The 112,801-nt window shown below is 72.2% G+C and carries 100 protein-coding genes, 1 tRNA gene and 1 pseudogene (1 of these 102 running past the window's edge); 49 read left to right on the forward strand and 53 right to left on the reverse strand.

All coding sequences use genetic code 11. The features are described from left to right. Positions 1-140 precede the first annotated feature (140 nt). Positions 141-1,436 (reverse strand): MFS transporter, encoded by a 1,296-nt coding sequence (locus ACIRPK_RS04740; RefSeq protein WP_403033015.1) that lies wholly within the window; start codon positions 1,434-1,436, stop codon positions 141-143. 122 nt (positions 1,437-1,558) lie between these two features. Between ACIRPK_RS04740 and ACIRPK_RS04745 the strand changes: the two genes are divergently transcribed. Next, positions 1,559-2,119 (forward strand): MarR family winged helix-turn-helix transcriptional regulator, encoded by a 561-nt coding sequence (locus ACIRPK_RS04745; RefSeq protein WP_403033018.1) that lies wholly within the window; start codon positions 1,559-1,561, stop codon positions 2,117-2,119. A 124-nt stretch (positions 2,120-2,243) separates the two neighbouring features. Here ACIRPK_RS04745 and ACIRPK_RS04750 read toward each other — a convergent pair whose 3' ends face one another. Beyond that, on the reverse strand, positions 2,244-4,043 hold the full coding sequence (locus ACIRPK_RS04750) for a glycosyl hydrolase family 18 protein (RefSeq protein WP_403033021.1): 1,800 nt from the start codon (positions 4,041-4,043) through the stop codon (positions 2,244-2,246). Between the two features lie 324 nt (positions 4,044-4,367). Then, on the reverse strand, positions 4,368-4,859 hold the full coding sequence (locus ACIRPK_RS04755; protein WP_403033023.1) for a hypothetical protein: 492 nt from the start codon (positions 4,857-4,859) through the stop codon (positions 4,368-4,370). Positions 4,860-4,954: 95 nt separating this feature from the next. Between ACIRPK_RS04755 and ACIRPK_RS04760 the strand changes: the two genes are divergently transcribed. The 4 genes from ACIRPK_RS04760 (at position 4,955) to ACIRPK_RS04775 (ending at position 7,889) form a co-directional block, all read left to right on the forward strand. Next, positions 4,955-5,347 carry a BlaI/MecI/CopY family transcriptional regulator gene (locus ACIRPK_RS04760; RefSeq protein WP_403033026.1) on the forward strand — a complete coding sequence of 131 codons (393 nt, stop codon included), beginning with the start codon at positions 4,955-4,957 and terminating at the stop codon, positions 5,345-5,347. Further along, positions 5,344-6,219 carry a M56 family metallopeptidase gene (locus tag ACIRPK_RS04765; RefSeq protein ID WP_403033028.1) on the forward strand — a complete coding sequence of 292 codons (876 nt, stop codon included), beginning with the start codon at positions 5,344-5,346 and terminating at the stop codon, positions 6,217-6,219. The genes ACIRPK_RS04760 and ACIRPK_RS04765 overlap by 4 nt, the downstream gene beginning before the upstream one ends. 89 nt (positions 6,220-6,308) lie before the next feature. Next, on the forward strand, positions 6,309-6,800 hold the full coding sequence (locus tag ACIRPK_RS04770) for a hypothetical protein (protein ID WP_403033031.1): 492 nt from the start codon (positions 6,309-6,311) through the stop codon (positions 6,798-6,800). An 87-nt stretch (positions 6,801-6,887) separates the two neighbouring features. Continuing rightward, positions 6,888-7,889 (forward strand): NlpC/P60 family protein, encoded by a 1,002-nt coding sequence (locus tag ACIRPK_RS04775; RefSeq protein ID WP_403033034.1) that lies wholly within the window; start codon positions 6,888-6,890, stop codon positions 7,887-7,889. 8 nt (positions 7,890-7,897) lie between these two features. Here the strand turns inward: ACIRPK_RS04775 and ACIRPK_RS04780 are convergent, their stop codons facing one another. After that, entirely contained in the window at positions 7,898-8,455 is a 558-nt protein-coding gene (locus ACIRPK_RS04780) for a DoxX family protein (RefSeq protein WP_403033037.1), read from the reverse strand. Positions 8,456-8,553: 98 nt separating this feature from the next. On the opposite strand from ACIRPK_RS04780, the gene ACIRPK_RS04785 reads away from it, so the two are divergent. Next, positions 8,554-8,847 (forward strand): barstar family protein, encoded by a 294-nt coding sequence (locus ACIRPK_RS04785; RefSeq protein WP_403033040.1) that lies wholly within the window; start codon positions 8,554-8,556, stop codon positions 8,845-8,847. Here ACIRPK_RS04785 and ACIRPK_RS04790 read toward each other — a convergent pair. From ACIRPK_RS04790 to ACIRPK_RS04800, 3 genes are read right to left on the reverse strand one after another with little or no spacing between them, the layout of a single operon-like run. Beyond that, complete coding sequence (locus ACIRPK_RS04790) at positions 8,834-9,478, reverse strand: bifunctional 4-hydroxy-2-oxoglutarate aldolase/2-dehydro-3-deoxy-phosphogluconate aldolase (RefSeq protein ID WP_403033043.1); 645 nt, start codon at positions 9,476-9,478, stop codon at positions 8,834-8,836. The two genes, ACIRPK_RS04785 and ACIRPK_RS04790, sit on opposite strands and share 14 nt — an antisense overlap. Continuing rightward, entirely contained in the window at positions 9,475-11,073 is a 1,599-nt protein-coding gene (locus ACIRPK_RS04795; RefSeq protein ID WP_403033046.1) for an amidohydrolase family protein, read from the reverse strand. Before ACIRPK_RS04795 ends, ACIRPK_RS04790 begins: the two co-directional genes overlap by 4 nt. Next, positions 11,073-12,332, reverse strand: a complete 1,260-nt coding sequence (locus ACIRPK_RS04800) for an alanine racemase (RefSeq protein ID WP_403033049.1) — start codon at positions 12,330-12,332, stop codon at positions 11,073-11,075. Before ACIRPK_RS04800 ends, ACIRPK_RS04795 begins: the two co-directional genes overlap by 1 nt. 115 nt (positions 12,333-12,447) lie before the next feature. Here ACIRPK_RS04800 and ACIRPK_RS04805 point away from each other — a divergent pair, with 115 nt between their 5' ends. From ACIRPK_RS04805 to ACIRPK_RS04820, 4 genes are all read left to right on the forward strand, one after another. Continuing rightward, positions 12,448-13,467, forward strand: coding sequence for a sugar kinase (locus tag ACIRPK_RS04805; RefSeq protein WP_403033052.1), 1,020 nt, complete (start codon positions 12,448-12,450; stop codon positions 13,465-13,467). After that, positions 13,464-14,234, forward strand: a complete 771-nt coding sequence (locus tag ACIRPK_RS04810; protein WP_403033055.1) for an IclR family transcriptional regulator — start codon at positions 13,464-13,466, stop codon at positions 14,232-14,234. Before ACIRPK_RS04805 ends, ACIRPK_RS04810 begins: the two co-directional genes overlap by 4 nt. Next, positions 14,231-14,629: a RidA family protein gene (locus tag ACIRPK_RS04815; RefSeq protein WP_403033057.1), complete on the forward strand. Its 399-nt coding sequence runs from the start codon at positions 14,231-14,233 to the stop codon at positions 14,627-14,629. The genes ACIRPK_RS04810 and ACIRPK_RS04815 overlap by 4 nt, the downstream gene beginning before the upstream one ends. Before the next feature lie 62 nt (positions 14,630-14,691). After that, on the forward strand, positions 14,692-15,327 hold the full coding sequence (locus ACIRPK_RS04820) for a MarC family protein (protein ID WP_403033060.1): 636 nt from the start codon (positions 14,692-14,694) through the stop codon (positions 15,325-15,327). A gap of 7 nt (positions 15,328-15,334) precedes the next feature. On the opposite strand, the gene ACIRPK_RS04825 is transcribed toward ACIRPK_RS04820, so the two are convergent. Beyond that, positions 15,335-15,769 carry an Lrp/AsnC family transcriptional regulator gene (locus ACIRPK_RS04825; RefSeq protein ID WP_403033063.1) on the reverse strand — a complete coding sequence of 145 codons (435 nt, stop codon included), beginning with the start codon at positions 15,767-15,769 and terminating at the stop codon, positions 15,335-15,337. A 157-nt stretch (positions 15,770-15,926) separates the two neighbouring features. On the opposite strand from ACIRPK_RS04825, the gene ACIRPK_RS04830 reads away from it, so the two are divergent. Both ACIRPK_RS04830 and kynU read left to right on the forward strand, forming a co-directional pair. Then, a complete protein-coding gene (locus tag ACIRPK_RS04830) occupies positions 15,927-16,760 on the forward strand; it encodes a tryptophan 2,3-dioxygenase (protein WP_403033066.1) in 834 nt (277 codons plus the stop codon). A gap of 41 nt (positions 16,761-16,801) precedes the next feature. Further along, on the forward strand, positions 16,802-18,040 hold the full coding sequence (gene kynU / locus ACIRPK_RS04835; protein ID WP_403033731.1) for a kynureninase: 1,239 nt from the start codon (positions 16,802-16,804) through the stop codon (positions 18,038-18,040). On the opposite strand, the gene ACIRPK_RS04840 is transcribed toward kynU, so the two are convergent. From ACIRPK_RS04840 to ACIRPK_RS04855, 4 genes are read right to left on the reverse strand one after another with little or no spacing between them, the layout of a single operon-like run. Then, on the reverse strand, positions 18,033-20,582 hold the full coding sequence (locus ACIRPK_RS04840) for an SAV_2336 N-terminal domain-related protein (protein ID WP_403033068.1): 2,550 nt from the start codon (positions 20,580-20,582) through the stop codon (positions 18,033-18,035). The two genes, kynU and ACIRPK_RS04840, sit on opposite strands and share 8 nt — an antisense overlap. Continuing rightward, positions 20,572-21,576, reverse strand: coding sequence for an AAA family ATPase (locus ACIRPK_RS04845; protein ID WP_403033071.1), 1,005 nt, complete (start codon positions 21,574-21,576; stop codon positions 20,572-20,574). Before ACIRPK_RS04845 ends, ACIRPK_RS04840 begins: the two co-directional genes overlap by 11 nt. A gap of 16 nt (positions 21,577-21,592) precedes the next feature. Continuing rightward, positions 21,593-23,407, reverse strand: a complete 1,815-nt coding sequence (locus ACIRPK_RS04850) for a trypsin-like peptidase domain-containing protein (RefSeq protein ID WP_403033073.1) — start codon at positions 23,405-23,407, stop codon at positions 21,593-21,595. Positions 23,408-23,416: 9 nt separating this feature from the next. Then, positions 23,417-23,764, reverse strand: a complete 348-nt coding sequence (locus ACIRPK_RS04855) for a CU044_2847 family protein (RefSeq protein ID WP_403033076.1) — start codon at positions 23,762-23,764, stop codon at positions 23,417-23,419. A gap of 154 nt (positions 23,765-23,918) precedes the next feature. On the opposite strand from ACIRPK_RS04855, the gene ACIRPK_RS04860 reads away from it, so the two are divergent. Further along, a complete protein-coding gene (locus ACIRPK_RS04860) occupies positions 23,919-24,416 on the forward strand; it encodes a hypothetical protein (protein WP_403033079.1) in 498 nt (165 codons plus the stop codon). Positions 24,417-24,466: 50 nt separating this feature from the next. Here ACIRPK_RS04860 and ACIRPK_RS04865 read toward each other — a convergent pair whose 3' ends face one another. Next, entirely contained in the window at positions 24,467-25,948 is a 1,482-nt protein-coding gene (locus ACIRPK_RS04865; protein WP_403033082.1) for a choice-of-anchor A family protein, read from the reverse strand. 251 nt (positions 25,949-26,199) lie between these two features. On the opposite strand from ACIRPK_RS04865, the gene ACIRPK_RS04870 reads away from it, so the two are divergent. Further along, the gene (locus ACIRPK_RS04870) at positions 26,200-26,682 is read left to right on the forward strand and encodes a DUF2269 family protein (protein WP_403033084.1); all 483 of its coding nucleotides are present in this window, start codon (positions 26,200-26,202) and stop codon (positions 26,680-26,682) included. A 15-nt stretch (positions 26,683-26,697) separates the two neighbouring features. On the opposite strand, the pseudogene ACIRPK_RS04875 reads toward ACIRPK_RS04870, so the two are convergent. Further along, positions 26,698-26,823, reverse strand: a pseudogene (locus ACIRPK_RS04875) (amidohydrolase); the annotation flags it as partial. Between the two features lie 140 nt (positions 26,824-26,963). On the opposite strand from ACIRPK_RS04875, the gene ACIRPK_RS04880 reads away from it, so the two are divergent. After that, positions 26,964-28,094, forward strand: a complete 1,131-nt coding sequence (locus ACIRPK_RS04880; RefSeq protein ID WP_403033087.1) for a transposase — start codon at positions 26,964-26,966, stop codon at positions 28,092-28,094. A 333-nt stretch (positions 28,095-28,427) separates the two neighbouring features. On the opposite strand, the gene ACIRPK_RS04885 is transcribed toward ACIRPK_RS04880, so the two are convergent. The 10 genes from ACIRPK_RS04885 to ACIRPK_RS04930 all read right to left on the reverse strand — a co-directional run bounded on the left by ACIRPK_RS04885 (position 28,428) and on the right by ACIRPK_RS04930 (position 38,549). Then, positions 28,428-29,210, reverse strand: a complete 783-nt coding sequence (locus ACIRPK_RS04885) for an amidohydrolase family protein (RefSeq protein WP_403033089.1) — start codon at positions 29,208-29,210, stop codon at positions 28,428-28,430. Further along, entirely contained in the window at positions 29,203-30,840 is a 1,638-nt protein-coding gene (locus ACIRPK_RS04890; protein ID WP_403033092.1) for an acyl-CoA dehydrogenase family protein, read from the reverse strand. Before ACIRPK_RS04890 ends, ACIRPK_RS04885 begins: the two co-directional genes overlap by 8 nt. After that, a complete protein-coding gene (locus ACIRPK_RS04895) occupies positions 30,824-31,471 on the reverse strand; it encodes a TetR/AcrR family transcriptional regulator (protein ID WP_403033095.1) in 648 nt (215 codons plus the stop codon). Before ACIRPK_RS04895 ends, ACIRPK_RS04890 begins: the two co-directional genes overlap by 17 nt. A gap of 52 nt (positions 31,472-31,523) precedes the next feature. Beyond that, positions 31,524-32,744, reverse strand: a complete 1,221-nt coding sequence (locus ACIRPK_RS04900) for a sensor histidine kinase (protein WP_403033098.1) — start codon at positions 32,742-32,744, stop codon at positions 31,524-31,526. After that, a complete protein-coding gene (gene cseB, locus ACIRPK_RS04905; RefSeq protein ID WP_403033101.1) occupies positions 32,741-33,487 on the reverse strand; it encodes a two-component system response regulator CseB in 747 nt (248 codons plus the stop codon). Before cseB ends, ACIRPK_RS04900 begins: the two co-directional genes overlap by 4 nt. Continuing rightward, positions 33,484-34,266 (reverse strand): hypothetical protein, encoded by a 783-nt coding sequence (locus ACIRPK_RS04910; RefSeq protein ID WP_403033102.1) that lies wholly within the window; start codon positions 34,264-34,266, stop codon positions 33,484-33,486. Before ACIRPK_RS04910 ends, cseB begins: the two co-directional genes overlap by 4 nt. An 80-nt stretch (positions 34,267-34,346) precedes the next feature. After that, the gene (locus ACIRPK_RS04915) at positions 34,347-34,934 is read right to left on the reverse strand and encodes a class F sortase (protein ID WP_403033105.1); all 588 of its coding nucleotides are present in this window, start codon (positions 34,932-34,934) and stop codon (positions 34,347-34,349) included. Between the two features lie 238 nt (positions 34,935-35,172). Continuing rightward, positions 35,173-35,547: a sortase-dependent protein gene (locus ACIRPK_RS04920; RefSeq protein ID WP_403033107.1), complete on the reverse strand. Its 375-nt coding sequence runs from the start codon at positions 35,545-35,547 to the stop codon at positions 35,173-35,175. 195 nt (positions 35,548-35,742) lie between these two features. Then, positions 35,743-36,585, reverse strand: a complete 843-nt coding sequence (locus ACIRPK_RS04925; RefSeq protein ID WP_403033109.1) for a trypsin-like serine peptidase — start codon at positions 36,583-36,585, stop codon at positions 35,743-35,745. A 110-nt stretch (positions 36,586-36,695) separates the two neighbouring features. Beyond that, positions 36,696-38,549 carry a ricin-type beta-trefoil lectin domain protein gene (locus ACIRPK_RS04930; RefSeq protein WP_403033111.1) on the reverse strand — a complete coding sequence of 618 codons (1,854 nt, stop codon included), beginning with the start codon at positions 38,547-38,549 and terminating at the stop codon, positions 36,696-36,698. A gap of 263 nt (positions 38,550-38,812) precedes the next feature. Between ACIRPK_RS04930 and ACIRPK_RS04935 the strand changes: the two genes are divergently transcribed. Then, complete coding sequence (locus tag ACIRPK_RS04935; RefSeq protein ID WP_403033114.1) at positions 38,813-40,219, forward strand: RICIN domain-containing protein; 1,407 nt, start codon at positions 38,813-38,815, stop codon at positions 40,217-40,219. A 20-nt stretch (positions 40,220-40,239) separates the two neighbouring features. Beyond that, a complete protein-coding gene (locus tag ACIRPK_RS04940; RefSeq protein ID WP_403033117.1) occupies positions 40,240-41,418 on the forward strand; it encodes an alginate lyase family protein in 1,179 nt (392 codons plus the stop codon). Positions 41,419-41,478: 60 nt separating this feature from the next. Here ACIRPK_RS04940 and gcl read toward each other — a convergent pair whose 3' ends face one another. Then, the gene (gene gcl / locus ACIRPK_RS04945) at positions 41,479-43,260 is read right to left on the reverse strand and encodes a glyoxylate carboligase (protein ID WP_403033120.1); all 1,782 of its coding nucleotides are present in this window, start codon (positions 43,258-43,260) and stop codon (positions 41,479-41,481) included. A gap of 197 nt (positions 43,261-43,457) precedes the next feature. After that, positions 43,458-45,458 (reverse strand): FAD-dependent oxidoreductase, encoded by a 2,001-nt coding sequence (locus tag ACIRPK_RS04950; protein ID WP_403033123.1) that lies wholly within the window; start codon positions 45,456-45,458, stop codon positions 43,458-43,460. A 618-nt stretch (positions 45,459-46,076) separates the two neighbouring features. On the opposite strand from ACIRPK_RS04950, the gene ACIRPK_RS04955 reads away from it, so the two are divergent. The 3 genes from ACIRPK_RS04955 to ACIRPK_RS04965 all read left to right on the forward strand — a co-directional run bounded on the left by ACIRPK_RS04955 (position 46,077) and on the right by ACIRPK_RS04965 (position 49,239). Beyond that, complete coding sequence (locus tag ACIRPK_RS04955) at positions 46,077-47,273, forward strand: hypothetical protein (protein WP_403033126.1); 1,197 nt, start codon at positions 46,077-46,079, stop codon at positions 47,271-47,273. Positions 47,274-47,336: 63 nt separating this feature from the next. After that, positions 47,337-48,155: an alcohol dehydrogenase gene (locus ACIRPK_RS04960; RefSeq protein ID WP_403033127.1), complete on the forward strand. Its 819-nt coding sequence runs from the start codon at positions 47,337-47,339 to the stop codon at positions 48,153-48,155. 52 nt (positions 48,156-48,207) lie between these two features. Next, positions 48,208-49,239 carry an aldo/keto reductase gene (locus ACIRPK_RS04965; protein WP_403033129.1) on the forward strand — a complete coding sequence of 344 codons (1,032 nt, stop codon included), beginning with the start codon at positions 48,208-48,210 and terminating at the stop codon, positions 49,237-49,239. Between the two features lie 87 nt (positions 49,240-49,326). Here ACIRPK_RS04965 and ACIRPK_RS04970 read toward each other — a convergent pair whose 3' ends face one another. Then, positions 49,327-49,761 (reverse strand): MarR family winged helix-turn-helix transcriptional regulator, encoded by a 435-nt coding sequence (locus tag ACIRPK_RS04970; protein WP_403033131.1) that lies wholly within the window; start codon positions 49,759-49,761, stop codon positions 49,327-49,329. Positions 49,762-49,990: 229 nt separating this feature from the next. On the opposite strand from ACIRPK_RS04970, the gene ACIRPK_RS04975 reads away from it, so the two are divergent. The 4 genes from ACIRPK_RS04975 to ACIRPK_RS04990 all read left to right on the forward strand — a co-directional run bounded on the left by ACIRPK_RS04975 (position 49,991) and on the right by ACIRPK_RS04990 (position 54,485). Continuing rightward, a complete protein-coding gene (locus ACIRPK_RS04975) occupies positions 49,991-51,172 on the forward strand; it encodes an NADP-dependent malic enzyme (protein ID WP_403033133.1) in 1,182 nt (393 codons plus the stop codon). Positions 51,173-51,235: 63 nt separating this feature from the next. Then, positions 51,236-52,279 (forward strand): aldo/keto reductase, encoded by a 1,044-nt coding sequence (locus tag ACIRPK_RS04980; protein ID WP_403033135.1) that lies wholly within the window; start codon positions 51,236-51,238, stop codon positions 52,277-52,279. A gap of 147 nt (positions 52,280-52,426) precedes the next feature. Further along, on the forward strand, positions 52,427-53,431 hold the full coding sequence (locus ACIRPK_RS04985) for a cyclase family protein (protein WP_403033137.1): 1,005 nt from the start codon (positions 52,427-52,429) through the stop codon (positions 53,429-53,431). A 175-nt stretch (positions 53,432-53,606) separates the two neighbouring features. After that, the gene (locus tag ACIRPK_RS04990; RefSeq protein WP_403033139.1) at positions 53,607-54,485 is read left to right on the forward strand and encodes a ScbA/BarX family gamma-butyrolactone biosynthesis protein; all 879 of its coding nucleotides are present in this window, start codon (positions 53,607-53,609) and stop codon (positions 54,483-54,485) included. A gap of 101 nt (positions 54,486-54,586) precedes the next feature. Here ACIRPK_RS04990 and ACIRPK_RS04995 read toward each other — a convergent pair whose 3' ends face one another. Beyond that, positions 54,587-54,901, reverse strand: a complete 315-nt coding sequence (locus ACIRPK_RS04995) for a putative quinol monooxygenase (protein WP_403033141.1) — start codon at positions 54,899-54,901, stop codon at positions 54,587-54,589. A gap of 179 nt (positions 54,902-55,080) precedes the next feature. Here ACIRPK_RS04995 and ACIRPK_RS05000 point away from each other — a divergent pair, with 179 nt between their 5' ends. Further along, on the forward strand, positions 55,081-56,343 hold the full coding sequence (locus tag ACIRPK_RS05000; RefSeq protein WP_403033145.1) for an MFS transporter: 1,263 nt from the start codon (positions 55,081-55,083) through the stop codon (positions 56,341-56,343). A gap of 386 nt (positions 56,344-56,729) precedes the next feature. Here ACIRPK_RS05000 and ACIRPK_RS05005 read toward each other — a convergent pair whose 3' ends face one another. From ACIRPK_RS05005 to ACIRPK_RS05035, 7 genes are all read right to left on the reverse strand, one after another. Further along, positions 56,730-57,140 (reverse strand): Atu4866 domain-containing protein, encoded by a 411-nt coding sequence (locus tag ACIRPK_RS05005; protein ID WP_403033147.1) that lies wholly within the window; start codon positions 57,138-57,140, stop codon positions 56,730-56,732. Between the two features lie 72 nt (positions 57,141-57,212). After that, positions 57,213-57,428 (reverse strand): hypothetical protein, encoded by a 216-nt coding sequence (locus ACIRPK_RS05010; RefSeq protein ID WP_403033150.1) that lies wholly within the window; start codon positions 57,426-57,428, stop codon positions 57,213-57,215. 110 nt (positions 57,429-57,538) lie between these two features. Continuing rightward, positions 57,539-58,582 carry a 3-oxoacyl-ACP synthase III family protein gene (locus tag ACIRPK_RS05015; protein ID WP_403033153.1) on the reverse strand — a complete coding sequence of 348 codons (1,044 nt, stop codon included), beginning with the start codon at positions 58,580-58,582 and terminating at the stop codon, positions 57,539-57,541. 60 nt (positions 58,583-58,642) lie between these two features. Next, a complete protein-coding gene (locus tag ACIRPK_RS05020) occupies positions 58,643-59,338 on the reverse strand; it encodes an HAD family hydrolase (RefSeq protein WP_403033156.1) in 696 nt (231 codons plus the stop codon). Continuing rightward, positions 59,335-60,453 carry a ScbA/BarX family gamma-butyrolactone biosynthesis protein gene (locus ACIRPK_RS05025; RefSeq protein ID WP_403033159.1) on the reverse strand — a complete coding sequence of 373 codons (1,119 nt, stop codon included), beginning with the start codon at positions 60,451-60,453 and terminating at the stop codon, positions 59,335-59,337. Before ACIRPK_RS05025 ends, ACIRPK_RS05020 begins: the two co-directional genes overlap by 4 nt. A gap of 211 nt (positions 60,454-60,664) precedes the next feature. Next, complete coding sequence (locus ACIRPK_RS05030) at positions 60,665-61,732, reverse strand: aldo/keto reductase (RefSeq protein WP_403033162.1); 1,068 nt, start codon at positions 61,730-61,732, stop codon at positions 60,665-60,667. A 117-nt stretch (positions 61,733-61,849) separates the two neighbouring features. Next, positions 61,850-63,421 (reverse strand): MFS transporter, encoded by a 1,572-nt coding sequence (locus ACIRPK_RS05035; RefSeq protein ID WP_403033165.1) that lies wholly within the window; start codon positions 63,419-63,421, stop codon positions 61,850-61,852. Positions 63,422-63,601: 180 nt separating this feature from the next. Between ACIRPK_RS05035 and ACIRPK_RS05040 the strand changes: the two genes are divergently transcribed. Further along, a complete protein-coding gene (locus ACIRPK_RS05040) occupies positions 63,602-65,200 on the forward strand; it encodes an FAD-dependent monooxygenase (protein ID WP_403033168.1) in 1,599 nt (532 codons plus the stop codon). A 139-nt stretch (positions 65,201-65,339) separates the two neighbouring features. Here ACIRPK_RS05040 and ACIRPK_RS05045 read toward each other — a convergent pair whose 3' ends face one another. Beyond that, on the reverse strand, positions 65,340-65,996 hold the full coding sequence (locus ACIRPK_RS05045; RefSeq protein ID WP_403033171.1) for a TetR family transcriptional regulator: 657 nt from the start codon (positions 65,994-65,996) through the stop codon (positions 65,340-65,342). Positions 65,997-66,531: 535 nt separating this feature from the next. Beyond that, positions 66,532-67,473 (reverse strand): ScbA/BarX family gamma-butyrolactone biosynthesis protein, encoded by a 942-nt coding sequence (locus tag ACIRPK_RS05050; RefSeq protein ID WP_403033173.1) that lies wholly within the window; start codon positions 67,471-67,473, stop codon positions 66,532-66,534. 289 nt (positions 67,474-67,762) lie between these two features. Here ACIRPK_RS05050 and ACIRPK_RS05055 point away from each other — a divergent pair, with 289 nt between their 5' ends. Next, on the forward strand, positions 67,763-68,413 hold the full coding sequence (locus tag ACIRPK_RS05055) for a ScbR family autoregulator-binding transcription factor (RefSeq protein WP_403033176.1): 651 nt from the start codon (positions 67,763-67,765) through the stop codon (positions 68,411-68,413). Positions 68,414-68,727: 314 nt separating this feature from the next. On the opposite strand, the gene ACIRPK_RS05060 is transcribed toward ACIRPK_RS05055, so the two are convergent. Further along, entirely contained in the window at positions 68,728-69,228 is a 501-nt protein-coding gene (locus tag ACIRPK_RS05060; protein WP_403033179.1) for a hypothetical protein, read from the reverse strand. A gap of 463 nt (positions 69,229-69,691) precedes the next feature. Here ACIRPK_RS05060 and ACIRPK_RS05065 point away from each other — a divergent pair, with 463 nt between their 5' ends. The 4 genes from ACIRPK_RS05065 to ACIRPK_RS05080 all read left to right on the forward strand — a co-directional run bounded on the left by ACIRPK_RS05065 (position 69,692) and on the right by ACIRPK_RS05080 (position 75,012). Continuing rightward, positions 69,692-71,011 carry a helix-turn-helix domain-containing protein gene (locus tag ACIRPK_RS05065; protein ID WP_403033181.1) on the forward strand — a complete coding sequence of 440 codons (1,320 nt, stop codon included), beginning with the start codon at positions 69,692-69,694 and terminating at the stop codon, positions 71,009-71,011. A gap of 67 nt (positions 71,012-71,078) precedes the next feature. After that, positions 71,079-71,864 (forward strand): toll/interleukin-1 receptor domain-containing protein, encoded by a 786-nt coding sequence (locus tag ACIRPK_RS05070; protein ID WP_403033183.1) that lies wholly within the window; start codon positions 71,079-71,081, stop codon positions 71,862-71,864. Continuing rightward, positions 71,861-73,813, forward strand: coding sequence for a hypothetical protein (locus ACIRPK_RS05075; RefSeq protein ID WP_403033185.1), 1,953 nt, complete (start codon positions 71,861-71,863; stop codon positions 73,811-73,813). The genes ACIRPK_RS05070 and ACIRPK_RS05075 overlap by 4 nt, the downstream gene beginning before the upstream one ends. Beyond that, complete coding sequence (locus ACIRPK_RS05080) at positions 73,810-75,012, forward strand: hypothetical protein (protein WP_403033186.1); 1,203 nt, start codon at positions 73,810-73,812, stop codon at positions 75,010-75,012. The genes ACIRPK_RS05075 and ACIRPK_RS05080 overlap by 4 nt, the downstream gene beginning before the upstream one ends. 365 nt (positions 75,013-75,377) lie before the next feature. On the opposite strand, the gene ACIRPK_RS05085 is transcribed toward ACIRPK_RS05080, so the two are convergent. Next, positions 75,378-75,449 (reverse strand) — tRNA-Val (locus ACIRPK_RS05085). Positions 75,450-75,620: 171 nt separating this feature from the next. Here ACIRPK_RS05085 and ACIRPK_RS05090 point away from each other — a divergent pair. The 3 genes from ACIRPK_RS05090 (at position 75,621) to ACIRPK_RS05100 (ending at position 77,712) form a co-directional block, all read left to right on the forward strand. Then, positions 75,621-76,877 (forward strand): hypothetical protein, encoded by a 1,257-nt coding sequence (locus tag ACIRPK_RS05090; protein WP_403033188.1) that lies wholly within the window; start codon positions 75,621-75,623, stop codon positions 76,875-76,877. 62 nt (positions 76,878-76,939) lie between these two features. Then, entirely contained in the window at positions 76,940-77,428 is a 489-nt protein-coding gene (locus ACIRPK_RS05095; protein WP_403033189.1) for a DUF4442 domain-containing protein, read from the forward strand. A 68-nt stretch (positions 77,429-77,496) separates the two neighbouring features. After that, on the forward strand, positions 77,497-77,712 hold the full coding sequence (locus ACIRPK_RS05100; protein ID WP_403033191.1) for a zinc ribbon domain-containing protein: 216 nt from the start codon (positions 77,497-77,499) through the stop codon (positions 77,710-77,712). Positions 77,713-77,782: 70 nt separating this feature from the next. On the opposite strand, the gene ACIRPK_RS05105 is transcribed toward ACIRPK_RS05100, so the two are convergent. The 3 genes from ACIRPK_RS05105 to ACIRPK_RS05115 all read right to left on the reverse strand — a co-directional run bounded on the left by ACIRPK_RS05105 (position 77,783) and on the right by ACIRPK_RS05115 (position 82,416). Further along, on the reverse strand, positions 77,783-78,640 hold the full coding sequence (locus tag ACIRPK_RS05105; protein WP_403033192.1) for an HAD family hydrolase: 858 nt from the start codon (positions 78,638-78,640) through the stop codon (positions 77,783-77,785). Beyond that, the gene (locus ACIRPK_RS05110; RefSeq protein ID WP_403033194.1) at positions 78,640-81,114 is read right to left on the reverse strand and encodes a phosphoribosyltransferase; all 2,475 of its coding nucleotides are present in this window, start codon (positions 81,112-81,114) and stop codon (positions 78,640-78,642) included. Before ACIRPK_RS05110 ends, ACIRPK_RS05105 begins: the two co-directional genes overlap by 1 nt. Positions 81,115-81,240: 126 nt before the next feature. After that, entirely contained in the window at positions 81,241-82,416 is a 1,176-nt protein-coding gene (locus tag ACIRPK_RS05115; protein ID WP_403033196.1) for an HpcH/HpaI aldolase/citrate lyase family protein, read from the reverse strand. A gap of 348 nt (positions 82,417-82,764) precedes the next feature. Here ACIRPK_RS05115 and ACIRPK_RS05120 point away from each other — a divergent pair, with 348 nt between their 5' ends. Next, on the forward strand, positions 82,765-83,574 hold the full coding sequence (locus tag ACIRPK_RS05120) for a TerD family protein (protein WP_403033199.1): 810 nt from the start codon (positions 82,765-82,767) through the stop codon (positions 83,572-83,574). 9 nt (positions 83,575-83,583) lie between these two features. Here ACIRPK_RS05120 and ACIRPK_RS05125 read toward each other — a convergent pair whose 3' ends face one another. Further along, entirely contained in the window at positions 83,584-84,321 is a 738-nt protein-coding gene (locus ACIRPK_RS05125; RefSeq protein ID WP_403033202.1) for a Tellurium resistance, read from the reverse strand. A 278-nt stretch (positions 84,322-84,599) separates the two neighbouring features. Here ACIRPK_RS05125 and ACIRPK_RS05130 point away from each other — a divergent pair, with 278 nt between their 5' ends. Then, positions 84,600-85,670 carry a DUF2637 domain-containing protein gene (locus tag ACIRPK_RS05130; protein WP_403033205.1) on the forward strand — a complete coding sequence of 357 codons (1,071 nt, stop codon included), beginning with the start codon at positions 84,600-84,602 and terminating at the stop codon, positions 85,668-85,670. Positions 85,671-85,735: 65 nt separating this feature from the next. Here ACIRPK_RS05130 and ACIRPK_RS05135 read toward each other — a convergent pair whose 3' ends face one another. The 5 genes from ACIRPK_RS05135 to ACIRPK_RS05155 all read right to left on the reverse strand — a co-directional run bounded on the left by ACIRPK_RS05135 (position 85,736) and on the right by ACIRPK_RS05155 (position 89,577). Then, positions 85,736-86,815 carry a DUF475 domain-containing protein gene (locus ACIRPK_RS05135; RefSeq protein ID WP_403033208.1) on the reverse strand — a complete coding sequence of 360 codons (1,080 nt, stop codon included), beginning with the start codon at positions 86,813-86,815 and terminating at the stop codon, positions 85,736-85,738. Between the two features lie 38 nt (positions 86,816-86,853). After that, positions 86,854-87,429: a TerD family protein gene (locus ACIRPK_RS05140; protein ID WP_184920069.1), complete on the reverse strand. Its 576-nt coding sequence runs from the start codon at positions 87,427-87,429 to the stop codon at positions 86,854-86,856. Positions 87,430-87,708: 279 nt separating this feature from the next. Then, positions 87,709-88,284: a TerD family protein gene (locus ACIRPK_RS05145; RefSeq protein WP_403033211.1), complete on the reverse strand. Its 576-nt coding sequence runs from the start codon at positions 88,282-88,284 to the stop codon at positions 87,709-87,711. A gap of 177 nt (positions 88,285-88,461) precedes the next feature. Next, positions 88,462-88,920 carry a peroxiredoxin gene (locus tag ACIRPK_RS05150; RefSeq protein ID WP_403033213.1) on the reverse strand — a complete coding sequence of 153 codons (459 nt, stop codon included), beginning with the start codon at positions 88,918-88,920 and terminating at the stop codon, positions 88,462-88,464. A gap of 219 nt (positions 88,921-89,139) precedes the next feature. Beyond that, positions 89,140-89,577 carry a DUF3052 domain-containing protein gene (locus ACIRPK_RS05155; protein ID WP_403033215.1) on the reverse strand — a complete coding sequence of 146 codons (438 nt, stop codon included), beginning with the start codon at positions 89,575-89,577 and terminating at the stop codon, positions 89,140-89,142. A gap of 528 nt (positions 89,578-90,105) precedes the next feature. Here ACIRPK_RS05155 and aceE point away from each other — a divergent pair. Together aceE and ACIRPK_RS05165 are read left to right on the forward strand one after the other, a co-directional pair. Further along, on the forward strand, positions 90,106-92,856 hold the full coding sequence (gene aceE / locus ACIRPK_RS05160) for a pyruvate dehydrogenase (acetyl-transferring), homodimeric type (protein WP_403033218.1): 2,751 nt from the start codon (positions 90,106-90,108) through the stop codon (positions 92,854-92,856). A gap of 104 nt (positions 92,857-92,960) precedes the next feature. Beyond that, positions 92,961-94,247: a cryptochrome/photolyase family protein gene (locus ACIRPK_RS05165; protein WP_403033222.1), complete on the forward strand. Its 1,287-nt coding sequence runs from the start codon at positions 92,961-92,963 to the stop codon at positions 94,245-94,247. 67 nt (positions 94,248-94,314) lie between these two features. On the opposite strand, the gene ACIRPK_RS05170 is transcribed toward ACIRPK_RS05165, so the two are convergent. Further along, positions 94,315-95,889 carry an MFS transporter gene (locus ACIRPK_RS05170; protein WP_403033733.1) on the reverse strand — a complete coding sequence of 525 codons (1,575 nt, stop codon included), beginning with the start codon at positions 95,887-95,889 and terminating at the stop codon, positions 94,315-94,317. Positions 95,890-96,215: 326 nt separating this feature from the next. Between ACIRPK_RS05170 and ACIRPK_RS05175 the strand changes: the two genes are divergently transcribed. From ACIRPK_RS05175 to ACIRPK_RS05205, 7 genes are all read left to right on the forward strand, one after another. Continuing rightward, positions 96,216-96,884, forward strand: a complete 669-nt coding sequence (locus ACIRPK_RS05175; protein WP_403033225.1) for a TetR/AcrR family transcriptional regulator — start codon at positions 96,216-96,218, stop codon at positions 96,882-96,884. Between the two features lie 265 nt (positions 96,885-97,149). Next, entirely contained in the window at positions 97,150-98,457 is a 1,308-nt protein-coding gene (locus ACIRPK_RS05180) for a sensor histidine kinase (protein ID WP_403033228.1), read from the forward strand. Beyond that, entirely contained in the window at positions 98,454-99,128 is a 675-nt protein-coding gene (locus tag ACIRPK_RS05185; RefSeq protein WP_403033231.1) for a response regulator, read from the forward strand. The genes ACIRPK_RS05180 and ACIRPK_RS05185 overlap by 4 nt, the downstream gene beginning before the upstream one ends. Before the next feature lie 107 nt (positions 99,129-99,235). After that, positions 99,236-100,381: an alpha/beta hydrolase gene (locus ACIRPK_RS05190; protein ID WP_403033234.1), complete on the forward strand. Its 1,146-nt coding sequence runs from the start codon at positions 99,236-99,238 to the stop codon at positions 100,379-100,381. Positions 100,382-100,403: 22 nt separating this feature from the next. Next, positions 100,404-101,621 (forward strand): acyltransferase, encoded by a 1,218-nt coding sequence (locus ACIRPK_RS05195; protein ID WP_403033237.1) that lies wholly within the window; start codon positions 100,404-100,406, stop codon positions 101,619-101,621. A gap of 35 nt (positions 101,622-101,656) precedes the next feature. Continuing rightward, the gene (locus ACIRPK_RS05200) at positions 101,657-102,019 is read left to right on the forward strand and encodes an MmcQ/YjbR family DNA-binding protein (protein WP_403033241.1); all 363 of its coding nucleotides are present in this window, start codon (positions 101,657-101,659) and stop codon (positions 102,017-102,019) included. Between the two features lie 106 nt (positions 102,020-102,125). Then, positions 102,126-103,337 (forward strand): alpha/beta hydrolase, encoded by a 1,212-nt coding sequence (locus ACIRPK_RS05205; protein WP_403033244.1) that lies wholly within the window; start codon positions 102,126-102,128, stop codon positions 103,335-103,337. A gap of 40 nt (positions 103,338-103,377) precedes the next feature. Here the strand turns inward: ACIRPK_RS05205 and ACIRPK_RS05210 are convergent, their stop codons facing one another. From ACIRPK_RS05210 to ACIRPK_RS05220, 3 genes are all read right to left on the reverse strand, one after another. Beyond that, the gene (locus ACIRPK_RS05210) at positions 103,378-106,101 is read right to left on the reverse strand and encodes a beta-L-arabinofuranosidase domain-containing protein (RefSeq protein WP_403033246.1); all 2,724 of its coding nucleotides are present in this window, start codon (positions 106,099-106,101) and stop codon (positions 103,378-103,380) included. 286 nt (positions 106,102-106,387) lie between these two features. After that, on the reverse strand, positions 106,388-107,392 hold the full coding sequence (locus ACIRPK_RS05215) for an aldo/keto reductase (protein ID WP_403033248.1): 1,005 nt from the start codon (positions 107,390-107,392) through the stop codon (positions 106,388-106,390). Next, complete coding sequence (locus ACIRPK_RS05220; protein WP_403033251.1) at positions 107,350-107,883, reverse strand: MerR family transcriptional regulator; 534 nt, start codon at positions 107,881-107,883, stop codon at positions 107,350-107,352. Before ACIRPK_RS05220 ends, ACIRPK_RS05215 begins: the two co-directional genes overlap by 43 nt. A gap of 107 nt (positions 107,884-107,990) precedes the next feature. On the opposite strand from ACIRPK_RS05220, the gene ACIRPK_RS05225 reads away from it, so the two are divergent. Beyond that, positions 107,991-108,821, forward strand: a complete 831-nt coding sequence (locus tag ACIRPK_RS05225; protein WP_403033254.1) for a serine hydrolase domain-containing protein — start codon at positions 107,991-107,993, stop codon at positions 108,819-108,821. Positions 108,822-109,277: 456 nt separating this feature from the next. Here the strand turns inward: ACIRPK_RS05225 and ACIRPK_RS05230 are convergent, their stop codons facing one another. Continuing rightward, a complete protein-coding gene (locus ACIRPK_RS05230; RefSeq protein ID WP_403033257.1) occupies positions 109,278-110,054 on the reverse strand; it encodes a pirin family protein in 777 nt (258 codons plus the stop codon). A gap of 230 nt (positions 110,055-110,284) precedes the next feature. Between ACIRPK_RS05230 and ACIRPK_RS05235 the strand changes: the two genes are divergently transcribed. The 3 genes from ACIRPK_RS05235 to ACIRPK_RS05245 form a co-directional block, all read left to right on the forward strand. Next, positions 110,285-111,481, forward strand: a complete 1,197-nt coding sequence (locus tag ACIRPK_RS05235; protein ID WP_403033736.1) for a PucR family transcriptional regulator — start codon at positions 110,285-110,287, stop codon at positions 111,479-111,481. 89 nt (positions 111,482-111,570) lie between these two features. After that, positions 111,571-112,509, forward strand: a complete 939-nt coding sequence (locus tag ACIRPK_RS05240) for an ACP S-malonyltransferase (protein ID WP_403033260.1) — start codon at positions 111,571-111,573, stop codon at positions 112,507-112,509. Further along, a protein-coding gene (locus tag ACIRPK_RS05245) for a beta-ketoacyl-ACP synthase III (protein ID WP_403033263.1) crosses the window boundary here: on the forward strand, positions 112,506-112,801 show its 5' portion. The gene runs 736 nt beyond the window's last position; only the first 296 of its 1,032 coding nucleotides appear in the window; its start codon is at positions 112,506-112,508; its stop codon lies beyond the right edge, outside the window. Before ACIRPK_RS05240 ends, ACIRPK_RS05245 begins: the two co-directional genes overlap by 4 nt.

A 112,801-nucleotide genomic window follows, 5' to 3' on the forward strand; every position in this document is an offset into this window, starting at 1 on the left:
GTCGGTGGGTCTGCTGGTGGGGTGGCTGGGGGGCAGCCGTGGTGCCCGCCGTTCCCCGGGCCGGGGGGGGGGGGGGGGGTTTTTGGGGGGCGCCCCCCCCCCCCCCCCCCGCGGGGGGGGGGGCGGCGGCCGGGGACGGGTCAGGCCGCGGTCTCCAGCGCCCGGACCGGCACGGCCACCGGGACGGCCGGGCCCGCGTTGTCCTGAGCCGGCGTCAGGTGGCGGCGCAGGCGCACCGCCAGGACCACGATCAGCAGCGTGCAGGCCGCCATCGCGGCCAGGTAGACCGGCCAGGTGCCGGAGCCGACCAGCAGCACGCCGACGGCCGGGCCGACCGCGATCGCGATCTGCTTCACCAGCGCGTAGCCGGAGTTGTACGTCCCGAGCAGCCGGGCCGGGGCCAGGTCGGCGACGATCGGGCCCAGGGTCGGCGCGAGCAGCGACTCGCCGACGCCGAACAGGGCGTAGACGGCCACGATCGCGACGGTGGCGACCAGCGCCTCGGACCGGACCAGACCAGCCACCAGGGCCATCGTCCAGGCGCCCAGCCAGACCAGGCCGGCGGCGGCCATCGCGGTGGTGCGGCGACGGCGCTCGGTGAGCTTCACCATGAACATCTGCAGCACCACGATGGTCAGCGCGTTGGCGCCGATGGCCAGGCCCAGGGTGGACGGCGCGGTACCGACCGTGTCGGTGGCGAAGGCCGCGACACCCGACTCGAACTGGCCGTAGCAGGTGAAGAAGATCAGCCCGGCGAGCAGGCAGAGCCGCAGCATCGCCTTGTCGGCCACCAGCGCGCGCAGCCCGGTCGGGCCGGTCGCGGCCACCAGCACGGGGGCGGCGGCCGGGATCCGGGCGGTGCCGGTGACCAGGGCCAGGCCGAGGAAGGTGAGCGCCTCGATGGTGAACAGCCGGGTCAGGCTGGCCGGGTCCGCGACGTCCACGATCTGGCCGCCGACCAGCGCGCCGATGCCCATCCCCAGGTTGACCAGGGTGAACTGGAGCGCGAACGCCCGCGAGCGGGTGGCCTTGGTCGAGCAGCGCACGATCATCGTGGCCAGGGCCGGCTGACAGGTGGTCACCCCGGCGCCGAACAGGAAGGAGGAGACCAGCAGGGCCGGCGTGCCGGTGGCGTGCCCGAACGCGAAGGCGCCGGTGGCGGCCAGTGCGGCGCCGATCAGCAGCACCGGGCGCGGCCCGTACCGGTCGATGCCCCGACCGGTGAACGGCAGCACGGCGAGCGCGGCCAGCGCGAAGACGGTGAAGACCATCCCGGCGGCCAGCGAGCCCAGGCCGCGCACCTGGTCCACGTAGACGAACATGTACGGCATCGTGAAGCCGCTGCCGAACGCGCTGAGCGCGTTCCCGATCTGGACCCGGCGCAGCGGGCCTCCCGCCCCGAGACGCCTGCCCTGCTGCTTCACCGTGCCGGCCACCGTGCACACCCTTTCACTGGATACTTTTAAGCTCAGAAGATTTCAGAGCTAAACTCTAAGGATCGGAAGCCTTCGCTGTCAAAGCCTTAACTCCTGCATCGGCCCGTGGGAGAATGGGGAGCATGAGCACTCCCAGACCCGCGTCACCGAACCCGGGCGAACTGGCCATCGCCGAGCAGGTGGCCGTCTACCAGCGGGAATTCCCCCTGGTCGACCCCCAGGTGGAGACCATCGTGTCGACCCTCGGCCGGGTCGCCCGGCGGATGAACGTCGCCTATGGGCGTCAGCTCACCGTGCTGGGAATCACATCCGCCGAGTGGGAGGTGCTCAAGGCCCTGGTGGTCGCGGGCAGCCCCTACCAGCTGGGCCCGGGCGAGCTGGCCAAGCGGCTCGGCCTGACGCCGGCCGCGATGACCCACCGGATCGACCGGATGGTGGCGGAGGACCTGGTCACCCGGGAGCGGGACGAGGCCAACCGGGTCCGGGTGATCATCGAGCTGACCGCGAACGGCCGGTCCAAGTGGCTGGAGTCAATGCGGATGGCCGCGGTCTTCGAGGAGGAGTTGCTCCAGGACATCACCACCGCCGAGCGCCCGGCCCTCTCCGAGATGCTCGGCCGGATGCTCCGCCGGATCGAGGAGACCCAGCCGGACGCCCTCGGCCGCACCGACGACCTGGCCTGACGGCCCGGCAGCCACCGGGGCTTCGGGTTCCGGACGTGACTCCGCCCCGCCGGTCACAGCCCGGCGGGGCGGAGTGGATCAGGGCCCAGCGGCCCTGGTCAGGGGTGGTGCGGTGGAGCAGGTGTCAGCAGGCACCCGCGTCGGCCCAGACGCCCCACTGACCGGTGGTCGAGGGGTCCTCGTTGGTGGTCCACCACTTGTTGGTGTAGACCCGGCCCTTCCAGGAGACCTTGGTGCCGGTGGCCGCGTAGACGGTGGCGGCGTTCCAGCTCGGCACGGCACAGCCGGTGGCCGTGGCGGACGGGCTGACCGAGACGCTCGGGCTGGCCGAGGCCGACGGAGAGGCCGAGGCGGACGGCGAGGCCGAGGCGGACGGGCTGGCCGACTGGCTCGGCGACGGGGAGTTGGTCGGCGCGGCCGGGCAGTTGGCGGCGGAGCCGTTGGTGGCCGTGACCATCTTGTCGAACAGCGTGGTCTTGGTGCCCAGGTCGTAGAGCGAGAAGGCGAACGAGCCGCCCAGACCGTTGCAGTGCGCGTAGTCGACCTTGGCCTGGATCGAGCGGGCGTCCTCGCCGGTCCAGAAGGTGGAGCCGTCGTAGAAGTACGTGGTCTTCGCGGTGTCGTCCCAGAAGGTCTTGGCCGGGTTGTCGACGAAGCCCGCGAGCTCCTTGTACATCTGGATGCCGGGCACGTTGCCGGACATCGCGGCACCGGCGGCGGGGCCGGTCGCGCTCTGGAACAGGCCGTTCACACCGTTGTTGGGAACACCGGTCCACCCGCGGTAGTAGAACGGGATGCCCATGTTGATCTTCTTGGCCGGGAACCCGCCCGGGATGCCGTACTCGGCGTCACCCACGGTCCAGGCCTTGACGGCGGCGTCGATCGAGTACTTGCCGGTGCCCGGCTTGACCGGGGTCATCGGGTCGTTCGGGCCGGAGTACAGCGGAGCCTGGTGGTTGGTCGGGCCCTTGGCGTCCCAGGCGCCGTGCATGTCGTAGGTCATCACGTCGAGGAAGGTCAGGTACTGGCCGACCTTGTCGGTCTCGATGTTCTTGATCTTGTCCTGGCCGGCACCGACCGCGGCCGCGAGGCCGTAGGTCTTGTTGTCGGTGACACCCTGGGCGTCCAGCTGGGTGCGGAACTCCTTGAGCAGCAGCGTGAAGTTCTGCTTGTCGTTCACGCTCTCGTGGTTGCCCGCGTGGCCGCCGCCGCCCGGGTACTCCCAGTCGATGTCGATGCCGTCGAAGATGCCCGCGGCCGAACCGGTGCCACCGTAACCGGCGTCCACCGGCAGGTTGCCCTTGATGAACATGTCGATGCAGGAGGAGACCAGCTTCTTCCGCGAGGCGTCCGTGGCGGCCGCGTCGGAGAAGTACTTGGAGTAGGTCCAGCCACCGATCGACAGCAGCACCTTGAGGTTGGGGTTCTTCGCCTTCAGCTTCTTCAGCTGGTTGAAGTTGCCCGCGATCGGCTGGCCCCAGACGTCCGCGACACCGTCGACCGAGGTGTTCGCGTCGAAGGTCTTCTGGTAGTCGGCGAACGCGTCGCCCGCACCGTCACCCGCACTGGTGTTGCTCTCGTCCTGGGACGCGGCCTTGGTGGCCTCGAAACAGGAGAGGTTGGTCGGGTGGATGTTGGCGAACGAGTAGATCATGTAGTCCAGGTTCTTGGCGACGCCGGTGTCCTGGATGGTCTTCGGGTAGTACGCGTTGCCGTAGATCGACCACTGGTCGAAGTAGGCGACCTTGATGCCACCGCTGGTCGCCGGGGCGCCCGTGGTGTTGCCGGCGGCGGCCGACGCCGTGGTGCCGGCGCTCAGCGCGAGGGCGGAGCCCAGCAGCAGCGAGGCCGCCGTGCCCGCCGCGAGCGCGGCCAGGCCCTTCGGACGCCGACGGTGCGTCGGCTCCAGGGAAACTCGAGTCATGTCGTGACCCTCCAGGTCGTGGGGGAACTGCCGGGCCACTTGGACGGACGCACGGGGTGGGGCCGCACAACCGGAGGGCACGCCAGTGGAGGTCGAGCAGCGGGGAGGCCGGACCGGCACCGGAGGTCTGGACCACCGATGCCGGCCGGGGGCTCCCTGCACCTGGCCATAAAAATGGACTAGACCAACTCCCCCGTCAAGACCCGGTATTGGACCTTGAGCTCCCGTTAAGGTTCGGCTCACCCCTGACCAGCAGAAAGCCGGTCCCGCACGCAGCGGGACCGGCCGAAACCTCTGATCACATCTCGTCAACTTCAGGTCAGGTCAGTACCGCAGCGCGCTGCCCACCTTGGCCGTGACCGTGCCGTCCAGCTTGCGGTTGCTCTTCGCGGTCGCCTGGGCCGTCCCGCCCGCCGCCACCTCGGGGACGGTGACCACGGCCGCGTCCAGGAGATTGCCCGAGCCGTCCTCGAAGCTGACCTGGATCGTGTACCGGTACGGCTGCGAGGTCCTGTTGGTGACCGTGAGCGGGACGTCGGACTTGCCGTCCGCGTCGGTCACCAGGGTGCCGAGGGCGACGTCGCCGTTGGCGTCAAGACCGCCCTTCACGCTCGCCAGCGCGGACGAGGCCGCCGCCCCCGCCGAAGCGGCGGCCGAGGAGGCCGAGGAGGCGAAGCCGTTCGCCGCACTGCTCGCCGCCGAGGCCAGCGCGGAGGCCCCCGACTGGACCGCCGAGGAGGCCGAGCCACCGTCCGAGGAGCATCCGGTCAGCACCAGTCCACCCGCCACCACCGCACCCACGACCAACCGACGCATCAGCGACCTCCACTCGTCCGGACCTGTCCCCACCCTTCGGGGGCGGTATCCCCGGGGCCACCAGAACGCGGCATCCGGGTGACTACGATGGCCGCATGGTGGTACGCAGCCTCGGCGAACTCGAAGCCGAAATCATGGACCGGCTCTGGAGCTGGGGCCGCCCGGCCACCGTCCGGGAGGTGGTCGACGACCTCAACGCCAAGCGGCCGGTCGCCTACACCACCGTGATGACGGTGGCCGGAATCCTGCACACCAAGGGCCTGCTGAACCGTCACAAGGCGGGCCGCGCCTGGGTCTACGAACCGGCCCGCAGCCGCGACTCCTACACCGCCACCCTGATGCAGGAGGCGCTCGGCTCGACCTCCGACACCCCGGCCGCGCTGGCCCACTTCGTCGAGCAGATCAGCACCGACGAGGTCGCCGCGCTGCGCCGGGCGCTGGCCGCCCTGGACGCGGCGGAGCACGACGACCGGACCGGCGAGCGGTGAGCGCCGCCGTCCTGCTCGGGCTCTGGGCGGTGCTGACCGCCGTCGCGCTGCCGCCGCTGCTGGCCGGCGCGCGCTGGACCAGGCGGGCGCCGGTGCTCGGCGTGGTCACCTGGCTCGCGCTCGGGCTGTCCGCCGTCAGCTCGGTCGCGCTCACCGTCCGTCAGATGATCGACCCGGCCCCGCACCACCACGCGGGCCTGCTGCACCTGTGCGGGCTCTCCCCCGAGGCGGTCTCCGGCACCGCCCCGGCGGCGGCCGCCCTGGTGCTGCTCTACCCGGCCGCCCGGCTGCTGCACAGCCTGGGCACCGCCCACCGGGGGCGCCGCCGGCACCGCGCCCTGCTCGACCTGGCCGCACACCGCGGCCGGGTGCCCGGCGCCCTGCTGCTGGACCACCCGACGCCCACCATCTACTGTCTGCCGGGTCGGCACGCCCGGATCGTGGTCAGCCGGGGCGCGCTGGCCGCGCTCACCCCGCCCCAGCTGGCCGCCGCCCTGGCGCACGAGCGGGCCCACCTGACCGGCCGTCACCACCTGGCCGCCTGCGTCGCCGAGGCGGTGGCAGGCACCTTCGGCCGGCTGCCGCTCGGGCGGCTGGTCTCCGCCGAGGTCCGCACCCTGCTGGAGATGGCCGCCGACGACCGGGCACTGCGCAGCCACACCCCCCGGGCGCTGGCCACCGCGATGGGCGTGGTGGCCGCCGGCCTGGCGCCCGCCACCGCCCTCACCGCCGGCCACCAGGCGCTGGCCAGGATCGAGCGGCTGGCGCAGCACCGCCCGGCCCCCCGCCCGCTGCTGGCGCTCACCGCCGCCGCCCCGGCCGGGCTGGCCGGGCTGCCGCTGCTGCTGGTCTGCCTGCCGCACCTGACCTGACGTGACCTGAGCAGGTGTCACCGGCCCCGTGCCCGGGCAGGTCTCCCTCCGTGGGCCGGCTTCGGCCCGGGCTTCGGGGGGAGTGGGGCATGGCGTTCGTCATGTCGGCGCTGTTGGTCCTGGCGGCGGTCGCCGTCTGGGTCGGCAACCGGCTGCACAGCTACCCGGGCGGCTGGGCCTGCGCCTTCGGCCGGGCGTACGCCGCCGAGCGGGCCGGGCTGGCGGCCGGCCGCCGCCGGGTCCGCGAGGTGGAGCACGACCGGGCCCGGGAGCGGTCCGCCGCCGAGCGGGAGATCCGCGCCACCGAGGCCGAGTACCGCCGCCGGATCACCGAGTTGCAGGACCGGGTGGCCGAGCTCGCCGAGGACGACTGCCTGCTGCACCGGGACGACCGGGCCGACCGGGCCCGCCGCGCGCTGGCACTGGCCCGGTCCGACACCATCCCGCAGCAGACCGCCCGGGCCGACCGGGATCTGCTGCTGGCGCAGCAGCGCGAGGACCGGACCCTGCGCGAGGCCCGCGCCGAGCTGACCGCCGCCCACCTCCGCTGGCAGCGCAGCACCGGGCACCGCCCCGGCTGACGGTCCCGCAGGGCTCGGCACTTGCCCTGACGCCGATCCTCGTACTAATTTCCTTAGGAGATTAGTCGTCCAGCTCGGGAGCACGCCTTGGCCGCCCGCCGTCTGACCGCCCTGACCCTCACCGCCGGGGCCGCACTGCTGCTCGCCTCGACCCCCGCGGTGGCGGAGCCGAAGCCCTCGCTGGAGCAGGTCCAGCGCCAGGTGGACGACCTGTACGAGGAGGCCGAGGCCGACACCGAGCTGTACAACGGGCTGACCGAGAAGCAGGAGCAGCTCCAGGCCACGGCCGGCACCCTGCAGCAGCAGGTGGCCACCCGGCAGGACCAGCTCAACCGGCTGCGCGAGACGCTCGGCGCGGTGGCCGCGGAGCAGTACCGCTCCGCCGGGGTCGACCCCACCCTGCGGCTGATGCTGACCGCCGACGCCACCGAGTACCTGGACGGCGCCGGTCTGCAGGACGCGGCCGCCGCCACCCAGGCGGACATCCTGCGCCTGCTGACGACCCAGCAGAAACGGTTCGACCAGCTGCGGGACGAGACCGCCGGCCGGCTGGCCGAGCTCGACCAGGCCCGCCGGGCGGCCGCCGCCAAGAAACAGGAGGTGCAAGCCAAGCTGGCCCTGGTGCAGACCGTCCTGAACGGCCTCAAGGCCGAGGACCGCGCCAAGGTGGTCGCCGGGACCGCCGGGGGCGCCGCCGCCTCCCGGAGCGTCACCGCCCGGCTGCCGTACAGCGACCCCGCCACCGGCCGGGTCAAGGACATCCTGACCTTCGCCCACGCCCAGCTCGGCAAGCCGTACGTCTACGGCGCGGCCGGCCCGAACTCCTTCGACTGCTCCGGCCTCACCCTGCGCGCCTTCGCGGCCGGCGGCATCTCGCTGCCGCGGACCTCACAGGCCCAGTACGCGGCGGGCCGGAAGATCGCCCGGGACCAGCTCCAGCCCGGCGACCTGGTGTTCTACTACGACGACCTGCACCACGTCGGGATCTACCTGGGCAACGGCCAACTGCTGCACGCCCCGCGCACCGGCAAGACGGTCGAGATCGTGCCGTACGACGTGATGCCCTTCGCCGGTGCGATGCGCTACTGAGCACCGGGTCAGGACAGGCCGGAGACGCCCGCCTCCTCGTCGGCGGCCCGGGCCTCCCGGCGGCGGACCACGTCCTGACGGCGGGTCACCACGGCCGCCGCGCCGAGCGCGCTCGCGACGAAGGCGAGCAGGCCCAGGCCGGCGCCGTCGAAGCGGTGGCCGACCAGGTGGTCGAGCGAGTAGCGGCCGGCCCCGGCCACGCCGAGGGCCAGGCCGCAGGTGCCGAGCACGGCGGGGTACTCGTAGCCGCCGGCGGTGGCGAAGAAGCCGCCCGGGGCGTGCACCGCGATCGCACCGGCCATGGTGCCCGCCACGATCGCGCCGGCCGCCGGGGTGGCCAGGCCGACCAGCAGCATCGCCCCGCCGCCGGTCTCGCCCAGGCCGGAGGCGATCGCGCTCTGCCGGCCCGGTTCGAAGCCCATGTGCTCCATCGCCTGGGCCGTGCCCTCCAGGCCACCGCCGCCGAACCAGCCGAACAACTTCTGCGAGCCGTGCGCCACCAGGACGCCGCCGACCGCCGCGCGCAGCGCGAGCAGCCCTAGGTCCTTACGGTTCGGACAGGTCATGATGGGCCTCAGCTCTCGGGAGGAAGACCGGCCTCCTCATCCCACCCCAGACCCGGCGGGCCTTCGACCCGGGGCCGCCATCCGAGCGAAGGACCCCGATGCCGACCACCTACCACCTGCGTGGTGCCGCGATCACCGACGAGCCGTCGTTCTACGCCGCGCTGGCCACCGCGCTGGCCGCCCCGGACGGCTACTACGGCCGCAACCTGGACGCGCTGGCCGACTGCCTGCGCGGCGGCTACGGCCCCGAGGCGCCGTTCGGCCTGGTCTGGCACGACGCCGCGCGGGCCCGGGCGGCGCTCACCCGGCGCCTGCCCGGGAGCGAGCAGCGGTACTTCGACGCGATCCTGGACGTGCTCCGGGCCGGCGGCGTGACGGTCACCCTGCGATAGCGGCCACGAACTCCCTGGCCCGCAGCTCGACCCCGCTCCAGCCGCCGGCCGCGACCACCGCCGGGGCCACCACCTCGCTGCCCGCGCAGACCGCCAGCGCGCCCGCCGCCAAGAAGTCGGCGGCGTTGCCCGCGTTGACGCCACCGGAGGCGACCAGCGAGACGTCGGGGTAGGGGCCGCGCAGGTCGCGGAAGTAGCCGGCGCCGAAGGCCCGGGCCGGGAAGATCTTCACGGCCGCCGCCCCGAGGTCCACGGCGGTGGCCACCTCACTGGGCGTCAGGGCACCCATCACCACCGGCACCCCGCCCGCCGCATCAGCCAGGCCAGCCCGGACGCCGGGGGTGACCAGGTACTGCGCGCCCGCCGCGACGCCGCGTCTGGCCTGCTCGGCGGTCAGCACGGTGCCGACACCGACCCGGCAGCCGAGCCCGTCCGCCACCTCGGCGGCCCTCCGCAGGTGCAGCTCCACGCCCGGGGTGGTGTAGGTGAACTCGATCCACCGGATGCCGCCCGCCACCAACGCCGCGCACAGCTCCGCCGCATCGGGGATGAACGGGGTGCGGACCACCGCGATCACCCGGTCCCGTGCCAGCCCGTCCAGCCCGTCCGAACCGTTCGGCCCGCTGCTCATCTGACTCCTCCGTCTGCCTGCCGCCGCAGTGCCCGTCCCGGGCGTGCGCCGGTCGCCTTGCCGTCCTCGATCACGCCGACCCCGCCGACCCAGACCCAGGGAATGCCCTCGGCCTGCTGCCTGGGCCGCTCGAAGGTGGCGGTGTCGCGCACCGTCGCCGGGTCGAACAGCACCAGGTCGGCCACGTAGCCGTCCCGGATCAGTCCGCGCCGGGCCAGGCCGAGCCGCCGGGCCGGGCGGCCGGTCATCCTGGCCACCGCCTGCTCCAGCGTCAGCACCCCCAACTCCCGGGCGTAGTGGCCCAGGTAGCGCGGGAAGGTGCCCCAGGCCCGGGGGTGCGGGCGGGCGCCGACCAGCAGGCCGTCGCTGCCCACGCAGTGCGCGGGGTGCCGCATGATCTCCCGGACGTTCTGCTCGTGGCCGACGTGCTGGAGGATGCCGGTGGCCAGCTCGTCGCGGACCAACAGCTCCAGGAAGGCGGCGGTGCCGGTGCTCCCCCAGCGGTCGGCGACCTGCTGCACCGTCAGACCCACCGTGTCGGCCAGGTCGGGGTTGCGCACCCCGGAGATCTGGACGGTCCGCCAGTCGGTGACCACGCCGTGGCAGCCGTCGCTGCCGGTCTCCTCCACCGCGACCCGGATCGCCTCCCGGGCGGGCGGCTCCAACAGCCGGGTCAGCGTGGCGGCCGGGCCGCCCTCGGTGGCCCAGGACGGCAGCAGGGCGGCCAGCGTGGTGGAGCCCGGCAGGTAGGGGTAGCTGTCCAGGGTGACGTCCACGCCCTGGCCGAGCGCGGCGTCGACCAGCGCCAGGAACTCGCCGGCCCGGCCCTGGTTCACCCCGAAGTTCATGGTGGCGTGGGTGAGATGGAGCGCGCAGCCGGTCCGCCGGGACAGCTCGATCACTTCGGCGTACGCCTCCAGCGCGCCCGCCCCGTACGAGCGGGTGTGCGGGCAGTGGTAGCCGCCCCGGGCCGCCAGCACCTCGCAGAGCGCGGCCAGTTCGGCGGTGTCGGCGTACAGGCCGGGGGTGTAGGTCAGTCCGCTGGACATCCCGACCGCGCCCTCGGCCAGGCCCTGGTCGAGCAACTCCCGCATCCGGTCGAGCTGTTGTGCGGTGGCCGGGCGGTCGTCCCAGCCGACCACCAGGGCCCGCAGGGTGCCGTGCGGGACCAGGTAGCAGGCGTTGGCGGCGAGCTGGGAGCGGTCCAGCCGGTCCAGGTACTCGCCGACGCTGCGCCAGTCCCAGTCGAAACCGGCCGGATCGCCGTTCCAGCCGGCGAGTTGGCGGCGCAATGCGGCCAGCGTCCGGTCGTCCACCGGGGCGTAGGAGAGGCCGTCCTGGCCGAGCACCTCGCAGGTGACGCCCTGACTGGTCTTCGCCAGGTGGTCGGGCTCGGTGAGCACCGCCAGGTCGGAGTGGGCGTGCAGGTCGATGAACCCGGGGGCGAGCACCAGCCCGTCGGCGTCGATCACCCGGTCGGCGGTGGCGGCGTCGGAGACGATCACGCCGTCCTCCACCGCGACGTCGGCCCGGCGGCGGCCCGTCCCGGTGCCGTCGATCACCCAGGCGCCCTTGATCAGCAGATCGGCCGCCATCAGAAGTACGTCCGCACCAGGTCGACCACACGCGGGAGTTCGGCGTCCGCGGAGTCGAGCACCGGCAGCAGGGACCACTTGTCGAAGACCGTGCACGGGTGCGAGAGGCCGACCCGGACCACCTCGCCGACCTGGACCTCGGCGTCCCGGAGGAAGGCGTGCTGGTCGTTCAGCGCGGTGATCCGACCGCCCGACGGGCCGCGCCCGCGGACGAGTTGGGGCTCCGGCAGCCCTTCGTCGAAGGACAGGTCGCGCTTGCCGCCGTCCAGCAGGGCGAGCCCGGGCTCCGGCCGGGAGACCACCCGCAGCCAGCCGTGCAGGGCGGACCTGAAGCCCTTGCCGCCGCCCCGGGCCAGCGGCGAGATGCCCCGGTAGAAGCCGTCGTCGTGCGCCAGGTACGCGCCGGAGCGGAGCACCAGCCGCCCCCGGCCGCCGACCACGGCGCCCAGCTCCTCGACCACCGTGTCGAAGTAGGCGCTGCCGCCGGCGGTCACCCAGATCTGCTCGGCGGTCGGGTCGAACCGGTCGTCCAACCGGCGGTACAGGCTGCCCAGTTCGCGCAGGTACCCGGCCACCGCGCCGAGCGAGCCGACGCTCGCGTCATGGGCCAGCGCGCCTTCGTAGCCGCTCACCCCGACCAGCCGCAGTCCGTCGGCGGCGGCCACCGCGCGGCCCACCTCGACCGCCTCGTCCACCGTGCGGCAGCCCGTCCGGCCGCCGGGGGCGCCGAGTTCGACGCAGACGTCCACCGGCGCGGGGGCGCCGCGCAGGGCCTGCGCCATCAGCTCGACCGAGCGCACCGAGTCCACCCAGCAGGAGAACCGGAACTCCGGGTCGGCGGCCAGTTCGGCGGCCAGCCAGCGCAGACCGGCCGGGTCGAGCAGCGCGTTGGCGAGGTGGATCCGGCGCAGGCCGAAGGCCCGGCCGACCCGGACCTGGGGGAGGTTGGCCAGCGTGACGGCGTCCGCCCCGGCGTCCAGCTGACGCTGCCACAGCACCGGGGCCATGGTGGTCTTGCCGTGCGGGGCGAGGCCGACCCCGGCCTCGGCGCAGTACGCCGCCATGGTGGCCAGGTTGTGGTCGAGCGCTCCCGCGTCCAGGGTGACCAGCGGGGTGCCGAGGTCGTCCAGGGTCGGCGATCCGGCCAGCCACTCGGCGGCCGTCAGGCCCCAGGCGGCGGCCGGGACGGCCTTGAACCGCCAGTCCAGCCGCTCGTCGGCCAGCGCCGCCACCCGTCCACGGTCCATCAGCTCCACCACGGCCCACCGTTCCTTCGTTGCGTCATGTGCAACGGTCGTTGCGATATCTGCCGGGCCTGATCTAACATCAGGTCCAGACCACCGGTCAACGCACCCGCCGATCGAGAGGCCCCGAGTGACTCCCCCGCCCGCCGTCTGCCTCGGCGAGTCGATGGCCGTGCTGATTCCCGAGAGCCCGGGACCACTGGAACACGCCGACGGCTTCCGCCGCAGCTTCGGCGGCGCCGAGTCCAACGTCGCCTGCGGGCTGGCCGCGCTCGGGGTGCCCGCCGCCTGGGTGAGCCGGGTCGGCGCCGACGGCTTCGGGCGGCACCTGGTCGAGCGGATCGCGGCGCACGGGGTGGACACCTCCGCCGTGCTCGCCGACCCCGCCCGGCCGACCGGCCTGTACGTCAAGGAGACCGGGTCGGGCCTGGACCACCCGCACGACCTGGGTGCCGGGCGCAGCCGGATGCACTACTACCGGCGCGGTTCGGCCGCCTCCGCGATGGGGCCCGAGCTGCTCGCCGAGCCGGCCGCCGCACCGCTGCTGGGCGCCGCACCGCTGATCCACCTGACCGGCATCACCCCCGCGCTCTCGGACAGCTGCCACCGCCTGGTGCGCACCCTGCTCGGCACCCCCGGACGCACCGTCAGCTTCGACCTGAACTGGCGCCCCGCACTCTGGGCCGGGCGGGACCGGCAGGCGCTGCGCTTCCTGATGAACGCCGCCACCATCGTGCTGCTCGGCGCCGACGAGGCCCGCGAGGTGCTCGGCACCGACGACCCGGCGGGGCTGCGCAAGCTGCTGCCGCGCCCCGGGGTGATCGTGCTCAAGGACGACGCGCACCGCTCCACCTCGATCGCCCAGGACGGCTCGACCGTGGCCGAGCCCGCCCTGCGGGTCGCGGTGGTGGAGCCGACCGGCGCGGGCGACGCGTTCGCCGCGGGCTATCTCGCGGGCACCCTGCGGGAGCTGCCGGAGCGTCAGCGGCTGCGGCTCGGCCACCTGTCCGCCGCCGCCGCGCTCACCGTCCGGGGCGACCTGGGCGTGCTGCCGCCCGCCGCCGTGGTCGACGCCCTGCTGGCCGCCGACGAGGCGGCCTGGGCCGCCACCGAGGTCGGCCCGGACGGTTTCCGGACGGCCTCGGCATGAGCAGCTCCACCGTCGCCCGGGCGATGCGCCTGCTGGCCGAGCTCGGCGAGGGCGAGCGCAGCCTGGAACAGCTGGCGGCCGTGCTGGACGTGCACAAGAGCACCGCGCTGCGCCTGCTCCGCCCGATGGAGGAGGAGCGGATCGTCCAGCGCGACGCCGCCCACCGCTACCGGCTCGGGCCGCAGCTGTTCGCGCTGGCCGGCCAGGCGCTGGAGCAGCGCGGCATCCGCACCGTCGCCGCCCCGCACCTGCGCGAGCTGAACGCGGCCACCGGCCAGACCGTGCACCTGGCCGCGTACGAGGGCGGCGAGGTGGTCTACATCGACAAGTACGACTCCCGGCACCCCGTCAGGATGTACTCCCGGATCGGCCTGCGGGCCGCCCTGCACTGCGCGGCGGTCTCCAAGGTGCTGCTCGCCGACCTGCCGCGGTCCGAGCGCCGGGCGATCGCCGAGGGCCTGGAGTACACCCCGTACACCGCGCACACCCTGACCACCCCGGCCGCGCTGCTGGCCGAGCTGGAGACGGTGGCGGCGCAGGGGTGGGCGCAGGACCACGCCGAGCACGAGTCGTTCATCAACTGCGTGGCCGCCCCGGTCCGGGACGCCACCGGCCGGGTGGTCGCGGCCGCCTCGGTCTCGGTACCGGACGTGCTGCTGCCGTACGACCAGGTCCTGGCGCTGCTGCCGCAGCTCCGGGCCACCACCACCGCGATCTCAGCCGACTGCGGCTGGACCGACCCCACTGCCCCAGGACGGGACGCATGAAGACCGAAGTCCGTACCACCGACGCCCCCGCACCCGCCTGGGTGTTCTCCCAGGGGGTCCGCAAGGGCCCGATCCTCCAGGTCTCCGGCCAGGGGCCGCAGGACCCGGCCACCTCCGAGTACCTCTACCCGGGTGACGTGAAGGCGCAGACCCTGCGCACCCTGGAGAACGTCCGGGCGGTGCTGGAGGCGGGCGGCGCCACCGTCGAGGACGTGGTGAGCTTCCGGGTCTACCTGACCAAGCGGGCGGACTTCGCCCTGATGAACGAGGTCTACGGCGAGTTCATCGACAAGCACGTGGGCAACGGCGTGAAGCCGTGCCGGACCACGATCTTCGTGGAGCTGCCGCACGAGGCGATGCTGGTGGAGATCGACGCCCAGGCCGTGATCGGCTGAACCATCGTCAGCGGGGGCGCGGCGCCGTGATCGCGCGACCCTGCTGACGCATGCTGAGGGGCATGTCCGAAGCCTTCGACCTGAGCAGTGCCTTCATCACCCTGTTCGCGGTGGTGGGGCCGCCCAAGGTGCTGCTGACCTTCGCTCACCTGGCCCGGGACCGGGGGCACCGGGAGCTGGTCCGGCTGACCCTGGTGGCCACCCTGATGGGTGCGGTGATCGGCGTCGCGATGGCCTACTCGGCGGACTTCCTGACCGACCTGTTCCACATCAGCGACTGGTCGCTGCGGCTGGCCGGCGGGGTGATCTTCTTCATCTACGCGGTCGCCCTGGTGCTCGGCATCCACCTGGGCGGCTCCCCCAAGGAGGACGACCACCTGCCCAACCCGCTGGTGGACGGGCTGCGCGAGCTGCTGCTGCCGTACATCGCCAGCCCGCTGGCGATCACCGCCGTGATGGTCGGCTCGCTGCAGAAGGACACCTGGGGCTGGCACACCACGATGGCGCTGGCCTACCTCGCGGTGGTGGCGCTGAACTGCGTCTGCGTCCTGGTGCTCTCCAAGCCGCTGCGGCGCTCGCACCAGACCTCGCTGGAGGTGCTGTCCCGGCTGCTCGGGCTGCTGCTGGCGGCCGTCGGCGTCGAGATGTTCATGTCCGGGCTGGACGAGCTGGTGTCGCTCGGCCTCGGCAACAGCTGATCGGCCGTCAGGGCACCTGCACCGGGCGCCAGGGAACCGGGCTGGAGAGGATCATCGAGCTGGACGGCTGCCCGTACCCGCCGAGCCGGTCGATCAGCTGCTCGAACTCGGCCATCCCGGCCACCGCCACCAGCAGCGCGCAGCAGGCCCCGCCGGTCACCCGGTGCAGCTGGAGCACCTCGGGCCAGCCGGCCACCTCCGGGTCGCGCAGCACGCAGCGCGGGCCGTAGCACTGGATCTGCACCAGCGCGGTGACCTTCAGCCCGGCCCGGTCCGGGTCGACGTGCGCGTGGTAGCCGCTGATCACCCCGTCCGCCTCCAGCCGCCGGACCCGTTCGGCGACCGCCGGGGAGGAGAGTCTGACCCTGCGGGACAGCTCGTTGTAGGAGAGCCTGGCATCAGCCTGCAGTTCGGCCAGCAGCAGTCGGTCCACGGCGTCCATGGCGGTCCTTTTCCGTTCGGCAGGCCAGGACGGAAAAGACCTTCCGCCTGAAAGGCCGACCGGCCGATCCCGCATCCGTCGCCCATTCAATCCGGCGGTCCGCCCGCCGCACAATGGGGGCCGCCCAAAGGCGGGTGGTGTGAGCACAGGAGGAACCATGCCGGGTCAGTCCGAGGTCAGTACGCCCAAACTCAGCTTCGGCCCGTCCGACGAGCCCGAGGTCGGCACGCCCTACGCCAAGTACGTCCGGCTGGACGTGCTGCACAGCCTGCAGCACCCGCGCAGCAAGGTGGACGCCGAGCTGTCGTTCATCATCAGCACCCAGGTGATGGAGCTGCTGTTCGACCTGCTGCGGCACGACTGGACCACCGCCCAGCACGCCCTGCGCGAGGACGACCTGACCTCGGCGCTGGCCGCCCTGCGGCGCGGGCAGCACACCCAGGACGTGCTGGTGAGTTCCTGGGACCTGCTGGCCACCATGACCCCGCTGGAGTTCAACGCCTTCCGGCCGGTGCTCGGCGAGGCCAGCGGTTTCCAGTCCTCGGCCTTCCTCCGGCTGGAGTTCCTGCTCGGCAACAAGAGCGAACGGCTGCTGGCGATGTACCAGGGCGTGCCCGCCGTGCACGCCGAGCTGACCGCCGCGCTGGAGACCCCGAGCCTGTACGACGAGGTGCTGGCGCTGCTCTCCCGGCGCGGGCTGGCGGTCGACGTGACCGGCGGCCCGGCCCGCTACCGGCCGACCGAGCAGGTCGAGGCGGCCTGGCGGCAGGTCTACACCGACCCGGCGCTGGCCGACCTGGCCCGGCTCGGCGAATCGCTGCTGGACACCGCCGAGCGGGTGACCCGCTGGCGCCAGCGGCACTACTCGGCCGTCAAGCGCTCGATGGGCGCCAAGCCCGGCACCGGTGGGTCGAGCGGCCTGAGCTGGCTCAAGGAGTCGGCCGACCAGGACGTCTTCCCCGAGCTGTGGACCGTGAGGAACGCCCTGTGAACGCCACCCCCGTGAACGCCACCGCCGCGCCTCGCACCGCCGTGCCCCGCACCCGCGAGGAGTGCGCCGCGCTCGACGCCGCCGACCCGCTGGCCCGCTTCCGGGCCGAGTTCGTGCTCCCCGAGGGGGTCGTCTACCTGGACGGCAACTCGCTCGGCGTGCTCCCCGCCCGTACCCCCGAACGGGTGCGGCAGGTGGTCGAGCAGGAGTGGGGGCAGCAGCTGATCCGCAGCTGGAACGAGGCGGGCTGGTTCGCCAAGCCGCACACCCTCGGGGCCGGGCTGGCCCCGCTGCTCGGGGCCGCCGCCGGGCAGGTGGTGGTCTGCGACACCACCTCCGTCAACCTGTTCAAGGTGCTGGCCGCCGCGCTCCGGCTGCGGCCGGGCCGGTCCACCGTGCTGGCCGAGCGGGCCGCCTTCCCGACCGACCTGTACATCGCCGAGGGCGTCGGCTCGCTGACCGACGGCGCCGCCCGCACCGAACTGATCGACTCCGCCGACCGGTTGGCCGACCACCTCGGGCCGGACACCGCCGTGGTGCTGCTCTCGCTGGTCGACTACCGCACGGGCGAGCTGCTCGACCTGCCCGCGATCACCCGCCAGGTCCGGGCGGCCGGCGCGCTGATGGTCTGGGACGTCTGCCACGCGGTCGGCGCGCTGCCGATCGAGCTGGACGCGAACGGCGTCGACTTCGCGGTCGGCTGCACCTACAAGTACCTGAACAGCGGCCCCGGTGCACCGGCCTTCCTGTACGTGGCGGAGCGTCACCTGGCCGAGGCCGCGCAGCCGCTCAGCGGCTGGTTCGGCCACGCCCGGCCGTTCGACTTCGAGCCGGGCTACCAGCCGGTGCCGGGCATCGGCCGGTTCCTCACCAGTTCGCCGTCGCTGCTCGGGCAGGCCGCGCTGGAGTCCAGCCTGGAGATCTGGGCGCAGGTGGACCTGGCCGAGGTGCGGGCGAAGAGCCTGGCGCTGACCGAGCTGTTCATCGAACTGGTCGAGCCGCTGGCCAAGTACGGCGTCGAGGTGGTCACCCCGCGCGAGCCGGCCAGGCGGGGCAGTCAGGTGGCGCTCCGGCACCCGGACGGCTACCCGGTGGTGCAGGCGCTGATCGCGCGCGGGGTGATCGGCGACTTCCGGGCACCGGACCTGATGCGGTTCGGCTTCACCCCGCTCTACCTGTCGTACACCGAAGTCTGGGACGCGACCCGTCAGTTGACCGAGGTTCTGGAGTCCGAGGAGTGGCGCGAGGAGCGGTTCGGGCGGCGCGGCGAGGTCACCTGAACGCGTTCGGGAGGGCGGCCAGCCCGACCGGGTGGCCGGGCGGGATGCGGTGCCGCTCGGCCACCTCGACGATCCGGGCGGCGATCCGGTGCACCGCGAGCTCGTACTGCTGCTGCGGCAGGCCGAACAGGCCGAGCCGGGCGTAGTCGTCCCCGTACTGCTGATCCCGGTAGTTCAGCTGCCGTGCGGTGTACGGCAGTTCGAGGTGGCCGACCGGCCGGCCGAAGACCGGGACGAAGCCCCTGGACAGGTCCGTCCGGCGGGCGAAGGCGGCCCACTCCCGGCCGCACCGGGAGCTGCGGAAGTACTCCCGCTCGTACAGCGGGACGAACACCTCGCAGCGGGCCACCGCGCCCGGCTGTCGGGTCGCCACCGCCAGGTCGGTCAACTGCCAGACCTCCTCGCCGAGGTCGGCCACGAACCGGTCCACGGCGGGGTCGTCGCCGGGCGCCCGGCCCAGGTAGCAGTAGCGCTGCCCGGCCGGGTTGCGGGTGAACAGCATCGGCTCCGGCAGCTCGATCTGCAGCCGCACCCCGGGGTCGGCGCGTTCGGCCAGCTCGGTCGCGAAGTCCCGCAGGTCCAGCTCGGGCGGGCCGCCGAACCGGCCGGTCCTGAGCACCTCGTTGCACACCGAGGCCAGCGAACGGTCGGACGGCCGGCGGAGCATCACCACCCGGGGCTGGGAGAGCTCCGGTGCGGCGCCGCCGACCAGGTCGAGCATCAGCACCAGCCGGGGGTGCCGGCCGAGCAACTCCCCCAACAGCCCCTCCACCCGGGCCGGGGTGCCGGACAGGTAGACCAGCAGGATGCTGTCGGCCTCCTGCTCCGCCCGGCGCAGCGCGCGCCGGAAGTCCGCCACCTCGTCCAGCCCCAGCCAGATGTGGTCGGGACGCATCCCGACCTGCTCCGGATTGCCCAGGGCGGTGACCAGTTCGCGCAGCTCAGCCGCCCCGGCCCGGTCGGGGGCCAGCGCCAGCAGCACGGCCCGGGCGCCGTGCGGGCCGATCCTGGCCGTCCCGGCGGCGGGGGCGGCGGCCGGCTCGCGCAGACCGACGATGCCCAGCGCCGCCGGACTGACCAGGGCGAACGGACGGGTCTCGGCGGTGAGCGGGGCGCCCTCGGTGTCGGTGGCGGCGATCGCGGCCAGCTCGTTCGGCACCAGCCCGGCCCGGGCGGCGATCTGCTCGCCGACCCGGATCAGCAGCCCGACCGCCTGGTGGGTGACCGACCTGGGCAGCGTGTGCACCAGCAGCTCCCGGACGCCCGGCCGGAAGTCGAACCGGTCCTGGTGGCCGGGCCGTTCGGTCAGCAGCCCGCTCACCACCAGCTCGGCCAGCTGCTGCGGCCGGGGCCGGGCGAACGCGGCCCGTTGCAGCAGCCGCAGCACCGGCAGCGCGGGCGTGGTGAGCGCGGCCAGCCCGGCCAGTGTGTACGCCTCCCGGGAGGCGACCGCCCGGAACCGCCGGACCAGCTCCTCGGCGTCCAGGCCGGCCGGGTCGGCGGTCGGGGCACCCTCGGTACCGGTCGGCACCGGACCGATCCGCAATGCCGCGCCGACCACCTCGGCGCCACCCGAACTGCCGACCAGAGTGGCCCAGTTGGCCAGCCACTCCGGGTCGGCCTCCAGTACCGGCAGCACCGGTCCAGGGCCGACCGGGTGCTCCAGCGGCCGGAAGGCGTACCCGGCGTTGGCCACCCCGGCGGCCGAAGCGGCGAGCACCCCGGGCACGGCGGGCAGCGCGGTCAGCGGCCAGAGCCGCTCGGGCAGCGGCTGGACCACCGCCACCGGACCGCGCCGGAGCAGCGCGCCCAGCGTCCGGTACCACCGCTCCCCCGCCGGCCCCGGCCGCCACTGCGGGCCCATGCCGTCGCTGATCAGCAGGGTGACCACCCGTGGGCCCGGCTGCGCCCCGGTCAGCGCGCCGTCGGCGGTCAGCCGGGCCGAGCCGACCTGGCGGAACGCGCCGGTCTGCCGCAGCAGCAGGGCGAACTCGCGGGCCAGCGGCCGCCAGAGCGCCATGGTCGGGCCGCAGTCCAGCACCAGCCGCAGGCTCAGCCAGCGCTCGGTGCTGGGGCGCAGCACCGGCAGCCAGTGCACCGGCGCGGGGCCGCGCAGCGCCTCCGCCAGCCGGTCGGCGGTGGCGTCCTCGTCCAGCAGGGCCCGGTGCGGGTCGGGTACTCGGCGCTTGAGCGGACGCAGCGCCCGCTGCAGGTCGAGCGGGCGGGCCAGCATCGGAGCGCTCGGGGTGGCCACCGTACCGGCGGCGGCCGTGCCGTCGGCCGGGTCGACGACCGGCAGGTGCAGCGGCAGCAGCGGGCCGGCCGGCTCGGGCCGGCGGCCGGGTGACGGTCCGTCCGGTCCGGGACCGCCGGGGGCGTCCCGCCCGTCGGGCCGGTCGGCCGGGCCGCTGTCCGGGGTGCGCTCGCTCCGGACCGCCAGCCAGAGCAGCTCGGCCAGCTCCACCGGGTCGGGATCGGGGCGGCCCAGACCGGTGAGCAGGGTGGCGAGCCGGTCCAGGGCTCCCCGCCGCTCAGAAGTCATCGTCGTCCCGGCCTCTGCTCAGATAGGGCATCACCCGGGCGGCCAGCGCCGCCCGGTCGGCCTGGTCGGCGAGTTCCGGACGGGCGGTCAGGTAGATCGCGTTCAGCAGCTGGTCGGTGGCCAACTCGCCCTCGGCCCGCCGGTCCAGGAAGACCTGGAGGATCTCGGCCACCAGGGCGTGGTCGGCCGCCGGGAGGTGCGAGCGGACGATCTCCTCCAGCTCGCCGCCCTCGGGCCGGCGCAGCTCCAGCACCACGCAGCGGCGCAGGAAGGCGGCCGGGAACTCCCGCTCGGCGTTGCTGGTCAGCACGGTGAACGGGAAGGCCCGGCAGCGCACCCGCCCGCCGCGCACCGGCGCCCGGCTCAGCCCGTCCGCAGTGAGCACTTCGGCCTCGGGCAACTGCGGTGCGGCCCGGACCAGTTCGTCGATCTCGTACTGGCCGTCCTCCAGCACGTGCAGCAGGTCGTTCGGCAGATCCAGGTCGCCCTTGTCGATCTCGTCGATCAGCAGCACCCGGGGCCGCCGGTACGGCAGCAGCGCGGTGCCCAGCGGGCCGAGCCGCAGGTGCTCCTCCAGGCCGCCACCGCCGTCCGGGCCCGCCTGGTTGGCGGCGTACAGCCGGGACAGCGGGTCGTACTGGTAGAGGCCGTCGCGCAGGGCGCTGCGGCTGGTGATGTTCCAGCGGAGCACCGGGCCGAGGCCCAACTCCCGGGCCACCGCGTACGGGAGGCTGGACTTTCCGCTGCCGGGCGGACCGGTGACCAGCAGCGGGCGGCGCAGGTGCAGGGCGGCGTTGACCAGTTCGACGGTCTCCGGGGTGGGGCGGAAGGTGGCGGCCCGGTGTCCGGCCGAGGCGGCGCCCGGATCGGCGGCGGCCGCCGGGGTGTCCAGCGCGGGGCCGCCGTCGAAGGCGCGCCAGGGCGGCGGTCCGGGCAGGTCGGCCAGGCCGTCGTGGGGGTGCTCGGCGCCCCGGTAGATGCGTTGCAGCGGCATCGTGCTGACTCTCCTGCTACTGACCCGCACCGGGGCGGGGCTGACGGTTGGTCGGGGCGACCGGGAACGGTCGGTGCGGGCTGGGCAGCAGCTGCGGATCCTCCCAGAGCAGGACCAGGCCGGCCGCCCAGTGCCCGGCCGGGTCCCCGCTCTCCTCCGCCTGGTGGCGCAATTCCTTGATCCTGGACGGCAGTTCCCCCGGAGGGGTGCCGGCCAGCTCCACCGCCAGTCTGGCAGTGAAGCGGCTGCCCCGGCAGTTCTGCCCGGGGTGGTGCCGTTCACCGCAGGTCCACTCCGGCCAGATCACCGCGTGCGCCCCGGCGCTCAGCGCGGCGTCCAGCAGCGGGCCGTGCGGCCGCCCCTTCGGCAGGCCGGGCAGGGCCGGCAGGTGCGGGCGCTCGACCGGGCCGAGCAGGTGGTAGAGCACCCGGGGATCGCCGGGCTCCGCGCAGTCCACCCGGTGCACCACGGTGCGCCGTTCGGCCTGCCGGAGCGCCCAGTTCATCTCCAGCCTGCGGCGGTCCACCGCACTGTCGCGGCGCTGCCGGTCCACCACCACCACGGCGTGGTCGGCACCGATCGGGCCGAACGACCGCTTCCCGGTCCAGCCGTGCACCGGCACGGTGAGCAGGGTGCGCGGCAGCACGAACACGATCAGCTCGGAGTCGTCCGCGGCCAGCAGGCCGAGCTGCCGGTCGATCTCGGCCAGCACCTCGCCCTGCAGCGCCGACCGGCCGAGGGTCCGCAGCCGGGGCGGCCCGTAGTCGCCGCCGCGCACCGTACGGACCCCGACGGTGAACTTGCCCCGGCCCGCGCCGCTGTGGCCGATCTCGACCAGGATCGGCCGCCACCGTTCCCCGGCCGTCCGGCCGCCGTCCGCGCCGGCTGCCAGCCGCTCCAGCCGCTCGCGCTGCGCCGGGTCGGTGACCGAGGCGGCCAGCAGTCCGGCGAACTCGCGGACCGGGTGGTGGGCGGCACCCGGCGCGTCGGTGACCTCGGAGAGCAGGTACCAGCAGGTCTCCCAGAGGGTGCCGGGCCGGGTCGGCGGGTCCAGCAGGCCCTGCGCGGCGGTGGCCGCCCGGTACAGCTCCAGCGGGTCGGCCGCAGGCCCGGCCGCCGTCACCAGGGTCCGCAACTCCCGCACCTGGTCGGCCGGGAGGGCGGCGCCCGGGATCAGGTCGGCCAACTCGGGGACGTACCGGGCCAGTACGTCGAGCGGCAGCATCTGACCGAGCCGCACGGCGGGGCGGACCCTGCCGTCCCGGCCCGGCGCCGGCGGACGGTCCAGGGTGTCCTGGGCCGCCGTCACGATGCCGACCAGCTCACCGCTGGCCGAGTCCACCACCGGGCCGCCGCTGAAGCCCGGCGACAGCGGCATGCCGTGGGTGTCGTGCTCCAGCTGGACCAGCTCGCCGCCGATCAGCATGCCGCCCCGGGTCGGCCGGATCTCGCTGCTCCGGCCGGCCTCGTGGTCGAGCGGGAAGCCGTGCGCGGTCAGGCCGGGGTAGGGCGGCCGGTCCCAGTGGTGCAGCGGGGCGAACGGCGCGGGGCGGGCGACCCGTTCGGGCACCGGGGCGGCGAGCTCCAGCACGGCCACGTCCCCGGTGCCGTCCCGGCCGTGCCGCCCGCTCGGCCACGGACCACGGCGCAGCACGGTGGCCGACAGCTCGGGATGGTCGGGCCGGTTGACCAGCCGGACCTCGGCGGTGGCCCTGCCGTGCACCACGTGCGCGCAGGTCAGCACCAGCCGGTCGGTGACCAGCACCCCCGCGCCCACGGTCGGCTCTGGCCCGCCGACGCTGATCCGGGCCAGCCAGTACGGGTTCGCCATCGGGCGGGCTCAGACCTGGCGTCCGGGCGCCCAGCTGAGTCTGACGGTGAGATGCGCCTCGGCAGCCGTCCGGGCGATCAACGCCCCGGCCTCGGCGGTGAGTTTGACCCCGAACTCGATCTCCACCTCGTCCGGCTTCAGGCTGCCGTCCCGGAACACCGCGAGCGCCGCACCGGCGGCCGCCCTGACCCCGGCCAGCGCCTGTTCGAAGGTCTCGCCCGCCCGCTCCACCCCGGCGACGGCCGGCCCCCGGCCGACCGGCCGCATCCCGTACTCGTCCGGGCCGGCGCTCGGGTACTGCCGCTCGACCCGGACCACCGCACCCTCGGCGGTCACGAACTCCGTGTACTCCGACAAGACTTCCCCCACCGAGCGTTGGTCGGACCACCGTACGGACGTTCCGAGATCGTCGCACAGCGTGGCTCCGCGCGCACCGGTTCCGACCGAGTCTTTCCGTACCGGAACTTCCACTCATCGGACATGACGGGGCATCAGATCGTAAAGTTCTGGTATGGACATAGACATCGGCCCACTCAACCCGGACAAGGCCACGCTGCTGTTCGGCCTCGCCCTGTTCGCCGTGATCCTGCTGGTGCTCGGAAAGGTGCTGTTCCCGCGCCTGGAGCGGACGTTGGCCGAGCGCCACGAGGCCACCGAGGGCAAACTCGAACGCGCGGAGGACCTCCGGGCCGAGGCCCGGGAGACCTACGCCGAGTACCGCCGGGTGCTCAACGAAGCCCACCACGAAGCCGCCCGGATCCGCCAGGAGGCGGCCGAGGAGGGCGCCGCCCTGGTCGCGGCGGCCCGGGCCGAGGGGCTCGCCGAACGGGAGTCCCTGGTGGCGGCCGGCCGAGCCGCACTGTCGGTCGACCGCGAGCTGGCCGAGCTCGAACTCCGCGCCGACGTCGGCATGCTGGCCGTCGACCTGGCCGGCCGGGTGGTCGGCGAACCCCTCGGTGAGTTCGCCGACCGGCGCGACAGCGTGGAACGGTTCTTCGCGGAGCGCTGAGCCTCGCGCGGGCCGCTCCGATCCGTCCGGACCTCTCCGGCCCGGGCGGGTCAGCTGTGGCGACCCCGACGGCGGGCGACCCAGAAGGCGACCCCGCCGGCCGTGACCAGCCCGCCGGCCGCCAGGCCGAGCGGGGCGGCCGTGCCGGTGCCCGTCACCGGGAGTGCGGCGCCGCTGCTCGCGCTCGCTGATGTGGGAGTGCTCGGCCCGGTACTGGAAGTCTCCGGTGCCGGGCTGGTGCTGCTGGGGGCGGGGGTGCTCCCAGACGGACTGGGCGTGGGTGTCGGCGTCGGAGTGGGGGTAGGCGTCGGGGTCGGCGTAGGCGTCGGGGTCGGCGTCGGGGTCGGCGTAGGCGTGGGTGTCGGCGTCGGCGTCGGCGTCGGCGTCGGCGTCGGCGTAGGCGTCGGCGTCGGCGTCGGCGTCGGCGTCGGCGTCGGCGTCGGCGTAGGCGTAGGCGTAGGCGTCGGCGTCGGCGTGGGTGTCGGCGTCGGCGAGGCGCACTCCGGCAGGTCCCCGTCGAACGGGTAGCTGTGCACCTCGGATCCGGAACTCCCGAGCTGCACCAGGTCGCCCGCCACGTAGACCCGGCCGTTGAAACCCGGGGTGCTGAGGGTGGTGACCCCCGCCGGGTTGGCGGCCATCAGCGAGCCCTGGAACTGGGCGCCGCCCATGATTCTCGCGCTGGTGGCGTTCGGGAAGTTCCACATCAGCCGCGAGCGCAGCTCGGTGAACGGGTCACCGGCCAGCCCGGTACCGGTGTTGGTGTTGATGACCGGGGTGGTGCCGAGCATGTTGATCACCACGGTGGCCCCGGCCGGGATGCCCGTGATGACCAGGTCGGCCGCACTGCCCAACGACCCGATGTTCCCGGGCACGTTGAAGATCTGGCGGGCGCTGGTGCCGTCCCCGGTGAAGGTGACCTGGTTGCCGTCCACCGTCACCACACCGTTGGCGGTCGCGCTGCCCGCACAGGTGGAGAGTTCACCGATCTGGGCGGCGAGCCCGGCGTACTGGTTCTTGGCGTTCGCGTCCTTGATCTCCTGGCCGGTCGGGACCACGTTGACGTTGCCGGTCAGGGTGCCGCCGTAGCGGAGGTTGCCGAAGGCCAGAGCGCCGGCCGTGTTGGCGGCCCCGCCGACCTCGATGGTGTCGGTCGGCCCCACCGTGACGTTGCCGCCGACGGTGACGAAGTCGCTGCCGTCCGGCGGCACCACCCGTGAACCGACCCCGGCCACGCCCATGTTGAACAGGCCGCCACCGTCCTTGTCGACCGTCAGGTCGCCGATCGTGACCACCTTGCCCTCGACCTCGGCAGCCCGGCCCTGGACGGTGTAGTCACCGCCGACGAACACGTTGATGGTGGCGTCCCGGCCGGTCACGTCACCGTTGTTCGGCGGGAGCCAGACGCTCGGGCAGCCCGGTCCGCTGCACGGACCGAGCGGCGGGGCGAGCGGGGCCGCGCTCACCAGCACGCTCAGCGCCGCCACCGGCAGCACGGCAGCCACCGCCACCAGGGCCAACCGCCGCCCCACGGGCGAACGCTGCTGGGCCGGTTGAGCCGGGACGTGGCGCACGTGACTGCTCCGATCGACGGTGCTTCCGCCCGGACGGCGGCTAGACCGACCTATTCAATGCCCCCTTTCATCCCGATTTGATCCGACACGCCGTCAGCCCTCGTCCGGTCCGTCGGACGGCCGAGCCGGGGACCCGACCCCACCCCGCACAGCTACGCCGACCGGGTGTTAGGTTCGGCAGTCGATCGGTCTTCGGAAGGAACTCCCCCATGGCCAAGCTGCTGCTCAGCCTGCACGTGCTGGCCTCGGTGCTGTTCATCGGGCCGGTGGCCGTCGCGGTGAGCATGTTCCCGCGCCGGGCGCAGGCCGCGCTGACCGAGGGCCCCGAGCAGCTCCAGGCCGCCGCCTCGGTCCGGCTGCTGCACCGGATCACCCAGGTCTACGCCCTGCTCGGCCTGGCCGTCCCGCTGCTCGGCATCGGCACCGCCCAGGTGATGGGCGTGATGGGTGACCCCTGGGTGATCGTCTCGACCGTGCTGACCGCCGTCGCGGCCGGCCTGATGCTGCTCTCGGTGGTCCCCGGCCAGCAGGCCACCGTGGACGCGCTGGACGCACCGGAGAACCCGGACGAGCGGAGCCGCGCCACCAAGGGCCTGCGCCTGCTGCCGATGACCGCCGGTGTCTTCAACCTGCTGTGGGCCGTGGTGGTGGTCCTGATGGTGATCCGTCCGGGCTCGACGACCGGCGCCTGACCTCCCGACGGGGGATCAGCCCGGGCCGACCGCCCGGTCCAGCCCGAACAGCCGGGCGGCGTTGTCGTGACACACCGCCCGCAGCCAGTCCTCGCCCAGGCCGAGCCCGGCCAGCACCTGGAGCTGGTGCAGGTAGCGGTAGCTTGGTCTTTAAGCAATCGCCTCGAACGAGCCGTCGAACTTGATCACCCGTATCGGTATCTGCCGTACACGGAAGGGGCCTTCGCCTGATCCTGTGCTCCGACCAAGGAACACACACGATCAGTACGAAGGCCGTGGGGATGAGTCTGCTGCATGACGGCGTCGGACGGGATGCGCTTGCTGAACTGTCACGCTTCCGAGAGGAGTTCTACGCCTGCTTGGCCAGGCGCGGGGATGCTCTGTTCGAACTGGCCGACGCGGTGCTGTGCGCGGACGGTCCGGTCCGATCCCTGGTGGAACTGTCGTTGGTGGGCGAGCACCGCCGCGGCCACGGCGGCCTCTACGACGCCCTGTCCCAGGGCCGCATCGACGCCGACGGGCTGCGGCGGGCGCTGGCGGCCGTGCCACTGCCGCGGGCGGCTGACGGCCGAATCGTGCTGGCCGTCGACATCACCTGCTGGCTGCGGCCGGACGCCCACACCTCGCCCGAGCGGATCCTGTGCCACACCTACGGACGAGGCAAGGACCAGCACATCCCCGTCCCGGGCTGGCCCTACTCGGTCATCACCGCCCTCGAGAGCGGCCGCAGTTCATGGACCGCTCCGCTGGACGCACTGCGTCTGGCGCCAGGCGACGACGCTGCCACCATCACCGCGCGGCAGTTGCGCGACCTGGTCCAACGCCTCATCGAGGCGGGACAGTGGCAGACCGGTGACCCGGACCTGCTCGTCGTCGCGGACGCCGGATACGACGCACCCCGCCTGGCCTTCCTGCTCAAGGACCTGCCCGTCCAGGTCCTGGCCCGCATGCGCTCGGACCGCGTGCTGCGCAGGGCATGCCCGCCCCGGCTCCCCCGGCACGACGGGTCGCCCACCGCGGCACGGCGGCGAGTTCGTCTTCGGCCGGCCCGACACCTGGGGCACCCCAGACACCGAGACCGTCACCGGCACCCGCCTCTACGGCACCGCAACCGCCCGGTCCTGGGACCGGCTTCACCCGCGACTGACCCACCGCTCCTCCTGGGCCTCCCAGGACGGCACCCTGCCGGTCATCGAGGGCACCGTAATCCGACTGGAGGTCGACCGGCTGCCCAGCGGAGCGACCCCGAAGCCGGTCTGGCTGTGGTGGTCCGGCACGGACGCCACCGCCACGGACGCCGACCGGCTCTGGCAGGTGTTCCTGCGCCGCTTCGACATCGAGCACACGTTCCGACTGTTCAAGCAGACCCTCGGCTGGACCTGCCCGAAGATCCGCAGCCCCGAGGCCGCTGACCGCTGGACCTGGCTGGTTCTGGCCGCCTACACCCAGCTCCGCCTGGCCCGACCCCTCGCAGCCGACCTCCGCCGCCCCTGGGAACAGCCCGCACCGCCCGAACGCATGACCCCGGCCCGTGTCCGGCGAGGATTCCGGCACCTGCGCCACAGGACCGCCTGTCCGGCCAGTGCACCGAAATCCAGCCGACCAGGCCCAGGACGGCCACCCGGACGCAAGAACTCCCGACCGACCCCACGCCACGACGTCCACACCGCCCGCAAAAGCATCCCCGCCAAGCCATCATCGAAGAGAACACCACAGGCCAGCAGCCCACGTCCCCGCCGCACAGGTTAAAGATCAAGGTAGGGGATGTTCGGGAAGTCGGTGCCGAGCAGCACCCGGTCCCCCAGCTCGGCCAGCCGGGGCAGCAACTCCCTCGGGAACGGCGAGAGTTCCTCGGTGAAGTCGGTGAACGCCATGGTAGTGTCCAGCCGGACCTCCGGGTACCGCTCGGCCAGGTCGAGGAACTCCCGGTACTCGGGCAGGCCCAGATGGGCGACCACCAGCCGGAGCCGGGGATGCCGGGCCAGCACCTCGCCGATCGGACCGGGACCGGTGTGCTTGCCGGGTACCGGGCCGGAACCGCAGTGCGTGACCACCGGCGTCCCGGCCTCCGCGAGCCGGCCCCAGACCCCGTCCAGCAGCGGATCGGTCGGGTCGTAACCACCCACCTGCAGATGCATCTTGAACACCCGGGCGCCGTCCGCCAGCGCCCGGCCGACGTACTCCTCGGCGGCCGGCTCCGGGAAGCAGGTCGCGGTGTGCAGGCAGTCCGGGGTGCGGGCGGCGAAGTCGGCGGCCCAGCCGTTCAGCCAGGCGGCCATCCCGGGCTTGTGCGGGTAGAGCATCGCGGTGAACGCCCGGACCCCGAACTCCCGCAGCTGGTTCAGCCGTTGCTGCTCCTCGTACCGGTAGGAGATCGGCCAGGGCCGCCCGGTCAGCGGTCCGGCCGCGTCGAAGTAGGCCCAGACCTTGGCGAGCACCCGCTCCGGCATGAAGTGGGTGTGCACGTCCACCAGCCCCGGCAGGCCCAACTCCTGCCAGAACTCCCGGACTTCGTCTGCCTCAGACACTCGGCACGGCCTCCGCCCTGGCCAGCACCCCGGCGGTGTCCACCCCGGTCGGCAGGGTGCCGAAGGCGCCGCCGTGGTCGCCGCCCAGCCGGGAGGCGCAGAACGCGTCGGCCACCGCCGGGTCGCCGTACCGGACCAGCAGCGAGCCCTGGAAGACCAGCGCGATCTGCTCGACCAGCCGCCGGGTGCGGTACTCGATCTCGGCGGTGTCACCGAGCTGCTTGCGCAGCACGGCCACCGCCTCGTCCAGCCGGCGGTCGGCCCCGGCGGCCGCCGCCAGCTCGGTGAACAGCGCCTGCACGGTCTCCGGCCGACGGGCCATCGCCCGCAGCGCGTCCAGCGCCGCGACGTTGCCGGAGCCCTCCCAGATCGAGACCAGGGGGGCCTCCCGGTAGAGCCGGGGCATCCCGGACTCCTCCACGTACCCGTTGCCGCCGAAGCACTCCAGCGCCTCGGCCGCGTGCATCGGACCGCGCTTGCAGACCCAGTACTTGGCCGCCGCCAGCCCGAGCCGCCGGACCAGCACCTCCTGCTCGTCCCCCGCCAGCGCGCGGTCGGTGGCCTCGGCCAGCCGCAGCGCGACGGCGGTGGCCGCCTCGGACTCGACCACCAGGTCGGCCAGCACGTTGCGCATCAGCGGCTGGTTCACCAGCGCGGCACCGAACGCCCGCCGGTGGGTGGTGTGGTGCAGCGCGCGGACCGCGCCGAGCCGCATCCCGGAGGCGGCGCCCAGGGTGCAGTCCAGCCGGGTCATGTTGACCATCTCGATGATGGTCGGCACGCCCCGGCCCTCCTCGCCGACCAGCCAGCCGACCGCTCCGTCGTACTCCAGCTCGGCGGAGGCGTTCGAGCGGTTGCCGAGCTTCTCCTTCAGCCGCTGGATCAGCAGCCGGTTCCGGCTGCCGTCCGGCAGCACCCGGGGCAGCAGGAAGCAGCTCAGCCCGCCCGGCGCCTGGGCCAGCGTCAGGAACAGGTCCGACATCGGCGCCGAGGTGAACCACTTGTGGCCGGTGATCCGGTACGTGCCGTCGGCGTGCGGGGTCGCGGTGGTGGTGTTGGTCCGGACGTCCGAGCCGCCCTGCTTCTCGGTCATCGACATGCCCGCGATCAGCCCGCGCTTGCCGTGCGGCTCGCGCAGACCGAAGTCGTACGCGGTGGCGGTCAGCAACGGCTCGTACTGCGCGGCCAGTTCGGGAGTGGCCCGGAGGGCGGGAACGGAGGCGTAGGTCATCGAGACCGGGCAGCTGTGCCCGGCCTCGACCTGGCCCCAAACGTAGAACCCGGCGGCCCGGGCGGTGTGCGCGCCGGGCCGGTCGTCCACCCAGGGGGCGGCGTGCAGGCCGTGCTCGACCGCGACGGTCATCAGTCGGTGCCAGGCGGGGTGGAACTCCACCTCGTCGATCCGGTGCCCGTACCGGTCGTGGGTGCGCAGCACCGGCGGGTTGTCGTTCGCCAACCGGCCCCAGTCGGCGGCCTGTTCGGTGCCGGCCAGCCGCCCCAGGGTGTGCAGCCCGGGCTCGGCCCAGCCCGCGCCGGCCCGGTGCAGGGCGGCGAGCAGGGTCGGATCGGCGGCCACGTCGTGGCCGTACAGGTCGGGCACCTGGTTGGTGACCTCATGCGTGATCGGCACAGTGCCCTCCCGGGGCATCGGCGTTGACGCCCCCGAGGGCGCGCTGGGTGAAGGTGACCAGAGCGGGGATCAGGTCGTCCTGGACCTGGCCCGCCGCGAGCGGGCCGACCAGCGCCTCGCCGATCGCACCGACCAGGGCGGCGGCGGTCAACCGGACGTCCTGCTCCGGGAGTCGGCCGTCGGCGACGGCCGGGGCGATCTGGGCGGCGATCAGGTCGCGGAACGCCTGCCGGAAGACCAGCCGCTCGGCGTCCACCACCTGGTCGGCCGGTTCGGCCAGCAGGGCGTAGGCCAGCCGGGGCGATCTGAGTGCCCGGGCCGCGAAGGTCCGCACCACGGCGGCGACCCGCCCGTGCGGCCCCGCGCCGTCCGCCGCCGCCTTGGCGACGGCCAGTTCGACGGCGGCCACCTCGCGGAGCACCACGACCCGGAACAGCTCGACCGCGAGCTCGGCCTTGCCCGCGAAGTAGCGGTACATGCTGCCGGTGGCGATCCCGGCCCGGTCCGCCACGGCGGCCATCGAGCAGCCCGCGTAGCCGCGTTCGGCCAGCAGGTCCACGGCGGCGGCCAGCACGACCACGCGCTGGGCGTCCAGCCGGGCCTGTACGGCGGGGGTGCGTCGGTAGGCCACAGCAAGGATTGAAGCACTGATTCACCGCTTCGGCCAGAGCCCCGGCCGGGGATCAGCCCGGCGGCAGCCGCAGCTCGGCGACGGCGCCGCCGGCCGGGTCGTTGCGCAGGTGCAGCGTGATGCCGAGGGCCTCGGCGTGGCCCTGCGCGATGGTGAGGCCCAGGCCGTGGCCGTGGCCCCGCTCCCGGGCGCCGGTACGGAACCGCTGGGGGCCCTCCCGGAGGATCGCCGCCGGGTAGCCGGGCCCGTGGTCACGGACCGTCAGGGTGGCACCGTCCACCCGGACCTGGACGGGGGCGCCGCCGTGCCGGTGGGCGTTGGCGACCAGGTTCGCAACGATCCGGTCGAGCCGGCGGACGTCGGTGCTGACCTGCGCGTCCGAGTCGAGCAGCAGCTCGGTCGGCGATCCGGTGGCCGCCACCATCCGGGCCACCACCGGGCCGAGCGGCACCACCGAGAGCTCCGGGCGGTCCGCCCGGGCGTCCAGCCGGGAGACCTCCAGCAGGTCCTCGGTCAGGCTGCGCAGCACCCGGACCCGGCCCTGCACCAGCTCGGTCGGGCGGCCGGGCGGGAGGAGTTCGGCCGCGGTCAGCAGGCCGGTCAGCGGGGTGCGCAGCTCGTGCGCGACGTCGGCGGTGAAGCGCTGCTCGCTGGCCAGCTTGGTGCTCAGCACCGCCGACATCGAGTCCACCGCCGCCGCGAGTTCGGCCACCTCGTCGCGCGGGCGGCCGAGCGAGCCGATCCGGGCCGTCAGGTCGCCCTGGGCGATGCTGCGGGCGGTGACGGCGGCCGTCCGCAGCCGGCGGCTGATCCGGTCGGCGGCGAACACCCCGGCCAGCACGGTGACCGCGACGGACAGCGTGGCCGAGATCAGGATGGTCCGGTCGAGCTGGGCGACGGCGCGCTCGTCATCGGCGTAGTCCACCCGGACCGAGACCACCTGGACCGGCTGGGCGCCGGTGCCGATCCCGCCGGCGGCCCACATCACGGTGCCGTCGGCGCCGGGGCCGAGCAGCGATCCCCGGTGGCCGCGCTCGGCCAGCCGGCGCAGCTCCGCCGGGAGTCCGGGGTCGTCGACGGCGGCGTTCCAGCCCACCAGGTCACCGTTGCGCGCGTAGCCGGACAGCACCGAGTCGAGGGCGTTCTCGGCCGACTTCCTGGACTGCTCGACGTGCTGGGCGACCGAGGCCCGGTGGACCAGCAGCCCGACGGTGACGGCGACCAGGAAGGAGACCAGGGCGACGGTCGCGGCGATCTGACGGCGCAGGTTCACCCGGACCGCCGCAGTTTGTAGCCGAAGCCCCGGATGGTCTCGATCCTGGCCGCGCCGATCTTGGCGCGCAGGCGCTGCACGTGCACGTCCACCACCCGGCTGTCGGCGCCCCAGGAGTAGTCCCAGACCCGTTCCAGCAGGGTCTGCCGCTCCAGCACGATGCCGGGCGCGGCGGTGAACTCCAGCAGCAGCCGCAGCTCGGTCGGGGTGAGCGGCACCTGACGGCCCGCCACCCGGACCTCCATCGCCTCGGTGTCGACCTCCAGCTCGTCGATCACCCGGAGGGTGCGGGAGGGTTCGGGCACCGGGGCCTCGGCGGCCGGTTCGGCCCCGACGGCCCTGGTGCGGCGCAGCACGGTGCGGATCCGGGCCACCAGGACGGCGGTCTCGAAGGGCTTGGTGATGTAGTCGTCGGCCCCGGCCTCCAGACCGGAGATGACGTCGATCGGCTCGGTGCGGGCCGACATCATCAGGATCGGCAGCTGGCTCTCCTCCCGGATCCGGCGGCACAGCCCGACGCCGTCGAGCAGCGGCAGCATCACGTCGAGCAGCAGGAGGTCCGGCCGCCGCGCGCGGAAGCTCTCCAGGCCCTCCAGCCCGTCGGCGGCGGTGTCGACCGGGAACCCGTAGCGCTCCAGCGCCATCCGGGTCGCCTCGCGGATCACCTCGTCGTCCTCGACCAGCAGGATGCGCGGGGTGGCGGGGCCGGGACTGCTCACGGGGGTGCTCACCTGACTGGTCATGAGGTCGGCTTCACCGGGACGGGACCGGTGCCCTTGACGGAGGTGGGGAACGGGAAGACCGAGACCTTCGGCTCCGGGGTGATCCCCTTCGGACGGCTGGTCGGCGCGGCCGAGGGCAGCACCCCGACCGGCTCGCAGAGGGTGGCGTCGGCCGCCGGGCCGGTGATCCTCCGGTCGACCGGGGCCAGCCGGACGTCCGTCCAGCGGTAGGTGGTGACCGTCCCGTCCTGCGCGCTGTTGGGCTCGTGCACGATCAGGTCCTGCCCCGCCGTCTCGGCCGTGAAGCCGGCCACCACCCGCTGGGCCAGCGCCGCGTACAGCCGCCCGTCCCGCAGGGTGTAGACGTGCAGGTAGCCCGCCTCGGCACCGGTCAGCACAGCGGTGATCAGCTCCGCCCGGCCGTCCCCGTTCAGGTCGCGGTAGTGCGCGGAGCGCACCGTGCACCCCTGACACCCGGTCAGCGCCTTCCGTTCCTCGTCCCGCAGGGCCGGGTCCTGCTCCAGCACCTGCCGGGGGTCGACGGCGCTGATCTCGTCCCCCGGCACGGCGGGCCCCGGCAGGGCCGTCGGCGGCGGCACCGACTCGGACGCCTCGGGCGCCGCGGTCGGGGCCGTCCCGGCGGCGGCCCAGAGCAGTTGGGCGCTCGGCCGGACCGCCACCGGGCGGGCCTGGCCGGCGTCGTGCAACTGCCCGGCGGCGCCGCAGCCGGTGACGGCCACGACCGCCGCCGGCATGACGACGCCCCAGGCCAGGGCGGTGCGGCTGAGCCAGGTCCTCACGTGGGGTGCGCCTTTCGGGGAGCGGCGGGTCGGTGTCCACAGTCTGCCCGACCGGCGGGACGCCCCGGTCCGACGGTCCCTCAGGGGATCAGGTCCGCGAGGACGATGATGTTGTCGGTGTAGTGCCCGTTCCCGGCCAGCGAGCCGCCGCAGGTGATCAGCCGCAGCTGCGGGGTGTCGGTCTCGCCGTAGACCAGCTCGGTGGGGAACTCGCTCTTGGGGAACTGCCGCAGCTCGCGCACCCGGAACGAGACGCCGCTGCCGTCCTGGCGGCGGAGGTCGATCCGGTCCCCCGGCCTCAGCTCGCGGATGCGTCCGAAGACCGCCGGGCCCTTGCGGGTGTCCAGGTGGCCGAGCAGTACCGCCGGTCCGGTCTGGCCCGGGGCGGGGCCGTTGCGGTACCAGCCGACCTGGCCGGGACGGTCCATCGGCGGGACCTCCACGGTGCCGTCCGCGTTCAGGCCGCTCGCCTCGACCGGTGCGTCCACGCCCATCCGGGGGATGGTCAGGTGGACGGGCGGGGAAACCGACCCGGTCGCGGCCCGGCCGGGAGCGGTGCCCGGCGGGACGGTGGCCGGTGGAACGGTGGCCGGCTGCGGGTCGGCCGGGGCCGACAGGGCAGTGCTGATCCGCACCGGCGGCTGGTCGGGGGAACCGCCGAGCAGCACGATCCCGGTGGTCAGGGCGACGGCGCCGGCCGTGGCCGCCGGCGCCCACCGGGGGCGACGACGGCGACGACGGCCACGGTCTGTCCGGTCATTCCCGCCGGGGCCGGGCCGCCCGGCACGCATGCTCGCCGTGCGGCCGAAACACCCGAGTAGCTCCGCTACGAGGGTGCCCCGGCCGCACGCCGATCGCACGCACCGAACGACCCGGCCTGATCCGACGCGAACGATCGGACAGCCCCTAGCCCCGTGCGCCGGCACGGCGACGCACGATGGCGAAGCCGATCCCGGCCGCACCCACGGCGGCCAGGGCCGAGCCGGCCACCAGGGTGCCGGTGGAGGTGCCGCTGTCGGCCTCACCGGTCTGCGCCCCGCCCTTGGGCACCACCTTGACCTGCGCGTCCCCGCCCTTGGCGGGCGTGCTCGGCGCAGCGGTCGGCTTCACACCGGTGGTCGGCGGAGCCGACACCGCAGGGCCCGAGGGCACCGCGGACGGGGTGGCCGACGGCGAACCGTCGGCGAAGGCGGCCGGACCGGAGAGCGCCAGCACGCCGGCGACGCCGGCCGAGACCAGTGCGAGGCGCAGGGTGCGGCGGACGGTCGTGGTACCTGCCATGAGAGTTCCTCCCGAATGCTCACCACTCCCGGCCCGGTGGCCGGTAGTCGGTACGGCAGACGTTAGGAACCCGACCTCACGGTGCCCGGCCGGAGGTGTAACGGTCCCCGGCCGACTCTGTAACAGTCGGCCGGACCGTCCCGGCTCCGGCCGGGCCGGGCCGGGGGTCACGGCTTGGCGATCACCGCTTGGGGGTCACGGCTTGGGGAGCGCGCAGCCCGCCTGGGTGAGCGCCAGCACGTTGCCCGGACCGAAGCAGCCGGGGATGAGGTAGGTCTGCTGGGCGTAGTTGATGCCCTGGCGGACCGTCACCGTGCCGTTCTGGTCCACCTCACAGGGGTTGTTGTCGGTGCAGCGCGCACCGTCCTCGTTGCCGGTGTTGTTCACCGCGACCACCTGCCCGCTGGCGACGTCGACCACCGGGGAGCCGGAGGTGCCGCCGATGGTGTTGCAGCTGGAGGTGTAGCGCATGGAGTCCTTCCAGGTCCACGCGCCCTCCTTCAGCCGGTAGACGAAGGCGTCGGCGTTGCAGGAGTAGATCTTCTTCCAGTAGCCGGAGACCACCTTGATCGCGGTCCCCGCGACCGGGTGGGTGGCGGCCACGGTCAGCGGGTTGATCCCGTAGGAGCTCTTGATCGCCGCGTAGGTGGTGTTCAGCTGGTAGATCGACACGTCGGTGTCGGTCATCGTGCCGTAGACCATCTTGTTGGCGCGCAGCGTGGCGACCTTGCTGCCCGAGGAGTTGAGCAGCGAGAAGGTCCGGCTGGAGCTGCGGTTGGTCAGCACCTGGCCGGCCGCCGGGAAGCCGGTCTCCAGGCAGTGGCCGTTGGAGAGGACCAGCGCCGGATCGGTGGCGACCGAACTCGGCATCCTGATCAGCGATCCGGAGCAGTTGCTGAGCGCCACGGTGCCCGCGAAGTCCACCGCGGCGACGGTGGCGGCGGGGGGCTGGGCGGCGAAGGCGGGGGTGAGGCCGGTGAGCCCGGCGGCTCCGGCGAGCAGGAGCGAACAGGATGCTCCGATGAGCGGCTTCCTCATGAGAACTGCCTCTCGGTGTGGGGGTGGAACCAAGCTGGCGTGCACATGACCTTTTGTCAATGCTTCTTCAGGACAAGCCAGTTGACCGCTCCACCCCTGCACCGGGGCGATCAGGCGGCGGGCCCGGTCCAGCGCTGGTTGGCCCCGCCGAAGCAGGTCCACAGCTGGGTCGGCGTCCCGCTCGCCGAGTTGTTCCCGGTCACGTCCAGGCACTTGCCGAGTGCCCGCAGGGTGCCGTCCGGGTTCGGCGTCCAGCTCTGCGCCGCGCTGCCGTTGCAGTCCCAGAGCTGGACCTTGGCCCCGTCCGCACTGCTCGCGGACGCGACGTCCAGGCACTTGCCGAGCGCGCGCACCGAGCCGTCCGCCCCGGCCGTCCAGGTCTGCGCGGCGGTGCCGTTGCAGTCGTAGAGCTGCACGGCGGTCCCGTTGGCGCTGCTCGCACCCGCCACGTCCAGGCACTTGCCGGCCAACCCGGTGATCCGGCCGCCACCGCCGCCGCTCTGCCCGCCGTTCCAGGTGAAGGTCGCCGAGGTCTTCGCCGGGAGCTGGTAACCGAAGCTCTGGCCGCCCCAGGTGACCCGGATGCTCTGGGAGGAGCCGCTGTCGTTGTACGCGATCAGCGCCTTCGAACCGTCCGGATTGCGCCAAGCCACGTTCGGCACGGCCGAGTTGGCGGTGGAGGCGATCCGGTACGCGCCCGGGCGGACGAACTTGGTCAGGTGGCCCATGGTGTAGTACTCCACCGTGTAGTCCACCTGCCCGGCCCGGGTGCCGCCGTTCTGCACCGTGACCAGCCCGGTGCAGGTGCCGCAACCGCCGTAGTGCGGGCCCATGTTCTGGTCCACCGCGAGGCTCCACTTGGTCACCGACTTCGCCCAGTTGCGGGTGTAGTCGATGATGTTGCGCATGTCCTCGCGCTGCTGGTCGGCGATCCAGGTGCCGCCGGAGTGCTCGGTGCCGAAGGCGTCCACCGCTGGGTACTGGTCGTGCACGGCGGTCTGGGTCGCCACGTCACCGCCGTAGCCGTGCCAGGCGATGCCGCCGAAGTTCGGGTGGCTGCGGATCGCCGGATCGTCCACCACCGGGGCGCCGTAGCCCGCGTACTGGTCCCAGTTCCAGTCCAGCGCGAGCACCTTGCTGGTCAGCCCGGCCGTCTGCAGGGCGGGCAGCAGGTTGTTCTTGGTGAAGTACGCCAGGCCGGAGCCGTTCCAGCTCATCGACGGGTAACCACCGCAGCAGGTCGGCTCGTTCTGCACGGTGAGGTAGTCCACCTGCACACCCTGGGCCTGGTACGCCTGCACGTACTTGGTGAAGTACTGGGCGTAGGCGGCGTAGTACTCGGACTTCAGCCAGCCGCCGTTCAGGGTGCCGCTGTCCTTCATCCAGGCCGGGGCGGTCCAGGGGCTGGCGATCGTGGTGAGGGCCGGGTTGAGCTGCTTGGCCTGTCTGGTCAGCGGCAGCACGTCCGCCAGGTCGTGCGCGACGGAGAAGTCCGCCAGGTTCGGGTCGGTCTGCCCGGCCGGGCGGTCGTCGTAGGTGTACCCGAACCGGGCCAGGTCGGAGGAGCCCATCGGGTTGCGGGTCAGCGACAGGCCGATGCCGTCGGTGGGCGAGAACAGCTTGCGCATGGTGGCGTCCCGGGTGGCCGCCGAGAGCGCGCCGCTGCTGTTCAGCAGCCAGGCGGCGGTGTCGGTGAACGAGGCGCCGCCGCCGGTGAACTGCTGGTAGCGGACGTTCTCGTCCACGGTGATCTGCTGGCCGGCGCCGCTGCCGGCCGCGAAGGCGACCGCGGCCTGGGGCTGGAGCCCGCGGGTGACGTGGCGGCCGCCGGCGTCGTCGGTGGTGGTGAGCCAGACCGAGACGGACTCTCCGGCGGCGGTGGCGGTGGGGGCGGCGGCCAACAGGCCGGTGGCGACCAGGGCCCCGGCGAGCAGGCCGGTGGCGGCACGGGGGATTCGGAGCACGGTGAACTCCTTGTGGGGTGGGGGACGGCCGCCGATTCAACTCCTGGAGGCTGATGCCGTCAAGGTCTGGACCATTCGCTGATCATTCGTCAACTTCCGAACACACACCGCCCTGCACGTCACGACCATGATTCGGGAGTTGACGTCGAGTCGGTAAGGAAACCTTCCAACCGAACTCTTGACGGGCACCGTTCAGCTCTAGTTGACTCCGTGCCACCCTCCCCGGAGAGCGCTCCCCCCACAAGCCCCCCTGGAGAACCCCGATGCCCCGTACCTCCTGGCGCCTGCCCGCCCTGGCCGCGCTGCTCGCCCTGCTCCCCACCGGCCTGGCCACCGGCCAGGCACAGGCCGCCGCCAACCCCGGCCCCGGCTTCCCCGCCCAGTACGCCGCGCCGTACGTGGAGACCTGGAAGTCGCCGTCCGCGATGGCCGACGCCCGGGCCGCCACCGGCCTGAAGTACTTCACCCTGGCGTTCGTGATCAGCGACGGCAGCTGCAACGCCACCTTGAACGGCAACACCCCGATCACCGACGGCGGTTGGCAGTCGGCGATCAACAGCCTGCGGGCGGCCGGCGGTGACGTGATCGCCTCCTTCGGCGGCGCGGCCGGCACCGAGCTCGGCCAGGCCTGTACCTCGGTCAGCAGCCTGAAAGCCCAGTACAAGCGGGTGGTCGACACCCTCAACCTGACCAAGATCGACCTGGACATCGAGGGCGGCTCGCTCAACGACACCGCCGCCAACGACCGCCGCAACCAGGCGCTCGCCCAGCTCCAGCAGGAGTACGCGGCGGCCGGCCGCCGGCTCGCCGTGCACTACACCCTGCCGGTCAACCCGACCGGCCTGGAGGGCAATTCGCTCAGCCTGCTGAACAACGCGAAGAGCCGGGGCCTGGACGTCGGCGTGGTCAACATCATGACCATGGACTACGGCCCCGCGATGGACATGGGCAAGGCCGCCACCGACGCCGCCACCGCCCTGCGCGGCCAGCTCGGGAACATCTGGACCGGCAAGACCGACCAGCAGCTCTGGGCGATGGAGGGCAACACCCCGATGATCGGGGTCAACGACACCCAGGCCGAGGTGTTCAGCACCGGAAACGCCACCACGCTGGCCAACTTCGCCGCCGCCAAGGGCATCCAGCTGCTCGCCTTCTGGGCGCTCGGCCGGGACAAGGCGTGCGCCAGCAACGGCACCCTCTCGGACTCCTGCAGCGGCACCTCGCAGAGCCCGTTCCAGTTCGCCCGCACCTTCAACTCGATCACCGGCGGCGGCGGTTCGCCGCAGCCGAGCGGCCGGATCACCGGCTACGGCGGCAAGTGCGTGGACATCGCGGCGGCGAGCAGCGCCAACGGCACCGCCGTCCAGCTCTACGACTGCAACGGCACCGCCGCACAGAACTGGACGGTGGCGGCGGACGGTTCGCTCCAGGCGCTCGGCAAGTGCCTGGACCTCACCAGCGCCGGCACGGTCAACGGCACCAAGCTCCAGCTCTGGGACTGCAACGGCACCGGAGCCCAGAAGTGGCAGGTCGGCGGCAACAACACCCTGGTGAACCCGGTCTCCGGCCGCTGCCTGGACGCCACCGGACCGAGCTCCGCCAACGGCACCCGGCTGCAGATCTGGGACTGCTTCGGCGCGGCCAACCAGCAGTGGCTGCTGCCCGCCTGACCCCCGAGAGGACCTCGCCCATGCTCCGCAGAGCCCTCGCCGGGGCCGCCGTCCTGGCCACCGCCCTCGGCCTGCTGCCGGCCGTCGCCGGCACCGCACAGGCCGCTCCCGCCACCTTCGCCCACCCCGGAGTCCTGGTCGGCACCGGGCAGTTGGACTTCGTCCGGGCCAAGGTGCAGGCCGGTGCCCAGCCCTGGAAGGCCGCCTACGACCAGCTGCACGCCAGCAGGTACGCCTCGCTGACCAGGACCGCCAAGCCGCGCGCGGTGGTCGAGTGCGGCTCCTACTCCAACCCCAACCACGGCTGCACCGACGAGCGCGAGGACGCCATCGCGGCGTACACCCTGTCGTTGGAGTGGTACCTGACCCGGGACGGCCGGTACGCCGAGAAGGCGATCCAGATCATGGACGCCTGGTCGGGCACCCTTACCGACCACACCAACAGCAACGCCCCGCTGCAGACCGCCTGGGCCGGCTCGGTCTGGCCCCGGGCCGCCGAGATCATCCGGTACGGCTACGGCAACTGGCCGGCCGACCGGGTCACCCGGTTCGGCACCATGCTGCGCACCGTCTACCTCCCCGAGGTGGTCAACGGCTCCCGCTCGAACGGGAACTGGGAGCTCAGCATGGTGGAGGCGACCATCGGCATCGGCGTCTTCCTGAACGACCGCACCGTCTACGACAAGGCGGTGGCCCTGTTCCGGAACCGGGTGCCCGCCTACATCTACCTGGCCTCCGACGGCCCGCTCCCCCGCACCGTCCCCGGCAGCGGCCTGGACACCCGGGACGAGATCGTCGGCTACTGGCAGGGCCAGAGCACCTTCGTCGACGGCCTGACCCAGGAGACCTGCCGCGACCTCACCCACACCGGCTACGGCCTCTCCGCCATCTCGCACGTGGCGGAGACCAGCCGACTCCAGGGCCAGGACCTCTACCCCGAGATCGCCGACCGCCTGCGGCACGCGCTGGGCCTCCAGTCCAAGTACCAGCTCGGCACCGCCGTCCCGTCCTGGCTCTGCGGCGGCACCCTGAACCAGTCCCTCGGCCCGGTCACCGAGGTCGGCTTCAACGCCCTGGCCAACCGCCTCGGCTACGGCATGACCAACACCCGGCTCCTCACCGAGAAGCAGCGCCCGGCCGGCACCGACAACCTCTTCACCGCCTGGGAGACCCTGACCCACGCGAACAACCCGGCCTGAGCGGGCCGATGGGCCCGGCACCGCCGAACGCCGTTGCCGGGCCCATCGGTTGACCCTGGATCAGACCTTGAGGGTCTTGATCGCGGTGGGGGCGTGGCCGGGCTCGGTGGCCAGGTCCTCCCACTCGTTGACCGCGTCGATGCCGGCGCCGCCCATCGAGATGTTGGTGACCCGCTCCAGGATGGCCTCGACCACGACCGGGACGCGGAACTCGGCGGCCAGCTTCTTGGCCTGCTCGAAGGCGGGCAGCAGCTGGTCGGGCTCGGTGACCCGGATGGCCTTGCAGCCCAGGCCCTCGACGACCTTGACGTGGTCGACGCCGTAGACGCCCAGCTCCGGGGAGTTGATGTTCTCGAACTCCAGGTTGACCTGGAAGTTGATGTCCAGGTTGCGCTGGGCCTGGCGGATCAGGCCGAGGTAGGCGTTGTTGACCAGGACGTGGACGTAGGGGATGCGGTGCTGGGCACCGACCGCCAGCTCCTCCAGCATGAACTGGAAGTCGTAGTCGCCGGAGAGGGCGACCACCGGGGTCTCCGGGTCGGCGGTGGCGGCACCGAGCGCGGCCGGGATGGTCCAGCCGAGCGGTCCGGCCTGGCCGCAGTTGATCCAGTGCCGCGGCTTGTAGACGTGCAGCATCTGCGCACCGGCGATCTGGGACAGACCGATGGTGGTGACGTAGCGGGTCTCCGGGCCGAAGGCCTTGTTCATCTCCTCGTAGACGCGCTGCGGCTTGAGCGGCACGTTGTCGAAGTGGGTGCGGCGCAGCAGGGTGGCCTTGCGCTCCTGGGTGGAGGCGGCCCACGCGCTGCGGTCGGGCAGCCGGCCGGCCGCCTTGAGCTCCTTGGCGACCTCGACGAACAGCTCCAGCGCGGCCTTGGCGTCGGAGGCGATCCCGAAGTCCGGCGCGAAGATCCGGCCGAGCTGGGTCGGCTCGATGTCGACGTGGACGAACTTGCGGTCCTTGGTGTAGACGGCCAGGTCACCGGTGTGGCGGTTGGCCCACCGGTTGCCGATGCCGAGGACGAAGTCCGACTCCAGGAAGTTCGCGTTGCCGTAGCGGTGCGAGGTCTGCAGGCCGACCATGCCCGCGTTCAGCTCGTGGTCGTCGGCGATGATGCCCCAGCCCATCAGGGTCGGGATGACCGGCGTGCCGGTCAGCTCGGCGAACTCGACCAGCAGGTCGGTGGCGTCGGCGTTGATGATGCCGCCACCGGCGACGATCAGCGGACGCTCGGACTCCAGCAGGAAACCGATCGCCTTCTCGATCTGGGCCCGGGTCGCGGCCGGCTTGTAGACCGGCAGCGGCGCGTAGGTCTCCGGGTCGAACTCGATCTCGGTCAGCTGGACGTCGATCGGGAGGTCGATCAGGACCGGGCCCGGACGGCCGGAGCGCATCAGGTGGAAGGCCTGCTGGAACACGCCGGGGACCTGGGCGGCCTCCAGGACGGTGGTCGCGGCCTTGGTGACCGGCTTGGCGATCGAGGCGATGTCGACGGCCTGGAAGTCCTCCTTGTGGAGCTTCGCGACCGGGGCCTGGCCGGTGATGCACAGGATCGGGATCGAGTCCGCGATCGCCGAGTACAGGCCGGTGATCATGTCGGTGCCGGCCGGTCCCGAGGTACCGATGCAGACACCGATGTTCCCGGCCTTGGCCCGGGTGTAGCCCTCGGCCATGTGCGAGGCGCCCTCGACGTGGCGGGCCAGGGTGTGGCTGATGCCGCCACCCTCCTTGAGGGCCTTGTAGAAGGGGTTGATCGCGGCGCCCGGCACGCCGAAAGCGACGTCAACGCCCTCGCGCTTGAGGATCTCAACTGCCGCGCGGGCGGCTGTCATTCGAGGCATCGGCTTACTCCTGCGTCCGTCAGACTTCCACGATACGGAAGGATGATTCTGGTATGCGAAAAGAAAAGTAAGCCGCTTTCAACAAATCGTCAAGGCCGGTCCGCAGGGTGACCCTCCGGTCCCGGCGGGCCGACCCTCCCGTGCCCGGACACGACGAAGGCCCCCGGCCGCAGCCGGGGGCCTTCGGGGGGCCTGGGTCAGAGCGCGGCCGCGAGCCGGGTGCCCTGGTCGATGGCGCGCTTGGCGTCCAGCTCGGCGGCCACGTCCGCGCCGCCGATCAGGTGCACCGAGGCGCCACCGGCCAGCAGCTCGGCGTGCAGCTCCCGGCGCGGCTCCTGGCCCGCGCAGAGCACCACCGTGTCCACCGGGACGGTGCGGTCCTCGCCGTCCACGGTCAGGTGCAGCCCCTCGTCGTCGATCCGCCGGTAGCTCGCGCCGGAGACGGTCCGCACGCCCCGGTGGGCCAGCTCGGCCCGGTGGATCCAGCCGGTGGTCCTGCCCAGGCCCGCGCCGACCTTGCCGGGCTTGCGCTGGATCAGGTGCACCGTGCGCGGCGGCTTCGGCCGCTCGGGGGCGCGCAGCCCGCCGGGGCCCCGGTGCTCGGTGTCGATGCCCCAGCTCGCGTAGAAGTCGCCGTCCTGGTCGGTCAGGAACTCGGCCACGTCGAAGCCGATCCCGCCCGCGCCGATGACCGCCACCCGCTCGCCGGCCACCGCGTCGCCGCGCAGCAGGTCGAGGTAGCCGACCACGCTCGGGTGGTCCACCCCGGGGATCTCCGGGACCCGCGGGGTGACACCGGTGGCGAGCACCACCTCGTCGTACCCCTCGGCCAGCAGCGCGGCCGCGGTGACCGCCGTGCCGAGCCGCAACTCGACCTGAAGCTCCGCCAGTTGGTGCCGGAAGTAGCGCAGCGTCTCGTCGAACTCCTGCTTGCCGGGCACCTGCCGGGCCACGTTCAGCTGCCCGCCGATCCGGTCGGCGGCGTCGTACAGGGTGACCGCGTGACCGCGTTCGGCGGCGGCCACCGCGAAGCCGAGGCCGGCCGGGCCCGCGCCGACCACGCCGATCCGCTTGCGGCGCCGGGTCGGGGCGAGCACCAGCTCGGTCTCGTGGCAGGCGCGCGGGTTCACCAGGCAGGAGGTGATCTTCCCGCTGAAGGTGTGGTCCAGGCAGGCCTGGTTGCAGCCGATGCAGGTGTTGATCGCCTCGGGGGTGCCGCGCTCCGCCTTCGCCACGAACTCCGGGTCGGCCAGCAGCGGCCGGGCCAGCGAGACCAGGTCGGCGTGACCGTCCGCGAGCAGCTGCTCGGCCAGCTCGGGGGTGTTGATCCGGTTGCTGGTCACCAGCGGGATGCCCACCTCGCCCATCAGCCGCTTGGTCACCCAGGCGTACGCCGCCCGCGGCACCGAGGTGGCGATGGTCGGGATCCGGGCCTCGTGCCAGCCGATGCCGGTGTTGATGAGGGTGGCCCCGGCCACCTCGACCGCCTTGGCCAGCTGCACCACCTCGGCGAGCGTGGAGCCGCCGGGGATCAGGTCGAGCATGGAGAGCCGGTAGATCAGGATGAACTCGGCCCCGACCCGCTCGCGCACCCGCCGGACGATCTCCACCGGGAAGCGCATCCGGTTCTCGTAGCTGCCGCCCCAGCGGTCCTCGCGCCGGTTGGTCGGCGCGGCGACGAACTCGTTGATCAGATAGCCCTCGGAGCCCATGATCTCGACGCCGTCGTACCCCGCCGCCTTGGCCAGCTCGGCGGCCCGGGCGAAGTCCTCGATCGTCTGCTCGACCTCGTCCTCGGTGAGCGCGCGCGGCGGGAAGGGGCTGATCGGCGCCTGGATCGCGCTCGGCGCGACCAGCTCGGCGTGGTACGCGTACCGGCCGAAGTGCAGCAGCTGAAGCGCGATCTTCCCGCCCGCCGCGTGCACCGCCCCGGTGATCACCCGGTGCTCGGCCGCCTCCTGCTCGGTGGTCAGCTTGGCGCCGCCCTCCCACGGGCGGCCGGCCTCGTTCGGCGCGATGCCGCCGGTGACGATCAGGCCGACGCCGGCCCTGGTCCGGGTCGCGTAGAACTCGGCCATCCGCTCGAAGCCGTTCTCGGCCTCCTCCAGGCCGACGTGCATCGAGCCCATCAGCACCCGGTTGGGGAGCGTGGTGAAGCCCAGGTCGAGTGGACGCAGCAGGTTCGGGTACGCGGTCATGGCGCCAAGGTAGGGGCCCATCGCCCACCTATGCAACAAGTTGCACATCTACTGTGCCCGCCGTCACAGCGGAGGCCGTCGGGCCGACTTTCGCCTGGACCCACGACCGGACAAGCAGCTGATCCGCCGTCACCCCAACGGCCCGTTTGCCGGACCCCCTGCGCTGGTGACACTCCAGGAGATGGGTAGGTGGCAGGGTGAGGCAGGGCCGTGGGAGGGCCGCCCGACGGGCGACCCTCCCACTCTGCTCCGGCCCGGCGCCGAGCGCCCCCACCGGCCCTGACGAGCCTTCACTCGCTCCCCGCCGAACCGCCGGAGCGCGCGGCGACCCCCGACAGCAAGGGCCGAGCCCCCGGCGGGAGTTGCCCTTCCGGCGGCGAAATCCACCAGGGCGCACCCCACCGGGCGGCCATCGCACCGGCCCGGGCGGCCGGACCGCGACACAGCGGATTCCCGATAGCACTTGATACCTTCGCGGAGGAATGATTAGCTGGACTGGCTGGCGGGCCGGTGCTCCGTCCGGTAAGTCGCCGGCGGCTGAGACAGGGGGCGTAGTCGATGGACATGCGTACGGATCGACCCGGTAAGGAGCTATCGGCTCATGCGCCCGAGATCCCCGTGGATCTCCTGGCCGACCTGTTACGACGAGCCGTCCGCCTGCCACTGCTCGCCGCCAAGTACCGGCAGTGGGCGGTGGGTGAGACGCCCGCGCTGCACCAGGTCCCGGTCCTGCGGCACGACGAGCTCGCCCGGGTCACCGAGGAGGTGCTCGCACTGCGTACGGCGGTCGGCACCTCCTCGCTCTGGGCGGTCGGGGGCTCCCTGGCCGACCCGGAGCTGAGCCTGCTCCCCCACGATCTCGGCGTCAGGCAACTGCGCTGCAGCTGGCGGCCGTTGGGCGCCGACGACGTACTGGCCAATCTGCACCCGCTGGAACGGCTGCGGCCGAACCACCACTTCTTCAACCGCTTCGCCGCCGAGTCCGGCACCCTGGGCCTGGCGTTCGGCCGGCTGCCCGAGGGCGGCCACAAGGAGTGGGCGGAGCTGCTCACCAAGGTGGGCGTGACCGCCGTGGCGGCACCGCCCGAGACGGTGACCCAACTGCTCGGGATCGCCACCGCCAACCGACCGCTGCCCTGGCTGCGCACCCTGCTCCTCGGCGGCATGAGCCTGGACTCCACCCCGGACGAGACGCTCGCCGACTGCCTCCCGAACACCCGGGTCTGGCGCCTGTACGGCAGCCCGGCGACCGGAACGGTCGCCCAGCGCGGCCCGCGCTGCCTCGACGACGTCTACCACCCGCTGCCGACCCAGCACGTGGAGATCGTCGCCGGGCTGCTGGTCGTCACCACGCTGGACCCGGCCCGCAATCCCCCGCTGATCCGCTACCAGACCGAGGAGCGCGGTGAGTTCACCCTCTGCGCCTGCGGTCGACCGGGCCCGGCGGTCCGCCTGTTCGGCGCCGCGTCGCCCTACTTCCGGCTGCACGGACACACCGTCAGCGCCCAGGAGCTCGCCGACCTCGCGGTGGCCACCGGCGATGTGCGCGCGGCCCAGGTCGTGCTGGACGACTCGAGCTGGGACGAGCGGGTCCAACTCCGGGTCCGCCTCGCCCCGGGCGTCCCCGCCGACGAGTACACCCTCCAGTGGATCCGCTACCAGGTCCTGACCAGGCACCTCGTGCTCGCCTCGTGTGTTCTCGAACAGCCGGACGCGTTCGAGGTCGTCACCTTCGACGAGCTCGCCGACACCACATCGCCCGCCCTGAACGGCAGAGCCACCGCGGGCTCCGTTCTGGTCCGGGACGCGTTCTGACCCTTCCGAACCGATCCGCCAGGGCGGCCGCTTCACGCCCACCTACCAGGATGAGGAACAACCATGACCGAGATCCAGACCCACCCGCAGGACCAGTCCGTCGCCCAGGCCGAGGACGAGATCGTCATCGCCGTCCGGGCGATAGCTCCCGAGCACGCCGAGACGATCAAGGCGGAGCCGCTGCCCGAGGGCTGGCTGACCGGCTGGGACGTCGCCGGCGTGGTGATGCGCGCCGCCCCCGAGGGGTTCGGTCCGAAGCCGGGCGACCGGGTGGTGGGCGTGGCCACCGGCACCGAGTGGGCACCGTGCATGGCGCTGTCCACCGAGTACGCCGTCGTGCTCCCCGACCACGTCAGCTTCGAGCAGGCCGCGGCGCTGCGCGTCGCGGTGCTCACCGCACTGCGCCTGGTGCGCAGCGCGGGGACGATGGCCGGGCGCCGGGTCCTGGTCACCGGTGCCGAGCAGGGCATCGGCCGGCTCCTCGTCGAACTCGCCGCCACGCTGCGGGCCGAGGTCACCGGGATCGTCGGCCGGGCCTCGGAGGCCGGACAGGTCGCGGAGCTCGGGGCCACCCACGTGGTGTGCGACGCCGCCGAGGCCGAGGGCGCGTTCGACGTGGTGTACGACGCCGTGGCCGGCAGCACGGCGGGCGCCGGGCTGGTCGCGGACGGCGGCGTGGTGTTCCTCTACGAGAGCTTCGCGGCGAACGGCGCGGACACCAGCTTCTTCCGCTTCTTCGGCGGCCCCGCGCAGGCCGGTCTGCGGCACTTCGTCTTCCGTACCGCCACGCCCGAGGACCGCGAACTGGCCCAGCTGCTCGACCTGCTGACGGTCGGCGAGCTTTCGTTCGGCGGCGTCGGCGCCACGGTCCAGCCGGCCTGACCAGCGTTCCCCGCTTCTGTTTCCTTCCTTCCCTCTGCACAAAGGAGTTTGCGTGCGTACCGAGATCCTGGGCCGGACCGGTGTCACGGTCAGCCGTATCGCCCTGGGCACGATGATGCTCGGAGCGTGGGGCAACAAGGATCATGCCGAGTGCGAGCGCCTGGTCCACACCGCGCTCGACGCCGGTGTGAACCTCGTGGACACGGCGGACATGTACTCGGCCGGTGAGTCGGAGGAGATCGTCGGCCGGGCCCTGAAGCGGCGCCGGGACGATGTCGTACTGGCGACCAAGGTGCACTTCCCGATGGGAGCTGACCCCAACCGGCGTGGCAATTCCCGGCGTTGGATCCGCCAGGCGGTGGAGGACAGTCTGCGCCGGCTGGACACCGACCGGATCGACCTCTACCAGATCCACCGCCCGGACCCGACGACGGACATCGACGAGACCCTGTCGGTGCTCAGCGACCTGGTCCGCGAGGGCAAGGTGCTGGCCATCGGGTGCTCGGACTTCGCGGCCGAGGAGATCGTCGCGGCGCAGTGGACGGCCCGGGACCGGGGGCACGTCGGCTTCCACACCGAGCAGCCGCCGTACTCCGTCTTCATGCGCGGTGTCGAGCGCGGGGTGCTGCCCACCGCGCAGCGCCACGGGATGGGGGTGCTGACCTGGTCCCCGCTGGCCAGCGGCTGGCTGACCGGGCGCTACCGGAGGCAGAACGGTCTCGAACTCAACGACTTCCGCAAGGACTTCATCGCGCACAAGTTCGACCAGAGCCTGCCGGGCAACGTCCGCAAGTACGAGGTCGTCGAAGAACTCGCGGTGCTCGCCGAGGAGGCCGGCCTCTCGCTGACCCACCTGGCGCTGGCCTTCGTCCTCAGTCACCCGGCGGTGACCAGTGCCATCATCGGGCCGCGCACGGTCGAACAGCTCACCGACCTGCTGGCCGCCGCCGACCTGGTCCTGGACGACGCCGTCCTCGACCGCATCGACGCGTTGGTGCCGCCCGGCACCGACCTCAACCCGGCGGACGCCGACCACACGCCGATCCACCTGACGGATGCCACGTTGCGCCGTCGCCGCGACTGAGTCGCGGAGCAGGCCCCGTACCCGGCCCGGCCGCGCCGACGCGCAGCCCGGTCGGGGCCCGGGGGCCCACCGTCCGGACCCCGGGGGCTACTTCTTCGCGTTCAGCGCTTCGGAGCAGCGCTCCAGCTGGGCCAGGAAGAGCTTGGCCTCCTCTGCCTCGAAGCTGTCCGTCAGCAGCTGCTCCACCTCCTGGACGGCGACGTTCGCGCGGTTGAGCAGCGGCCGGCCCGTCCGGGTCAGCCGGGCTTCCAGGATGTGGCCGTGCACCGGGTGCGGCTTGCGCTCCACCAGTCCTCGACTCTCCAGCGTGGACAGGACGGAGGACATGGTCTGGGGAGTGACCATGCAGCGTCTGGCCAGCACCGCGCCGGACAGGCCGGGCTCCTGGTACAGCGCGTAGAGCACGCTGTACTGCGGGACGTTGATCTTGAAGGGGCGCAACGCAGCGTGCTTGGCGGCCGTGAACTCCTGTTCGACCCGCTTGATGTGCTGCCCCAGGCGTTCATGAGTGGAGGGGTACATGAAGCCAGACTACCCGCATACCTCTTATGGATACAGGGGGCCGCAGGGTCCGGCGAAGTGAGTCGACGCACTCCGCACCCGCAGGTGCGGGCCGTTGGGCTGCGGCACCCGTGGTGCGCAGGGCGGGGCGACCAATGCATAAGGAACCTTGTGCATATCAGATCTCTTATCTCATACTGAGAACGAATGGCCTGCTCCGACACCCCTCGTCGACCTCCTGGAGCCCCTCATGTCAGTGCCGACCTCGCATCCGCTCGACCAGGACCCCGCTTTCGCCCTGCACATCGGCGGCAAGATGGCGATGCACTCCACCGTCACGGTGGACGACGCCGAGCAGTTGTCCCTCGTCTACACGCCCGGGGTCGCCCGGGTCTGCACCGCGATAGCCGAGGACCCGGCGCTCGCGCAGCGTTACACCTGGGCCGCGCGCACCGTCGCCGTGGTGTCCGACGGCACCGCCGTGCTCGGCCTCGGCGACATCGGCCCGGCCGCGGCCATGCCGGTGATGGAGGGCAAGGCCATCCTGTTCAAGAAGTTCGCCGGCCTCGACGCCGTACCGATCTGCCTGGACACCACCGACGTCGACGCCCTGGTCGAGACCGTCATCCGGCTCGCCCCCTCCTTCGGCGGCATCAACCTGGAGGACATCTCCGCCCCCCGCTGCTTCGAGGTCGAGGACCGGCTGCGGGCGGCCCTGGACATCCCGGTGTTCCACGACGACCAGCACGGCACCGCCATCGTGACGCTGGCCGCGCTGCAGAACGCCGCCCGGTTCACCGGCCGCAGACTGTCCGAGCTGCGCGCCGTGGTGGCGGGCGCGGGCGCCTCCGGGGTCGCCGTCAGCCGGATCCTGCTCGACGCCGGCATCGGCGACCTCGCCGTGGCCGACAGCAAGGGCATGCTGCACCCCAGCCGTTCGGACCTCAACCCGGTCAAGGCGGCGCTGGCCGCGGACAGCAACAAGGCCGGCTACACCGGCTCGGTGGAGCAGGCCCTGCGCGGCGCCGACGTCTTCATCGGCCTGTCCGGGGCCACCGTGAGCGAGCAGGCGATCGCCGGCATGGCCAAGGACGCCATCGTCTTCGCGCTCTCCAACCCCACCCCCGAGGTCGCGCCCGAGGTGGCCGCCAAGTACGCCCGGGTGGTCGCCACCGGACGCAGCGACTTCCCGAACCAGATCAACAACGTGCTGGCCTTCCCCGGGGTCTTCCGGGGCGCCTTCGACGCCCGCGCGACCACCGTGACCGAGGGCATGAAGCTCGCGGCGGCCACGGCCATCGCCCACACCGTCGCCCCGGACGAGCTGCGCGCCGACTACATCGTGCCGAGCCCCTTCGACCCCCGGGTCGCCCCCGCCGTCACCGCGGCGGTGGCCGAGCAGGCCCGCCGGGACCGGGTGTCCCGGCGCTGAGCACGACCGCCGAGCCTGCGGCGGCCTTGTCAACCCACCTGTGAAACAAAGGAATTCATCGCCATGAGGCTGTCGGAACAGTCGTTGAGCATCACCGGCATCACCCTTTCCCGCACCGGCTTCGGCGCCTGGGCCATCGGTGGTGACGGCTGGCGCTACGGCTGGGGCCCCCAGGACGACGCGGCGTCCGTCGCCGCGGTCCAGCACGCCGTCGACGGGGGTGTGAACTGGATCGACACCGCCGCGGTGTACGGCCTCGGCCACTCCGAGGAGGTCATCGGCAAGGCGCTCGCCACGCTACCGGCGCACGCGCGCCCGTACGTCTTCACCAAGTGCGGCCTGGTCTGGGACCCGTCGGACCCGACTGCGGCACCGCACCGGATCATGAAGCCCGCGAGCGTCCGCCGGGAACTCGAGGACTCGCTGCGCCGCCTGAACGTCGATCAGATCGACCTGTACCAGGTGCACTACCCGGACACCGGCGAGTCCCTCGACTGGGGCGGCGCCGCGGGTACGGTCTCCCCCAACGCCACGCCGATCGAGGAGTACTGGCAGGTGATGGCGGACCTCAAGGCCGAGGGCAAGGTCCGCGCGATCGGTCTGTCCAACCACTCGGTGGCGGAGCTGGAGCGCGCCGAGCGGATCGCCCACGTCGACGCGATCCAGCCGGCGTTCTCGGCGGTCAACCGGGGCGCCGCCGCCGAGATCGCCTGGGCGAAGGCCCACGGGACGGGCGTCATCGCATACTCACCGATGCAGTCCGGCCTGCTGACCGGCGCCTTCTCCGCCGAGCGCGCCGCCGCCCTGCCGGCCGACGACTGGCGCACCGGGCACCCGGACTTCACCACCGGCCTGGCGGCCAACCTCCAACTCGCCGACGCCCTGCGGCCGGTGGCCGATCGGCACGGCGTGGGCGTCGGCGCGGTCGCGGTCGCCTGGGTGCTCGCCTGGCCCGGCGTCAGCGGGGCCATCGTCGGGGCCCGCACGCCCCAGCAGGTGGACGGCTGGCTGCCGGCCGCCGGCCTGGAGCTGACGGCGCAGGACCTCGCCGAGATCGCCACGGCGATCGAGCGGACCGGGGCCGGCACCGGCCCCAGCCGGGCCTGAGTCGCGGGGCCCGGCGCCGGTCCGCTCTGGGCCCCTGATCTCGCTTTCCCCTAGCCATCAGCTCACTGTTAATCGTACGATCTCTTACAGATCGCAGCAGTCGATCAGACCTGTCAGAAAGGGACACCCATGTGCGGATCCGGGCTGATGCAGCTCATCCACGATGCGGAACACGACCGCGCCCATGCGCTCGGCCTCGACCACGATCACGACCACAGCTCCTCCACCTACACGCCCAGCGAAGAGGTGCTGGAGAGAATCGACAAGGCGGCGAAGGCGACCGGAGTCACCGGTCCCACCCGCCGCCGGACCCTGACCGGCATGGCTGCCGCCCTCGGCGGCACCCTGGCGGGCCTCGGCTTCCTCGGCCCGCGCCCGGCCACCGCCGCCGCGGCCGAGGTGCGGGCGGCCGAGGGCACCAAGGTCTCCAACTTCGCGGCCTCCGCGCTGGCCGGCTCGCGCACCATCCGGGACCTCAGCCACACCTTCGGCAACGACTTCCCGGTCTACACGCCGTACGTGCTGCTGCCGAACATGCAGCAGTCCGCCCACTTCGACGTCGACGGCTTCAACGCCATGAAGCTCGACATCGACGAGCACACCGGCACCCACATGGACGCGCCGGCGCACTTCTCGACGGACCCGGCCGCCTGGCACTCCGACGAGATCCCGGTCAACAACCTGGTGGCCGAGCTCTGCGTCATCCGCATCGCCGACCGGGCCTACAACAACCCCGAGGCCCTCGTCACCGCCGACGACCTCAGGCGGCACGAGAGCCGCTACGGCACCATCCCCAGGGGTTCGATCGTCGCGATGGACTCCGGCTGGTGCGGCCGGGTGACCCGCCCCGGCGCCTTCATCATCCGTGACTCCGACGGCAATCCGCACTTCCCCGGCTTCGGCTTCGACGCCGCGGAGCTGATGTTGCAGCGCCAGGTCGCCGGTGCCGCCAGCGACACCCCGTCGCTCGACTCCGGTGCCAACAGCCACAACCCGGGCGCCCACCGGCAGTTGCTGCCGGCCAACAAGTACGGCATCGAGGGCGCGAACAACCTGCACACCGTGCCGGATCGCGGCGCCGTCGCGATCGTCGGCACCACCAAGCACAAGGGCGGCTTCGGCGGCCCGACCCGCCTGATAGCGGTCTACTGACCGATCGCCCCACCCACCGGGCGGGCCCGCCGCGTCACCGCGTGGCGGGCCCGCCTTCGGCCGTTTCCTTCCGACGAACCGGCCGGCTCCGCATGCCCACGACCGCAGAGGACCGCTTCCGGTCCGTTCCCGAGGGGGATTCATGGCGCAGGCCCTGCTAGCTCACCAGTCCACCGTGTCAAGGAAGTTGGTCCACCGCTCGGGCCTCGGGGAGGTCCTGCTCACCGGCTGGCGGGCGGCCGGCCAGGACTCCTTCCTGGTCGGCGCCCAGTGGCCCCGGGCGCACGCCTTCTACGAGCCGGTGGCGGGCACCCACGACCCGCTGCTCGCGGCCGAGACGATCCGCCAGGCCGGGCTGCTGCTGGCGCACGCCGAGTACCAGGTGCCGTTGGACCATCTGCCCCGGCTGCGTGAGCTCTCGTACGACCTCGACGTGGACCGGCTGCCGTTCGGGCCGGCCCCGACCGAGCTGCTGCTCCATGTCGTGGTGGGCGAGGTCCGCCGCGAGGGGGACGACGCACTCGGGATGCGGCTGCGGGTCGAGGCGTACCTCGACGACGTCGGGATCGGCGGCGGCACGGCCTGGTTCGACTGGCTGGCGCCCGCCCCGCACCCCCGGCCCGCTCTCCCCCCGCGCCCTGCAGCGGCCCCTGCACCGGCCCCGGTGGCAGCCCCGCGCACCGGGCGCAGCCGCGGGTCCGACGTGGTGCTGGCCGCGACCGAGGACCCGGAGGTGTGGGAACTGCGGGCCGACCGCGACCATCCGGTGCTGTTCGACGGGCGCGACCCGGACGGCGTCCGCGACTACGCGCCGAGCCAGCTGCTGCTCGAAGCCGTGCGCCAGGTCTGTCACTGCGCGGAGGGCGGCGGGGCCCCACTGCTCCTGCTGTCGCTGAGCGCGCGCTTCCCGCACTACGCGGAACTCGACGCCCCTGTACGCCTGTCGGTGACACCGCAGCCCGGCGCTCCCGGTGGCGACCGGGTGCTGCGGGTCCGGGCCGAGCAGCGCGGCCGGACGGTGGCCGACGCGACCGTCCGGGTGCGCCGGGGATGACGCGCGGAGCAGCCGAACCGGGCACGGCGCCAGCGAGCCCCGGCCGCTGCGCGCGACCGGGGCCCTGCGTTCCGTACCGTCCGGCGCTGCTCGCCGGGGTGTTACTTGCTGGCCACGAGCGCCGGGTCCTCGACCCGGGTGCCCTTGATCAGCCAGGTCGGGCCCTCGGCGAACTTCTCGATGATGGAGAAGAACTTCGCGAAGTGCTCGCCCTGGCAGTGGACGTCGAACGCGGCCTCGTCGTCGTAAGCCTCGTTCAGGTAGAAGCGGTTCGGGTTCTCCGCGTCGGTGATGAGCTCGAAGCGCTGCGTGCCCGGCTCGTCCCGGTCGGAGAGCCGACCGTCCTCAAGGGCGGCGTCGATGAACTCCTGACGCTTGTCGGCCGGGATGTCGAAGGAAACGGCGATGTGGTACACGGGGCTCCTTGGTTGGGATCCTGCGGTGCGGTGCCATCTCAGACTGACATACGAGATCTTAGGTATGCAAGACCACGATGACCCATCTTCCAATTGACTTACGACCACAAGAGTCCTTATGGTCGTCGCAATACGTATGGCAGTACGCACTCTGCGTTCTGTCACGAAACGGAGGAATGATGTCCAACCCACGGGCAGAAGTCCGGCCGGCGAGCTCCAGCGTGGTGTGGACGGTGATCGGGCTCTGCCTGCTCGCCGTCAACATGCGTCCCGCGCTCGGCAGCGTCTCCCCGCTGCTCGGCGACATCCAGGACGCGCTGGGGCTGTCGGACGCGGCAGCCAGCGTGCTCACCACCCTTCCGGTGCTCTGCCTCGGCGTGTTCGCCGCGGCCGCGCCCGGTCTCGCACGGCGCCTCGGTCTCGCATCGGCACTGGTGCTCGGCCTGGTGGTTCTGGTGGCCGGTGTGCTGATCCGGCTGGTCCCGTCAACCGCCGCACTGTTCATCGGCACCACCCTGGCCGGGGCCGGCCTGGCCATCGGCAACGTCCTGATGCCGGCCGTCATCAAGACCTCGTTCCCGACGAAGATCAGGCTCTTCACGGGCATCGGCACAGCCATCCTCAGCGGTGGCGCGGCACTCTCGGCCGGTGTCGCGGTCCCGCTGCGGAACGCCGTCGGCGGCGAGTGGAACAGCGCGCTCGCCGTCTGGGCGGTGCCTGCGGTGATCGCGCTCGTGCCGTGGTTCGTGCTCGCCCGCCGGTCGGCCAAGCCCGCCGCCCCGGCGGCCGGCGGTGCGGTCGCGCGCGGTTCGCTGCGCGGGGACGCACTGTCCTGGCAGGTGACCGGCTACCTCGCGCTCCGGGCCCTGGTGTTCTTCACCGCGCTGGGCTGGCTGCCGATGGTGCTGTCGGACTTCGGCTACAGCGACGCCAGTTCAGGCGCCCTGCTGTCGCTGACCATGGCGGTCAGTGTTCCCGGCGCGCTGTTCGCCCCGGTGCTGGCCGGCCGGTTCCTCGGGATGCGGGCCGTGGTGGCCATGGTCGCCACGGCGAGTGCGGCCAGCCTGGTCGGCCTGCTCGCCGCGCCCGGCATCGCGGCGCTCTGGGTGGTCGTGCTCGGCATCTCACTCGGCGCCGGTCACGCCCTCGCACTGACCTTCATCGGTCTGCGCTCGCCCGACCCGCAGGTGGCGGCCCAGCTGTCCGGCATGGTCCAGACCGTCGGCTACCTGGTCGGCGCCCTGGCCGGCCCGTTCGCGCTCGGCATCATCAGTGGCGCCACCGGGAGTTGGACCGTCCCGCTGATCCTCCTCGCGGCCTTCACGGTGCCCGAGCTGATCCTCGGTCTGCTGTCCAGCCGCGACCGCTTCGTGCGGCCCCGGACGGACGCGGCCCCGGCGGCGAAGACCCCGGTCCGCGAGGCGGCCCGCGTCGCCGACTGACCCGTGGCGACGGCAGCGCCGAGCCCCCTCTCCCCCGCGACCGTCACGCGGCGGCGGGAGGGGGCTCGGCGCTGCCGTCGTGGCGCCGCCCGAGCAGCCAACTTCCCTGTGGTGCAGCCTGCTTCGACCGCCACGGGCCGGCGCCCCACACCCGGGTGGGGGGGGGGCCCCCCCCCCGGGCCCCCCCCCCCCCCCCCCGGGGGGGGGGGGGGGGGGCCCCCACCCCCCCCCCCCCCCCCCCCAACCACCCCGGCCCCCCCCCCCCACCCCCCCCCCGGGCGGGGCCCCCCCCCCCCCCCCCCCCCCGGCCCCCCCCCCCCCCCCCCGCCCCCGCCCGCCCGCGCCCGCCCCCCCCCCCCCCACCCGGGTCGGTGCGTGGCCGCGGTTCACCCCTGGCGCTTCAGGCTCTCCCCGCTGATCCGGATGGCGTCCGCCGTCACCGTGCCGTCGGCACTCGCCCCGGACCCGGCCCGCAGGCCGAGGACACCGCCCTCGACGGTGTAACGGCCTTCGTAGGCGGCCTTCTTGCCGTTGTAGTCCTCGGTGAAGGTGCCGTCCGCACGCAGTTCGAGGCGCAGGCTGCCACTGTCGTTCGCCCAGACGCCGAGGTGGCCTCCGTCGGCCCCTGCCGCGGAGCCCGACGCGGCGGGGGCGGGAGCGGGCGGTGCGGACGAGACGACGGCCGCGACGCCGGCTCCGGCGTTCTCCGGGCCGTCCGCGCCGCAGGCGGTGAGGGTGGCGGCCAACGAGGCGGCGGTCAGGGCGGTGACGGTCACCAGGCGCAGGAAGGACTTCACGACGTACGTACTCCTTGGATGTCTTGGGTGGGTCGGGGCTCCGGCTTCCGGGCCCCGGTTCGGTCAGGACGGTCAGGCCGGCTCGGCCGGGGCCACCTGGTCCGGCGAACCTCCGTCGGCTTCGGGCCAGTTGACCGGCTCGTGGAAGCGGTCCCCGCCGAAGATCAAGGCGTGCAGGGCGGCCTCCGCGTTCTGGCGCAGCCGGGCCCGGCCCTGGGCGCTCGAATACCGGACCACGCTGGCCTGGAGCTCGGGGCCGAGGGCGGTCACCTCGAGGGTCATGTTCATCAGTTCGTCTCCTGTGGGGTGCGAATGAACGTCCGGCGGAGGGCCTCGGCAGGGCCCGGGTACCGCAACGGCCCCGGTCTCCCGGGGCCGCTGTGGTGAGGCGTGGCAGGTCAGCTGAGCCGGATCGCCAGCTCCTGCTCCAGCCGGTCCGGCTGCGCGTAGCGCGTCGGCGCCCAGCGCAGCAGGGTGGCGCCCACGGTCATGCCGCCCCCGAAGCCGGCCAGCAGCACCATGTCGCCGTCGGCCAGCTCGCCGCTCCGGTGGACCACGTCGAGCGTGATCGGCACCGAGGCCGAGCCGGTGTTGGCGTACCGGGCCAGTGCCAGGTGCAACTGCGCCCGGCGCAGGCCGAGTTCCGGCCAGACGTCGGCGAGCATCACACCGTTGGCCTGGTGCGGCACGAAGTGCGCCACCTCGTCGGGGTGCACGTTGGCCTTGGCCAGCAGGTCGGCCAGCGCGGTGGGCAGGTGCTCCTGGACGAACCCGCGTACGCCCCGCCCGTCCATGGTGAAGAAGTGCCGGCCCTCGGCGACGGTGCGCGCGCTCGCCGGCATCCGGCTGCCGCCGGCGGGCACGCTGATCAGCCGGTACTGGTCGCCACGGGTGAGCAGCGACGTCTCCAGGACTCCCCGGTGGTCCGGGACCCGGCCGAGCACCACGGCTCCGGCACCGTCGCCGAAGAGGATCGCGGTCTTGCGGTCGGAGTAGTCGAGGATGCGGGAGTAGATGTCCGCGCCGATGACCACGGCGTACTTGCCGTCGGTCGAGCCCTTGAGCATCCGCTCCGCGACGGTCATCGCGTACACGAATCCGCTGCAGACCGCGTTGACGTCGAACGCCGCCGCGTTCTTGGCCCCGATGAGGTGCTGCACGATGCTGGCCGTGGCCGGCTGCGGGTGGTCGGGGGTCGAGGTCGCGACGACGATGTACGCCACGTCCTCGGCGCGGATGCCGGACTGCTCCAGGGCCCGGGTGGCCGCGCGGGCCGCCAGGTCCGAGGTGGCGTGCCGGTCGTCCGCTCTGCGCCGTTCCCGGATACCGGTCTTGCGCACGATCCACTCGCTGGTCACCCCCGTGCTCTTGGCGATCTCCTCGTTGGTGACCACCTGCTCGGGAAGGAAGGATCCGGTGCCCAGGATTCCAATGGGGTTCATAGTGCCTCCAGTTCTGCGGGGGCTGCCGACTGCGGCCCCGCCCGTTACCTGTCGCGGCTCCTAGATCCCGGCCGCGACCAGTCCCGTCCGCAGCCGGGGCCAGCCGGCGCCCTCGGCGTGGGCCCCGAGCTCGGCGTCCTCGCCGACGGCCACCGGACGGCCCACCGCCTCCAGCAGGCCGAGATCGCTGATGTGGTCGCCGTACGCCGTGCAGCCGGCGAGATCGACGCCGAGCAGCGCGGCGGTGGCGTGGGCGATCCGGCCCTTGGCCGGGCCGATCAGCGGGAACAGCACCTCACCGGTGAGCCGCCCGCGGCGGATCAGCGGGCGGGTGCCGAAGGCCCGGGCGGCGCCGACCCGTTCGGCCACCGGGTCGAGACAGGCGAAGAAGGAGCCGGAGACCAGCACGACGGGTTCGCCCGCCGCTCGGTGCCCGGCCAGCGCCCGTTCGACCTGGGGGATGAACAGCGAGCCGCCGCGCTGCTCCTGCTGCTCCTGCTCGTGGGCCAGCCAGCGTCGGCCGGAGGCGGCCAGGGCGGCGGCCTCCTCCCCCTTGAACAGCTGGTAGTACCGGCGGTTGATCTCCGTGCGCGGGACACCGCTCCCGGCCGCCTCGCGCAGTTCCCCGGTCAGCCGCTCGTACGTGCCGTCCGGTTCGCCGCGCTCGCGCAGCCGGAACCCGAGGAACCGGAACATGCTCTTGACGCTGATCAACGTCTCGTCGACGTCCGAGAACGCGACGGCCACGACGCTCATGCCCGGCTCCGGTTTCCCCGGTCGTCAGCGGGCCGGGACCGGGCCAGCCGGAAGGTGGCGACGCAGAGCACCTCGCCCTTCTGCCGGGCCTCGACCCGGACCGGGACCCGCTCCGTGCCGTCGTCCTCCGGGAGTTCGAGCACGCCGCCGAGCGTGTAGTGCTCGGCGGGCGCCTCGCCCGGAGCCGTCCGCACCCCCGTCTCGGCGGTGAGCACGGTCTCGTCCTCCAGCTCGCCGAAGCGGGTGAAGCGGATGTCGATCCCGGTGACGGCGGTCTTCGCGGTGGACATCCCGTGCAGCTCGAGGGTGGCGAACAGCGCCAGCTGACGGGCACCTTCGGCGATCACCATGCCCGGCAGGTGGTCCTGCGGGTGGTCGAAGAGACTCGCGTGCCTGGCCGGCACCCGCAGCAGCGCGGAGGAGCCGGCGTGGGTGACGGCGGGCTCCACCAGCAGCACGTTCTCCGCGTTGGCGCGGCCCACCAGGTGCGGCGGGATGGGAGTGCCCGGCGTGGACCGCGGGTACGTCGCCGAGGTGGGCAGCGCCATGCCGTTGCGGTTGTTCAGACGCAGCGTCAGGTAGCCGTTGGGCGTCTTGAACCGCAGGCCGAGCGTGGCGGTGCCGACCACGGTGCCGTCCACGGCCAGCGTGAACAGGTAGTCGAGCCCGGTGACCCGGCCCTCGCGCTCCTTGCGGGAGGCGATGGTGACGTCCATCGCGAGCTGCGCGGACGCCGGCCCGATGGCCAGCCGCTCCGGACGCACGATGTCCAGGCTCAGGTGGGTGAGGATGAACTTGCTGTGCGCGGACACGTCGTAGAGACGGTGCGCGCCGGCCAGCCCGGCCTGGCGGCACGCCTCCAGGACGAGCAGCGGGTCGTACGACTCCGGCCGGAGCAGGTGGTCGCCGTAGTAGGCGTGCGAGCGCGGGAGTTGGGCCCCGGCCAGGTAGCGCCCCTCGTCGATCTGCTGGAGATCGGTGAGGAAGACCTCGCCCAGGGCGTCGCGGTGCACCAGCAACCGGTCGACGGTGCGGGTGTAGTCCAGGGCGGGGATCCGGGCCGCGGCCGAGGGTATGTCGGTGTGCAGCTCCGGTGCGGCTGTTGCTGTGGTCATGGGTGACGTTCACCTTCTGTTCGGTGATACCGGTTCGTTCCAGTGGTTCCGGTGGACGTGTGCGGCCGGGTGCGGCCGCACAGGGCGGTGACGAGTGGAGGGCCGCCCGTGGGGAGCGGCCCTCCACGGGCGGCCGGGACGACGGGTGGGGCCCTGGGGGCGGCCGGCCACCTCACGTCCGGTTCGCCCGGTCAGTGGGTCACGCGGTGCGTCACGCGGGGTAGACGTCCCCCGGCAGCTTGCGGTCGGCGCCGACGGTGCCGATGTGCCAGTACGGGTACGGGGCGGTGGTCTCGCTGACCTTGTCGAGCCGCTGGAGCTCGTCCGCGGTCAGCTCCCACTCCATGGCGGCCAGGTTGTCGGCCAGCTGGTGCGGCTTGGTCGCACCGACCACCGCCGAGGTGATCCCCGGCTTGGCGAGCACCCAGTTGAGGGCGACCTGGGCGACGGTGGCGCCGCGCGCCTCGGCGATCGCCGACATCTCGTCGACGATGTCGTAGGCCTGGTTCTCGTCGGTCAGCGGCGCCGACTCGGCGGGGGTGCGCTCGGCCAGCCGGCTGCCCTCGGGACGGCCCTCGCCGCGCCGGTACTTGCCGGTCAGGAAGCCGCCGGCCAGCGGCGACCAGGCGGTGATGCCGACCTTCTGGTCGACCGCCAGCGGGATGATCTCGCGCTCCAGGTCGCGCGCGGCGATGTTGTAGTAGCCCTGGTAGACGCAGAACTTGGCGAGGTTGCGCCGCTCCGAGACCGACAGGGCCTTCATCAGCTGCCAGCCCGCGTAGTTGGAGACGCCGATGTAGCGGATCTTCCCCGAGCGGATCAGGTCGTCGAGGACGCGCAGCGTCTCGTCGATCGAGGTGCGGGGGTCCCAGCCGTGCAGGTGGTAGACGTCGATGTAGTCGGTGTCGAGGCGGCGCAGGCTGTTCTCCACGGCCTCGTAGAGGTGGTGGCGGGTGGCGCCGATGTCGTTCGGGTCGTCGGTGATCCGCCAGCGGCCCTTGGTGCCGATGATGACGCGGTCACGGGCCTTCTTCAGGGTCCGGCCGAAGAACTCCTCGCCCATGCCGTTCTTGTAGACGTCGGCGGTGTCGAAGAAGTTGATGCCGGCGTCGAGCGCCTGCTCCATCATCTTCAGCACGTTGGTGTCCTCGACCGTGCCGAACTCGGACCAGTTGCGGTCATCGGCGCCCAGGAAGGAGGCGCCGCCGCCGAAGGTCATGGCACCGAAGCACAGTTCGGAGACGGACAGGCCGGTGTCGCCGAGGTAGCGGTAACGCATGTTCTCCTGCTCTCTGATGGACGATGTCGATCGGGATGCACAGGGGCTTGGCACCCCTGGGGTCTGGAGGGAGGGCCCACGGTCGGGGGAGCCGTGGACCCTCCGGTCTGAGGGGGCTCAGTCGTCGGACGACGAGCCGTCGGCGCTGTCCAGCTCCCGGTCCTTGACGACCAGGAAGGTGACGACCGCGCCGACCAGGGCGAGCACGGTCAGGCCCAGGAAGGCGACGTGCAGGCTGGAGGTGAGGCTGGCCGACACCGCGTCGAACACGCCGGCCCGCTCGGCGGGCGCGAGGTCCGCCAGCGCGGTGTCGAGGCTGCCCTGGGTCGCGGCGCCGGCCAACACACCGGCCCGGTCGCCGAGTTCGGGGACGCGCTCGGCCAGGTTGGCGCGGGTGAGGGAGGCCAGGAAACCGCCCGCCGAGGCGATCGCCACGGACTCTCCGGCGATCCGCATGGTGTTGAAGATGCCGGAGGCCATGCCCGCGCGCTCCACCGGCACGACACCGACCGCCGCGTTGTCCATCGCGCCGAACGCGGAGCCCACGCCGAGCCCGAAGACGAGCAGCGGCCCGGCCACCACGTACCAGGGCTGACCCGGCTCCAGGACGACCAGCCACAGCGAGCCCACGGCGATCAGCAGCGAACTCATGGTCAGCAGCAGTCGCGAGGAGACCCGGCCGGCCACCAGGCGGCCGACCAGCAGCGGCAGGACGAAGACGGGCAGGGTGAGCGGGAGCAGCAGGGTGCCGGAGGCGGTGTCGCTCGCGCCGCCGAGGCCGTTGAAGTACGGCGGCAGGAAGTTGAGCAGCACCACGAAGCCGAAGGTGATGGTGAACGGCTGGCAGACCACCACGACGAAGGTCGGGTTGCGGAACAGCGAGAGGTCGAACATCGGCCGGGCGGCCCGCAGTTCGACGGCCACGAACGCCGCCATGAAGAGCACGAACCCGCCGAGCGAAGCCAGGGTCTGGCCGCTCAGCCAGCCGGTCTCACCACCCTTGACGAAGGCGAGGGCGAGGAAGAACAGTCCGCCGCTGAAGGTGACCAGCCCGCCCCAGTCGACCGTGGTGGCGTTGGGGTCGCGCGACTCCCTGATCTTCGACATCAGGCTCAGCGCGATGACACCGACCACGACGTTCAACCAGAACACCGCGCGCCAGCCGGCCAGGCCGACCAGGGCGCCGCCGAGGATCGGGCCGAGCGCCAGACCGGCGCCGAAGGAGGCGCCGAGCACCCCGAAGGCCTGGGTGCGCTTGCGGCCCTCGAACGAAGCGGCCAGGATCGCCGCACCGCTGGTCAGGACGCCGGCCGCACCGATGCCCTGGAGGGCCCGGGCGAGGTCGAGCACGACGATGTTCGTCGAGAGTGCGGACACCGCGGACATCGCCATGAAGACGACGGCACCCACGGCCAGGATCCGGCGGCGGCCGAACTGGTCGGCGAGCGCCCCGGCCGCGAGCATGCAGGCGGCGAACGTGACGCCGTACGCGTTCTGCACCCACTGTCCGGCGGAGACGCTCGCGTTGAGGTCGACCACGAGGTCGGGCAGTGCGACCGCGGGGGCGGTGACCGCGAGCGGCAGCAGAACGCTGGCGAGTGCGACCGCGATCAGGACCGGTGCGCCGCTCGGCTCCTTCCGCCCCGTCGTCGTGCGCCCGGCCGCTTGGGCGCGGGGCTTGGTCTCCATGCTCATCCTCTTCACTCTCTGCTCGTCCCGAAACCCTCATCTATCGATGGACCCTAAGGCATCTTATAGGTATCGTCAATGAGAGATTGGCAAGATGCCGTAGCGCCAGGTCGCCGACCGCCAGGGCGAGTTGGGCAGGGCGTCACCAGGTCGCCGTGACCGCGAGGAAGAGGAAGAGACATGACGAAGGCAGAGCACCACGAGAGCTCCGGACGGGCCTCGGAGGCGTACGACGTACTGATCGTGGGCGCCGGCCCGACCGGCCTGCTCGCCGCCTGCGAACTGCTCCGAAGGGGCATCCGGGTGCGCATCGTCGACCGCGCGTCCGAGCCCTCACCGTTCCCCAAGGCGCTGCTCGTCTGGCCCCGCAGCCTCGACCTCTTCGAGGACCTCGGCGTGCTGCCGCAGCTGCGCGAAGCCGGCCTGCAGATCAACGCGTTCAGCTACTACTCCGACCGCGAGCACCTCTCCACCTTCGGTTTCCCGCAGTCGCTCGCCCCGCTCTGCCTGCCGCAGAACGAGACCGAGCGCGTCCTGCGCGAGCGGCTGCACGAACTCGGCGGCAAGATCGAGCGCGAGGTACGACTGCTCACCTTCGACGCCCTGGACTACTCCGGCCGGATCGACGCGACCGACGGCGTGACGGCCGTGCTCGAACACTCCGACGGCACGGTCGAGCGCACCCGGGCGTCCTTCGTGATCGGCGCCGACGGCGCGGGCAGCGCGGTCCGTGCCCAGCTGGGCACCGGTTTCGCCGGCTCCACCTACGAGACGGCGTTCGCCCTGGTGGACGCCGAGATCGAGGGATTCCTGCCGCCGGACCGGGCGTTGTACTACCAGTCACCGGCCGGCGCCCTGGTCATCGTCGCGCTGCCGAACGGCGTCTTCCGGTTCTTCTCCAGCCTGGCCCCCGGCGAGGAGGTCAGCGTCGCCCGGATGCAGGAGATCGTGGACGAGCGCGGCCCCAAGGGCGTGCGGATCGGCACGCCGATCTGGGAGAGCGTCTTCCGGGTGCACGCCCGGCACGCCGACTACTTCCAGCTCGGCCGGGTGTTCATCGCCGGGGACGCCGCACACGTACACAGCCCGGCCGGCGGCCAGGGCCTCAACACCGGTCTCCAGGACGCCCACAACCTCGCCTGGAAGATCGCCGCGGTGGTGAACGGCCAGGCACCGTCCGAGCTGCTGCTCGACTACGGCGCCGAGCGGGCCGCGGTCGCCGAGCGGGTGGTCCGGGACACCGACATCCAGACCCGCGCCTGGCTGGTGCGCACCCCGGGCAAGGTGCGCCTGCGCGACACCGCGTTCAAACTGGCGGACCGCACCGGCCTGTTCACCCGGTTCTACGCACCGGTGATGGCCGGGCGCAGGCTGGCCTACCCGCCGGTGCGCCCCACCCAGGCGCCGGGCGGGCGCTCCCGCTGCCAGCTCCTGGGCGGGGTGCGCGACACACCGCGGATCGGCGCGGTCTTCCCGCGCGAACTCGCCCTGCCGCACGCGATAGCGGGACCGGCCGCCGACCCGTCGAGCTGGACCCTGGTCGCGGTGTGCCAGGGCGACGCCCCCGACTGGCGGGCCGAGATCCGTGAACTTAGCGCCGATCGACCGCAGTTGCGGGTGGTGGAGCTCGGCACGGACGCCGCCCGGCACACCGGCTGCCGTCAGCAGGGCTACTACCTGGTCCGCCCGGACGGCCACGTCGCGGCCCACGGCCACACCTCGGACCTGCCCAGCCTCCGGGCCGAACTGACCGCGTGGCTGGGGCAGCCGGCCGAGTAGGGGTGGGCCTCCTCCCCGGGTCACCGTCCCGGGGAGGAGACCGACGGCACGGAGGCGCTGAACTCGGCAGCCCCTTCCCGGCAGCCGGGGGAACCGGCCGGGAAGGGGCTGCGATCGGAGGACACCCACCGAGGTTGCGTCAGCGCAGCGCGCCGTCGGGGGCCCTGACGGCCTGCCCGGTCTCCCTGGCGAGCGCTCCCCAGGTCATCTGCCAGACGGTCTCCATCCAGGCGACCGGGTCGATGCCGGAGGACTTGAGCGTCGCCGACCGTACGGCAGCGACGAAGGCGAGCAGCATCTCGGTGATGTCGGCCGCCGAGTACGACTGGGTGATGTCACCGGATCGCTGGGCCAACCGCACGAGCTCGTTCAGGTGCTCCTGGATCTCGAGCAGCAGGTTGCAGTCCGGCGGCAGCCGCTCGCCGGCCGCCGTGGCGGCCTGCTCGTCGGAGAGCAGCGCGTCCGCCGCGAGGCGGTACGCGGCGCGCAGCCGGATGTCGGTGGCGAGCCGCCGCCCGAGCCTCAGGGTGACCGCACCCACCGGGTCGAGCACCGCACCCACCGGATCGGCGCCGGAGCCGTCCCGGATCGCCTGCCACGCCTCCGCACCGTGCCGGTTCATCGCCGCGCCCAGGTCGTCCTTGGAGGCGAAGTGCCCGTACAGGGCGCCCTTCGTCATGCCGATGCGCGCCGCCACGTCCGCGATCGTCGTGTGCGCGTACCCGTGTGCGGCGAACTGCTCGGCGGCGGCTTCCAAAATGCGCTCGAAAGTGCGCTTCGAACGTTCCTGCTTCACCTGCCGCCTCCTTGCCGCCGTGGTTCGTCCGGAACCGGTCAACACTCTAACAGTAAAAGATTCCTGTGAGAAGGAATGTTCTGCGAACAGCAGCGCCGTGCGTGACGAGCAGTGCGCAGGACTCCATCAGAGCACGTCAGCGGCCCGCAACTCGGCGGGAGTCGGGCGGAGGCCGCTCGCATCCGGCCGAGCCCCGACCCCACAAGGCACCGTGGACGCCCACCTCGCGACCCCCGGCCGAGTGGCTCGGCACACAGCGAAGCGCCCAAGTAGCAGTGCTACTTGGGCGCTTCTTCTCGGCGCGCAGCGGGACAGTTCGGGGCAGGCCAGGTTGAGTTCGGTGCGGCCACCCGTCCGCACCTGGTACGTCAGTAGACCGAACTGGTCGGCCGGACCATGCACTTCAGCCGCCCGTACCCACACCTCCCAGCGGTTCACCGGGCATGCACGGGTCTTCGGCGTCCCGCCGCGTTCACACCGGTACGTCTTCCACCCGTCGGCGCGGCCCCCCGCGCCGGTGCGGTGCTCGCCACCGTCAGGCGGCGCTGCCGAGCGCTCGGCTGCCGGCCACCAGCAGCGGCCTGCCGGTCAGGGTCGCCGAGGCCAGCAGGCGATCACCCTGGGTGGCATCGGCCTGGACCGAGAAGTGGTGGTCACCCAGGGTCCGTCCGGCCACCGGTCGGCTCTCGACCAGGACCGGGGCGTCCAACTCCCCGAACGCGTCGAAGGTGACGGCCCCCGAGGTCAGGGCCCAGACCCGCGGAGCGCAGTCGGGCGCCGACCGCCGGCAGCCGGAGAGGGACACGGCTTGCCGGAAGGCCTCGACCAGGGCCATGCCGGGCAGGTGGTCGGTGGCGTGGTCGAAGAACACCGGGTGGTACGGATCGAGCGAGAGCTGCCAGGATTCGGCCCGGTCGGGCCAGGCCGCCAGGACGACGTCCCACTCGTGCTGCCGGCCGACCGCCGCAGGCGGCAGCGGGACCGGCGACGGCTGCGCGAACGGGGCGAGGCTCGCGCGCGACGGCGCGTTGCGGCGCCGCAGGACGGCGTAGCGCCGGGCGTCGATCGCCTGACCCCGCATGGTGACCCGGCCGCACCGGCGGCCGTCGATCCGGACCACGGCCGCCAACTCGATGACCAGGTGCCGCTTGTCCTGCGCGGGCGGCTCGAAGGTGATGTCGAGGCTCACCGTGTGCGGGGTGGACCCGTACTGCGGTGCCTGCGGGTCCTCGATGGTGAACTCGGCTCCCGCCAGGACGAACTGATGACTGATGGGTACGTCGTAGAAGCGGTGCGCGACATAGACGCCGGCCTGGCGGATCGTCTCCAGCCAGAGCACCGGGTCACACTTTCCGTCCGCACCGGGACGGTAGAAAACATGGGCACGCGGCCACTGGGCCGCTACGGTGAACCGGTGGTCGCCCAGCCGGTGGGCGTCCGTGATGAAGACCTCGGCCATGGCCGCCTTGTGGACCATGCCCCGGGGAACTCCCCGGTCGTACGAAAGATCGATTAAGTGTGTTGCATCACCAGTGAGTTCGGAGTGCGCCCGGACTGCACCGTCGGTTTGCGTTGAGGCATGCATGAATACTTCCCCCGAAGCGCCGGTGGCGACCTGACGAGTTGCGAGCCGCCCACAGACTCAAAATATACCGTTGAGAAGGTATATTGCAAGGGTTGATTAGACTGACGAGCAGTTCTGCTGGTGGCAGTGCCGCAGGCCCTCCCGGGGCGCCTGCGACCGGCCGCCCGATCGAGAGGTAGTTGTGTCGACTCCGGCTTTCCAGTGGCCCGCCCTGGCCCGCGGCCCCGAACCGCGACAGGACAGGTCCGCACGCACGCGCGACCTGGTCCTGCTGAAGGCGGCCGAGCTCTTCGCGGAGAAGGGGTATCGCACGGCCTCCATCAAGGAGGTCGCCGAGCGCACCGGGATGACCAAGGGCGCGGTCTATCATCATTTTCCGACCAAGGACGCCCTGGTCATCGCCGTGGTGGAGGCGCAGTACGACCGTTGGCCCGAGATGGTGCAACAGGTGCGGACCGAGACCACGACCGCGCTCGAAGCCGCGTTCAAAGTGACGGACCGGGTGGCCGAAGCCTTCATCACCGACCCGGTGACCCGCGCGGTCGCCCGGCTGCAGGCCGAGCGTTCCTCCGTCCCCTTCGACCTGCCGGCGCCGTACGTCGGTTGGATCTCGCTGATGACGCAGCTGCTCACCGAGGCGGAGCAGGCCGGCGAGCTCCGGGCGGGCGTCTCGCCCGAGCAGATCGCGCATGCCATGGTGGCCTCCTTCTACGGCACCCAGCACATCTCCGACCTCCTGCACGACCGGGCGGACCTGGCCCAGCGCTGGCAGGAGCAGCGGTCCCTGCTCTGGTACGCGATCTCCAGCGAACCCGACAGGCCTGCTTCCTAGTTCTGCGGAGGCGGCCGTTCTCCAGGCTTCGAGACGTCGCGTCACGAAGTACGACAGGGCGGCCGCTGTCCACGAACAGGTGCCACGGGACGTGGCGCGACTCCGGCCCTCCGCGCAGCCAACGGGCTGCTCCGGGGGCTACCGACAGGTCGCCGCGACGGTGGAGCGAGCGGGAAGCGCATCGTGCTGACACTTGGTCACGCTGGATGGTGGCAGGCATGTAGGACAGCACGGGCAGTAGTGAGCCTCCGTCGGGTTGGTTCCCCCCGGATCGGGGGAACCCGCACACCACTTCCCTGGATGCAACCGTCCGTTCAGGCGGTGCGGGCGAGGACTTGACCGGCCTCGGCGATCAGCGCGTCGCAGACGAGCTTCGATTGGACGCGCATCCGCTCGAGATCGGCAAGGGTCTGGGCATTCCGGATGGCGAAGGTTGCCCCGACCGCGCGCTCGGCCACGCCGGCCAACTCTGGGCAGATGATCCGCAGGGTGACGCTCGGGCTGGTGATCGCGCTCCTGGTCTGGTGAACGGCCGGCGTGTACTGCTCGTCGGTCGCCTCGACCCCGCCGGTCCGGGCAAGGCTTCGGGTCCTTTCCCTGGCGCGCACCGTCTGGACTCGGCGGTGGTCGTCGAGCGCCGTCACGAGTTCGGTCACGGTGGTCAGGACCTCAGCGCGGTGAGCCTTCGCGTCGGCCGCGATCTGTGCGACACGGGACGCTTGGCCGTGCATCCAACCGGCGAGCAGTGTTCCGGCGAGGGCGCCGATCACTGCCGCCACACTCGTACCGACCGTCACCCATGTGCTGGTGTCCATCTCTTAGCCCTCCGTCTCAGCAACAAGTCAGTCCTGACCCGTTGGTGGTTGTGGCTCTTCGTGCCCGTCGCTCCGTCGGGGGATCGGCGAGCCGACGCAACCGCTCCGCCCCTATGACCCTTACCACCAACCCCCCTTGCCCAACAGCAACCAGGCTCGCGGGTCCCACGCCGTCCTCCCGGAAACGGGTGATTCTGGCGGACCCGCCGTACCTGGCGCATCCTTCCGTTTCACGTGACGGACCCCATCCGCCCAGGTGAGCCCTTGTCGGTTGCGTGAAGGAGAAGTCACCAACTCGCTTTGTTTGCAAAGCCATTCGATCAGAAAGAGGAAACGGGAAACTCGGTCGATCCATGCTTTGTCGGCTAGGTCGCATGCCAAGATTCAGGCGGAGGCGAGGAGAACCGCTTCCGGCACGCGACACGGTAGGTGCGCGGGCGATGGGGATATGGAACGGAGTGGTATGGACGGCTCTACGGCACTGCCCGGCGCCTTCGGCCCGGAACTCCGCAAACGGCGGATCGCCGCGGGGCTGACGCTCACCCGGCTCGCCGAACTGCTCAGTTACAGCAAAGGTCACCTCAGCAAGATCGAACGCGGCCACAAGGTGCCCCCACCCGGCCTGGCCCGTCGCTGTGACGCGCAGCTGAGTGCCGGTGGTGAATTAGAGCGACTTGTGGCGGACGATCCCCGACGGTCTTGGAAGGCCACCGGGCCCGAGGCCGAGGAGCACTCGCTGCCCCGGATCGGGCACGAGAGCAGTCGTTCGGCCGGAGGACTCGGGCGGCGGCAACTGCTCGCAGCTGGAGCGTCATCCTTGCTGGGCGGCAGTCTCGTTCATTCCTTACCACCCCTTGTCGTGAGTGCGACCCGTGAGAGAGCAGCGGCAGCGGATTCCGCCCCGCTCGAGATCTTCCAGTCCCAGTTCGACCAGATGCGGCGCCTCGGCCAGGTCGTCGCTTCCGACACGCTCCTCCCACTGCTCACCGCCCAGACGCACACCCTGGGTGAGCTCGCCGTACGGGCCGACACGGTGACCCGTGGTCGAATGCTCGCGCTCGCAGCCCGGTACGCGGAGTATGCGGGTTGGATCGCCCAGGAGGCCGGAGACAACTCCTCGGCACTGTGGTGGACCGCCCAAGCCGTCGAACTCGCGGAGGCCGGCGGCGACCGCCACCTGGCTTCGTATGCCCTGGTCCGACGCGCGCTGGTCACCTTCTACGCGGGCGACGCAGCCCTGACCGTACAGCTCGTCGGGCCGGCTCAGGCCGGTGGCCTGCCACCGCGGATTCGTGGCCTCGCCGCCCAGCGCGAGGCCCAGGGCCACGCTCTCGCCGGAGAGGAGAGCGCCTGTCTGCGCAGCCTGGACCGGGCCAGGGAACTGCTGGCCAAGGCCGACGCGGAGGGAGGTGGCGGCGCACCGGTCCTCGGGACCACAAACCTCACCGATCCGGCCGCCATGGTGACCGGCTGGTGTCTGTACGACCTCGGCCTGGCGAACCGTGCTGCCGACGTGCTGGACCGTGAGCTTCTGAGGATTCCTGCGCATGCCGTCCGCAGCCGTGCCCGGTACGGTCTGCGGTGCGCCCTCGCGCACGCTGCCCGTGGCGAGCCGGAGCGAGCCTGCGAGCTTGCCTCGGAACTTCTGCCACATGTCGCGGAGTTGAGGTCGGCCACCATACAGGCCGACGTCGGGCGGCTCGCCCGCGAACTCTACCGGTTCCGCGCCAGTCGGCCGGTGAGGGACCTCGAACCCCTGCTCGCCGGCGTGCTGCACCCGTAGCGAGAGCGAAATTCGCTCCGCCGGAGACCACCTTCCATCCCTGCCCAGACCGAAGAGGTGCTTTGCCATGCCCGAAATCTTCGTCAACTACCGCACCAGGGACGAGGACTCGACCGCCACGCTGATCGAACGCGAGCTATCGCGGCGTTTCGGTACGGATCGCGTCTTCCGAGCCAGCAAGTCCATCAAGATCGGTCAGGCTTTCCCCCAGGAGTTGCTGATCGCCGTACGCCGCAGCAGCGTCCTCCTCGCCGTCATCGGCAGGCAGTGGGCCAACGCTCAAACTGCCGACGGTCGACGTGCTCTCGACGACCCGGCGGACTGGACCCGCAGGGAGATCAGCGAGGCTTTCGACAGTGGAGCACTGGTGGTTCCGGTACTCGTCGGGCGCGACACGCGGCTCGACCCGCGCGACCTGCCGCCTGAGATCGCCAGGCTGGCGGACTGCCAGTACCGCCGCTTCGACACCCGCGACGCGGAATCCAACCTCAGGCGCATCGGCGACGACCTGGCTGAGGCAATTCCCCAACTCGCTTTGGCAGAAAGGCAGATCACTACAGGGTTCGGATCCACAGACGCTCCGCCCGAGGATTTCGACAGGAGTGGCACCAGTGTGGTGCGGGCTGGGGAGTACCGGCACCAGCAGAGCGGAGGCATCGGCAACATCGGCCACGACGTGGGGACGTTCATCAACAATGCCAGCGGACCGGTGCACACGGGCCCCGGTCCGCAGCACAACACCATCCGCAACGGAAGTGTCGAGCTCCACGGCGACGGCAGCAACTATCTCGAACACGGCACCGTAAACAGCGAGTTCGGAAGCCGACGTGACCGTGAGGGCCGGCGACGGTGAGCGATTTCCAGGAGGGGACGTGGATCGGCCACGCCTCGGGACAGACCCATACGGGCAGCGGTGCCCAGTACACCAACAACTACTACTTTGCTCCCGGGGGAGTCCGGAGCGGGCCCGATCCGTTGCGGATGGCGATCGACCGCCGCCAGTGGCTGAAGCAGCGGTTCGTCGCCCCGCCCGGGTACGGTGGCGCAGCCAAGCGGCTGGAGAATCCTGGCACGGCGGTCCTCGTCTGGGGCGCTCCGGGAAGCGGCCGTCGCGCCGCCGCCGTCATGCTGCTGCACGGCATGGGTGAGTTTGACGACCCGTTCCGAGAAGTCGTGCCGGATGAAAAGCCGGAGGACGAGCCTGCGGAGTTGGCCGACGGCGAGCGTGTCCTCATCGACTTATCCAACTCGTCCGAGCTGGAGTTCGTGGCAGCACAGGCTCTGGTGAAGTCATACTGGGAGAAGACCGAACGAATCGGTGGCCGGCTCGCGGTGGTTCTCTCCCAGGAACGCGAACAGCTCCTGGAGCCGGACTTCCGCCAGTTGTTGGTGAGGATCGGCCGTCCCGACGGTGCCGAGGTGCTGGCACGGCACCTCAGGCCTGACGGCATCGAGGTGCCGTTGCCCGAGCTGCGAGCCTCGGCCCTGGGGGATTCCCTGGAGCACTCACCCATGAGGGAGTTACAGCGACTGTCCGAGCTGATCATCGAGGCTCGCGCCCAGGGTGGCTCGTTCGACACCTGGGCACGGAAAGCCGCCGACGCGTTACGGGACCGCGGACCCCAGGTTGCCCAGCAGATGGCTGCCCTCACCGATGGACGTCAGAAGGCACTGCTGTTCGCGGCCGCCATGTTGGATGGAGCGCCGGCCGACGTGGTGTTCCGACTCTCCGACCAACTGTTGGCGAATCTCGACCATCCGGATGACGAGCTCCCCCGCCTGAACCGTGTCGATATGGCGCAGCGTCTACGGGAGTTGACCCTGGAGGTGAACCAGGGCCGGATCCGCTTCGAGCTGTTGGCGTACGGATCGGCCGTGCGGTCCCATTTCTGGCTCTACTATCCCGATCTGCGTCCATCGTTCGGGACTTGGGTCACCGAGACGGTCAAGGAAACCCCCGCGCTGGAGTCAGCCACGCGCCGAGACCTGGTCGGCCGGTTCACCGAACAGGCTCTGCGGTCCAACGATGTCCAGGTGCTGACCGATCTGGTCGAGTTGTGGACACCGGAGACCCGGATCCTTCCCGACGCGATGGCGATCCTTGACCAGGGACTCCGGGACGAGCAGATGGGTGCAGCCTTCCGCGCGAAGATCTATGCCTGGTCGACGACTTCGCAGTTGGAGCCGAACCTCGTACGGGGCCTGGCCCACATTTGCGTGGACGTGATGGGACCGGACCACCCGGACCAGGCACTGGTCCGCCTGCACCATCTTGCCCGGAGGGAATCAGCGGGGCTCCCGAGGTACGCCCGGGACTACCTGCTCGAGCTGGTGCGCAGGGACCGACGACTGTACGAGCGACTGCTCGGCCGACTCCGCGAGGGAATGGAGCGCTCGAAGCCCTGGCAACGGGATGCGGAAATCTTCCTGGAACTGGTGATTCGGTTTCCGGCCCTCGATGGTCATGAGGACGTGCTTCGGGGCTGGCGCGGTGTGCTCACGGTGGCTCCGCCGGCGACCTGGGCGCCGGGAGTCAAGGCATGGCTCTCGGCCGCCCGATCGGAACAGGATGGAGGCGATCGGCTGATGGAAATCTTGATCGAAGCCGCAGACGGTGGGCCCGGTGTGCTCAGCCGCTACTACCTGCTGGCATACGAGTGGGCGGCCGAGTCGAGCGATGAACCGGGACCGGTGAGCCCCGACGAGGTGGCGGCGCGCTTCTGTCGGGAGATCGACCGAGCGCAAGGTATCGAGCCGCTGGACCTGGCCTCAGCTGGAGCGACCGAGGGGAGGGGCCGGTGAAGAGCACCGGGAAGATGGCGCTCGTGGGCCTGGCTCTGATGGCAGCCCTGATGACAACAGTTCTCGGTCTGTCGGCCGGGTGGCCGGTCTGGATGTGGGCAGCGCCGGCTGCGGCGGCCTTGCTGCTGGCGCTCATCTTCGCGTCCGCGCGCTCTCCGGAATCGGAGCCATCCGCACTGGTCTCGGACGGGCTGCCGTGGGAGGAGACCCGGGTGGATGATGTGGCCCTGCCGACACGGGTGCCCGACTACGACTTCCGCTTCTCGGCGACGGTGTGGTGGCGCCCCATCCCGAACACCACCGGGTTGCTGCACGTGGACCCGGCCAGTCTGGCCGTCGAGACGGTGCTGAACCGCGCCCGTGAGTTGACCGAGCGTGAGACCCCAGAACGGATGGACCTGGTGGTACACCGGCTCAACAGCCTGCTCGGCACACAGGGCCGGGACGCTCACGAACTGGTGGAGGCCATGGGCGGCCGGGTAGAGCTCAGGTTGCCGGCGGACGACCGGGACAGGCTCGGAAAGCTCTCCTCGGTACGCAAGACCGAGGAGGTCTGGGAGCACGAACGGCGCTTCGAACAGAGCAAGCGGGCCTACCTCGGCAACGACGTCCTGAAGTCGCCGGGCAGTGCGGTGGTGTGGTGGTTGGCCCGTCATGACGACCAGGTCACGGAGGCCGTCGACATGATCGGCCCACTCGCGCAACTCTCGGCGGCCGCCAACGACGAGGCGGTGGACGAGCTGTACGAGCACCTGGTCTCGCCGCCGATGCCGGGGTCCGTTCCGCTCCTGGACACGGAGACACCTGTCCGGCAGGGCTGGGACGGGGAGGGCGGAACCGGGACGGGTCCTGCGAGCCACCCCGGGCCCGAAGGACCGACTCATCCGACTCCAGGGCCACGGGTGGTCGGTCCGCTGAACCAGTTCCTGGATGATGTCGACGTGGCGAAAGGTTCTCCCGAGCGGAAGGTGTACGCGCACCGGATAGCAGAGTTCACCGACGCGATGGGCCAATCGGAGTACGCCAAGCTTATCCGAGAGGGCCTACTGAGCGAGGACGGAGAAGGCTCCGGGCCGACACAGGGCCGGGAGCCACGCGTCGGAGGATCAGCTGCCCGGCCTGGAGCACGGTGGACAGGGGGCGACAGCTCGGCGAACGGGACGTCGTCGGACGTTGGGCCCGAAGCGCAGGACCTCTGAAGTCTTTCAGGTTCCTGTGATGATTGGTCAGGTGGGGGCACATCGGTGGCATGTCGGGCTCGGATGTCGTCGGCCTGTCGGTTCAGTGCTTTCTGCGACGGCTGGCGCTCTGTGGATGATGAGCCGCCTTCGAAGAGAGGCCGACAGCGAAGGAAGCGACCGTTCGAGGCCACATACGGACCTCGTGAAGCCCGGCCAGTCTTACCAGCATGTGCTGAATGTGTGCTGGAGCAGCAGAGTGAAGCAGATAGAACCGCTCTGACCTGCGGAATCGAAGCTCTCAAGCAAGTGCCAGCAGCTCCACGGAACCTGCAGTCACGGCACTTCGTTCGGTTCAGGGAAACCCATCCTGACCTGCAGTTTTGTGGGCGCAGACGGTTTCGAACCGCCGACATCCGCCTTGTAAGGGCGGCGCTCTACCGCTGAGCTATGCGCCCCCGTCGCGGCGCGCCGAAGGTCCGGCGGCGTACGACGAGAGGTAAGAGTACCTGGTCCCGGGAGCACTGCGCCGCAGGTATTCGGGGTGTGGGACCAAAGGGGGTGCCGGGATCGTGGGGTGATCGGCGAGAATGGGGCTGAGGCTGGCGGACCGGACTGGGAGTGTGGGCGTGAGGGTGGCCGGTGGCGGCGGCGGGCGGGGTGGCTGGTGGCGGCGGGCCGACACGCAGCGGGCGGAGGCGCAGGCCGCTCGGGACGCGGCGCAGCAGGCGTTCTACGAGCTGGACTCCGCCCAGCGGGAGGTCGAGCTCGCGGTCGAGACGATCCGCGCCGCCGAGGACGACCGGACGGCCCGTCAGGCGCTCACCGACTTCCAGCAGCTGGCCGGCCGGGTGAACGAGGTCAGTGTCGAGTACCTGGCCGCGCTGGACGCGCACGACCTGGAGGACCAAGAGCTCGACGCGGCGACCGCGAACCAGGCCCGGCGGACGCTGGAGCAGGCCAAGCAGAAGCTCATCGGTACGCAGTCCGAGCTCACCGGCTTCCTGGCCCGGCTGCAGCCGCTGATCCAGCACGCCGAGGCCCAGCTGATCCGGGTCACCCCGGCGGTGGAGCGGGCCAAGCGGGCGCTGCTGGGGGCGACCACCGCGCTGGAGACGGTCCGGGCGGCGGGGCTGAAGGCGGACGATCTGGCGGCCCGACTGGCCGAGCTGGCCCCTGAGTTGACCAAGCTGAACGAGGGCGCAGGCCGGCACGGCGTGGCGCCGACCCTCAAGCGGGCCGAGGACGTGGCGCTGCGCGCCGAGGCGATCCGGGTCTCGGCCGAGCAGCGGCCGGAGAAGGCCCGGGAGATCGACCGCCGGGTGGGCAGTCTGCGCACCCGGATCGAGGCGCTGGAGACCAAGAGCGGGACGGTCGAGCCCGCGCTGAGCGAGCTGCGCCGCCGGTTCAGCCTGGCCTGCTGGCAGGACCTGCAGCACGTGCCGGAGCAGGCGACCGAGGCGGTCACCGCCGCCCGGGCCAAGCTGGCCGAGGCGGTCCGGGCCAGGGACGAGCAGCGCTGGCCGGACGCGACCGGGGCGATCGGGACGGTACGGGCGCTGCTGGAGAGCGCGGACGAGTCGGTCGCGGCGGTGCACGGGCGACTGCGGCAGCTCAACGAGGTCGCGCACGACCCGCACAAGGAGATCGAGCGGGCCAGGTTCGCGATCCGGGACGCCCAGCGGCTGGCGATGTCCGGCCGGCAGACGCCGGACCCCCGGCACGCCGCCCCGCTGGACGCTGCGGTGGCCCGGCTGGACCGGGCGGTGGCGGCCCTTGAGGAGGCCGGCCGGCACCCCGACTACTGGCACTTCCTGACCGAGCTGACCGCCGTCCGGGAGACCGCCGCCGAGGTGGTCACCCTGATCCGGGGCATCCACCACTGAGTACACGGCGATGTGACGGCGACCACATTACCCGCCGGTAACTTCCTTGCTAGAGTCACCCCATGGCACGCAAGCGCACCCTGAGCGCCACCACCTTCCGGCGCGGCATCAACCTCTGGCCGCCGTTCCTGTTCGCGGGCATCCGGGTGCTCGCGGTCTCCCCGGACTTCCGCTCCGCGAGGGTCCGGCTGCGACTGCGCTGGTTCAACCGGAACTGGGTCGGCACCCACTTCGGCGGCTCGATCTTCGCGATGACCGACCCGTTCTGGATGCTGCTGGTGATGCAGAACCTCGGCCCCGGCTACCTGGTCTGGGACGCCGCCGCCGAGATCGACTTCGTCGCCCCCGGGCGTGGCGACATCTTCGCCGAGTTCGAGCTCACCGAGGAGCGGCTGACCGAGATCCGCGAGCTCACGGCGGACGGGAAGAAGGCGCTGGTCTGGTTCCACACCGAGGTGCTGGCGGCCGACGGCTCGGTGGTCGCCCGGCTCCGCAAGCAGGTGTACGTCCGGGAGAAGCGCAGGACCGACCGACCGGCGGACGGGGAGTGACGGACCGACCGGCCGGCGGACCGGGAGCGACCGGCGCCAAGTCGGCCGGTACTCGGTACGCTGCGGGCATGCCTCGCTACGACTTCCGCTGCCGCACCTGCGGCGCCACGTTCGAACTCCGCCGCGCCATGGCCCAGGCCAACGACCCGGCCCTCTGCCCGCAGGGGCACACCGACACCGTCAAGCTGCTCTCCGCCGTCGCGGTGACGGGCGGCGGCAGCGCCGGCGCCGCCCCGCAGCAGTCCTCGGGCGGTGGCTGCTGCGGCGGCGGGTGCTGCAGCTAGCCGACGGCCGAAGGGGCGCGCGGACCACCCAGGCCCCGCGCCCCACCAACCCACCGCGCAAAACCCGCCGTCAGAGCTCCGCCTGCACCACCCCGGCCGGACGCACCGCACCCACCGTGGCCAGGAACTGCCGGACGATCTCCTCGCCCGCCGCCACCCCGATCTGGGTCAGCGCGGTCACCCCGGGCGCGGTCCAGCCCGCGTCGGCGAGCTCGCCGTGACCGGGACGCCAGCCCTGGTCGGCAGCCAGCAGCAGGTCCGCGTCCAGCAGCGAGTCACCGGCCGAGAGCACGGTGGCCGCGCCCACCCGGCGCTCCACCTCCGCCAGGGCCGAGCTCTTGCTGAGCGGGGTGGGCACCGCGTAGACCTTGCGGCCCTGGAGCGAGACCGACCAGCCGCGCTCGGCGCACCAGCCGGTGAGTTCCTCGATCCAGCCGGCCGGCAGCATCGCCCTCTCGACCACCAGGTACGCGAACAGGTTGTCGGCCACCCGGCGCTTGTGGGTCCACTCCGGGTCGGCGCTCACCGCGAGGTGCTCGACCACCTCGTTCAGCGGCGAACTGCCGTCCTTCAGACGGGACTTGACCTCTCCCTGCCAGTCCTTGTCCGGCACGCCGCCGACCAGCAGCTGCCCGCCGTTGGCGCAGATCGCGTACGGCGGCACCCAGCCGGGCGTCGGGCCCGGCAGGTTGACCCGCTCGTACTGGGCCCTGGTCCGGGTGGTGGCGGGCACGAAGACCACCTGCTGGACCAGCTCGACCAGCAGCTCGGCGGCCTGCTCGGTCATGAAGGAGAGCGCCTTGCCGTCGTGCACCTCGACCGAGAGCAGCCGGGGCGCCAGCCGGTCGGGCACGTCCAGGGCGAGCGCCCGGTTGGAGTAGATGAGGGTGCGGTCCAGATCGCTGGCGACTATGAACTGACGGTCCATCAGTGCTCCACCTTGACTGCCGTGCCGTCGGCGCCGGTCGCGCCGCGGCTGAAACGGGGGTGGATCAGACCGACGCAGGAGTACGGCAGGTCGTCCACCTCCTCGACGAACACACCGCGCTGGGCGGCGAGCAGACGGACGTGGTCCAGGTCCGCACCGGTGCCGCGCTTGGCCAGGATCCGCCAGGGCACCCGGCGCAGCAGCACCCGGGTGGTCTCGCCGACCCCGGGCTTGACCAGGTTGACGCTGTCGATGCCGTACTCGGTGCTGATCCGCTCCATCGCGGCCCAGCCCGCCCAGTCCGGCGTGCGGTCGGTGGCGGCCAGCGCGTCGGCGGCCTTGACGGCCTCGGCCCGAACCGCCGCGAAGCGGCCGGCCACCGCCTCGACGAAGCTCCGGGAGACGTCCGCCCCGGCCAGCTCGCGGTAGTACTTGGCGCCGTGGAAGTCGTCCGGGCCGATCAGGTCGTCCCGCAGCACGGTGCGCGAGATCAGGCCGGACACCGTGGAGTTGAGGCAGGCGGACGGGATCAGGAAGTCGTCCCTGGTACCGAAGGTGCGCACGCAGCCGCCCGGGTCGGAGAGCACCGCGAGCTCGGGGTCGAACGGCATACCGGCCAGCGCGGCCGCCAGCTCCCGGGTGATGGCGCCCTTGCCGGTCCAGCCGTCCACGAAGACCACCTGGCGGGAGTCGTGCCGATCGGCCAGGTAGCGCAGAGCGACCGGGTCGATGCCCTTGCCACGGATGATCGAGACCGCGTAGTGCGGGGCGTCCAGGCCGTACGCGAAGGCGAACCAGCGGCGCAGCAGGATGCCCACCGGGGTGCCCGCCCTGGCCAGCGAGGCGAACACCAACTCGCTTCCGGCGCCCAGGCGTTCGCGGTGGAGCGTCTCCGCCACGGTGCCGACCGCGAGCGCGATCCGGTCCACCGAGGTGGTCAGCGCCTGCTGGAACAGCTCCTGGTACTCGGGGCTCGGCTGGTACTCGACCGGCAGCGACTCCGCGTAGTGCGCGCCGCCGGACTGGACCGCCTCCTCGCGCTCCTCGGTGGGCGCCTCCAGGGCGACCTCGGAGAGGTCGGTGAGCAGCCAGCTCACATCCTCGGCAGGGTAGGAGGAGAAGGCGGGGCCGTGCAGCGGAGCGGGAAGGCTCATCGGACTCACAGACGGTAGAGCGGAAAGAACCGGACGGACGGGCGGCACGGGCCGCACCGACGGCAGCACGGCGAGCACCACCTGGTCGGTGACCCGGCCGAGCTGGCGCAGCAGCGCCCGTTCGCCCTCGTGCAGGGCCGGGGTGTCGGCGGGCTGGTCGACCACCAGCACCACGGCGTCGAAGCGACGCCCGGCGTCGTTGCCGGGCGCGACGTTGTAGGCGTACCGCTCGCCCGGGCCGTCGGCCGGGTCGTCGTGGGCGGGGAAGGCCAGCCGGGTCCGGATCGCGTAACCGGGGTGGTCGACCGCCAACACCGGCGAGCGGGTGGTGGTGGAGAACCGGACCCGGTCCTCGCCGATCAGCTCGCCGAGTGCCCCGGCGATCCGCAGCGGGGTGTACATCAGCTCCTCGAAGCCGAGCACCAGCACGTTCTCCCGCCCGGCCAGGGCCTTGGCCAGCGGGGCCGCCAGCTCCGGCAGTGCGGCGTCCAGGCGGCTCGCGTCAGCGGTGGAGAAGCCGTGCCGGCCGCCCTCGGGCAGCCCGGCGGGCCAGGGCAGCTCGACCCGCTCGACCGGTGCGGACGGGCCGGCCGGCGGGGTCTGGGCCGGGGCGGCGGCGATCAGGCCGGCGGCCAGCTCCAGCACGTCGGCAGGCAGCTCGACGCCGCCGGTGGCGGTGGCCAGCAGGTCGAGCCGGGCGCCGAGCTCGGTGGCGGCCTCGGTCAGCCGGGCCCGGTCGGCCGGGGTGCGCAGGTCGACCAGGGCGACCACCACGTAGTGCGGGCGCGGGTGCCTGGCGTGCAGCGCCCGGATGGTGTTGAGCACCGTGGTGCCGGTGGAGAACTCGTCGTCGACCAGCACCAGCGGCCCGTCCCCGGCCAGGAAGGCCGGGTCGGCGGGCAGCAGCAGGTGCGAGGTGGCGTGCGAGTGCTCCTCCTCGAAGCCGCCGACCGGGGCCACCCCGGCCACCGGTCGCCGGGTGGAGTGCAGGTAGGGCGCACCGAGGCCGTCGGCCACGCTGTGCCCGAGCGCGGTGGCGGTCTCGGCGTACCCGAGCACCACCGCCCGCGCGGCGGCGTCCGGGCCGAGCAGCTCGCGGACCCGGCGGCCCAGCTCCAGCCCGGCGCCGTGCACCACGGCGGGCCGCTGCGGCACGTGCTTGCCGAGCACCCGGGAGACCAGCAGGTGGGCCCGCTTCGGGTTCTCCCGCAGGGCGAGCCCGATCAGCCCGGGCAGTTCGGGCGAGCCGGTGAGCCGGAGACCGAGCCGCTCGGTGACCCAGCCGCCGGTCCACGTCCCTGATACGTCCTGAACTGCCAAAACTCCTGCTTTCTCGGTGTGAACGGACCCGCTGCGAACGGACTCAAGGTGACTCTCGACGGTAACCCAGGGACAGGTGCCTCAGGGGCAGGCGGCTCAGGGGCAGGCGACTCAGGGGCAGGCGACTCAGGGGCAGAGGCAGGCACCGAGCAGCTCGGCGAAGCTGACCTCTTCCCGGGCCACCCCGAACACCTGGGCGCGCAGCATGACCCGCTCGGCCCAGGCCCGGTGCGGCTTCGCCTCGTTCATCTTGTTGGTGTACGCCGAGCGCAGCACCCCGCCGCCGCCCTGGTGCTGCTGCAGGATGTCCCGGGCGTCCGAGTACTCCTCGTGGGTGACCACGGAGAGTGCGTGCACCGCCGGGACGTGGCTGGGGTGGATGCAGGTCTTGCCCAACAGGCCGTTCGCGCGGTCGAGTTCGATCTCGCGGATCAGGCCGTCCAGGTCGTGCTCGATGATCCGCTGGCGCAGCCCCTCGGCCGGCGGGTGCGCCTCGGCGAACGGGGTCCGGCGCAGCTGAGGCTTGAACATCCGCTCCTGGACCGGGAAGTACTCCCAGACCGGCCCGGTCACCGTGTGCCCGGTGCCGTCGGCCCGGCCGAGCACGTTCACCACGTCCCCGATCACGCTCGCGACCAGCGCCACGTCGTACGCGGTCAGGTCCGGCGAGCGGCGCAGCCCGTACGCGGAGCACAGGTCGGTCACGCCGAGCCGGACGGCGAGCACCCGCTCGCGGTACTTGTCCAGCAGCCGGGCGATGCCGAACAGCTGCTCGCGCCGGGTCTCCAGGTGGGCCAGCTCGGGCGACTCCAGCACCGGCATGGCGAACAGGCGGTGCCCGGAGGCGGTCTCGGCGGCGGTCAGCGCCTCCAGGAAGGGGCCGCCGCTCTCCTCGGTGAACTTCGGCAGCACGTAGCCGGAGAGCAGGGTGACCGCCGGGCCGAGCCGGTCGGTGAGCTCGGTGATCTGCTCGGGCGTGCGGACCCGGACGAACAGCAGCGGGAGGTCCTGGTCGGGGCCGGCCGCGTGCAGCTCGGTGAGCTGGGCGACCAGGTTGGCCTCGGCGGCGGGGACCTCGTGGTCGGCTATCGCGTCCTCCAGGCAGAGCACCATCGACACCACGCCCCGGGCGGCCTGCTTGCGGACGTCCGCCAGCAGCGTGCTCCGGGTGGCGGGGCTGTAGAGGGTGGCGCCCAGCGCGGTCGAGAGCAGCTCGGCGGGGCTGTCCCGGTGGAATTCGGCGGGCTGTTCCAGGAAGAGGCGGCTGCGGTCGGCTGCAGCGAGATGGCCGAAGTGGCGCATGGTGCTCTCCCGGGAAGTTCGGAGGGGACTGGCTCGGTGGACTGACGCTGGATAGACGGATGGGCCGACCCGATGGTTCGCGGGACGGCTCGACGGGGTAGGAATGACCTTCCGGGCCGGGTGAGTTGGTGACCGACGCCGCAAGCGGCCATCGTACGGTCGATTTCAGCCACTCCGGACACTTGAAACGTCGAATTCTCGGAAGATTACCGTCCGCGTCACACAGCAAGTGTCCCTCGTCCGGCACAGGTGGAGCGGGTGCGGAGAAACCGTGCGGATCGCGGGCAGACGAACGAAGCCGGCCGTCGCGTTGTCCGGACCGGTCGGGAACCGGCAGGATGGTCCGCTATGACGCACGTGATGGCCAAGGGCGCCAACATCTCACTGACGGCCGCGGGCGTCCGTGCCGTGCTGCGCTGGACGACGTCGGCGGGTGCGCCGGACGTGGACGCCTCGGCGCTGCTGGTCGGCGTGGACGGCAAGGTCCGCACGGATGCCGACTTCGTCTTCTACAACCAGCCCCGCCACCCCTCCGGTCTGGTCCGCCACCTGCCGAAACAGCGCAGCGGCGCCGAGGTCGCCGACACCGTCGAGGTCGAGCTGGGCAAGCTGCCGGCCGAGGTGGACCGGGTGGTGCTGGCCGGCTCCGCCGAGGGCGGCGCCTTCCCCGCCGTCACCGACCTGCGGGTGGTGCTGCACGACGCCGCGGCGCCGAACGGGGCCGCGCCGATCGCCCAGTTCTCCTGCACCGACGCGGGCCAGGTCACCGCCCTGGTGGTGGCCGAGCTGTACCGCCGGGGCGGTGGCTGGAAGTTCCGCGCGATCGGCCAGGGGTACGCGGAGGGCCTGGGCGCGCTGGCCACCGACTACGGCATCACGGTCGAGGACGACGCCGCGCACGTGCCCTCGGAGCCGCCGACGGTGGTCCCGATCGTCCCGGTCACCCCGGAGCCGGAGAGCTACACGCTGACCCCGGCTGCCCCGCGCCCGATCCCCCCGCCGCCGCCGTACCAGCCGCAGACGGCCCCGCAGCCCCAGCAGCAGCCCGGGTACGGCTATCCGCCGCAGCCCGCCTACCAGCCCCCGGCCGCCCAACCCCAGGTCGCCCAGCCGCCGTTCGTGCTGCCGCCGCAGGGCCCGCAGTTCCAGCCGCGCTGAGCCGGCGGCTCAGCCCTCCGGCGTGCTCGCCTTGTAGCCGCGCTGCCACTGCATCCCGAAGCCGTACAGCCGGTCCAGGTCGGACTGGAACCCGTGCACGTACCGGACCTCCCGACGGACCGTCAACTGCCCGTCCCCGGTGTTCTCGATCAGCACCACCGCACACGAACGGGCCGTCGCGGCCCGCTGGTCCAGCGCGATCTCCAGCCGGGGGCCGGTCTGCGGGACGATGGTCACGGTGGCGTGCGTCCGGTCGAAGGCCGGGGTGTCGTCGTAGATGTAGACGAAGATCAGCAGCCGCCGGAACTGGTCCTTCTTCTCCAGGTTGATGTACATCGTCTCGCCGGACGGCGCCCCGTAGACGTCGTCCCCGCTGAGTTTGATGTACGGCGGCCGCTGCAGGTCGCCGAAGTACTTGCCGAGCGGCTGCACCACTCCCCTGGTGCCGTCGGCCAGTTCGTACATGCAGGCCAGGTCGAGGTCGACGTTCACCTGCGGGCGGGAGTAGCTGTCCGGCTCCATCGGCCGCAGGATGCGCGGGCTGAGCAGCCGCTTGAGCGAGGCGCCCGGGGTGACCGACTCGGCGGTCCTGGTGGTCCAGTGCAGGTTGACGTACAGGTACCCGGTGGTGGCCGCCGGGCCGGTCAGGGCGTGCTGGGGCTGGGACTTGGTCAGGGTGATCTTGTACTGGCTCGCGGTGTCGAAGCTGTCACGATCCCTGCGCAGGTATTCCCAGAACGAGACCATCGCTCCCCTCCCCGGTTCGGCCAGCTCACCGTACCGGACCCATACCCAGTCGGGGGGCCCGAGCCACCGTCAGATCCCCGGCGCGCCAGGCTGGCAGATGGAGAGTCACCTCCCGTAGCATGCACGCCTCCTGGACGCGATATCGTCTAGCCGCACATGTGTACCTGCCGTCACGTACGGGTACGCTCGGTCCTTCTGCCGCGGCGCGATCGCCCCGCCGCTCGGTCCGACGCACCCGCCGCTGCCCCGAACTGCGGAAAGCCGAGGCCCACGCCGCGATGAACCTCTCCTCCATACAGCTGGTCTGGACCGTAGTAGGTGGTTCAGCCCTGTTGTTCACCGCCCTGCTGGTGGCCGCCCTGCGGTTCAAGAACAACAAGGCCGAATCCGAAGACTCCTGGGAGCGCGGTGAGGAGCGCCGCCGCCGCAAGGAGCTGGTCTACGGCATCTCCTCGTACGTGCTGCTGTTCTGCTGCGCCGGTGTGGCCGCCGCGCTCTCCTTCCACGGCCTGGTCGGCTTCGGCACCGAGAACCTCGGGCTGTCCGGCGGCTGGGAGTACCTGGTCCCGTTCGGTCTGGACGGCGCCGCGATGTTCTGCTCGGTGCTCGCCGTCCGCGAGGCCAGCCACGGTGACGCCGCGCTCGGCTCCCGCCTGCTGGTCTGGGTCTTCGCGATCGCCTCGGCCTGGTTCAACTGGGTGCACGCCCCGCGCGGCGGCGGCCACGACGGCGCCCCACAGTTCTTCTCCGGGATGTCCATCTCGGCCGCGATCCTGTTCGACCGCGCGCTGAAGCAGACCCGCAAGGCCGCGCTGCGCGAGCAGGGCCTGGTGCCCCGACCGCTGCCGCAGATCCGGATCGTCCGCTGGATGCGCGCGCCGCGCGAGACCTACGCGGCCTGGTCGCTGATGCTGCTGGAGAACGTCCGCAGCCTGGACGAGGCGGTCGACGAGGTCCGCGAGGAGCGGCAGGCCAAGCTGGACGCCAAGGTCCGGGCCCGCAGCGCGGACCGCCGCGAGCGGGCCGAGCTGAAGGCGATCTCCCGGGCCAGTGGCGGGGTGCTCAGCCGGAGCCGGGGCGGCCGCCAGGTGCCGGCCCTGACCGCGGGCTCCGGCGACGGCCAGGCCGCTTCGGAGCCTGCGCTAGCGGACGATGACCCGATGGCCAAGGTCGGCCCGTCCGCCCTGGAGCCGGCCGCGCTGACCGCGGGCCGCCGCCCCCGGGCCGCCGTCGGCGGCGGCTCCGCCATCGACCTGACGGTCGACGACGACACCCAGTCGTTGCCCAAGCTGGACTCGCTGGACACCCTGGAGCGCAAGCTCCGGGCGATCGAGCAGCGCCTGGGCTGACGCCCGGACCGCAGGAAGGGCCCCCGACCACAGGTCGGGGGCCCTTCCGCGTTCCTGACCGGGGGTCAGCTGCTGCCGGCCTCCACGGCCTGCTCGCGCCGGTTGCGCAGCACCGAGGAGGCGAACGCGGCGGCGATGAAGCCGACGCCCACCAGACCGGTGACCAGCTCCGGCACGTGGTACTCGATCCCGACCAGCAGGATCACCGCCAGCACGCCGATCGCGTAGTGCGCGCCGTGCTCCAGGTAGACGTAGTCGTCCAGGGTGCCCTTGCGGACCAGGTAGACCGTCAGCGAGCGGATGTACATCGCGCCGATGCCCAGGCCGAGCATGATCATGAAGATGTTCTGGGTGATCGCGAACGCGCCCACCACGCCGTCGAAGGAGAACGAGGCGTCGAGGACTTCGAGGTAGAGGAACAGGAAGAACGCGGCCCGTCCGCCGACCTGGATCAGGGTCTTGCCCGACTTCTCGGCCTCCTCCTCGGCTTCGGCGTCCTCGTCCAGACGGTGCTCGAAGACGCTGGAGAGGCCGTTCACCGCGAGGTAGGTGGCCAGGCCGAGCAGACCGGCGAGCAGCACCGTCTCGGCGTTGTCACCGGCGAACACGTTGGCCACCACGGCGATGGTGACAAGGGCGATCACCGAGGAGAACGCGTCGAGCTTGCCGACCTTCTCCAGCGGACGCTCCAGCCAGGAGAGCCAGTTGAAGTCCTTCTCCTCCAGGATGAAGTCCAGGAAGATCATCAGCAGGAAGATGCCGCCGAAGGCCGCGATCGCCGGGTTGGCGAGTTCCAGGTACTGGCCGTAGGTGTGCCCGGCGTACTCCTTGCCCTCGTTGAGCGCCAGGTCGATCACGGTCGCCGGGTTCAGGTGCGCGGTGAGGCCGACCACCAGCAGCGGGAAGACCAGCCGCATGCCGAAGACGGCGATCAGCACGCCGACGGTCAGGAAGATCTTCTGCCAGTACGGGTTCATCCGCTTCAACACGGTGGCGTTGACCACCGCGTTGTCGAAGGAGAGCGAGATCTCCAGGATCGAGAGGATCAGCACGATGCCGAAGCCCTCCCACCCCCAGAGCAGGCCGGCGGCGACCAGGCCGGCGGCGGTGATGCCGAACGACCAGCCGAATGTACGGAGGACCACGGGAGTTGTTTACCTTTCGGGTGACAGGAGGGGCGGGGCTACTGGACGTTGACGCCGAAGTCCAGGGCGATGCCGCGCAGGCCGGAGGCGTAGCCCTGGCCCACCGCGCGGAACTTCCACTCGCCCTGGTAGCGGTAGAGCTCACCGAAGATCATCGCAGTCTCGGTGGACGCGTCCTCGGAGAGGTCGTAGCGGGCGATCTCCTGACCGTCCGCCAGGTTCACCACCCGGATGTACGCGTTGCTGACCTGGCCGAAGTTCTGCAGCCGGGTCTCGGCGTCGTAGATCGAGACCGCGAAGACCACCTTGTCGATGGTGGCGGGCACCAGTTCGAGGTTGACCACCACGGTCTCGTCGTCGCCGTCGCCGTCACCGGTCAGGTTGTCGCCCTGGTGCTCGACCGAGCCCTCCGGGCTGCGCAGGTTGTTGTAGAAGACGAAGTGGTTGTCGTCCGGCACCCGGCCGCCGCTGCACAGCAGCGCGCTGGCGTCCAGGTCGAACGCGGCCCCCGTGGTGGACCGGGCGTCCCAGCCCAGACCGATCTGCACCTGCGTCAGATTCGGCGCGGCCTTGGTCAGCGAGACGTTACCGCCCTTGGCGAGCGTGACACTCATGATGCTTCCTCCAGCTCCCCCCGTCGCCGGGGCTCCCGTCCGTACCGCACCCGCGTCCACGCGTGCCGCACGGTGCCGCGGGCGACCCTCCCCTGGGTCGTCGACCTCCCAGGTGTACGCCCCCGCAGCGCTCTCCGGGCCCTTACCGGCCCGCTGAACTTCCTGAACTCACCCGCCCGCGCCGCCGAGACGGCGAAGGCCGGGGCCGATCGAAGCGCGTACGCTCCGGCCGGCCCCGGCCTCAAGCCTATTCACCCGGTTCCGGGCGAGGCACTCAGGTCAGACATTGACCCCGAAGTCCTGGGCGATGCCGCGCAGACCGGAGGCGTAGCCCTGGCCGACGGCCCGGAACTTCCACTCCTCGCCGTTGCGGTACAGCTCGCCGAAGACCATCGCGGTCTCGGTCGAGGCGTCTTCGGAGAGGTCGTAGCGCGCGATCTCGGCGCCGCCCGCCTGGTTCACCACCCGGATGAACGCGTTCCGGACCTGGCCGAAGTTCTGCTGGCGGTTCTCGGCGTCGTAGATCGACACCGGGAAGTTGATCCGCAGCACGTCCGCCGGCACGGCGGCCAGGTTGACCTTGATCTGCTCGTCGTCGCCCTCGCCCTCACCGGTGGTGTTGTCACCGGTGTGCTCGACCGAGCCGTCCGCGCTCTTCAGGTTGTTGAAGAAGACGAAGTTGCCGTCCGAACCGACCTTGCCCTCGGCGTTCAGGAGCAGCGCGCTGGCGTCCAGGTCGAAGTCCGAGCCGGTGGTGGTCCGGACGTCCCAGCCGAGGCCGATGACGACCGCGGTCAGGCCCGGGGCCTCCTTGGTGAGCGAGACGTTGCCGCCCTTGCTGAGGCTGACACCCACTTGGTCCTCCATAAGCGCTGATGGTGTTTCACTCTGCCCAACGGCCCGATCGTAGTGCCGGGTTCCCCGTCGTGGGCAGTGACCCGGCCCGGTCGAACGGACGAAGTGTCCGCCGAGCCGTCCGCACCACGCGCCGAGGCCCTCCGGCGAGCGCGCCGGAGGGCCTCGGAAGGGGTCTCAGAGCGCGTCGACGGCGGCCAGGTAGGCCTGCTCGTCCCGGGCGTCCGGGAGGCCGTTGACGATCGACCAGCGGACCACGCCGGTCTTGTCGATCACGAAGGTGCCGCGCACCGCGCAGCCCTTCTCCTCCTCGAACACGCCGTACGCCCGGGAGACCTCGCCGTGCGGCCAGAAGTCGGAGAGCAGCGGGTACTCCAGGCCCTCCTGGTCGGCGAAGACCCGGAGGGTGAACGGCGAGTCGTTGGAGACCGCGAGCACCTGCACGGAGTCGTTCTGCAGGCGCGGCAGCTCCTTCTGGATCGCGCAGACCTCGCCGGTGCAGACACCGGTGAACGCGAACGGGTAGAAGACCACGACGACGTTCTTCTCGCCCCGGAAGTCGGAGAGCCTGACCAGCTCGCCGTGCTGGTTCTTGAGCTCGAAGTCCGGAGCCTCGGTGCCTACCTCGATAGCCATGCTGGTCCTCCTGCGTGAATGCCCCAGGTCGGGCGACTCAGGCATCCTTGCATCCGATCGGGCCCGTTCCGCCGTACGGGTGAGGGCAGTTGCCCGGCCCACCCCCGATTTCGCCCTGGGTGAACACGGTCACCGGCGGCAGCTACAGGCCGGCCGGCGAAACGAACGGGCCCCGCTGGAGTTTCCTCCAGCGGGGCCCGTCCCGAGATGTTCCGAGTTTCAGCGCTTGCCGGTCTTCGCCGCCTTCGGGGTGGCCAGGCGGGTGCCCGCCCAGTCCTTGGCGAGGGCCACCGAGCTGGTCTGGGAGAGTCCGGCGGTCTTGGCGGCGTCGGCGATCTCGTGCGCCTCCACGTGCCCGTCCCGGCCGGTCTTGGGCGTCAGCAGCCAGACCAGGCCGCCCTCTGCGAGGTACTCCAAGGCGTCGACGAGGGCATCGGTCAGGTCCCCGTCCTCCTCGCGGTGCCACAGCAGGACGGCGTCGGCGACGTCGTCGTAGTCCTCGTCGACGAGTTCAGTACCGGTGATCTCCTCGATGCCCTCGCGGAGGTCCTGGTCAGTGTCTTCGTCGTACCCGAGCTCCTGGACGATCTGGCCCGGCTCGAAGCCGAGGCGGTGCGCCGGGTTGGACTTGTCCGCGGGGTCCGCGGTCGCGCTCACGGGAATAACCTCCAGTATTCGGCTCGACATCCTTGCCGAGGCTTGGCCGTAGTCCACACGGGACCGGCGGTTCGCGCAAGTACCCGCACCCCGATCCCACCCAAAGGTTGACGTCTCGGGCGGGGACACGCCCGGTTGGCGTGTCAGGAATCACACCGATTTGCCCTTTTCTGTACGGACCCCTGATGCTGCCGGTTGCGACAGGGGTGACCCGAGAGAATGACCGAGATGCGAACGGCATTCGGGCTACACACCCGTGCGGGCGTAAAGTCTCCTGTTGGCCCTCGTCCCGGATGTCCGCCATCGGACCGCCGGGAAGCCTGGAAGAGATTTCAGGTCCAAGGTCGGTCCACCTCTTCGTACCACCCGATGGCGCGTGGCGGGCAACGACGCCCAGCGCTCCATCCGATCGGCCCGCCCACCAGGCGGAAAGGTTACCCATCGGTAGATATGACGGATCTCCGAGTTGCGGTACACGATGGAGGCGGCGCGACACACCTCAGTTTCGACCGACAGTGAAGGAACAGCGTGGCTTCCGGAGCAGATCGCAACCCGATCATCATTGGCGGCCTTCCGAGTCAGGTCCCGGACTTCGATCCCGAGGAGACCGCGGAATGGCTCGAGTCGCTTGACGCGGCCATCGACGAGCGGGGCCGCGAGCGCGCCCGCTACCTGATGCTCCGCCTGATCGAGCGCGCCCGCGAGAAGCGTGTCGCCGTGCCCGAGATGCGCAGCACGGACTACGTCAACACCATCGCGACCAAGGACGAGCCGTTCTTCCCCGGCAACGAGGAGATCGAGCGCAAGGTCCTCAACGCGACCCGCTGGAACGCGGCCGTGATGGTCTCCCGGGCCCAGCGCCCGGGCATCGGGGTCGGTGGCCACATCGCCACCTTCGCCTCCTCCGCGTCGCTCTACGACGTGGGCTTCAACTACTTCTTCCGCGGCAAGGACGCCGAGGGCGAGTCGGGCGACCAGATCTTCTTCCAGGGTCACGCCTCCCCCGGCATCTACGCCCGGGCCTTCCTGCTGGACCGGCTGAGCGAGACCCAGCTCGACGCCTTCCGCCAGGAGAAGTCCAAGGCGCCGTACGGCCTCTCCAGCTACCCGCACCCGCGGCTGATGCCGGACTTCTGGGAGTTCCCCACCGTCTCGATGGGCCTCGGCCCGCTCGGTGCGATCTACCAGGCCCGGATGAACCGCTACCTGGAGCACCGCGGCATCAAGGACACCTCGTCCTCGCACGTCTACGCCTTCCTCGGCGACGGCGAGATGGACGAGCCCGAGTCGCTCGGCCAGCTCTCGCTGGCCGCCCGTGAGGGCCTGGACAACCTGACCTTCGTGGTGAACTGCAACCTGCAGCGCCTGGACGGCCCGGTCCGCGGCAACGGCAAGATCATCCAGGAGCTGGAGTCGCAGTTCCGCGGCGCCGGCTGGAACGTCATCAAGCTGATCTGGGACCGCAGCTGGGACCCGCTGCTCGCCCAGGACCGCGACGGCGTGCTGGTGAACAAGCTGAACACCACGGTGGACGGCCAGTTCCAGACCTACGCGACCGAGACCGGCGGCTACATCCGCGACCACTTCTTCGGTGGTGACCTGCGGCTGCGTCAGATGGTCGAGAACATGACCGACCAGCAGATCCAGCACCTGGGCCGCGGCGGTCACGACCACGCCAAGGTCTACGCGGCGTACAAGGCGGCCCGCGAGCACAAGGGCCAGCCGACCGTGATCCTGGCCCAGACCGTCAAGGGCTGGACCCTCGGTCCGAACTTCGAGGGCCGCAACGCGACCCACCAGATGAAGAAGCTCACCACCGAGGACCTCAAGCGCTTCCGGGACCGGCTGCACCTGCCGATCACCGACAAGCAGCTCGACGAGGGCTACCCGCCCTACTACCACCCGGGCAAGGACTCCGAGGAGATCCAGTACATGCACGACCGGCGCAGCGAGCTGGGCGGCTACATGCCGACCCGCAAGGTGCGCCCGCGCATGCTGGAGCTCCCGGGCGACGACGCCTACAAGGCGGTCAAGAAGGGTTCGGGCAACCAGACCATCGCGACCACGATGGCGTTCGTCCGCGTCCTGAAGGACCTGATGCGGGACAAGGGGATCGGCGACCGGTTCGTGCCGATCGCCCCCGACGAGTACCGCACCTTCGGCATGGACTCGCTCTTCCCGTCCGCCAAGATCTACAACCCGCTCGGCCAGACCTACGAGTCGGTCGACCGCGAGCTGCTGCTGGCGTACAAGGAGTCCAAGACCGGCCAGATGCTGCACGACGGCATCTCCGAGGCGGGCTGCACCGCCTCGCTGATCGCCGCCGGTTCGTCCTACGCGACGCACGGCGAGCCGCTGATCCCGGTCTACGTCTTCTACTCGATGTTCGGGTTCCAGCGCACGGGTGACCAGTTCTGGCAGATGGCCGACCAGCTGGCCCGCGGCTTCGTGATCGGCGCCACGGCGGGCCGCACCACGCTGACCGGTGAGGGTCTGCAGCACGCGGACGGCCACTCGCAGCTGCTCGCCTCGACCAACCCCGGCGTCGTCGCGTACGACCCGGCGTACGGCTTCGAGATCGCGCACATCATGCAGGACGGCATCAAGCGGATGTACGGCTCGACGGCGGAGCACCCGCACGGCGAGGACGTCTTCTACTACATGACGGTCTACAACGAGCCGATCAAGATGCCGGCCGAGCCCGAGAACGTGGACGTCGAGGGCATCCTCAAGGGCATCCACAAGTACGCCCCGGGCACGGCGGGCCAGATCCCGGCACAGATCCTCGCCTCCGGCGTGGCGGTGCCGTGGGCCCTGGAGGCCCAGCAGATCCTGGCCGAGCAGTGGAACGTCAAGGCGGACGTCTGGTCGGCGACCTCCTGGAACGAGCTGCGCCGCGACGCGGTGGAGGCCGAGGAGTTCAACCTGCTGCACCCGGAGGAGCCGCAGCGCGTCCCGTACGTGACGAGCAAGCTGTCCGGCTCGGAGGGCCCGTTCGTCGCGGTCTCCGACTGGATGCGTGCGGTGCCGGACCAGATCTCCCGCTGGGTGCCGGGCCAGTACCAGTCGCTCGGTGCCGACGGGTTCGGCTTCGCCGACACCCGTGGCGCGGCGCGCCGCTTCTTCCACATCGACGTGCAGTCGATCGTGCTGGGCGTGCTGACCGAGCTGGCCAAGCAGGGCCGGATCGACCGCTCCGCGCTGAAGGAGGCGATCGACCGCTACCAGCTGCTGGACGTGGCCGCCGCCGACCCGGGCGCCGCGGGCGGCGACGCCTGATCACCGGTTGACCGAAGGGCCGTCCCTCCCGGGGGGCGGCCCTTCGGGCTCTCCTGACGGCGCGTCGGCCCCGCTCCCCGGGCGGTGGGGCGGGACCATGGCGGATGCCCGTCACCATCGCGCTCCTCACTCAGGACCTCCGGCTGCACGACAACCCCGTGCTGCACGCCGCCCTCGCCGCCACCGACCTGGTGGTCCCACTGTTCGTGCTGGACGACGGGATCGCCGCCACCGGCTTCGCCGTCCCCAACCGGGCCGCCTTCCTCGCCGACTGCCTGCGTGACCTGGACGCCGGGCTGCGCTCGCGCGGCGGGCACCTGGTGCTGCGGCGCGGCGACGTGGTCGCCGAGACCGCCCGGGTGGCGGCCGAGGCCGGCGCCGGTGCGGTGCACGTGGCGGCCGGGGTGACCGCCTTCGCCCAGCGCCGGGAGGCCCGGCTGCGGGCGGAGTTCGGCGACCGGCTGGTGGTGCACGACGCCGTGCTGACGGCGCTGGCGCCGGGCGCGGTCACCCCGGCGGGCAAGGACCACTACGCGGTCTTCACGCCCTATCTGCGGGCCTGGTCGGCCGCCCCGCGACGGAAGCCGCTGCCCGCGCCCCGGCGGGTGCCGGTGCCGGACGGGATCGCGAGCCTGCCCGTTCCCGTCGTGCGCCCCGACTCCCCCGAGCTGCCGCCGGGCGGCGAACGCGCCGGCCGGGCCCGGTGGAAGCGCTGGACCCCGGGCGACCGGGACGCGCTCGCGCTCGACGGGACGTCACATCTCTCCCCCTACCTGCACTTCGGCTGCCTGTCGGCGACCGAGCTGGCCGCCGGGACCGCGGACGAGGACTTCGTCCGGCAGCTGGTCTGGCGGGACTTCCACCACCAGGTGCTGGCGGCCCGGCCCGCGGCGGCCTGGGCGGACTACCGCCCGCGCGGCGACCGCTGGCACCGGGACGAGGGCGAACTCAACGCCTGGAGGGCCGGGTTGACGGGCTGTCCGATCGTGGACGCGGGGATGCGGCAGCTGGCCGCCCAGGGCTGGATGCACAACCGCGCCCGGCTGATCACCGCGAGCTTCCTGGCCAAGACGCTCCACCACGACTGGCGCGAGGGGGCCGCGCACTTCCTCTCCCTGCTGGTCGACGGCGACGTGGCCAACAACCAGCTGAACTGGCAGTGGGTCGCGGGCACCGGCACCGACACCCGCCCCAACCGGGTCCTCAACCCGCTCACCCAGGCCAAGCGCTTCGACCCGGACGGGGCGTACGTCCGCCGCTGGGTGCCCGAGCTGGCCCACCTGCCGGGCGGCACCGTGCACCGGCCCTGGCTGCTGGCGGAGCGGCCCGACTACCCGGCCCCGCTGGTGGAGCTGCCGACCGACCGGTTCGAGCGCGGACGACCGAGGTAGGCGAACCGGTACGCGAGCACGGGGAAGGGGGGCGCCGTTCGGCGCCCCCCTTCCCCGTGCCAGTGGCTCAGATGTGCACGGCCGGACCGGCGTCGGTCGCGCCCCGCTTGGTGAGCAGGCCGAGCAGGGCCGCCGCGAAGGCGACGGCGGCGGCCACCGCGAAGGCCAGCGACATGCCGCTGACGAAGGACTCGTGGACGGCGGTGGCCATGCCCTGCACCACCTGCTCGGGGGTGCCGGCCGGGGCCGGCGGGGCGATGCCGAGCTGGGCGGCCTGGTCGAGACCGGCCTGCTGGGCCGGGTCGACCGGCGGCAGGCCGGCCGCGGCCCAGTTGCCGGGGAGCACGTTGGTGACCTTGGCTGCCATCACCGCGCCGAGCACGGCGGTGCCGAGCGAGCCGCCGACCTGCATGGCGGCCTGCTGGAGGCCACCGGCCACACCGGACAGCTCCAGCGGGGCGTTGCCGACGATCACCTCGGTCGCGCCGACCATGACCGGGCTGATGCCCAGACCCATCAGGACGAACCAGAGCGACATGATGCCGGTGCCGGAGTCCGAGGTCAGGGTGGACATCCCGTACATCGCCACGGTGGTGAGCACCATGCCGACCACGATCGGGATCCGCGGACCGACCTTGCCGATCGCGGCGCCGGCCGCCGGGGCGCCGACGATCATCATGCCGGTCATCGGCAGCAGGTGGACGCCCGCCTGAACGGGCGTCATGGCGTGCACGTTCTGCAGGTAGAAGGTCACGAAGAAGATCGCGCCGAAGAACGCGAAGGCCATCAGCACCATCAGCAGGGCGCCCGCCGAGAGCGGCACCGAGCGGAACAGGCTGAGCGGGATCAGCGGCTCCTTCGCCTTGGTCTGCCAGAACGCGAACAGCACCAGGGCGAGCACCGCGCCACCGAGGAACATCAGCGTGCTGCTGTCGCCCCAGCCCCAGCTCGGGGCCTTGATGATGCCCCAGACCAGCGCGAACATCGCCACCGAGAGCAGCGCGATGCCGGGCACGTCGAAGGACTTGGCCGCGTTCTCGGCCCGGACGTCCTTGAGGATCCAGATGCCGAGCGCCACGGCGGCGATGCCGACCGGGATGTTGATGAAGAACACCGACTGCCAGCTGACGTGCTCGACCAGCAGACCGCCGACGATCGGACCGGCGGCGGTGGACGCGCCGATCACACCGGCCCAGATGCCGATCGCCATGTTGAGCTTGTCGGCCGGGAACGCACCGCGCAGCAGACCGAGCGCGGCGGGCTGGAGCAGCGCGCCGAACAGGCCCTGGAGCACCCGGAAGGCGATCACCAGCTGGATGTTGCCGGCGAACCCGATGGCGGCGGAGGTGGCCGCGAAGCCGGCCGCACCGACCAGGAAGGTGGACTTGTGGCCGAACCGGTCGCCGATCTTGCCGGCCGTGATCAGGAAGACCGCCAGCGCCAGCAGGTAGCCGCTGGTCACCCACTGGATGTCGGCGGGCGAGGCGCCCAGGTCGCTCTGGATCACCGGGTTGGCGATCGCCACCACGGTGCCGTCCAGCGCCACCATCATCACGCCGACCGCCACCGTGAGCAGGGTCAGCCAGGGGTGGCCCTGGAACCGTGCGAGACCGGTGGGCGGTGCGCTGCGCTCCGGCGGCACAGCCGCTTTCGCGGTCTTGGTCAGGGGCTGGCTCATCTGACGGACCCTCCGAGGGCTTCGATCAGCAGGACTTCGGCCACCGGGCCGTGCGCGGGGCACGGCCGGGGCCAGGGCATGGCGGTGGCGCCCCGGCCCACCCGTCCCCACGAGTCGTCCGGCCTGACGGGCGCCACTGCCGGTTGAGATTATGTCAGCCTCTGACATTAGGCAAACACTGTCTTGTGCTGTTGGCTGACTTCTGCCAATCTCTGCCATTTGTCAGCGCGCTATCGTTATGGACACAGTGCTGATGTGCACAGTCCCGCCCTGTCCCGGAAGGCCCAGCCATGGCCGCGCAGCCCCTCCCGTCCGCCGAACCGGCCGCCTGCCGGGTGCTCGGCCTGCGCGAGCGGAAGAAGCAGCGCACCAGGGACGACCTGGTCTCCGCCGCCCACCGGCTCTTCCTGAGCCAGGGCTACGCGCGCACCACCGTCGACGAGATCGCGGCCGAGGTCGACGTCTCGCAGCGCACCTTCTTCCGGTACTTCTCCAACAAGGAGGAGGTCGCGCTGGCCGTCCTGGCCGACGCCGAGGACTACTTCGTCGCCACCCTCCGGGAGCGGCCCGCCTCGGAGAACCCGCTGCAGGCGCTGCGGAGTTCGATCGTGCTGGCCTGGCGCGACCTGTCCGCCACGGGGACCTCGGACACCGGCGTCACCGCCGCCCTCGAACTCATCCAGCTGATCGAGGAGACCCCCACCCTGCTCGCCGCCCACCTCCGGCGGATCACCGAACAGGAGCGCCTGATCACCGAACTGATCGCCCGTCGGGAGGGACTCGACCCGGCGGTCGACCTGCGGCCCCGGGTACTGGCCGCCGTCTTCGGCGGGGTCCTCCGCTCCGCCCACCTCGCCTGGAGCAGCGACCACTCCGCGCCCGGCCCCGAGGGCATGATCACCGTCATCGAGTCCCACTTCGACCAACTGGGCCCGGCCCTGGCCGGCGACTGGCGCTGAACCTCAGCTTTTTTGCAGATGCTCCGGGTCTACGGTCAGGGGCTCGGGGAACTGCGACGCCGGCCTCGGAACAGGTCACCGTTGGGTAGGCGGTCAGGCAGTGTCGCAGTGACCCCGGCGTCAGATCTCCTCGCAGTTCCCCGAGACCCTGACGCCGTAGCGGGCTGAGCACCTGCAAACGGTAGCGGTCATACCCAGGTGCTACGCCGAAGTCCGGACTGCGGTACGACTCCCGGTGGGGTCGGGCCGCCTAGGCTTGGCCGGGATGAAGCCTCAACTTCCCTCCGCCGTCCTGAACCTCCTGCAACCGGTGGGTGATCAGCTGGCCGACCTCGGCCGGGCGCTGCTCACCCCCGTCGACGGCCGGGCCCCGCTGATGTCCGGGGCACGACGCGCCTGGGTGCGCTGGCTGCCGTACCTGCTGGCGGTCTCCGCGGTGGCGACCCTGCTGCCGGTGGGCACCGTGGTGCTGGCCGACAACTACGGGGTGCCCGGCGGGGTGGCGGGGGCGCTCGCGCTGGTGCAGTCCGCGCCACTGCTGATGGCGGTCACCCGACCGTTGCAGGCCTGGTGGGTGGCGGCCGCGGGGACAGTGCTCGGGGCGCTGCTGACGGCGGGCAGCCCGGTGGGGGCCGGGCCGTGGCCGTGGCCGGTGCCGACCCTGATCTGCTACCTCTTCCTGATGCCGGCACTGGCGCTGCGGGAGCGTGGGCGGACCCTGCTCGCGGTCTGGCTGGTCACGCTGGCGGCCACCGTCGTGGCCTCCGATCTGCACCGGTCCCGGGCCGATCAGACCGCCGCCGTGACGGTGGCGGTCTCCGGGGCGGTGCTGCTGCTGGGCTGGAGCGTGCGCGGCCGGGGCGAGGCACAGCGGCTGCTGGCCGAGCAGGAGCAGATCAGCGAGGCGGAGCGGGAGCGCAGCACGCTGCTGGAGGAACGGGCCAGGATCGCCCGGGAGTTGCACGACGTGGTCGCGCACCACATGTCGGTGATCACGGTGCAGGCGGACAGTGCGCCGTACCGGATCGGTGGTCTGCCACCGGAGGCGGTGGAGGAGTTCGGCACCATCGCGGCGGCGGCCCGGAGTTCGCTGACCGAGATGCGGCGGCTGCTGGGGGTGCTGCGCAGTGCCGGGGCGGCCCCGGACCGGGCGCCGCAGCCGGGGCTGGCGCAGCTCGGGCAGTTGGTGGAGACGGTGGGTCAGGCCGGGGTGCGGGCCGAGCTGACGGTGACTCCGGAGGTGGCCGCGCTGGGTGAACTCCCTTCCGCGGTGGCCCTGTCGGCGTACCGGATCGTGCAGGAGGCGCTGGCCAACGTGGTCCGGCACGCGCCGGGGGCGCGGGCCGAGGTCAGGCTGACCGCCGTCGGCCGGACGCTGCGGGTGACGGTGGAGAACTCGCCGGGCGGCCGCCCGGCCGTGGAGGGCGGCGAGGGCACCGGGCACGGCCTGGTGGGAATGCGTGAGCGGGTCCGCCTGCTGTCCGGCAGGCTGGAGACCGGCGGTACGCCTGCGGGCGGTTTCCTGGTCACCGCCGAACTGCCCGTCACCACCCTTGGAGAGAGCCCCCGATGACCATCCGCGTAATCATCGTCGACGACCAGGCGATGGTCCGGGCCGGGTTCGCCGCACTGCTCAACGCGCAGACCGACATCGACGTGGTCGGTGACGCCGCCGACGGGAAGCAGGCGTTGGAGGTCAGCGGGCGGACCCGTCCGGACGTGGTGCTGATGGACGTCCGGATGCCCGAGATGGACGGTCTGGAGGCGGCCCGCCAGCTGCTCGACCCGCCGGTCGGCGTGGTGCACCGGCCCAAGGTGCTGATGCTGACCACCTTCGACGTGGACGACTACGTCTACGAGGCGCTCCGGGCCGGGGCCAGCGGCTTCCTGCTCAAGGACGCACCGCCGGCCGACCTGATCGCCGCCGTCCGGGTGGTGGCCGCCGGGGACGCGCTGCTCGCCCCCTCGGTGACCCGGCGGCTGATCGAGGACTTCGCCCGCACCCGCCCGGCCCCGCGCCGCGATCCCCGGCTGCGGCTGAACGGGCTGACGCCCCGGGAGACCGAGGTGCTGGAGCTGATCGCCCGTGGCCTGTCCAACCAGCAGATCGCCGGGCAGCTGGTGGTCGCCGAGCAGACCGTGAAGACCCACATCGGCCGCATCCTGGCCAAGCTCGACCTGCGCGACCGGGCCCAGGCGGTGGTCCTGGCGTATGAGTCCGGGCTGGTGACGCCGGGCCAGTAGTACCCCGGTACGACGTGCCGGTTGGCCCCGCGGTGTGACGATCGCGGGGCCATCTGCTCCTTACCTTCCTCTCCGTCAGCAGCTTTACGACGGAAGGGTTGGAGCGGATGCGAGCACGATTCGGGCGGGCACTGGCCGGGGGTCTCCTCGCGGTACTGGCGGTCGGCGGGGCCGGTGGCTGGGCGGCGGCGGACGGCCAGCGGGCGGTCACCGGGCCGCCGCCCGGAAGCGCGGCCTGGGTCGCCGACACCACCCTGGGGCTGCGGGTGCCGGAGCCCGGGCGGGCGGACGCCGCCGAGGTGGCGGCCTTCTTCGCCGGGCTGCCGCAGGCGCACCAGCGGGCACTGGCGGTCCGCCACCCGCTGGTGGTGGGGAACCTGGACGGTGCCCCGTTCGCCCTGCGGTACTTCGCCAACTCGCTGGCCCTGCGCGAGGAGCGGGACCGTGAGCTGGCGGTGGCCGCCGACGGCACCCTGCCCGAGCGGGACCGGGCCGCCGCCCGGGCCAGGGCCGACCGGTACGTCGCGCTGACCGGCCGTCAGCTGCTGGCCTTCGACCCGCGCGGCCGGGGCCAGCTGGCCGAGGTGTTCGGCGACCTGGCCCGGGCCGAGCGCACGGCGGTGATCGTACCCGGCGCCGACATCGACCTGATGACCGTCGACCGCGCCTCCTCCCCGTACGGCACCCCGACCGGGATGGCCCGGGCGCTCCGCGACCGGGCCGGTGACCGGCTGGCGGTGGTCGCCTGGACCGGCTACACCACCCCCGTCAAGGTCGGCCTGGACGCCGCCACCGCCCGGCTGGCCCGGGCCGGCGCCCCTCGGCTGAGCCACTTCCTGTCCGGCCTGGTGCCCACCACCGGGCCGGTCACGGTGCTCTGCCACAGCTACGGCACCGCCGTCTGCTCGCTCGCCGGCCTGGGCCCGGAGCAGGCCACCGGGATCGTCGCGATCGGCTCGCCCGGGATGGACGTGGACCGGGCCGCCGACCTCCGGGTCCCGGTCTGGGTGGCCCAGCGCAACGCCGAGGACTGGATCGACCAGGTCCCGAACGTCTCCTTCCTCGGCCTCGGCCACGGCGCCGACCCCGAGGACCCCGCCTTCGGCGCCCGGGCGGTCGCCTCCGCCGGTTCGCACGGCCACAGCGGCTACTTCGCCCCCGGCACCGCCTCGCTGGCCAACTTCGCCGCGATCGCGCTCGGCCGCACCGACCAGGTGACCTGCGCCCCCGGCCGCGACGCCTGCACCCGCTGATCCTTCGTCAGGAGACCCCGCCATGAAGCTCGTCACCACCCTCTGCCGCACCGCGGCCTCCGTGGACGCCAGGACCCCCACCACCCGCGACCGCGCCCTGGACGGCCTGCGCGCCCTCGCCCTGCTCTCGGTGCCGATCGGGCACTGGCTGCTCGGCGGCTTCACCAGTTCGCCGGACGGCGTGCTGCACAACGCCAGCCCGCTGGCCTCGCTCGGCTTCTTCGCCCCGCTCAGCTGGGTGCTCCAGCTGCTCGGGGTGTTCTTCCTGGTCGGCGGCTACGCCTCGGCCAAGTCGCTGGCCCGCTCGCAGGAACGGGGTGCCGGCACCGCCGACTGGCTGCGGCAGCGCGCCGTCCGGCTGCTCCGCCCGGTGCTGGGGGTGGCGGCGGTCTGGGCGCTGCTGATCCCGCTGCTGACCGCACTCGGCGTCCCCGCCGGGACGGTCAGGACCGGCAGCGTGCTGGTGGTCCAGCCGCTCTGGTACATCGGCATCTACCTGGTGCTCACCGCGCTCACCCCCTGGTGCCTGCGGCTCGGCCGCCGGCTCGGCGGCTGGGCGGCGGCCCCGCTGCTCGGCGTGGTCGCGGTGGTGGACGCGCTGCGGTACGGGCCGTGGGCCGACTCGGTGCCGTCCTGGCTGGCACTGGTCAACCTGCTGCCCGGCTGGCTGTTCGCCTACCAGCTCGGCATCTCCTGGGCCCAGGGCACGCTGCGCAAGGCCGGGGCGAAGCTGCTGCTGCTCGGCGGGGCCGCGCTGTTCACCGTGCTGCTGACGGTCTTCCACTACCCGGCCAGCATGGTCGGCGTGCCCGGGGTGGCCCGGACCAACTCGCACCCGCCGTCCCTGCTGGTGCCGGCGCTGGCCTCGGTGCAGTGCGGCGCGGCGATGCTGCTGCGCGACCGGATCGGCCGGGCGCTGCGGCGGCCGCTGCTCTGGCTGCCGGTGGTGGCGGTCAACCTCTCGGCGATGACGATCTTCTGCTGGCACCAGACCGCGATGTTCTCGGTCGGCGCGCTCGGCGGCGCCCTGGGCGCCGTCCCCGGTCTGACCACCGCACCGGACTCGCTCGGCTGGGTGCCGGCCCGGCTGGCCTGGCTGCCGGTGTTCGGCCTGGTGCTCACCCTGATCGGCCGGTACGCCCGGCGGTTCGACGCCCCCTGGAAGCTCAGCCGGGGCTGGCGGGCCGCACTGGGCGCGGGGGCGGGGCTGTTCGCGGTGTACGCGCTCGGGGTGGTCTGACGGGTCCGACAGTCGTACCGCCTAGGCTGGGCCGCATGGTGACGTTCGATCAGTTCCTGAGCACGGGCCTGGCACTCCCCCGGGCCACCGAGCGGCTGACCTGGGAGACCACGGTCACCCTGCGGGTCGGCGAGAAGATCTTCGCGATGGGGACGCCCGGCTCGGGCGAGGTCACCGTCAAGGCGAGCAAGGCGGACCAGGCCGAACTGCTGGCCGCCGAGCCGGAGGTGTACTCCTCGGCGCCGTACGTCGGGCGGCACGGCTGGGTGCTGGTCAAGCTGGCCGGGGCCGACCCGGAGGAGCTGCGCGACCTGCTCGCCGACGCCTGGCGGAGCGTCGCGCCGAAGAAGCTGGTCCGGGAGTACGACTCATCCGGGGCAACCCCCGAAACCCTGTGACCCATCCCACAGTTTAGCCGGGCACACCCCGCCTCCCCAGCCCATACGCTGGCTGGGAGTTGCCGGCGGTGGTGCACCCACGCGGGCCCCGAAGGATGGTGACCAGTTGCCGCAGCAGAACGCGCGGTCCGTGCAGCGCCGCAGGCGGATCAAACGAGTACTGATAGGTGTCTTCGCCACCACCGTGGTGCTGGTCGACACCGGCGCCGCCGCCGCGCAGGCCGCCGTGGGCAACGAACAGCTCGCCATCACCACGCCCCCGGCCGGCAGCTCCCAGTGGGTCGTCGACCACTCGCTCGGCCGCGACCTGCCGGACCCGGCGACCGCCGACGCCCGCAGCGTGGCCGCGTTCTTCGCCTCGCTCACCCCCACGCAGACCGACCGCCTGGCCACCGGCTACCCGCTGGTCGTCGGCAACCTGGACGGCGCCCCGCTCCAGCTCCGCTACCGGGCCAACCGCCTGGCGATCGCCGCCGAACGCGACCGGGCCCGGGCCCGCGCCGACGACCGGCGACTGGACGCCGACACCCGCGCCCGGGCCGCCGCCCGGGCCGACGACAGCGACCACCTGCTCGCGCCCGAGCGGCAGATCCTGGCCTTCGACCCACGCGGCCGGGGCCTGGTCAGCGAGGTGTACGGCGACCTGACGACCGCTCAGCGGGTGGCCGTCCTGGTCCCCGGCTCGGACGCCGACCTCGGCCACTTCGACCAGGCCGTCGACCCGCTCCGCTCCCCCGCCGGGATGGGCCGCGCCCTGTACGCCGAGGAGCAGCGCCGGTCGGCCGGCACCCGTACCGCCGTGATCGCCTGGACCGGCTACGTCACGCCCGCCGGCCTCGGCCCCGACGCGGTCACCGACCGCCTCGCCCAGGCCGCCGCCCCCCGGCTCACCCGCCTGCTGGCCGGCCTCGCCGTCACCAGCGACCCGGCCACGCCGCCGACGCTGCTCTGCCACTCGTACGGGACGGTGGTCTGCGGCACCGCCGCCCCCGCCATCCACGACGCCACCCCCACCGACCTGGTGGTCTTCGGCAGCCCCGGGATGGGCGTGACCGACGCCGCCGACCTCGGCACCGGCGTCCGGGTCTGGGCCGCCCGCAACCCCACCGACTGGATCGGCAACGTTCCCTACCTGGAGGTCGGCGGCCTCGGCCACGGCGCCGACCCCACCTCCACCGCCTTCGGCGCCATCCGGGTCTCCTCGACCGGCGCCGACGGCCACACCGGCTACCTCGCCGAGGGCACCGCCAGCCTCCGCAACTTCGCCGACATCGCCCTCGGCGACTACGCGGACGTCACCCGGGCCGCCCGGAGCTGAGCACCGCGACCGCCCTGCGGTCGCGGCACCCGACGCCGGGTCAGATGAACCGCCAGAGGTGGTCACCGGTGCCGTTGTCGTCCCAGAGCACGGCTTGGGCTCCCTGTGCGGTGGACGCGCCGGAGAGGCCGAGGACGCGGCCGCTGTCGGCGCACTGGATCCGGAAGGTGTCGCCACCGCCGTGGCGCAGGCGCCAGCGGTGGTCGGCCGCGCCGTTGTCCGCCCACTGGACGATCCGGGCGCCGTTGGCGGTGTCGCCGTTCTCCACGGCGAGGACCTTGCCGCTGTTGGAGTTGCGCAGGCGCAGGTAGCCGCCGGTGTCGAGGGCGGCCGTCCACAGGTGGTCGGCGGTGCCGGTGTCGCCCCACTGAAGGGCGGTGCCCCCGTCGGCGGTGGACATGTTCCGGATGCCGAGGACGAGTCCGCTGGCGACGTTCTGGATCCGCCTGGCACCCACGGGGAGGAACTGCCACTGGCCGGCGGCGGCACCGCTGTCGGACAACTGGACGGCTGCGGTGCCCTGGGCGGTGGAGCCGCCTGCGATGCCGAGCAGCTTGCCGGTGTGGACGTTCTGGAACCTGTGGTAGCCGTTGCCCGCGTCGACGACGGTCCACCGGTGGTCGGCGGTGCCGGTGTCACTCCACTGGAGGATCGCGGCGTTGTCGGCGGTGGACATGTCCTTCACGCCGAGGACCTTGCCGCTGTTGACGTTGCGCAGCCGCAGTGCGGTGCCGTCGACGACCAGGACCCAGTTGTGGTCGGCGGTGCCGGTGTCGGGCCACTGAAGGGCGGTGCCCCCGTCGGCGGTGGACATGTTCTGGATACCGAGGACGAGACCGCTGGCCGCGTTGACCAGCCGGACGCTCGAGCTGTCGGTCCGCCAGTAGGCGGTGTAGTTGAAGCCCTGGGCGTCGTGGAACGGGCCGAGGTCGACCGTCGCCCCGTCGGCGGTGGCCGTGAAGGCGAGGGCGGTGCTGCTGGTCCGGGTGATCGTGGCGGCGTCCAGGGTCGGCAGGGCGGACAGCGCGGTGCTGCCGTAGTTGCCGGCCAGCACGGCGGGGCCGTAGGTGATCGCCGCGACACCGGGGCTGTCGTTGGCGGCCTGGAGGGCCACCCGCATCGGGAGCTTCACGGTGACGGTGTCACCGGTGGACCAGGACCGGGTCACGGTCGCGTAAGTGCCCGGGGTGACCGCGACGCTCTGCGCGACGCCGTTGACGCTGATCGTGGCACCCGAGGTCCAGCCGGGGATGCGGACGCGCAGGGACCACGTCCCGCTCACGCTGCCGGTGACCTTGAGCGTCGTGGTGTCCTCGGCCGGGAACGCGGTGGTCTGGGTGACCGTGATGCCCCGCTGGGCCCAGTCCAGGACGGACGGGAGGAACAGGTTCACCGTGAGGGTGGTGCCGTCGTGGAAGTAGATGGAGTCCATCAGCTTGGTGTTGGACTCGACACCCGTCCCCTGGCAGCACCAGAACGTGCCGTAGTCGGTGCTCCAGGTGCCACCGCCCCAGGCCGGGCCCTTGCCCCGGCGGCCGCCCGGGTTGAGCGAGCTGAAGTAGGTGATGTGGCCGTGCGGGTCGGCCGGGTTCTGGGCGCCGATGACGTGGTTGAGCAGCGCCTTCTCGTAGAAGTCGAAGTACGAGGCCCGGTCGGGGCTCAACTGCCACAGCTCCCGGGTCAGTTTGAGCATGTTGTAGGAGTTGCAGAGCTCGCAGGTGTCGTCGGTGAGGTAGCCGGAGATGGCGTTCGCGGCCCGGAAGTGCTCGGCCTGGCTGTTGCCGCCGATGGCGTAGGTGTGCGAGCCGGTGGTGATCGCCCAGGCGTTGGCGGCGATGTCGCGGTAGCGGGTCGTCCCGGTGGCCTTGTACTCGCGGACGGCGCCGATCCACTTGGGCACCTGCGTGTTGGCGTGGATGCCGTTGAGCTGGTCCAGGTTCGCGGCGAGCGGGTCGAAGACCGCGGCGTGGTCGAACCGCTGGGCGGTGGTCAGCCAGCGGGCGTCACCGGTCTGCTGGTAGAGGTCGGCCAGCACCTCGTTCATGCCGCCGAACTCGGTGCCCAGCATCGACTGCATCGTGCCGTAGCTGAGCGCGGCGGTACGCCGGTCGACCCAGCCGGCGAGCGCGAGGAGCACGTCGCGGGCCTGGGTGTTGCCCAGCAGGCGCCACACGTCGAGCAGGCCGGCCATGGTCTTGTGGACGCAGTAGTACGGGACGTTGCCGTTGCTCAGCCTGCCCGCTTCGAGGTTGGCGAAGTCGGCCTCGGGAAAACCCGAGAGGTAGCCGGCCGAGAAGCCCGCAGCGGCGTTGTTGGCCTGGCACTTGGCGAGTTCGGCCACCATCTGGTTGGCCTTGTCGCGGCAGGTGGTGTCCCCGAGCGCGACGGCGGCCTGGGCCCACGCCGAGAGGAAGTGACCCTGCACGTGGGTGCGGAAGGGGAACCCCGGGTCGTCCCAACCCCCGTTCGCGGCAGCGGCGTTGGTGGAGAGCCGGTGGTTGGCGCGGAAGTTGTACAGCAGGCGGTCGACGTCGACGAAGCGGAGGTAGGCCAGGGTGCGGTTCTGGTTGTCGAGCCACCGGCTGCTGGTGAGCCGGACCTGACCCAGCTCGAACGGAACCGTCGTCACGCCGACGTCGGACCTGACCGGGGGCGTCTCCGCCGCCGCGGAGCCGGGGCCGAGGACGGGGCCGGCAGCCGCGGCCACGGCCGCGACGCCGGTCGCCTTGAACATGGCACGGCGGCTGAAGGGGTGAGCCGGCATGGCGAACTCCATGGTCCGTATGAGGGGAGGTGGGGGTGGGGACGCCGCAGGAGCCGCCGCACGGCAATGCGGGCCGCCGTCGGCGGTGGCGCTCGTCCCTCCGGCCGTTCTGTCCTGCGGTGCAGTTCCCGCTTGTTGCAAGAGTGTTAACGCTCACAATTGGCGTGTCAATACCTTGCGACAGCAGGACCACCACGCCCTCCCGCACCTCGGAGACGGAGAGCCCCGGGCTGCGTCCACTCGGTGATCGCAGTCCCGGGGCTCCCGGCCTCCCGTCGCCGACCGGCTACTCCCGACCGGCCGAGGTGGAGCTCATGTCGGCGTAACGGGTGCCGGTGACCTGGCCGGCGATGGGCTCCAGAGCGGCCAGCTCGGCGGTGGTGAGCCGCAGCGTCGCCGCCGCCGTGTTCTCGGCGAGCCGGGTGCGCTTGCGGGTACCCGGGATCGGGACGACCGTGAGGCCGTGCACCTCGGCGCGCTGGTGGACCCAGGCGAGGGCGATCTGGGCGGTGGTGACGCCCCGGTCGGCGGCGATCTTCTGGATCGGGGCGATCAGGGCCGCGTTGGCGGCGGCGTTCGGACCGCTGAACTGCGGGTGGTAGCGCCGGTAGTCATCCTCCGTCAGCTGCTCGGCGGCGGCGAACGAGCCGGTCAGGAAGCCCCGGCCGAGCGGCGAGTACGGGACGAAGGTGACGCCCAGTTCGGCGGCGGCCGGCACCGCGGTCCGCTCGACGTCCCGGGAGAACAGCGACCACTCGGACTGTAGGGCGGCGATCGGGTGCACCGCGTGCGCCTCGCGCAGCTCGTCCCCGGTCACCTCGGACAGGCCCAACTCCCGTACCTTGCCCGCCTGGACGAGCTCGGCCATGGCGCCGACCGACTCGGCCAGCGGGACCGCCGGGTCACGCCGGTGCATGTAGTAGAGGTCGATCACGTCCACCCCGAGGCGGCGCAGCGAGGCGTCCACGGCGGTGCGGATGTAGGCGGGGTCGTTGCGGACGGCCCGGTAGGTCGGGTCGTCGGCGCGGCGCTCGATGGCGAACTTGGTGGCCAGCACGACCTGGTCGCGGTTGGCCCGGACGAACGGGCCGATCAGCTCCTCGTTGGCGCCGGAGCCGTAGATGTCGGCGGTGTCGAACAGGGTGATGCCCGCCTCGAGGGCGGCGTCCAGGGTGGCCAGGGCCTCGGCGGTGTCGGTCGGGCCGTAGAACTCGGACATGCCCATGCAGCCGAGGCCCTGGGCTCCGATCAGCTCGCCGCTGCGGCCGAGGGGGACGGTGGGGAGACGCATTCGGTGTTCCTGCCTTCGAGTGCTTCGGAGGATTCGAGGGATTCGAGGGTGTCGCCGTAGAGGTCGATCTTGTAGTCGAGGACCGCCAGGGTCGCGTGCAGGTCGGCCAGCTTCAGCCTGACCTCCTCGCGGTGGACCACCAGCAGGTCCCGGCGGTCCGCCAGGGTGTGTTCACCCTCCCGGACCAGCTCGACGTAGCGGAGCATGTCCGCGACCGACATCCCGGTCAGCCGCAGCCGGCCGAGGAACTCCAGCCGCCGCACGTCGGCGTCGCAGTACCGGCGCTGACCGGAGTGCGTGCGGTCGACCGGGCCGAGCAGGCCGATCCGCTCGTACCAGCGCAGCGTGTGCGCGCTCAGGCCGGTGCTCGCCACCATCTCGCTGATGCTGTGCCGGCCCGTACGGTCGGCGGTCTCGACGGCGACGCCGGAGTGGGCGCCGCAGTTGAGCAGGTTCGGTGCCGTGGTCTGCGGTGCTGCGGTCGTGGTCACGGTGATACCCCCGGTGGAAGTGACGCTCACGAAGCTACTGACTTGGAGCGCACTCTAGGCAAGCCCGACCCACCGGTGGCCGGAGGGTCGACGTTAGAGTCGGGCCCATGCAGAGCTTGCGGATGATCGAGGACTGGCCGGTGCCCACGGCGGCGGCCGCGGTGGTGCGAGGCAGCGACGGGGCGGTGCTGGGCGCGGCGGGGCCGCAGGACCAGCTGTTCCCGCTGGCGTCGGTGACCAAGCCGCTCACCGCGTACACCGTGCTGGTCGCGGTCGAGGAGGGCGTCTTCGAGCTGGACGACCCGGCCGGGCCCGAGGGTTCGACGGTCCGTCACCTGCTGGCGCACACCTCCGGGCTCGCCTTCGACGAGCACCGGGTGATGGCCCCGCCCGGTGATCGGCGGCTCTACTCCAACGCCGGGTTCGACGTGCTGGCCGACACCCTGACCAAGGCGTCCGGGATCAACTTCGCCCAGTACGCCGCCGAGGCGGTCTTCGCTCCGCTCGGGATGACCTCGACCCTGATCAACACCGCCCACCGGACCCCGGCGGGCGCCGGCGGCCTCTCCACCGTCGCGGACCTGGCCCGGTTCGCCGCCGAGCTCCAGGCCCCCCGGCTGCTGGACCCCTCCACCGTGCACGCCGCCACCCGCGAGGTGGCCTGGCCCGGCCTGAGTGGCGTCCTCCCCGGCTTCGGCCACCGGCGGCCCAACGACTGGGGTCTCGGCTTCGAGATCCGCGACGGGAAGTCCCCGCACTGGACCGGCACCCACAGCTCCCCCGCCACCTTCGGCCACTTCGGCCAGTCCGGCACCTTCCTCTGGGTCGACCCGGTCGCGGACCTCGCCTGCATCGCCCTCACCGACCGCGACTTCGGCCCCTGGGCGGCCGAGGTCTGGCCGGCCTTCACGGACGCGGTCCTCGCCGAACTCGCCTGAGTTCCTTCGCAGCGCGCCCGGTTGCACCGTCCCGGGGCTCGGGGCTGCGCTCTGGGCAGGCGCCCCAGTTGCACGACCCAGGGGCTCGGGGCTGCACCGTAGGCAGGCGCTCCACTTGCACTACCCAGGGGCTCGGGGCTGCGCTCTAGGCAGGCGCCCGAGCATCTACGGTCGGGGGCTCGGGGAACTGCGAGGAGATCTGGCGCGCGGGTCACTGCGAAAGTGCCTGACCACCTACGCGACGATCACCTTGCAAGGGCCGGCGTCGCAGTTCCCCGAGCCCCTGGTGGTGCACCACGTGCGCCCACGCGGGGGAGCCGCACATCAGCAGAGCCCCGAACCCCTGACTCTCCCGAACCACCTGCCAAAAGGCCGGCGTCGCCCACGCGGCGGAGCCGCACAACAGCACAGCCCCGAGCCCCCGGCTCCGCAGCGGGCTGAGCACCTGCGAACAGTTCAGCCGTAGGTGACCGGCGAGTGCATCTCCCAGAGCAGCAGCTCGACGCCGTCGGCCCCCGCCGTGGGGTCGGCGAAGGCGTCGTCGGTGGCGCGGACGCTGTCGCCCGGCTCCATCGAGCGGCCGCCGCCCTGCGGGCCCAGGACGGTGCGGTAGCCCAGCGAACCGGTCGTCAGGTGCACGTAGCGGAACGGCGCTTCGGGCAGCGGGGGCAGCGGCTCCCAGGGGCCGGCCGTGACCAGCCAGAGGGCGGCGTCGCCGCGCCGCAGCCGCAGTGCCTCCGAGGAGGCGTCCCGCTCCAGCCCGGAGGCGAGCAGGGTCCGCCCGGGCGCCGCCCGGTCGACCCGCCGGAGGCCGTACGCCGGGAGTGCGTCGAAGGTGTCGGGCTGGAGCCACATCTGGACGAAGCGGACCGGTTCGACCGCGCCGCCGATGTTGCGTTCGGTGTGGCTGATGCCGGAGCCGGCGCTCTGCCACTGGAGCATGCCGGGCCGGACCACGCCCGCGTGGCCGTGACCGTCCCGGTGGGCGAGGGCGCCGGAGAGGACCCAGGTGAGGATCTCGGTGTCCCGGTGCCGGTGTTCGTCGTAGCCCGCGCCGGGGGCGAGGGTCTCCTCGTTGACCGCCAGCAGGGCGCCGAAGTGGACGTTCTTCGGGTCGTAGTGGCCGGCGAAGGAGAAGGCGTGCCGGGTCTCGATGCCCTCGGCCGGGGTGGATCGGTAGCGTTCGGAGGCCCGGCGCAGGTCGGCGCGGGCACGGCTGGCGGCTTGGGTCACGGGGCCACCGTAACGGCTGACCGGCGCCGCTCACGGGAGGCCGGAGGGGCGTCGGTGTGACGTGGGCCACCGGGCCGATCGGCGGGGGCGGGTACGAGCCGCCCCGTACGTGAGGCAGTCTTGTCCCTGTGCCATCCGCTTCAGCGAGTTCCGACAAGAAGACCGCGGCCGAGCAGGCCACCGCGGCTGCCAAGCAGCCCGAGCAGGCCAGACCCCGGCGGGGTGGCCGGCTGACCGCGCAGGAGCGCCGGCTGGCCACCGAGCGGGCCGAGCTGCGCGCCGCCACGCTCAAGCGACTGGAGAAGTCCTCGGGCAAGCTGGCCACCGCCGCGATCGCCCGGATGGACGACCAGCTGGGCTGGTACCGGCGGATGCCGCCGGAGCACCGGTCCTGGATCGGCCTGGTCGCCCAGGCCGGTATCGCCGCCTTCACCGAGTGGTACCGGCATCCCGACGCGCCGCAGGCGATCTCCACCGACGTGTTCGGCACCGCGCCGCGCGAGCTGACCAGGGCCATCACGCTCCGGCAGACCGTGGAGCTGATCCGCACCACGATCGAGGTGATGGAGGAGGCCATCGACGAGGTGGCCGCGCCCGGCGACGAGGCGGGCATGCGCGAGTCGGTGCTGGTCTACGCCCGGGAGATCGCCTTCGCCACCGCGCAGGTGTACGCCCAGGCGGCCGAGGCGCGCGGCGCCTGGGACGCCCGGCTGGAGGCGCTGGTGGTCAACTCGCTGCTCTCCGGCGACGCGGACGAGGGCGTGCTGTCCCGGGCCGCCGCGCTCGGCTGGGGCCAGCCGAGTCAGGTCCGGGTGGTGATGGGCAGTGCCCCGGACGGGGACAGCGAGCTGGTGGTGGAGGCGATCCGACGGGCCGCCAGGTACGCCAAGCTGCACGTGCTGACCGGGGTGCTGGGCAAGCGTCTGGTGGTGGTGGTCGGCGGTGACAAGGAGCCGGTGCACGCTGCCCGGGCGCTGATCGGGCAGTTCGCGCCGGGCCCGGTGGTGGTCGGCCCGACGGTCGGCGACCTGCTCTCGGCGACCAGGTCCGCGCACGCGGCGGCGGCCGGGCTGAAGGCGTGTGCGGCCTGGCCGGACGCCCCGCGGCCGGTGCTGGCGGACGACCTGCTGCCCGAACGGGCGCTGGCCGGGGACCAGGCGGCCAGACGGCAGTTGGTGGAGGAGATCTACACACCGCTGGACGAGGCCGGGTCGGCACTCCTGGAGACGTTGAGTGTCTATCTGGAACAGGCCTCCTCGCTGGAGGGCGCCGCACGGATGCTCTTCGTTCACCCAAACACCGTGCGCTACCGGCTTCGACGTGTGACCGACGTCACCGGCTATGCTCCGTCCGACGTGCGTTCGGCCTTCACACTGCGGATCGCGCTGGCCCTGGGCCGACTCGGCTCGGCCGCCACCCACGACTGACACGCTGTAGGGATCCCACAATCCGGCGTGCTTTTCTTCGTTACCGTCGCCTACCCGCCCTTGGGTGCCTGGCGAGAGAGGGTTGAACCGTGCTCGTAATCGTCGCCCCTGGACAGGGTGCCCAGACCCCCGGATTCCTCAACCCCTGGCTTGAGCTGGACGGCGCCGCCGACCGGCTGACGGCCTGGTCCGACGTGGCCGGGCTCGACCTGGTCAGGTACGGCACCGAGGGCTCCGAGGAGGAGATCAAGGACACCGCCGTCGCCCAGCCGCTGCTGGTGGCCGCGGGCCTGCTCACCGCCACCGAGCTGTTCGGCGCGCCCACCGGCGGCCCGTTCGGCGCGGTCGCCGGGCACAGCGTCGGTGAGATCACCGCGGCCGTGCTGGCCGGGGTGCTCGGCGTCGACGAGGCGCTGGTCTTCGTCCGCGAGCGCAGCCTGGCGATGGCCGAGGCGGCCACCGTGACGGCCACCGGGATGACCGCCCTGCTGGGCGGCGACCCCGAGCTGGTCGCCGCGAAGCTGGCCGAGCACGGTCTGACCGCCGCCAACAACAACGGCGGCGGCCAGCTGGTCGCGGCCGGCACGCTGGAGCAGCTGGCCGCCCTGAAGGCGGACCCGCCGGCCGGGTCCCGGGTGATCCCGCTCAAGGTGGCCGGTGCGTTCCACACCGGGCACATGGCCCCGGGTGTCGAGCGGCTGGCCAAGCTGGCGCCGACCCTGACCGTTCACGATCCGAAGGTCGGCTACCTGTCCAACAAGGACGGTGAGGTCGTACAGTCCGGTACCGAAGTACTGGACCGCCTGGTCACCCAGGTCTCCAACCCGGTCCGCTGGGACCTCTGCATGGAGACCCTGCAGCAGCTCGGTGCCACCGCCGTCATCGAGCTCTCCCCGGCCGGAACCCTCACCAACCTGGTCAAGCGCAACGTCAAGGGTGTCGCGACGCTGGCCCTCAAGACCCCGGCCGACCTCGACAAGGCGCGTGCGCTGATCGAGGAGCACGGCGGGCAGGAGCAGGACGCATGACTTCGCCTCAGATCCAGCCGTCCACCGGTGCCGCGTACGCGCGCATCCACGGTGTCGGCGGCTACCGACCCGTTCGGGTGATCCCCAACTCCGAGGTCCTGAACTGGATCGACTCCTCGGACGAGTGGATCCGCTCCCGCAGCGGGATCACCGAGCGCCGCTGGGCCGGCCCGGAGGAGAGCGTCGCCGAGATGTCGGTGCAGGCCGCCGGCAAGGCGATCGCCCAGGCCGGGATCGGCCCGGAGCAGATCGGCGGCGTGATCGTGGCCACCGTCTCGCACCTCAAGCAGAC

This window comes from Kitasatospora sp. NPDC101801, from assembly GCF_044766665.1.
In the GTDB taxonomy this organism is placed as follows: Bacteria; Actinomycetota; Actinomycetes; order Streptomycetales; family Streptomycetaceae; genus Kitasatospora.

What these genes read in the sequence shown, in the direction of transcription:
- ACIRPK_RS04825 (WP_403033063.1), bottom strand. Translation starts at nt 15,769, where the DNA reads ATGGACGCCGTGGACCGACTGCTGCTGGCCGAACTGCAGGCTGATGCC.
- ACIRPK_RS05215 (WP_403033248.1), bottom strand. Translation starts at nt 107,392, where the DNA reads ATGCGTCTCCCCACCGTCCCCCTCGGCCGCAGCGGCGAGCTGATCGGA.
- ACIRPK_RS05200 (WP_403033241.1), top strand. Translation starts at nt 101,657, where the DNA reads ATGGTGACGTTCGATCAGTTCCTGAGCACGGGCCTGGCACTCCCCCGG.
- ACIRPK_RS04760 (WP_403033026.1), top strand. Translation starts at nt 4,955, where the DNA reads ATGGTGGTACGCAGCCTCGGCGAACTCGAAGCCGAAATCATGGACCGG.
- ACIRPK_RS05195 (WP_403033237.1), top strand. Translation starts at nt 100,404, where the DNA reads ATGAAGCTCGTCACCACCCTCTGCCGCACCGCGGCCTCCGTGGACGCC.
- ACIRPK_RS05140 (WP_184920069.1), bottom strand. Translation starts at nt 87,429, where the DNA reads ATGAGTGTCACGCTCGCCAAGGGCGGTAACGTCTCGCTGACCAAGGCC.
- ACIRPK_RS05095 (WP_403033189.1), top strand. Translation starts at nt 76,940, where the DNA reads ATGGCACGCAAGCGCACCCTGAGCGCCACCACCTTCCGGCGCGGCATC.
- ACIRPK_RS04850 (WP_403033073.1), bottom strand. Translation starts at nt 23,407, where the DNA reads ATGGCGAACCCGTACTGGCTGGCCCGGATCAGCGTCGGCGGGCCAGAG.
- ACIRPK_RS04985 (WP_403033137.1), top strand. Translation starts at nt 52,427, where the DNA reads ATGCAGCTCATCCACGATGCGGAACACGACCGCGCCCATGCGCTCGGC.
- ACIRPK_RS04980 (WP_403033135.1), top strand. Translation starts at nt 51,236, where the DNA reads ATGAGGCTGTCGGAACAGTCGTTGAGCATCACCGGCATCACCCTTTCC.
- ACIRPK_RS04755 (WP_403033023.1), bottom strand. Translation starts at nt 4,859, where the DNA reads ATGCGTCGGTTGGTCGTGGGTGCGGTGGTGGCGGGTGGACTGGTGCTG.
- ACIRPK_RS05185 (WP_403033231.1), top strand. Translation starts at nt 98,454, where the DNA reads ATGACCATCCGCGTAATCATCGTCGACGACCAGGCGATGGTCCGGGCC.
- ACIRPK_RS05000 (WP_403033145.1), top strand. Translation starts at nt 55,081, where the DNA reads ATGTCCAACCCACGGGCAGAAGTCCGGCCGGCGAGCTCCAGCGTGGTG.
- ACIRPK_RS05010 (WP_403033150.1), bottom strand. Translation starts at nt 57,428, where the DNA reads ATGAACATGACCCTCGAGGTGACCGCCCTCGGCCCCGAGCTCCAGGCC.
- ACIRPK_RS04840 (WP_403033068.1), bottom strand. Translation starts at nt 20,582, where the DNA reads ATGACTTCTGAGCGGCGGGGAGCCCTGGACCGGCTCGCCACCCTGCTC.
- ACIRPK_RS05190 (WP_403033234.1), top strand. Translation starts at nt 99,236, where the DNA reads ATGCGAGCACGATTCGGGCGGGCACTGGCCGGGGGTCTCCTCGCGGTA.
- ACIRPK_RS04870 (WP_403033084.1), top strand. Translation starts at nt 26,200, where the DNA reads ATGGCCAAGCTGCTGCTCAGCCTGCACGTGCTGGCCTCGGTGCTGTTC.
- ACIRPK_RS05040 (WP_403033168.1), top strand. Translation starts at nt 63,602, where the DNA reads ATGACGAAGGCAGAGCACCACGAGAGCTCCGGACGGGCCTCGGAGGCG.
- cseB (WP_403033101.1), bottom strand. Translation starts at nt 33,487, where the DNA reads ATGACCAGTCAGGTGAGCACCCCCGTGAGCAGTCCCGGCCCCGCCACC.
- ACIRPK_RS05210 (WP_403033246.1), bottom strand. Translation starts at nt 106,101, where the DNA reads ATGCCGGCTCACCCCTTCAGCCGCCGTGCCATGTTCAAGGCGACCGGC.
- ACIRPK_RS05030 (WP_403033162.1), bottom strand. Translation starts at nt 61,732, where the DNA reads ATGCGTTACCGCTACCTCGGCGACACCGGCCTGTCCGTCTCCGAACTG.
- ACIRPK_RS04925 (WP_403033109.1), bottom strand. Translation starts at nt 36,585, where the DNA reads ATGAGGAAGCCGCTCATCGGAGCATCCTGTTCGCTCCTGCTCGCCGGA.
- ACIRPK_RS04975 (WP_403033133.1), top strand. Translation starts at nt 49,991, where the DNA reads ATGTCAGTGCCGACCTCGCATCCGCTCGACCAGGACCCCGCTTTCGCC.
- ACIRPK_RS05100 (WP_403033191.1), top strand. Translation starts at nt 77,497, where the DNA reads ATGCCTCGCTACGACTTCCGCTGCCGCACCTGCGGCGCCACGTTCGAA.
- ACIRPK_RS05035 (WP_403033165.1), bottom strand. Translation starts at nt 63,421, where the DNA reads ATGGAGACCAAGCCCCGCGCCCAAGCGGCCGGGCGCACGACGACGGGG.
- ACIRPK_RS04820 (WP_403033060.1), top strand. Translation starts at nt 14,692, where the DNA reads ATGTCCGAAGCCTTCGACCTGAGCAGTGCCTTCATCACCCTGTTCGCG.
- ACIRPK_RS04940 (WP_403033117.1), top strand. Translation starts at nt 40,240, where the DNA reads ATGCTCCGCAGAGCCCTCGCCGGGGCCGCCGTCCTGGCCACCGCCCTC.
- ACIRPK_RS04785 (WP_403033040.1), top strand. Translation starts at nt 8,554, where the DNA reads ATGCCGACCACCTACCACCTGCGTGGTGCCGCGATCACCGACGAGCCG.
- ACIRPK_RS04950 (WP_403033123.1), bottom strand. Translation starts at nt 45,458, where the DNA reads ATGACCGCGTACCCGAACCTGCTGCGTCCACTCGACCTGGGCTTCACC.
- ACIRPK_RS04745 (WP_403033018.1), top strand. Translation starts at nt 1,559, where the DNA reads ATGAGCACTCCCAGACCCGCGTCACCGAACCCGGGCGAACTGGCCATC.
- ACIRPK_RS05025 (WP_403033159.1), bottom strand. Translation starts at nt 60,453, where the DNA reads ATGACCACAGCAACAGCCGCACCGGAGCTGCACACCGACATACCCTCG.
- ACIRPK_RS04920 (WP_403033107.1), bottom strand. Translation starts at nt 35,547, where the DNA reads ATGGCAGGTACCACGACCGTCCGCCGCACCCTGCGCCTCGCACTGGTC.
- ACIRPK_RS04750 (WP_403033021.1), bottom strand. Translation starts at nt 4,043, where the DNA reads ATGACTCGAGTTTCCCTGGAGCCGACGCACCGTCGGCGTCCGAAGGGC.
- ACIRPK_RS05225 (WP_403033254.1), top strand. Translation starts at nt 107,991, where the DNA reads ATGCAGAGCTTGCGGATGATCGAGGACTGGCCGGTGCCCACGGCGGCG.
- ACIRPK_RS05050 (WP_403033173.1), bottom strand. Translation starts at nt 67,473, where the DNA reads ATGGTCCACAAGGCGGCCATGGCCGAGGTCTTCATCACGGACGCCCAC.
- ACIRPK_RS05130 (WP_403033205.1), top strand. Translation starts at nt 84,600, where the DNA reads ATGAACCTCTCCTCCATACAGCTGGTCTGGACCGTAGTAGGTGGTTCA.
- ACIRPK_RS04860 (WP_403033079.1), top strand. Translation starts at nt 23,919, where the DNA reads ATGGACATAGACATCGGCCCACTCAACCCGGACAAGGCCACGCTGCTG.
- ACIRPK_RS04795 (WP_403033046.1), bottom strand. Translation starts at nt 11,073, where the DNA reads ATGGCGGCCGATCTGCTGATCAAGGGCGCCTGGGTGATCGACGGCACC.
- ACIRPK_RS04770 (WP_403033031.1), top strand. Translation starts at nt 6,309, where the DNA reads ATGGCGTTCGTCATGTCGGCGCTGTTGGTCCTGGCGGCGGTCGCCGTC.
- ACIRPK_RS04815 (WP_403033057.1), top strand. Translation starts at nt 14,231, where the DNA reads ATGAAGACCGAAGTCCGTACCACCGACGCCCCCGCACCCGCCTGGGTG.
- ACIRPK_RS04780 (WP_403033037.1), bottom strand. Translation starts at nt 8,455, where the DNA reads ATGACCTGTCCGAACCGTAAGGACCTAGGGCTGCTCGCGCTGCGCGCG.
- ACIRPK_RS04830 (WP_403033066.1), top strand. Translation starts at nt 15,927, where the DNA reads ATGCCGGGTCAGTCCGAGGTCAGTACGCCCAAACTCAGCTTCGGCCCG.
- ACIRPK_RS04935 (WP_403033114.1), top strand. Translation starts at nt 38,813, where the DNA reads ATGCCCCGTACCTCCTGGCGCCTGCCCGCCCTGGCCGCGCTGCTCGCC.
- ACIRPK_RS05070 (WP_403033183.1), top strand. Translation starts at nt 71,079, where the DNA reads ATGCCCGAAATCTTCGTCAACTACCGCACCAGGGACGAGGACTCGACC.
- ACIRPK_RS05105 (WP_403033192.1), bottom strand. Translation starts at nt 78,640, where the DNA reads ATGGACCGTCAGTTCATAGTCGCCAGCGATCTGGACCGCACCCTCATC.
- ACIRPK_RS05175 (WP_403033225.1), top strand. Translation starts at nt 96,216, where the DNA reads ATGGCCGCGCAGCCCCTCCCGTCCGCCGAACCGGCCGCCTGCCGGGTG.
- ACIRPK_RS05115 (WP_403033196.1), bottom strand. Translation starts at nt 82,416, where the DNA reads ATGCGCCACTTCGGCCATCTCGCTGCAGCCGACCGCAGCCGCCTCTTC.
- ACIRPK_RS04960 (WP_403033127.1), top strand. Translation starts at nt 47,337, where the DNA reads ATGACCGAGATCCAGACCCACCCGCAGGACCAGTCCGTCGCCCAGGCC.
- ACIRPK_RS05065 (WP_403033181.1), top strand. Translation starts at nt 69,692, where the DNA reads ATGGACGGCTCTACGGCACTGCCCGGCGCCTTCGGCCCGGAACTCCGC.
- ACIRPK_RS04845 (WP_403033071.1), bottom strand. Translation starts at nt 21,576, where the DNA reads ATGCCGCTGCAACGCATCTACCGGGGCGCCGAGCACCCCCACGACGGC.
- ACIRPK_RS05020 (WP_403033156.1), bottom strand. Translation starts at nt 59,338, where the DNA reads ATGAGCGTCGTGGCCGTCGCGTTCTCGGACGTCGACGAGACGTTGATC.
- ACIRPK_RS05165 (WP_403033222.1), top strand. Translation starts at nt 92,961, where the DNA reads ATGCCCGTCACCATCGCGCTCCTCACTCAGGACCTCCGGCTGCACGAC.
- ACIRPK_RS04970 (WP_403033131.1), bottom strand. Translation starts at nt 49,761, where the DNA reads ATGTACCCCTCCACTCATGAACGCCTGGGGCAGCACATCAAGCGGGTC.
- ACIRPK_RS05150 (WP_403033213.1), bottom strand. Translation starts at nt 88,920, where the DNA reads ATGGCTATCGAGGTAGGCACCGAGGCTCCGGACTTCGAGCTCAAGAAC.
- ACIRPK_RS05120 (WP_403033199.1), top strand. Translation starts at nt 82,765, where the DNA reads ATGACGCACGTGATGGCCAAGGGCGCCAACATCTCACTGACGGCCGCG.
- ACIRPK_RS04880 (WP_403033087.1), top strand. Translation starts at nt 26,964, where the DNA reads ATGAGTCTGCTGCATGACGGCGTCGGACGGGATGCGCTTGCTGAACTG.
- ACIRPK_RS04810 (WP_403033055.1), top strand. Translation starts at nt 13,464, where the DNA reads ATGAGCAGCTCCACCGTCGCCCGGGCGATGCGCCTGCTGGCCGAGCTC.
- ACIRPK_RS04790 (WP_403033043.1), bottom strand. Translation starts at nt 9,478, where the DNA reads ATGAGCAGCGGGCCGAACGGTTCGGACGGGCTGGACGGGCTGGCACGG.
- gcl (WP_403033120.1), bottom strand. Translation starts at nt 43,260, where the DNA reads ATGCCTCGAATGACAGCCGCCCGCGCGGCAGTTGAGATCCTCAAGCGC.
- ACIRPK_RS05180 (WP_403033228.1), top strand. Translation starts at nt 97,150, where the DNA reads ATGAAGCCTCAACTTCCCTCCGCCGTCCTGAACCTCCTGCAACCGGTG.
- ACIRPK_RS05060 (WP_403033179.1), bottom strand. Translation starts at nt 69,228, where the DNA reads ATGGACACCAGCACATGGGTGACGGTCGGTACGAGTGTGGCGGCAGTG.
- ACIRPK_RS05125 (WP_403033202.1), bottom strand. Translation starts at nt 84,321, where the DNA reads ATGGTCTCGTTCTGGGAATACCTGCGCAGGGATCGTGACAGCTTCGAC.
- ACIRPK_RS05015 (WP_403033153.1), bottom strand. Translation starts at nt 58,582, where the DNA reads ATGAACCCCATTGGAATCCTGGGCACCGGATCCTTCCTTCCCGAGCAG.